We start from the raw sequence: 113,828 nt of genomic DNA on the forward strand, positions 1-113,828 counted from the left end.
GGCCGCTGCCCTGGCCGGACGGGCATTTCCGCGCCTTCTTCTCGACTGGCGTGTTCACCATCGGCCATGCGCCGGCGTCCGGCCTGCACGAGCTTGTCCGCATCACCAGAAAAGGCGGCCACGCCATCTTCACCGTGCGCGACCAGGTGTTTGACAGCGGCGGCTTCCAGGCCGTGTTCGACGGGCTGGAGCGGGCCGGGAAATGGCGGCCGGCCGAGCAAAGCCCATGGTTCCGCTGCTATGCGATCGCCGAGCCGGACGCGCTGGTGAAGACTTTTGTGTTCGAGGTGCTTTGAGCGCCGCCCTCTTCGCCTTCTCTCACAAGGGGAGAAGCGAAAACACGCCGCAATTGCCGAAAAGCCAAAACATTGGTATGAGCCACGCCATGGAAGAGCTTTTTGGCGATCCGGCCTATAAGGGTTTCGTGCTGCAGGACAGAAAACGCCTGCCGTCGCGTTTCTCTTCGCGCATTTCCGGCGCGCTCACCAGCCGACTTAGCTAAGCCGCTTTCGCCGCGCCGAAGGCTTCGCGCGTCTGCCCTTCCCCTTTTTGCAAATCGACGGATTTACGCACATGAGCGCACCGCGCACCCTCTACGACAAGATTTTCGACGACCATGTCGTCGACCGCCAGGATGATGGCACCTGTCTGCTCTACATCGACCGCCATCTCGTCCATGAAGTGACCAGCCCGCAGGCCTTCGAAGGTCTGCGCATGACCGGCAGAAAAGTCCGGCATCCGGAAAAGACGCTGGCCGTGGTCGATCACAATGTCTCGACCTCGCCCGAGCGCAAGTTCGGCATCAAGAACGAGGAAAGCCGCATCCAGGTCGAGGCCTTGGCCAAGAACGCTAGGGATTTCGGCGTCGAATATTACTCCGAAAACGATATCCGCCAGGGCATCGTCCACATCATCGGGCCGGAGCAGGGCTTCACGCTGCCTGGCATGACCATTGTCTGCGGCGACAGCCACACCTCGACGCATGGCGCCTTCGGCGCATTGGCACATGGCATCGGCACCTCCGAGGTCGAGCATGTGCTGGCGACCCAGACGCTGATCCAGCGCAAGGCCAAGAACATGCTGGTGCGTGTCGATGGCCAGTTACCGGAAGGCGTCACCGCCAAGGACATCATCTTGGCCATCATCGGCGAGATCGGCACCGCCGGCGGCACCGGCTATGTCATCGAATATGCCGGCGAGGCGATCCGCGCGCTGTCGATGGAAGGCCGCATGACGATTTGCAACATGTCGATCGAGGGCGGCGCGCGCGCCGGCCTGATCGCGGCCGACGAAACCACCTTCGCCTATGTCAAGGGCAAGCCGCGCGCGCCGAAGGGCGCGTCGTGGGACGCCGCGCTCGAATACTGGAAGACGCTGCAGTCCGACGAGGGCGCGCATTTCGACAAGGTGATCGTGCTCGACGCGGCCAAGCTGCCGCCGATCGTCTCCTGGGGTTCCTCGCCCGAGGACGTCGTTTCGGTGCAGGGCGTCGTTCCCAATCCGGAAGAGATCACGGACGAGAACAAGCGGACGTCAAAGATCCGCGCGCTCGACTATATGGGGCTGACGCCGGGCACGAAGATCACCGACATCACGCTCGACCGCGTCTTCATCGGCTCCTGCACCAATGGCCGCATCGAGGATCTGCGTGCGGTGGCCAAGGTGGTCGAAGGCAAGACGGTGAGTGCGCATGTCGATGCGATGATCGTGCCGGGCTCCGGTCTGGTCAAGGAACAGGCGGAGGCCGAGGGTCTCGACAAGATCTTCATTGCCGCCGGTTTCGACTGGCGCGAGCCGGGCTGCTCGATGTGCCTGGCCATGAACGACGACCGGCTGAAGCCGCATGAGCGCTGCGCCTCGACCTCGAACCGCAATTTCGAAGGCCGGCAGGGCTTCAAGGGCCGCACCCATCTGGTATCGCCGGCAATGGCGGCGGCGGCGGCGATCGCCGGCCATTTCGTCGACATCCGCGACTGGAAATAGCGCAGACTGGTTCAAGCCTGATCTGAGCGTATGCAAAACCCCGAACGGCAAAACCGTTCGGGGTTTTGTTTAAAGCGCGCCGCTCTAAGACCCTTGGGGTATTATGCCCTAGCCGGCACGCCGGATGATTTCATGAAATTCCTCCCGGCTGCCGGGTTCGTCGGTCGCGACCACCAGCGCCAGTTCGCGCTCGTCGAAGATCTTGAACCACTCGTCCCATTCGACCAGCTCGTAGCCGCCTGCGTTGACCGGGCGTTCGGGCTGATCCTGGTCCTGATAGGCGTGCTGGCCGAAGACGAGCCTCAGCAACGGCTGCGTTCCGGTTTCGGGCGATACATCGACGATCGCCGGAAATCCGGCGCGCCCTGCGGCCCATGAGCGAATTGCTTCGTGATCGGTCAGCGTGATCGTGTCGGCCATGAACAACTTCTCCTTGATTGCTGTCAGGAAACGCCGGCCTCAGGTCCCGGTTCCGTGCACCAGCTTCATGAGTGGCGACTTGCATATTCGTCCCGGCTTAACCGCTTGTTGGGGCTTGCGCTCTAAGGTCTTCCCTGACGTCAAGCGGGGAAGTCACCGTCCTTTGGACACCGGCCTGTTCATAGCGCTGCTCAATCCGACGATCGCGCTGGCGCTCGGCGCGGCGTTCCTCGTGCTGTGGTTCTATCAGCGCCACCGGCCCTATCTGGCTGTGCTCGGCACGAGCTATTGCGTGTCCGCGCCCGGCTTCCTGCTGCAGTATTTCACGCTGCCCGGCGGCATGGTGCTGACCAAGCTGGTCTCCAACCTCTGCTTCACGCTCGCCGCCTGTTGCCTCGTCGGTGCGATCATCTCACGCTACGGCAGGCGCGTGCCCTATATCGCGATCGGCATTCTGGCGGGTGGCGGGATGGTGGCATTCTGCTGGTTCCTGTTCGTCCAGCCGGACTTGACTTGGCGCATCCTGTCGATCAATTTCGGCTTTGGCGGCCTCAGCCTGCTGGTCGCTGCCGAGCTGCGCGCCGTGCGCAAGAACGGCCCGACGGAAAAAATCCTGTTCGTGTTGTCGCTGCTGTCCGGGCTGAACTTCATCGGCCGCACGCTGCTCGTCGTCATCTCGCACGGGCCGTTCACCAGCTATGACGGGTTTTATGGCTCGTCCTACTGGACGACGGCGCTTTTGACGCACGCGCTGCTGTCGTTGCTGATCGCGCTCTGCCTGTTCTCGGCAGCTGCGCTCGACGTGATGAAGGCGCTGAAGACCGAGACGCACACCGATCCGCTGTCTGGCCTGCTCAACCGCAGGGGTTTCGAGGAGCGCGCCTTGCTGGTGCTGCAGCATTGCGCTGTTACCAAGGTGCCGGTCGCGCTGGTGCTGGCCGATCTCGATCACTTCAAGGCGCTCAACGACAAATACGGACATGCCGCGGGCGACCAGGTGATCGCCGACTTCGCCGCCAAGCTTCGCGCGGCCGCCGGCACGCGTGCGGTTGCCGGCCGCATCGGCGGCGAGGAGTTCGCTGTGCTTCTGTCGCTGAGCGATCTTGCCACGGCGCGGCTGTTTGCCGAAGCCGTGCGCACGCACTATTCGGCCGGCAGTGTCGACGGGTTGCCGCCGGGCACCAGGGTGACCGCGAGCTTCGGCGTCGCGGCGCGCACCGGCGACGAAGGGCTGGAGCCGCTGATGCGGCGCGCCGACGAAGCGCTCTACAAGGCCAAGAAGAACGGCCGCGACAGCGTGCGATTGTCCTATGAGCGGGCGGAAACGGTGTTCATCCCGGATACAGGCAGCGTCGGTTAGCGTCTCGCTTAAACGGCCTCTCGGCCGTGCCGGATCATCAGCGGCAAGGGCTGAGGTTGGGCATTTCGCCATCGGAGAGGCCGTACATATAGGAGCGGCCCTTCACGAACACCGGCGGCTGGTAGCAGCCACGCCTGGAGATGTGATCCGCCTCGTCTTCATAAAGGACTTCCGGTTCCGCTTCCGGCTGCCCGGCGCTGGTGTAGTCGGACAATTTCTTGGCCAGCCTGCCTTGGCCGGCAATGATGCGCTTGTAGCCGGCGGCGCTGTCGATGACGAGATTGCCTAGGGAATCGGCATAGACGCGGTCATGATGGCGCGACCAGGCCATTGCCGGGGCGGCGAAGCCGAGACTGGCTGTCGCCAGCACAAGCGCCGCAAGGCGCGCTCTTCCTGAATTCGAAAGCATGGTGTCCTCTCTGCTGTGGACCCGATCGAATCGGAAATTAACCTTTTCTTAACCTTTGTTAAGAGGGCAGGCGCATCCGGCGGCGATCTCTCGCCAAACATGGTTAATATCCGACGGGATGGAAACCCGGGCGTCATCATTCGGCCATGCTTGCCCGCACCATCGGCCGCGACGCACACAACTACGCTGACGTCGGGTGAGCTTGATCTTGGTGGAACATCGCGGCTAGTTAGCCGTGCAGGAGGACAGCATATGGCGTTACGCCGGACGTTTCGGGTGACGCTGTTGTCGATCCCCTTGCTGACTGCCGCAGCCTGCGTGCCGCAGAACGGCGCGCCGACGGCGGTGAATACCGTACCACCCACTGTCGCGCCCGTGCCGGCTCAGCAGTCCGCCGCACCTGTGGCGCCCCCGGCTTCCGCAACGGCTCCGACAGCGCCTGCCGCACCTTCAGCCAAGATCGTCACCGACCTTACCGCGCCGCGGTCTGCTGTCGGCACGGCAACTTACAGATGCGGCAATGGCGGCATGATCACCATCCAGAACCTCGGCACGGCGTTGCGCGTTGTCAGGCCCGATGGCACGACCGAGGAGTTTGCCGCATCACCCGCCAACCAGTCCAGCCGCTACCAGGAAGCTGCGTCGCATGACGCAATCGTGATCGACGCGCGCGAGGCGCTGGTGATGAAGAGGGGCTCGACACCACAGACCTGCAAACGATAGCCTGGCGTCGATTGCAAAGGAAATGCCGCACTGCAGCGAACGGTGCGCTGGCTTTCGACGGTGGCCAAATCGATTGAAGCGAAACAGCAGCCTTTTGTCAGACTAAATGACGTTTTCAAAACGATTTTCCGGCTTTGACGCGGTGCAAAAAGAGCATTAGAAACCGGCTGTCTGAAGTCATATATCGAGGCGGTAAGTGCCGCTTTCCACCGCGGCTCCGGACATCGAACTGGGGCAGCCATGAGCAAATCACCAGCCACCCGAACCGCCAGACGTGAACGGCCGCTCTCGCCGCACCTGACGATTTACCGCCCACCGATCACCATGACGATGTCGATCATTCACCGCATCACTGGCGGGGCGCTGTATTTCGGCACGCTGCTGGTCGCCGCGTGGCTGATGGCGGCGGCGAGTTCGCAAGGCGCTTTCGATTGGATCAACTGGGCCTTCGGCACCTGGCTCGGCCGGCTCATCCTGTTCGGCTACACCTGGGCGCTGATGCACCACATGCTGGGCGGCGTGCGCCATCTCGTCTGGGACACCGGCGCCGGGCTGGAGAAACACACGGCATCGAAGATCGCCTGGGCGACGCTCGCCGGTTCCATCCTGCTCACGCTGCTGATCTGGGTCGCCGGCTACATGGCGCGGGGAACCTTGTGATGAGCGGCACGAACAACAACGATATGCGCACGCCGCTGGCCAAGGTCCGCGGTCTGGGCTCGGCCCGCGAAGGCACCGGGCATTTCTGGCGACAGCGGCTGACGGCCATTGCCAACATCCCGCTGATACTGTTCTTCGTCGGGTTCCTGATCGCGCTCAATGGCGCCGGCTTCGCCGAGGTGCGGGCGGCGCTCGCCAGTCCGTTCGTGGCGCTGGTGTTGGCGCTGGTGCTCGTTTCCGGTCTCACCCATATGCGTGTCGGCATGCAGGTCATTATCGAGGATTACGTGCATGCCGAAGGCATGAAGCTGGCGCTGATCGCACTCAGCACGTTTTTCACCATAGCGGTCGGCGTCGCCTCGATCTTCGCCCTGCTCAAACTGGCATTCGGAGGCTGATTTGGCCAAGGACGCGAAATCGGCCACCGGCTATACCTTTGTCGACCACAAGTTCGACGTGGTGGTCGTCGGCGCCGGCGGCGCCGGCCTGCGCGCCACGCTCGGCATGGCCGAGCAGGGCCTGCGCACGGCCTGCATCACCAAAGTGTTCCCGACCCGCTCGCACACGGTGGCGGCACAAGGCGGCATTGCCGCGTCGCTGTCCAACATGGGTCCGGACTCCTGGCAGTGGCACATGTACGACACCGTCAAGGGTTCGGACTGGCTGGGCGACGTCGACGCCATGGAATATCTGGTGCGCGAGGCACCGGCGGCGGTCTACGAGCTCGAGCATTACGGCGTGCCGTTCTCGCGCACCGAAGAGGGCAAGATCTACCAGCGGCCGTTCGGCGGACACATGATGAATTATGGCGACGGCCCGCCGGTGCAGCGCACCTGTGCTGCCGCCGACCGCACCGGTCACGCCATCCTGCACACGCTCTACGGCCAGTCGCTGAAGAACAATGCACAGTTCTTCATCGAGTATTTTGCGCTCGACCTGATCATGGAACCGGACGGCACCTGCACCGGCGTCGTCGCCTGGAACCTCGACGACGGCACCATCCATCGCTTCTCCGCCAAGATGGTGGTGCTGGCGACCGGCGGATATGGCCGCGCCTATTTCTCGGCGACGTCGGCGCACACCTGTACAGGCGACGGCGGCGGCATGGCGGCACGGGCCGGCTTCCCGCTGCAGGATATGGAGTTCGTGCAGTTTCATCCGACCGGCATCTACGGCGCCGGCTGCCTGATCACCGAAGGCGCGCGCGGCGAGGGCGGCTATCTCGTCAATTCCGAGGGCGAGCGCTTCATGGAGCGCTACGCGCCGTCGGCCAAGGACCTGGCGTCGCGCGACGTCGTCTCGCGTTGCATGACGCTGGAGATCCGCGAAGGCCGCGGGGTCGGCAAGAACAAGGACCATATTTTCCTGCATCTCGACCATCTCGATCCGGCCGTGCTGCATGAGCGGCTGCCGGGCATTTCGGAATCGGCCAGGATTTTCGCCGGCGTCGACCTGACCAAGGAGCCGATCCCCGTGCTGCCGACGGTGCACTACAATATGGGCGGCGTGCCGACCAATTACTGGGGCGAGGTGCTGAACCCGACGGTCGAGAATCCTGACCGGGTGTCACCCGGGCTGATGGCGGTCGGCGAGGCCGGCTGTGCCTCCGTGCACGGCGCCAACCGGCTGGGCTCGAACTCGCTGATCGATCTGGTGGTGTTCGGCCGCGCCGCCGCAATCCGCGCCGGCCAGGTCATCGACCGTAATTCGGCGATCCCTTCGCCCAACGAAGCCTCGGTCGAAAAGATCATGGACCGCTTCGACCGGCTGCGCCACGCCAATGGCTCGACGCCAACCGCTGTTCTGCGTGAGAAAATGCAGAAGGCGATGCAGGAAGACGCCGCCGTGTTCCGCACACAGGAGTCGCTCGAAAACGGCTGCAAGCGCATTTCGCAGATATGGACCGAGCTCAAGGACCTGAAAGTCTCCGACCGCTCGATGATCTGGAATTCCGACCTGGTCGAGACGCTGGAGCTGGAAAATCTGATGGCCAACGCCATCACCACGGTCTACGGCGCCGAGGCGCGCAAGGAGAGCCGCGGCGCGCATGCGCGCGAAGATTTTTCGGCCCGAGACGACATTATCTGGCGCAAGCATACGCTGGCTCGGCTAAGCGAGGACGGCCAGGTGAGCCTCAGCTATCGTCCCGTGCACACCGAGCCGCTGGTGGCGGAAAAGGACGGCGGCATCAGCCTTGCCAAGATCGCGCCGAAGGCCAGGGTGTACTGACCATGGTGCCGAAGCCCGTCATCCGAAAGGACCAGAGGTAATGGTCGAACTAACGCTTCCCAAGAACTCCAAGGTGCAGCCGGGCAAGACCTGGCCGAAGCCGGAGGGCGCCACCAACCTGCGGGAATACCGCATCTACCGCTGGTCGCCCGACGATGACGAGAACCCGCGCATCGACACCTATTTCGTCGACATGGACGATTGTGGGCCGATGGTGCTCGATGCGCTGCTCTGGATCAAGAACAAGATCGACCCGACGCTGGCGTTGCGCCGCTCCTGCCGCGAAGGCATTTGCGGCTCCTGCGCCATGAACATCGATGGCTCCAACACGCTGGCCTGCACCAAGGGCTGCGACGACATTTCCGGCGCCGTCAAAGTCTACCCGCTGCCGCATATGCAGGTGGTCAAGGACCTGGTGCCCGACCTCACCAATTTCTACGCCCAGCACGCCTCGATCCAGCCATGGCTGAAGACAGTGTCGCCAGAGCCAGCCAAGGAATGGCTGCAGAGCCATGAGGACCGCGAAAAGCTCGACGGGCTCTACGAGTGCATCCTATGCGCCTGCTGCTCGACCTCGTGCCCGAGCTATTGGTGGAACGGCGACCGCTATCTCGGCCCGGCGACGCTGCTGCAGGCCTATCGCTGGCTGATCGACAGCCGCGACGAAGCCACGGGCGAACGGCTCGACGATCTCGAAGACCCGTTCCGGCTCTACCGCTGCCACACCATCATGAACTGCGCCCAGACCTGCCCGAAGGGGCTCAACCCGGCCAAGGCGATTGCCGAGATCAAGAAGATGATGGTGGAGCGCAGAGTCTGACGCCGTCGCTACCCGCCGACTTTTCGCCGGACGCCGTCGCGGCGCTGCGCGCCCGCCTCGATCTGGTGCGAAGCCAGCCTGTAAAAATCCTGTTTGCCATCGAAAGCGGCAGCCGCGCCTGGGGGTTTCCGTCTCCCGACAGCGATTATGACTGCCGCTTTGTCTATATCAGACCGGTAACCGATCACCTCGTGCTGCAGCAGGCGCGCGATGTGATCGAGTTTCCGATCGAAGGCGAGATCGATGCCGGCGGCTGGGATCTGCGCAAGGCGTTGCTGCTGGCGCTTGGCGGCAATGCCGTCATAGTCGAATGGGCGAAGTCGCCGATCGTCTATGAGGAGGTTTCGGGGTTTCGCCAGCGCCTTCTCGATTTGCTGGCCGAGATCGTCGATCCGGCGAAGGTATCGCACCACTATCTCGGCCTTGCGCGTTCGCATGTCGCCAAGATCGGCAGTTTCTCCGGCGAGGTGAAGCTGAAGAAGCTGTTCTATCTGATCCGCCCGCTCGTGGCGCTCGACTGGATGGAACAGCGCGGCTTTGCCAGCCTGCCGCCGATGAACCTTGGCGAATGCCTCGATCAGACCGAGATACCGGCTCAAGCCAGCGACGAAATCCGCGGCCTGATCGAGCGCAAAAGCCGGACGCGGGAGATGGGTCTCGGGCCTCATCCCGACCGCAATCGCGCGCTATCTCGAAGCCCGCTATGGTCACCACGAAATGAACCTAGTCGGCCCCGTCAGGGACAAAGCCGGCCAAGCGCGCAAACATGCCCTTGCAACCGAATTTTACCGCCGGGAGGCTGAACTTCAATGAGCGATGACCTTCCCATTCTCAATCCCGTCGAAGCCCGTGTGCTCGGCTGCCTGATCGAGAAGAGGGAGCTGACGCCGGATGTCTATCCGCTGACGCTGAATGCAGCACTTGCAGCCGCCAACCAGAAGACGGCGCGCGAGCCTGTCATGGCGCTGGAGCAGACGGAGGTGCATCGGACTCTCAAGCTGCTCGAGCAGAAGGGGCTGGTGCGTCAGATGTTCGGCTCGCGCGTCGAGCGCTATGAGCATCAGATGGCGCAGCGCTTCTCGCTGACCACGCCGCAGACCGCGGTGATCGGCCTGCTTTTGCTGCGCGGGCCGCAGACGGCGCATGAGTTGCTGGCGCGAGCTGAGCGCATGGCGCGGTTTTCGTCCGTCGAGGACCTGCGTGGCGAACTCGACATGCTGATCGGCCGCCGCCCGCCGCTCGTCCAGGAAATACCGCGCGGGCCGGGGCAGCGCGAGGACCGTTTTATGCATCTGCTCGCAGGACCGGTGGACGTCGCGGCGTTATCGGTGCAGCGGAGCGCGCCGGCCTTGCCTGCTTCCGACCTGGAAGCGAGATTGGAGGCTCTGGAGCAGGAAGTCGTAGCCCTTCGCGCCCGGCTTGATGCGCTGGGCGCCCAATAGTATCCGAGACGTCGGCGGGACAGCACCCCCTCTGGCCTGCCGGCCATCTCCCCCTCAAGTGGGGAGATCAGATGTCACGCCGGCCTTCGCCAATTACGAACGTCGAAAGAAGAGTGCCAGCTACCGAGCTTCCAATTTCCCCGGGAGATGCCCGGCAGGGCAGAGGGGGGCGCGAAGAATCGCTACCCCGGGCAAAATCGGCGGATCACCCCAGTTTCGCGTCGAGCGACACTTTGATGGCGCCGAGCGCCTTCGAAACCGGGCATTCGGCCTTGGCCTTCTCGGCCAATTCCTTGAACTTCGCCGCATCGATGCCCGGTACCTTGCCGATCAGGGTGATGGCGCTGCCGGTGATGCCGGTGCCGGGCACCAGCGTCACCACCGCCTTGGCGTCGAGCTCGGTGGCGGGCGTGCCGTTCTCGGCCAGGAAATGCGACAGCTGCATGGCGTAGCAGCCGGCGTGTGCCGCCGCGATCAACTCTTCGGGATTGGTGCCGGATTTGCCGCTCTCGTCCTCGAAGCGAGCCTTGAACGAATAGGGCGTGCCCTTCAAGGTGCCGCTCTGGCTGTCGAGCGTGCCCGTGCCCTCCTTCAGATTGCCTTTCCAGACGGCGTTTGCGGTGCGGTCCATAAGATTCTCCTTGATTACAGCGACAGCGCCGGCCACGCGGCGTTCCCTCCAACTATAGCGCGGCGGCAGGGGAAGACCACCGCGCTGTTTCGGCCGGATGCGACGCCGGCGAGCCCTGCAAATCTTTTCTGAAAAATGTGCGTGCAAAAATGTCGACTTGCATCGGCGCCGGCCGTCCTGCGAGCGTCCACGGATTCTCGTGGCGGATGGAGATCCAAGATGAACAATCTGTTTTCTGCCCATTGGAACGACGCCGACAAAAGCGCGCGTCTACACGAGATCGAGTGCTCGCGACCTTCCGGCTTCGGCCGGCTGCTTGCTGCGGTCGCTGTGATCGGCATTGCGGTCTGCGTGCTCGACCACGCTGCTGCCGGCAAGGATGCCGCCGGCGCCGTGATCGCATATGCTTCGTCACAGCAAGGGAGCTGGAAATGAAATATGTCTGTCTGGTCTACGGCGAGGAAAAGGACCTCCATGCCATGACGCCGGAGCGTTTGGCCAAGCTCGACGCCGATTCGATGGCCTATGACCGGTCATTGGACCAGCAAGGCAAGCTGATCATCGCGCAGGCGCTGCAATCGGTGAAGACGTCGAAGACGGTGCGGCGGCGCCAAGGCAAGCGGCTGATCACTGACGGTCCGTTTGCCGAAACCAAGGAGCAGTTGCTTGGTTTCGTCATGATCGAAGCCGACACTCTCGAACAGGCGCTGGAGATCGCCGGCAAAATTCCGCTGGCCGAAATCGGCACCGTCGAAGTCAGGGCGATCTACGACGTGCCGGGGTCTTAAACTAGCCCCCGCTCCCTCACACATCTATGCAGGCCGGCGGATCATATCCGCCGCCTTCTCGGCGATCATCACCACTGGCGAGGCGGTGTTGCCGGAGACGATGCGCGGCATGATCGAGGCGTCGACGACGCGCAGGCCCTCGACACCGGTCACGCGCAGGTCCGGGCTGACGACGGCGCGGCCGTCGACACCCATCCTACAGGTGCCGACCGGATGAAAGATGGTCGTCGCGATCGAGCCGATCTGGTGCAGCAGGTCCTCGTCCGACTGGTGGGCGAGACCAGGCAGGATTTCTTCCGGATGGAAGCCGGCAAGAGCCTTGGCGGTCATGATGCCGCGCGCCTGGCGCACCGAACGCAGCGCGATCTCGCGGTCGCGCACCGTCGAGAGATAGTTCAGCCGGATTTCCGGCTGCACCGCCAGGTCGCGGGTCGTGGCGTGCACCGAGCCGACGCTCTCGGGCCGCAGATTGCAGACCGACATGGTGATTGCCGGGAACGGGTGCAGCGGGTCGCCCAGCCGGTCGGTAGACAAGGGCTGGACGTGGTACTCCAGGTCCGGCGTCGCCATCGACGGACCGGATTTCGAGAACATGCCGAACTGGCTCGGCGCCATCGACATCGGTCCCGAGCGGCCAAAGGCATATTGCAGCGCGATCTTCGCCTTGCCGCTCAGGCTGTTGGCTAGCGTGTTGAGCGTCAGCGCCGACGACACTTTGTAGACAGTGCGGATCTGCAGATGGTCCTGAAGGTTCTCGCCGACATCGGGGCTGGCGTGAACCACATCGATGCCGAGCGCGGCGAGGCGATCCGGCTCGCCGACCCCGGAAAGCTCCAGCAGTTTCGGCGTGTTAATCGAGCCGGCGGTCAGCAGCACCTCGCTCCTGGCCTTTGCCTCGATGGTTTGGCCGCCGACGCGATAACAAACGCCGATAGCACGCTTGCCCTCGAACAACACCGTCTCGACATGCGCGTTGACGACCAGCCTGAGGTTCGGCCGTCGCAGCGCCGGGCGCAAGAATGCCTTGGCTGTGTTCCAGCGCACGCCCTTGCTCTGGTTGACTTCGAAGAAGCCGGACCCCTCATTGTCGCCGTCGTTAAAATCCTCGCGCGGCATGATGCCGAATTCCTTGGCCGCCTCCTGCACGGTGTTCAGGATCGGCCAGGACAGGCGTTGCCGCGCCACTTTCCATTCGCCGCCGGAACCGTGCAGCTCGGTCTTGCCGCCATGATGGTCCTCGGATTTGAGGAAATAGGGCAGCACATCGTCCCAGCCCCAGCCGACATTGCCCATCTGCCGCCAGCCATCATAGTCCGCCGCCTGTCCCCGCATGTAGATCATGCCGTTGACCGAGGTGCAGCCGCCCAACACCTTGCCCCGGGGATAGACCAGCGAGCGGCCGTTCAGGCCGGCTTCGGGGCAGTCTTCATCATCCAGTCGGTGCGCGGATTGCCGATGCAATAGAGATAGCCGACCGGGATATGCACCCAGTGATAATTGTCGCTGCCGCCGGCCTCGAGCAGCAGCACGCGCGTCGCCGGGTTTTCGCTCAGGCGATTGGCCAGCACGCAGCCGGCGGTGCCTGCGCCGACAATGATGTAGTCGTAGTCGCCATCGAGCCGTTGGGTCATTGCGGTGGTTTACTCGGCGGTGTTCTACTCGGTTCTGCGGCGTGTTCGGCCCAGAACGATCGCAGCGTATCGGCAAGGCCGCAATAGGCGCGATAACGCCTGTTGTAATGGTCCTGCATGGCCGGGTTCGGACGGTAGGCGGCGCTTGACCGGGTCATGGCGTCGACGCCGGCCTCATAGTCGGCGAACAGGCCGGCCGCGACCCCGGCGCCGATCGCCGCACCAAGTGCGCCGGTCTCGCGTGCTTCAGGGACGGTGATCGGCACGCCAAGCCCGTCGGCGAAGATCTGCGGCCAGTGCTCGCTGCGCGAACCGCCGCCGGACAGGACCGCTTTGTCGAAGCTGACACCGGCGTCCTTCAGAACATTGATGTGGCGCCGGTGCTCGAACATCACGCCCTCGAACAGCGCGCGCAGCATATGGCCTTCCCTATGCCAGCCGGCGAGGCCGTAGAAGCCGGCGCGGAACTCCGCCCCTTGTCCCGACCCGTAGAGAAACGGGTGGAACATCGGATCGTCCCAGGTTGGCGTCACCGCGCCGACAGCCGCGTTGCAGTGGCCGAACGGATCGTCATAATGGGCACCGCGCTCGACGAGTTCGCGTACATACCATTCGAGATTGGCGGCCGATGTAGCGCTGGATTCGATGTTGACGAAACGGCCGGGACCGAAGCGCGCCACCATGAAAACATCTGGGTCGACGACCGGCGCGGTGGAGAAGACCTGATTGACCGACCAGGTGCCGGCGATAACAGAGGCTTCGCCGGGACGCACGACGCCGGCTCCCATGGCGCTGGCGACGACGTCGAAATAGCCGGCGATGACCGGCGTGCCTTCCGCCAGTCCGGTCTCTTCAGCCGCTTGTGTGGTGACCGCGCCGGCGATGTCGGCGCTGTCGAGCAATCGAGGCAGTTTGGCTTGCGCATCCTCGATGCCGTAGAGCGCGAGAAGCTCGGAATCATAGACGCCTTCGGGCATGCGGACGAGGCCGCAACCGGACATGTCGGAGACATCGCTGACCCGCTCGCCCGTCAGGCGGTAGGCGATGAAATCCTTGCACAGCATCGCCGTGCCGGTTGCGGCATAAAGGTCGGGCGCATGCTGCTTGACCCAGGCCAGCAAGGTCGGCGTCTGCGCCGGCCACGGCTTTTGCAGGCAGATCGCATGCAGCGCTTCGGCATTGCGCGAGGCCAGCGTCGACGCCAGGCCGGCGGCGCGGGTGTCGAGCGACTGGATGCCGATCAGCGGTTCACCGGCACGGTCGACCAGATAAAGGCCGTTGCCATGGCCGGCGCAACCGATGGCGGCGATTCCGCGGGCATCGATGCCGGCCTGCGCGATGCAGGCGCGGATGGCGTCGCGCGCATCGGCCCACATGCCGCCGAGGTCGCGCTCGACATAGCCGGGTTGCGGCGTCTGCGAACGGCCGGCGACCGCATGCATGGCGAGCTGCCGTCCCGTATGATCGAACAGCACCGCCTTGATGATGGTGTTGCCGGCGTCGAGGCCGAGCAGATAGGCGGCTTGATCAGCCATTGTTGTAGATGTCCCAAGCCTCTTCGCCGCCGGCGTCGTTGTGGATCATCGCCATCAACGCACTCACTACCGCCTTCGGATTGGCATGCTGATAGATGTTGCGGCCATAGACCAGCCCCTTGGCGCCTTGTCTGAGCAGGGCTGACGATTTTGCCAGCACCGTCTTGAGATCGTCCTTGCCGCCGCCACGTACCAGCACCGGCACGCGTGCCGCCTCGACGACGCGGTGGAAATCTTCCGCGTGCTCGGTGGGGTCGGCCTTGATGATGTCGGCGCCCATTTCGGCGGCGAGCCGCACCAGCGTCACGATCTTTTCCGCATCGCCGTCGACCTGGTAGCCGCCTCTGATATCGTTGGGCAGCATGACCAGCGGCTCGATCATCAAGGGCATGCCGTATCGCTGGCAGGCGGCGCGGACCTTGGCGATGTTTTCGACGCATTGGCGAAACAGCTCCGGCTCGTCGGGCAGCATGAACAGATTGACGACGACGCAGGCCGCATCCATTTGCAGCGCGCCGATGATCGGCTCGTCATGGTTCTGCAGCATCGACCACATCACCCGGTGGCGCTGTGCATTGTAAGGGTTGCCCATGTCGATGCGCATGACCAGCGCCGGCTTGTCCTTGTCCGGCCGCGATTGCAGCAGATCGGCCTGGCCATAGGCGAGCTGCAGCGCATCGGGCCCTGCCGCGATCAGCGTGTCGATGACACGTGGCATGTCCTCCAGGCCGATGAGAAACCCCGGTTCATTGCAGACGCCGTGATCGAGCGCCACGTCGAGGCAATTGCCGTTGGTGAACATCCGGTTCATCCGGGCCTTGGCGCTGACTTTCATGTTCTGCTCCTGCGATCGTGCGTTGGTCGAGCATCTCTTGCGAGACGCCGTGATAGGTGTCGAGTTCGGCGATGAGACTTTTTATCTCCTCGTCGCGGTGCGGATCGCTCCAGCCGTGTTCAGCGGCCAGTGCATCGGCGATGCGCTCGATTGATACCGTCGAGATGTCGCCGGCAATGGCAAGCGACGTGCGGCGCAAGACAACATCCGAGAGGCAGGTCACGAACTCATGTCGGGCGAGATAGACGATCTCGGCCGTCGTGGTTTCGGTCCTGTCGTCGAGCCTGATGTCGTCGGAACGACCGAGGCAGAACTGGATGATGTCGCGCGCGCCGCTGCCGTAGCGATCGATGAGATAGGCGGCGCGGTTGGCACTGATCGCGAACTCACCCGCCAGCTCGGTTGCCAGCGATGCCGGATTCTCGGGGAACCCGAGGCCGCCGCCAATCGCCAGGGCCAGCGTACTGCAAACGCGCTCGCGGCCAAGCTCGGCTAGCACGTCATCGCCCGCCTGCTCGGCGAAGGCGCGGAAGGTCGTCCACTTGCCGCCGATCATGCAGAATTGCGGGATGTCGCCGGCAATGCGGTGTACGGAATGGCCGCGCGATATTCGGCCGGTGAAGGCATGATCGCTCTTCGGCAGCGGCCGGATGCCGCTATAGGTGAAGACGACGTCGGCGGCACGGACCGAAATGGACGGGAATACCAACCGCGCCGCCGCCAATATGTAGTCGGTCTCGGCCGGTTCGCAGCGCACGCGCCCGGCTTCGCTGACGCGGATATCCGTCGAGCCGACCAGCACCTTGCCGAGATAGGGAAACATGATGCAGACGCGACCGTCGGCATTCTCGAAGAAAATCATGTGACCGCCGAGCGCACGGTAGAGCGGCTCGTTGTCGAGGATGAGGTGCGAGCCCTTGGTGCCCTCGACCAGGGGCGCCGCGGGCTTTTCGGAGGCGTCGAGCCGGGCGATCGCCGAATCCAGCCATGCGCCGGTCGCATTGACGATCGCCTTGGCGGTCACGGTGAAGCCTTCACCACCCACCGTATCGGTGAGCTCGAAGGAGGAGCCCGCGCGCGCGATCTCGGCGCGATTTAGCGCGAGGCTGTCGGGCGCCAGGCGTGCGGTATCGAGCAGCAATTCGATGCCGAGCCGTTCGGGGTAGCTGATCCAGGCGTCGTAATAGGTAGCGGAAAAGCGCAGTTTGGGATCGAGCGTCGGCCATTGCGCGAAGGTCGCCCTGGCGCCACGGAAACTGTGGCGCGGCAGCACCCGGCGCTTGCGCGTCGTCCAGTCGTAGAGCGCGAGGCCTGCCTTGATCGCCAGCGCGCCGCGGCTGGAAGGCGTTTCCGAAAGCCCGAGAAAGCCTGCCGCGCCGTTCATCAGCCCGGAGAAGACGGAGCGGATCGGAATTGTCGTCGGCAGCGGCCGCACCATATGCGGCGCATTGGCCAGCAGCGCGTCGCGTTCGCGCAGCGATTCCTGCACCAGGCCGAACTCGCCATTCTCGAGATAGCGCAGGCCGCCATGGATCATGCGCGAGGATGCCGCACTGCAGCCCGAACAGAAATCGTTGCGTTCGACCAGCAGAACTCGGAGACCCTGCAGCGCCAGTTCGCGGAAAACGCCGATGCCGTTTATGCCGCCGCCCATGACAACGACATCGAACGCGCCGTTGCGGCGGATCGTGTCGAGGATGACGGTTCTCTGATCAGGCATGGCTTTGCCGGGCAAGGTTGGGCCGTTCTGCCGTCCGGTGGACGGCAGCTCAACTTGGTTCGGGTTACTGGTGGCGGTCAGGCGTCGAGATTGGTCAGATGGCGGCTGGCGGCCTCACTGATCTGGTTGATCTCCTGTCCCGACAATTTGATGCGGCCGGCCTGCGCGTTTTCCCTGGCTTGCTGCGGGCTGCGCGCGCCGCAGAGTGAGAAGGCGATGCCGGGCTGCTGCAGCGTCCAGGCGATGACCACCTGCGCCTCGCTGGCGCCGTGCGCCTCGGCACTCGGCTTGATCGCTTCCATCAGCGCTGCCACCTTGCGGCGGTTGGGCTGCGAGAAGCGCGGATTGTCCTTGCGCTGGTCGTCGCCGGTAAAGAGGCGGTCGGGACCGATCTTGCCCGAGAGCAGACCGAGCGCCAGCGACGAATAGCTGAGCACCGACACGTTGTTCCGGGCGCAGAAGGGCAAGAGATCCTGTTCCATGTCACGCGCAACCATGCTGTATTCCTGCTGGACCGCATCGAGTTGGCCGGCCGCGAGATAGGCCTTCACATCGGCGACGCTGACATTGCTGGCGCCGATGGAGCGGATCTTGCCCTGGGTCTTGAGGCGGTCGAGCGCTTCCATCGTTTCAGTGACCGGCGTGGTCGGATCCTGCCAGTGGGTGATGTAGTGGTCGATATGGTCGGTGCCGAGGCGGCGCAGGCTCTGCTCGACTTCGTAGACGACAGAGTCGGCACCGAGATAGCGATGCACCGGCGCGCCGTCATAGTCGAAGAAGTGGTTGCCCTTCTTGGTATGCCAGACCAGCCCAAGCTTGGTGGCAAGGACGACCTTGTCACGGCGACCCTTTATCGCCTTGCCGACGATTTCCTCCGACAGGCCTTGGCCATAGGCAGGCGCGGTGTCGATCAGCGAAACGCCTTCGTCGATCGAGGCGCGGATGGTGTCGATGGATTGCGCCTCGTCGGTGCCGCCCCACATCCAGCCGCCAATGGCCCAGGTGCCAAGGCCGATTGCGGAGGCGGATATTCCCGACGCGCCAATGGTGCGCGTCAACATTTCAGGCGACATTGCGTATGCTCCCCGCATTGCTCAGGACTGCATTGGCCGTCTCTTCGTCGACGACCAGTGATTTGAGATAGTTGCCGCGAAGCGCGGCACGGATCGGCCAGATCTTTTCGGCGCCGCTGGCCACCCCCATCACCGACCGGCAGCGGCCAAGTTCCGAAGGCGCCAGCGCTACCAGGCGGTCATTGGGCGGGTAGTCGGCCAGCGCGCCGTCGTCGCGGATCAGATGCGCAAGGAACTCGCCGACCGCGCCGCTGGCGGCGAGTTTTTCGCGGTCGGGATCGAGGCCTGGGTGGAGGTCGTAGTAGCTCGATCCCGGCGTCTGAATCGACCCGACGCCGACCAGCGCGATCGCCGCCATGCGCGCCAGGTCGAAGATCTCGCGCACCGAGGCCATGTCCAGCAGGAGATCGCGCTGCTCGCGGCTTTCGGCAAAGAGTGGCGCATGCAAGAGCATGCTGGTGCCGCCGAGGCGTTCGGCCAGCCGCGTCGCCAGATGGTTGACGTCGGTATAGTGCTTGCCCTGGACGCCGCCGGTCAGCGGCACGACGGTGACGTCGAAGGCGCGCTCGGGCTGCAGGTTTTCGACCAGCGCGCTGATCGCCTTGCCGCCGGTAATGGCGATGACGTCGCCGTCGCGCAAGGTCTCGAGCAACTGGTTGGCCGCCGCGCGCCCCACCTGCTGCAGCGTGCTGTCGGGACTGCCGGCCACGGTCGGCGTCACGATCGCGGCTGCCAGTTGCGCGACCTCGATCAGCTGCTTTTCGATGTCGACAAGGCGCTGGAACGGGCTCTCGACCGCGATCCTCAGCATGCCGAGCTTGCGCCCTTGCGCGATCAGCCGATTGACTTTCGACGCCGAAAGGTTGAGCGCCGCCGCAATGTCGTTCTGCTTCATGCCGTCGACGAAGTGCAGCACCAGAACGGTGTGGATCTGCCGGATCGCCTCGAAATCTTCCCTGCCGTCCGCCATCTCAGCCCCGCCGCTTGTTGAAGTAGTAATCGGCGGTGACCGCCGTCAGCAGAATGGACCCGCGGATGATGTCCTGCCAATAGACGGACACGTCGAGCAGAGCGAGCGAGCTTGAAACGACGGAGAGCAGGATGGTGCCAAGGATGGCGCCGAGAATGGTGCCGGAGCCACCAGTGAGGCTGGCGCCGCCGATCACCGCGGCGGCGATGACGTTCAGCTCCATGCCGGCGCCGAAGGTCGGCTGGGCCGAGCCGAAACGGGCCATGTAGATCACGCCGGCAAAGCCGCACAGGGTCGAGCAGAGCGTCGTCGTCAGGAACACGACCTTCTTGGTACGGATGCCGGAATAGGCGGCGGCCTTCTCATTGCTGCCGGTGTAGAAGACTTTGCGAAACATCGTCGTGCGGCGCAGCATGAAGTCGGACACGATGACGAAGACGATGAAGATGATGATGACGACCGGAATGCCGCCAATGGCGCCCTGGCCGATGAATTTGAACTCGGGCGGCAGGGTATAGAGCCCGAGCGGGCGGCCGCCGGTGCCGAGCAGGCAGAGCCCGCGCGCAATCACCATCACGGCCAGAGAGACGATGAAGTGGTGCAATCCCACCCTGGTGACGAAGAAGCCCATAAAGGCGCCGATGCCTGCACAGGCCGCTATTGCAATCAATGATGCCAGCCAGGGGTCGACGCCGCCGAGGAAGAGCAGGCCGGCAATGACCATGGCGAGTGCGGTGACCGAACCGACCGAAAGGTCGATGCCGCCTGAGATCAGAAGGATCGTCATGCCGACGACGACGATGCCTTCGACCGCGAAGGCCATCGCCATCGCCCGCATGTTGTCCCAGGTCAGGAAGTACGGCGATGCGAACGACATAACCGCAAAGAGCACGGCGATGATGAGGATCAGACCGGTCTCGCGCATCCTGATCAGGCCGCCAAGCCTTTCACCGAACCCGATGCGGGCCGGCGGCGTCACGCTGTCCATGCTTTCCCCCACGATGCTCATGCGGCGCTCCGTTGCCGGCCGTCATCGGCAAGCGATGCCAGGACCATGATGTTTTCTTCGGTCATTTCCGCGCCGGTGACCTCGCCGGTGATGCGTCCCTCGCGTACGATCAGCACCCGGTCGCAGACACCGATCAGTTCCGGCAGTTCCGACGAGATGACCACGATGCCGACGCCGTCGCGCGCCAGCTTGCGCAGGATCCGGTGGATTTCGGCCTTGGCGCCGACATCGACGCCGCGCGTCGGCTCGTCGAGGAAGATCACTTTCGGGTCGACCGACAGCATCTTGGCGATCGCCACCTTCTGCTGGTTGCCACCCGAGAGCGTCGAAACCGGCTGGCCGACGTGGCCGCATTTCAGCGACAGCTGCCTGCCGATGGTTTCCGCCCGCTGCTTCTCGTGGCGGTCGTTGATGAGGCCGAAGCGCGTCGAGATCCGATCCACCGCCAGCGCCGAGATGTTGGCGGCGATCGACATGTCGAGGAACAAGCCGTCGCCCTTGCGGTCCTCGGAGAGGTAGACGATGCCGGCGGCGATGCTGTCGCCATAATGGGCCAGCGACAGCGGCTTGCCATGCAGGCTGACATTGCCGGTCACCTGACCCTCCAGCCGGCAGATACCCCGAACGATCTCGCTGCGACCGGCGCCGATCAGGCCGCCAATGCCGAGGATTTCGCCCTTGCGCAACTGGAAGCTGATGTCGCGGAAGGTGGTCGTCTCGCAGAGGTTGCTGACCTCGAGCAGAATTTCCTCGGACTGCTCGTCGCCGCGCAGCTTCTCGGGATAGAGGCTGTCGATGACGCGGCCGACCATGGACGCCACGACCTGTTCTGGCGTCGTCGCCGATATGTCGAGCGTGGTGATGTACTGGCCGTCGCGCAGCACCGTGACGCGGTCGCAGTTTTCGAAGATTTCGGCCATGCGGTGCGAGATGTAGATGATGCCGATGCCTTCGCCGGCAAGCTGGTGGATGATCTCGAACAGCTTCTTGGCCTCGCGCTCGGTCAGCGCGGCGGTCGGCTCGTCGAAGATGAGGATGCGGCAATCGAGCGTCAGCGCCTTGGCGATCTCGACCAGCTGCTGCTGGGAGATCGACAGGCTGCGCACCATCGCGGTCGGATCGATGTTGCCAAGTCGCGCCAGGATGGCTGTCGCACGTTTCTCGAGGTCGCGGTAATTCATCAGCAGCGCCTTGCTGGCGTTGGTGATCGACATGAAGATGTTTTCGGCCACCGAGACATCGGGGCAGAGCGCGATCTCCTGATGAACGAAGCCGATGCCGAGCTTTTGCGCCGCCAGCGGCGAGGGGATCGAAACGGAGCGGCCATCGATCTGGATGTCGCCGCTGTCGGGCGGCAGTATGCCGTCGATCACCTTCATCAACGTCGACTTGCCGGCGCCGTTCTCGCCGGCAATGGCGTGGATTTCGGCGGCGCGCAGCTCGAAACCAACATCGCGCAACGCACGGACAGGGCCGAACGATTTGCGGAGGCCGGATATTTTGAGGAGGGCCGGGATTTCCACTTGTGTGCTCACCTGCTCAGGGAGGGATAAGGCAACCGCGCCGGATGGCGCGATTGCCTGATGGACGCGATTAGCTGGGATCGCGGCCCTGCATGTACTTGTTCAGGTCGAACGAGTCGGCATTCTCCTTGGTGATGACGGCAAAGCCGTTATCGGCGAAGGGGATGCTCATCGGGTTGTGGCCCGACGTCTTGTAGTCGTTGAACGGGTCGATCAGTTCCGGATGCGCCGCCATGAAGGTGGCGACGAAGCCGAGATAACCCTGCATTCCCTGGTTCGGGCTCAGCGCCATGTGGATGTTGCCGGCCTTGATCTGCTCTAGCGTCGCCGGGGTGATGTCGGCGTGCATGATCAGCACCTTGGCCTTGGCTTCGAGAACGGCCGCGACCGCGCCTTCGGCTGAACCGGCTTCCGGAATCCAAAGCGCCTTGAGGTTCGGGTTGGCTTGCAGCATCGAGGCCACCGCCTTGTTGGCGACATTGGCGTCCTGGTTAGAGGCCTGGCGTCCGACCAGCTTCATCTTCGGATAGTTCTTGGCGAGATAGTCGATTAAGGCGGTGACGCGCAGATCGTGGTTGCTCTGGCCGGGGTTCTCAAGCACGCCATATTCGGCGTCGTCGCCGACCTGCTTGACGATCTCCTCGGCGGCAAACTTGGCTTCCGCCAGATTGTCCGAGGTGATGTAGGAGACGCGCTTGGATTTTGGCGAGTCGGCGGCGAAGGTGACGACGGTGGTGCCGTTCTCGATGGCGCGGTTGATCGGCTCGATGAACGGATCGGCCTGCATCGGGTGCAGCAGCACGCCGGCCGGCTTCTTGATCAGATCCTGTTCGAAGGAAGCGATCTGCTTGGCGATGTCATAGTCCGGCGTGCCCGAAAACACTGTCTTGCAGCCCATCGCCGCAGCCGCCTGCTTGAAGCCCTGATAGACCGGCACCCAATAGGGATGCGCGGAGACCATGACGTTCATCACGTAGGTCTCATCCGGCTTGCACTGAAACTTGCTCTCTGCCGACGCTGGCATCGCCAGGGTCAACGTCATCACGGCGGCGCTCAGCGCGCCCACCAGCCCAATCCTGTTCATTCTCTCCTCCGGGTTCCCCGACGATGAAAGCCTCGTCGCATCAGCTTTGCAAGAAATTTCATAAAATGAAATCTCTGGCGGGGTTGAATACGGCGGGATTTGTGCCATGTCAATGATGGCGAACGAAATTTCAGTATGTGAAATATCTTGCAGGTAGAGTGGGGTGGATGCGAAGTCGGCGTTATCGCCAAGCGGTTGCATCATTAGTGCCCGTGACGAGCGACCTGAACACAGGACGTCCGATCTCGGCGTCTGGATGATTAGGGGGCCAGCTCTGTTTTCTCATAAGATACAATTCTTGCGTGTTGAAGCAACGCCGGAGTTCTCCTATCGTCGCCGCAATTTTCGGGGGAATTCGACATGCCTTTCCTGATTGCTATTCTCGGCGTGCTGGGAGCCGGGGCGTTCTGGTGGTATCGCATGAAGGCCATGAACGAAGCCGCGCGCGAGGTCGCCGACGTCGTCGGCCGCGTCCAGGGCAACATAAGGCGCAAGAAGCTGCGCAAGCAGGCGGCGCTGTCGCCGCTGACGGCGATCGACGATCCGGTGGTGGCGGCGGCAACGCTGATCACCGCACTGGCAGCGGAGCACGGCCCGATCCTGCCGAAGCGTGAAACGGTCATCCGCGAGGTGATCTCGCAGATTGCGGACAACCAGAAGAAGACCGATGAAGCCGTCGTCTACGCCAAATGGGCCGCGGCGCAGATCGACGACCCGACGATCGTCATCGACAAACTGGCGCCCTTCCTGCGCGAGCGCCTCGATCCGCATGAGCGCGAAGATCTGCTGCAGATGCTGGATCGTGTTGCCAAGAGCGGCGAGCAGAGTTTCAAGGTCGCCGACCAACGCATGCTGCGACTGCGGCAGAAGCTGGGTTTCGAGGTCAACTGAGAAACAGCCCGGGCGCATGTCATTCTGGATAGCGAGCGTGGTAGGATCGGCTGCCGCTTACCTTATCGGCTCTACGCCTGCCGGCTATCTGGCGGGGAAACTGCTTAAGGGCATCGATATCCGGGAGCACGGCTCCAAGCCCACCGGTGCGACAAATGTATTGCGCACACTCGGGAAATGGCCAGCATTGGTGGTGCTTCTGGTGGACGTGCTGAAAGGGGCGGCAGCGGTCATCTTTGCCCGTTGGTTTTGTTTCTGGTCTTCCGCAACGCCGCCGTCGGCAATATCTGATATGCCCGTTTGGGCTCCTCGGGTTGTATGCCTGGCCGGACTCGCTGTTTTGCTTGGGCATAGCCGTTCGATCTGGCTGAATTTCACCGGCGGCAAATCGGCTGCGACGGGGTTGGGTGTTTTGTTGGCGATGTCCTGGGGTAGTGTGCTGAGAGTTCTGCAAATTCGCTGAGAGAGGGCGGTCATGGCAGGCTGGTGATGTTCAACGTCACCGATTCCTGGAAGGAACGCCACCATGACCAAGACAGAAGGTAAATCGACCAGCGCTGCCGTCAAAGACATTCTGCTTTCGAACCCGGAGGGGCTGCACGAAGTGATCCGTGCGGTAATGCAGGAGGTTCTCGAGGCCGAGATGGAGGAGGCGCTGGGTGCTTCGAAGGGCGAACGCACGCCTGAGCGCCTTGGGTATCGCTCGGGTTACTACGGCCGCACCCTGGTCACCCGGGTGGGCAAGCTTGAGCTGCGGGTTCCACAGGACCGGGCGGGTCACTTCTCCACCGAACTGTTCGAGCGCTACCAGCGTTCGGAGCGGGCCTTGGTGGCGACGCTTGCGGAGATGTATGTGCAGGGCGTGTCGACCCGCAAGGTCAAGGCGATCACGGAAGAGCTGTGCGGTCATGCGTTCTCGGCTTCGTCGATCTCGGCCATCAACAAGCGCTTGGACGAGAGCCTGAAGGCGTTTGCCGAACGACCGCTTCAGGAGCCATTCCCCTACCTCATTCTCGATGCCCGCTACGAGAAAGTGCGCGAAGCCGGCATCGTGATGAGCCAGGCGGTGCTGATCGCGGTCGGCATCGACTGGGACGGAAGGCGCCAGATCCTGGCCGTGGAGATGGCCAATCGCGAGAGCCGCTCGGCCTGGAAGGACTTCCTCGTCGGCTTGAAACGACGCGGTCTCAAGGGCGTCGAACTGGCCGTGTCCGACGACCATGCCGGCCTGGTCGCGGCGATCGGCGAGGTGATCCCGGAAGCAGCATGGCAGCGCTGCTACGTCCACTTCCTCAGGAACGCGCTCGATCACCTGCCCAGGAAGCACGGCGACGATTGTCTGCAGGAACTGCGCTGGCTCTACGACCGGCGCGATCTCGCCGAGGCCAAGGCCGATCTCGCCGCGTGGCTGTCCAAATGGTCCGCCCGCTACCCGCGGCTGACCACCTGGGCGGAAGAAGCCATAGAACAGACGCTGACTTTCTTCCGGCTGCCGCGTCAGCATCACAAGCACCTCAAGTCCACCAACATGCTTGAACGGCTCAACGAGGAAATCCGCCGGCGCACCTATGTCGTGCGCATCTTCCCGAACGCCGAAAGCTGCCTGCGCCTGGTCAGGGCGCTGGCCGTCGAAACCAACGAAAACTGGATGGAGGCCAACCGCTATATCAACATGGATGATCTGCGCGAGCACAAGAAGCTCGCTCTACGCCAAGCCGCATGACCAGTTTCATGATCGCCCATTTTGCAGAACTTGACGCACACAACCTGTCCTGGCCTGTGGGTCTAGGCGCGGCGACGGCATTTGCCGTGGTGTTGGCAGTTTCCCGAATTGTGTCCCTGAGTTCGATGCTGGCGGCGCTCACCGCGATCGCCCTCGTCGGCGGCATGGAACAACCATTGCCCTACCGGTTGCTGGTCATCGCCGGCGGCATCTACGTGATCGTGCGCCACCGCGCCAACATTGCGCGGCTGATGTCAGGAGCCGAGCCGCGTCTATGACAAAGCGGCACTCATTCCCGGTCTAAATCGCCTCACCCTTGAGCAGCCGTGGTGTGCCGTTGGACAACCCCGACGCCTGGCGGATGAAGAACTCCTTCAGCCTGGGCATCCGTTCGACAAGGCCGAGGCCTATGTCGCGGAGCTGGCGCAGCGGGCCGATGTCGTTGGAAAACAGCCGGTTCAGCACATCTGTGGTGACGCCCATCTGCACGGTGTCGAAGCGGCGCCATTGCTGGTAACGCTCGAGCACGTCGAGCGCGCCGATATCCTGTCCCAAGCGATCGGCCTCGACCACCACTTCGGCAAGGGCCGCCACATCCTTGAAGCCGAGATTGAGGCCCTGGCCGGCGATCGGGTGGATGCCGTGCGCGGCGTCGCCGGCAAGTGCTACGCGCGGGGCGACGAAGGCGCGCGCGATGGTCAGGCCGAGCGGCCAGGCGCGCGGCTTGTCGGTGACGCGGATTTCGCCGAGCTTCAGGCCGAAGCGCAATTCAAGCTCCTGCTCGAAGACGAGGTCGTCGCCCGAGACCAGCTTTTCGGCATCCTCGGAACGTTCGACCCAGACCAGCGACGAACGGTTGGTGCCGTCCTCGGTCGGCTTGAGCGGCAGCGTTGCAAACGGGCCGGCCGGCAGAAAATGCTCTTCGGCGCGGCCATTGTGCGGGCGCTCATGCGCCACCGTGCAGACGATGCCGGACTGGCCATATTCCCATTTCACCGTCTTGATGCCGGCCATGTCGCGCAATTTGGAATTGACGCCGTCGGCGGCGACCAGCAGCCGCGCCTCAATCGCCGCGCCGTCGGCCAGATGCACGGTGATGCCGGCGCCATTGCCGTCGAACGATGCGACCGCGACACCTTCGATGATGTCGATGCCGAGCTTTTGCGCGCGGCGGCGCAAGGCGCCGTTCAGGTCCTTGTTGGCGACCATGTGGGCGAACGGTTCGCCCGGCGCGACCTCGCCATCGAAGGTGAGAAACACCGGACGCACCGGATCGGCGGTGCGCGAATCGGTGACGATCATCTCGGTGATCGCCTGCGATTGCCCGACGATTTCCTGCCAGACGCCGAGCTGGTCGAGCATGCGGCAGGCGGCGGCGGCGATCGCCGAGGCGCGGCCATCCTTTTGCCAGACGCCGGGGGGCGCGGCATCGACGACGGCGACAGCCAGGCCCGGCCGCGCCTGTTTCAGCGACACTGCGGCCGCGAGGCCGACATAGCCGGCGCCAGCGACCAGCACGTCGAGCGGGGTTTTTGCGTCCGTGTTGCGGTTCGCCATGTCAATTCCTTTCGAAGTCTCGACCATCCCCGCCCACTGGGGCATTCCGGCCTTGACTGCCCGCCATTCCTGTCGGAAACCGCCATAGCATCTTACGGCGAGGTCACGAAGCATGACGGCGGCCATGGACGAGCTTCTCAGCATTCTCGACCTCGAGCAGCTGGAACACAATCTGTACCGTGGTCGCAGTCCCAAGCTCGACTGGCAGCGCGTTTTCGGCGGCCAGACCATCGCCCAGGCGCTGGTCGCCGCGCAGCGCACCGTCGAGCCCGAGCGCCACGTGCATTCGCTGCACGGCTATTTCATGCGGCCCGGCGACACCAAGGTGCCGATCGTCTACGAGGTCGACCGCATCCGCGATGGCGGCTCCTTCACCACGCGGCGCGTGGTGGCGATCCAGCACGGCCAGGCGATCTTTTCGCTGGAAGCCTCGTTCCAGCAGGATGAGGTTGGCCTTGAGCATCAGCTGCCGATGCCGCGCGACGTGCCGCCGCCCGACAGCCTGTTGTCGCAGCGCGAATTGCTGGGCAAGTTCGGCGAGGCGGTGCCGGACGGCATCAAGCGCTATTGGGAGCGTGACCGGCCGATTGAGATGAAGCCGGTGATGCTGGAGCATTACACCAGCCGCGAAAAGCTGGAGCCGCAGCAGAACATCTGGATCCGCACCACCGGCCCGGTGCCGGCCGACCGCGGCATCCAGGCGGCGGTGCTTGCCTACCTCTCCGACATGACGCTGCTCGACACCTCGACCTTGCGCACGGCCGCGCCATTTTCGACCGCGACATCCAGGCGGCGAGCCTCGACCATGCGATGTGGTTCCATCGCAGCCATCCGCTCGATGACTGGATCCTATACACGCAGGACAGCCCCTCGACGCAGGGGTCGCGCGGCTTCACCCGCGGCTCGCTGTTTGCCCGCGACGGCACGCTGATCGCCTCGGTTGCCCAGGAAGGCCTGATCCGGCTGAAACGGCCGCCTGCCGAATAGGCATTTTCGAAAAATTGCCTACTTTTTAATCAGTGACTGTCCGTTGACAGTGCGCACCGTGCCGCCGGGACTCGAGCAATCCGTTTATTTACAATGAGTTAACACCCTGCTTCGGCAACTGGCACGGAGCTTGAATCCTGTTGGGCACTCTCCGGGCTTTTTGGGATCGGTGAAGGTGTGCAAACGCGGGGGACCGCAACAGCAAAGGGTGAAACCTTATGAAAATCGTGATGGCAATCATCAAGCCGTTCAAGCTCGACGAGGTGCGCGAAGCGCTCACCGCCGTCGGCATCCAGGGCCTGACCGTCACCGAAGTCAAAGGCTACGGGCGTCAGAAGGGACACACGGAAATCTATCGCGGGGCGGAATACGCGGTCAGTTTCCTGCCGAAAATCAAGATCGAAGTCGCGGTCAGCACAGACCTGGTCGACAAGGCCGTCGAAGCCATCACGGCGGCGGCCAAGACCGGCCAGATCGGCGACGGCAAGATCTTCGTCTTCGGCATCGATCAGGCGGTGCGCATCCGTACCGGCGAAACAGACACCGACGCACTTTGAGCGGCGAACACGTATTCCAATGGAGAGTTCAATGAATATACCTTCCACCTTGAAGTCAGTGGCGCGCTCCGCGCTGCTGGGCTCCTTAGCGCTCGGAGCATTGGGCACGGTTGCTGCCTTCGCGCAGGAGGCGGCTCCCGCCGTCGCGGCGGCAGCGCCAGCAGCGCCGGCTTTTACCGTCGACAAGGGCGACACCACGTGGATGATGATTTCCACCGTGCTGGTGCTGTTGATGACCATTCCCGGCCTTGCGCTTTTCTACGGCGGCCTGGTTCGTACCAAGAACATGCTGTCGGTGCTGATGCAGGTCTTCACCATCACCAGCGTGGTCATGATCATCTGGGTCTTCTACGGCTACAGCCTCGCCTTCACCCCGGGCAACGCCTTCGTCGGCGGCCTTTCGAAGATGTTTCTCTCCGGCGTCAACGTATCAACGCTTTCGGAAACCTTCAGCAAGGGCGTCGCCATTCCTGAACTGGTGTTCGTCGTCTTCCAGATGACCTTCGCCTGCATCACGCCCGCCCTGATCGTCGGCGCATTCGCCGAACGCGTCAAATTCTCCGCCTTGATCCTTTTCGTTATCCTATGGGTGACGTTAATCTACTTCCCGATCGCGCACATGGTCTGGTTCTGGGGCGGCCCGAGCGCCTATGCCGACCCGTCCGGCCTGATCTTCAGCTTCGGCGCCATCGACTTCGCCGGCGGCACGGTCGTTCACATCAATGCGGGCATTGCCGGTCTCGTCGGCGCGCTGATGATCGGCAAGCGCATCGGCTACAAGAAGGACATCATGGCGCCGCACTCGATGACGCTGACCATGGTCGGCGCTTCATTGCTGTGGGTCGGCTGGTTCGGCTTCAACGCCGGTTCGAACCTCGAAGCGAACGCCTATGCGGTGCTGGCGATGATCAACACCTTCGTCGCCACGGCGGCGGCGGCAGTGGCCTGGATCGTGCTTGAATCGCTGCTGCGCGGCAAAGCCTCCATGCTCGGCGCTGTTTCGGGCGCGGTCACCGGCCTCGTCGCGATTACGCCGGCTGCAGGTTTTGCCGGCCCGATGGGCGCTATCGTGCTTGGCATCGTTGCCACCTTCGTCTGCTACTTCTTCGTCTCGGTGGTGAAGAACACGTTCGACTATGATGACAGCCTCGATGTCTTCGGCGTCCACTGCGTCGGTGGCATCATCGGTGCGCTAGGCACTGGCATTCTGGTCAATCCCGCCCTCGGCGGCGCCGGCATCGTCGACTATTCGACGGCCGACTTCGCCGCCGGCTATGCCGGCACGGCCACGCAGCTCCTGGCGCAGGGCAAAGGCGTCCTGGTAACCCTGCTGTGGTCGGGCATCGGCAGCGCAATCCTCTACAAGGTCGTCGACTTGATCATCGGTCTGCGTCCGACAGCCGACGCCGAGCGCGAAGGCCTCGACCTGACTTCGCATGGCGAAGCGGCCTACCACTCGTAAGCCTTGCGGGGCGGCTCGGCCGCCCCGCATTCTCCCATCCCGTCGTGACGCTCCCGAAAGGAGTTCACGCTTTGAGGCCCGGGTCATTCCGGGCCTCTCTTTTTGGCAACCGTGCTGGCAGGCCTCGGTCCCTGCGCAATCACGTTCTAGTGATGGCCGCCGGCGGGGAGACGTCGACCGGATTGGTTCTGAACTGTTGAGACTGCCTACAGTGGAGTGAGCAAGATCCGTGGCTCTGGGTGCGTATAGTTAATGCGGCCTTAACCTTCCCCCCGATAGTCTGACATCCGAATCTGCCGGAGTGCGTCATGCGCCCGGCCAGTCCATGACAGACGGGGAACGAAGCATGCGTTCAGGGGCTTCAGCACCGCTCGCGCTGACCGATACGGGGCACGGCATCCAGGCATTCGCGCGGCGCCAGGTCGGGCGGCTGGTCGGCGCCGGCCTGTTTGCGCTGGTCGCCTTTGGCGTCGCGGCGCTGGCGACCTGGAACGTCGCCGATCCCAGCTTCTCGCACGCCACCGCCAACATCGTCACCAACGCCATGGGTTATGCGGGCGCGGTATTCTCCGACCTCGCCATGCAGTTCTTCGGCCTTGCCGCGGTCGCCGCCCTGGTGCCGGCGGTGATCTGGGGCTTTCTCCTGTTTTCGGCGCGCGGCGTCGACAGGCTGCCGAAGCGCGGCCTTGCGTGGTTCGGCTTCGCGCTGCTCGCGGCGGCGATGGCCGGCTGCGTGGTGCCGCCCAAGACGTGGCCGTTGCCGACCGGCCTCGGCGGTGTGTTCGGCGACATGGTGCTCAATATTCCGGGCGTGGTCATTGGCGGCTACCCGACCGGCATCGTTGCCAGCATCATTGCCATGGTGCTCATTGCGCCGGCGCTGTGGCTGTTTGCCTATGGCTCGGCGCTGATTGCGCGCAAGAACGGCTTTGCCGTCTTGGAGCGCACCGCGGAGCCCGATCCCCGAGAGGACGATCTGCTCTTCGACGAAGACGAGGACGAGGGCGACGAGGGGATACTGGCGCTCGGCGCCGTTACCCACTGGTGGCTGTCTTTCCGCGCCTGGATGCATCGCCGGGCTGTGCGCCGCCAGCAGGAGCGCGACGAGTTCGAGCCGGAGATGGAGCAGCGCTCCACCGCATGGCGCCGCGCCGCCGAACGGGTCGAATCGGCGGAATTCGCCGAAGCGCGGATGAGCCCGGATGGCCGCGCCCGCGTCGAGCCGGAATTCTTCGCCGCCATGGTCAATGACCGCAGCGTTTCCGTCGATCCGGACGATGACGACGTCCTCGATGCCGGTTTCGACAATGGCGACGAGGAGGTCGAACTCGACGACGAGCCGGTCCAGCGCCGTGCCGCGCCGAACGCCAAGGTGCAAAACTTCCGGTCAGATGCGGCGACCCGCGTCGCCGCACCTGCGCCGCGTCCCGCTCCCGGCGCGCGCGTCCAGCGCGAGGCGCAGACCTCGCTGATCGGCTCGGAAACATTCGAAATGCCGTCGCTGCATTTCCTGTCGGAGCCGAAGAACGTGGTGCGCGACGCCAGCCTGTCCAAGGACGCGCTGGAGCAGAATGCGCGCCTGCTCGAAGGCGTTCTGGAGGATTTCGGCGTCAAGGGCGAGATTATCGCGGTACGGCCCGGCCCCGTCGTCACGCTCTATGAACTGGAACCGGCGCCCGGCATCAAATCGTCGCGCGTCATCGGCCTGTCCGACGACATCGCCCGCTCGATGAGCGCGATTGCCTGCCGCGTCGCCGTGGTGCCCGGCCGCAACGCCATCGGCATCGAATTGCCGAATGCCAAGCGCGAGACCGTCTATCTCCGGGAGATCCTGGCCAGCCGCGATTTCGAGACGACCAAGTCCAAGCTGGCGCTGGCGCTGGGCAAGACCATCAATGGCGAGGCGGTGATCGTCGACATCGCCAAGATGCCGCATGTGCTGGTCGCAGGCACCACCGGCTCCGGCAAGTCCGTCGCCATCAACACCATGATCCTGTCGCTGCTCTACAAGCTGACGCCGCAGGACTGCCGGCTGATCATGATCGACCCGAAGATGCTCGAACTTTCCGTCTATGACGGCATCCCGCACCTTCTGACGCCGGTGGTCACCGACCCGAAGAAGGCCGTGGTGGCGTTGAAATGGACGGTGCGCGAGATGGAGGACCGCTACCGCAAGATGTCCAAGGTCGGCGTGCGCAACATCGACGGCTTCAACGCGCGCGTGCAGTTGGCTGAAAAGAAGGGCGAAAAAATCTCGCGCACCGTGCAGACCGGCTTCGACCGCCAGACCGGCGAGGCGATCTACGAGACCGAGAACCTCGATCTCGAGCCAATGCCCTACATCGTCGTCATCATCGACGAGATGGCCGATTTGATGATGGTCGCCGGCAAGGACATCGAAGGCGCGGTGCAGCGCCTGGCACAAATGGCGCGCGCGGCCGGCATCCATGTCATCATGGCGACGCAGCGTCCGTCGGTCGACGTCATCACCGGCACCATCAAGGCCAATTTCCCGACCCGTATCTCCTTCCAGGTGACGTCGAAGATCGACAGCCGCACCATTCTGGGCGAGCAGGGCGCCGAGCAGCTGCTCGGCATGGGCGACATGCTGTACATGGCCGGCGGCGGCCGCATCCAGCGCGTGCACGGCCCGTTCGTCGCCGACGACGAGGTCGAGAAGATCGTCGCCCATCTGAAGCTGCAGGGCGTGCCCGAATATCTCGACGCCATCACCGAGGATGACGGCGAGGACGATGACGAGCCGTCGGGCAAGGGCGGCGCTGGCGGTGGCGGCAACAGCAATTTCGAGGATTCCGACGATCCCTACGACCAGGCGGTCTCGGTCGTGCTGCGCGACGGCAAGGCGTCGACCAGCTATATCCAGCGCCGGCTCGGCATCGGCTACAACCGCGCCGCCTCGATCATCGAGAAGATGGAGAAGGAAGGCATTGTCGGCCCGGCCAACCATGCCGGCAAACGCGAAATCCTGGTGCCGACCGAGGACGACAAGTTCTGATCAGCCGATACGGCCCGGCGGCAACCTTGAACCTTTTGGCGCGTTACAGCGACTGAGCGCTGTCCGGCCCGCCAAACTTAAGTCTAACTGGGGGTCCACGGACTGCAACGAGACACACACCACACGAGAGTGACCGGCATGAAAAACGATCTTTCCGCGATCAGCGATTTCGCTCCAAACCGTCGCCAGTTGCTCGGCCTTGGCCTGATGCTTGCCGGCGCCGCGGCCATCAACGTCGTGCCGGGGTTCCAGCTCTTGGCCTCGGCGCAGGCGGCAGTGCCGCCGACGGCGCAAAAGATCGCCGACCATTTCTCCTCGGTCAAATCGATGAGCGGCGAGTTCGTCCAGTTCGGCCCCAACAACCAGCAGACCGGCGGCAAGTTCTTCCTTGAGCGGCCAGGCAAGATTCGCTTCAACTATGACGGCAAGTCGAATTTCCGGGTGATTTCCGACGGCAAGTCGGTGGTCATCCTCAATAAGCGGCTGAAAACGTCCGATCTCTATCCGTTGTCGAAGACGCCGCTGAAGCTGTTGCTCGACACCAAGATCGACCTCTCGGGGGCCGCGTGAAATCGATCAAGGAAGAGAGCGACCTCACCACCATCCAGCTTGCCGACAAGTCGGTGTTCGGCAATTCGAAGATCACTATGATGTTCGATCCGAAATCCTATGATCTGCGCCAGTGGACCATCACCGACGCGCAGGGCAAGGACACCACGGTGATGATCTACAACACCAAGGAAGGCGTCAGCTTCCCTGCGGACACCTTTGCCATCGACTATGCGGCGAACCGCGAGCTGAACACCAACCACCGCTAGATGCGGTGAGGCCGGCCTGCCAATGGCGATCTCCTGCGCTTCCGGTGCTCACGTGGTTTAAGTACGCTCCGCTCCGGTTCTCGGAGACCGCCATTCGACTCGGCCTGACCTGAATCAGAGCCGCCGCCCGCAAAGGCTGGCTTGTGTTTGTGGCGCTAGGCTGGCAGTAGATCGGCGACCTTGTTCGGACCGCCGCATGCCCTTCTCCATCGCCACCTGGAACATCAACTCCGTGCGCCTGCGCATGCCGATCGTCGAGCGGCTGCTGACGGAGCAGGCGCCCGATGTGCTTTGCCTGCAGGAGACGAAGGTTCCCGACGAGCTGTTTCCGGAAAAGGCGTTCCGCAAGGCCGGCTACGAGCACATCGCATTCCATGGCCAGAAGGGCTATCACGGCGTTGCGACGGTGGCGCGGCGGCCGATCGAGATTGTCGAGAAACGGCGCTTCTGCGAGATCGATGACAGCCGGCATCTGTCGGTCAAGGTGCAGGCCGGCGGCAAGGCAATCCTGGTCCACAATTTCTACGTGCCGGCCGGCGGCGACGAGCCCGATCCGGAGATCAACCGCAAGTTCCGCCACAAGCTCGATTTCGTTGCCGAGATGAACGCCATCCGCGCCGCGCATGACCAGGTGTCGGCCTCGATCCTGGTCGGCGACCTCAACATCGCGCCGCAGGAGCACGATGTCTGGTCGCACAAGCAATTGCTCAACGTCGTCAGCCACACGCCGGTCGAGACGCAAAATTTCGACGCGATGCGGATCGCCGGCGACTGGGTCGACCTGATGCGGCTCGACGTGCCCCCAGAGCAGAAGCTCTACACCTGGTGGAGCTATCGCGCGCGGGACTGGGAAGCCTCGAACCGCGGCCGCCGGCTCGACCATGTCTGGTCGTCACCGAACCTGGTGCCGAGCTTTGCCGGCTATGAGATCCTGCGAGAGGCGCGTGGCTGGGAGCGGCCCTCGGACCATGTGCCGGTGATTGCGCGGTTCGACCTGGATTAGGCGTGCCGATATTCAGGTGAGGCCGGCCTGCAATGGCCGATACCTGCGCTTCCGGTGCGTACTTTGAGTACGCTCCGCTCCGGTTCTCGGTATCAGCCATTTTCGACTCGGCCTGACCTGAATCTCGACACACCCAAGCGTGAGCGCGGTCGCGGGGACCTACCCGCCAAACCTTGGGGCCAACTTCTCGATGCGGGCGATCATGGCCTGAAAATCATCGAGGATTCGCTGGTGCAGTTTCACCGCCACTTCGGGATATTCCTCCAGGATGCGGCGAAACATCTTGCGGCTCAACCTTATCACTTCCGAATCGGTCTCGGCCGAGGCGCTGGTCAGCCGTCTTGAGTCGGCGATCAGCGCCAGTTCGCTGAGGATCGTGCCGGGGCCGGCGGTGCCGATCGGGATGCGGTCGCCGTCATGCTCGCGGTAGAGCACGATGCGGCCACTGACCACGATATAGGCTGAGTCGGCTTCGTCATCCTCGCGGTACAGCTTGCGGTCGGCCTGCAGATGGGTGGCTTCGGCGCCGAAGGCGAGCAGGCGCAGCTGTTCCTGCGTGAAACCCTCAAAGAGCTTCACGGCGGACAGGATGCGGATGTCGTCATCCAGCGCCATCTCTAGCTGCGTCCCCGAACGGTCAGTCCAATCCCTCCCTTAGAGCGCCGCGTATCCAATTGAACGCGCAAAGGACGCTCTAACACTTCAATCTGCGCAGCGGGCCGATCCAGGCTCCCCCAAGCCGGATCCTCCCCGAAACAGTCCCGCCCCGACCGCCTATTGAACAATGAAAAGTTTAAGGAACCAGCTTGTAGCCGCCGCTTTCTGTCACAAGAATTTCAGCATTGGAAGGATCGCGCTCGATCTTCTGGCGCAGCCGGTAGACGTGCGTTTCCAGCGTGTGCGTGGTGACACCGGAATTGTAGCCCCACACTTCCTCAAGCAGGACGTCGCGCGTCACCACCTTCTGGTCGGCTCGATAGAGATATTTGATGATCGAGGCTTCCTTCTCGGTCAGCCGCACCTTGCCGCCGCGCTGGTCGATCAGAAGCTTCTGGCTGGGCTTGAACGTGTAGGGGCCGACCGAAAAGGTGGCGTCCTCGCTCTGCTCGTGCTGGCGCAGTTGTGCGCGTATGCGGGCGAGCAGCACGGCGAAGCGGAACGGCTTGGTGACATAGTCGTTGGCGCCGGCCTCGAGGCCCAGAATTGTGTCGGAATCGGTATCGTGGCCGGTCAGCATGATGATCGGCGCCTTGTAGCCGCCCTTGCGCAGGATCTTCACCGCCTCGCGGCCATCCATGTCGGGCAGCCCGACATCCATGATGAGCAGGTCGATGAGCCCGCCGCGCGCCGCGGCGACGCCTTTGGCGGCGGTCGCTTCCTGCAAGACGTCGAATTCTTCGTAAAGGGCCAGTTGCTCGACGAGGGTTCCGCGCAGGTCGTCATCGTCGTCAACGATCAGAATGGTACGTGATGTCATGGATCAATCCATTGTTTTGAAAAGAATTTTCAGTTGACCGCCCCCCATTTATGCGGAAGCTGACCGGCGCAACAGTCCGATCACAGTGATTTGTTCCGTGACACGATCATACAAGAAAAAACGCGATCGCAATGCAGCCGGCGCAATTTTGCCGAAAAGGCTGCGTGTGCTGGTGGTTCGGGCGAGGCCGGGCAACCCCAGCCAGGGGATATTGCAGGCCGGCAGGAAGGTGTTTGCCTGTGCGCTCGGACGCGGCGGCATCTCGGCCAATAAGCGCGAAGGCGACGGTGCGACGCCGCTTGGCGAGATGCGGATTTTGTCAGGATATTTTCGGGGCGATCATTTCGCGGCCGGCCGCAAAACCCGGCTGGCGATGGCGCCGATCGGCGCCGATCTCGGCTGGTGCGAGGTGCCGGACGACCGCAACTACAACCGGCCGGTGAAAATCCCCTATGGCGCCAGCCATGAGCGAATGCGGCGCGACGACCGCCTCTATGACGCCTGCCTTGTGCTGGACTGGAACATGGCGCCGCGCCGGCGCGGCCGCGGCAGCGCCATCTTCTTCCATCTGGCGCGCCCAGGCTTCACACCGACGCAAGGCTGCGTGGCGGTGACGGCGCGGACAATGGCGCGGCTGTTGCCGCTGGTGTCGGACCGGACGGTGGTGAGGGTGGTGAGGTAGGGAGTAGGGAGTAGGGAGTAGGGAGTAGGGAGTAGGGAGTAGGGAGTAGGGAGTAGGGAGTAGGGAGTAGGGAGTAGGGAGTAGGGAGTAGGGAGTAGGGAGTAGGGAGTAGGGAGTAGGCTGGTGTCGGCGCCGTTTCCTTCACTACTCACTACTCACCATTGCCTAACGCCTTCTCGGCTTCTGCCACCCAGTGTCCAGCAATCCAAGCCGGCCGAGTTCCCGGTCCACGGCCCGCGTCACGTCCTTGCGCTGCGCGCCGACGTCGCGCAACTGGCGATCCGACAGATCCTCCACGTCCTGGCGCGGCAGGTTGATGGCGACTTTCGCTTGGCGAAGCCAGTCCGTTACGGCATGCAACCAGTTCGAGCGAGCTGCTGGCGAGTTCAAAACGAAGATGGACATGATGCGCTCCGTGTTCCGCCGGATATCAAATCCGGCTTGATGGTGTTTCGATGGATGCATCATGCCGCATTGAAATCCATGCGAGAAACGAGTAGTTCTTTCCGGATCGTCAAGTTTTATTTGAGGATACGGTGATGTCCCGTCTGTTGCCCGGAACGCGCGCGCTGAGGACTCTGGAAGCCGCCGCCCGCCACCTCAATTTCACCCGCGCTGCCGACGAGCTCGGGCTGACGCCGGCGGCGGTCAGCCACCAGATCAAGGAAATCGAGGATCAGCTCGGGCTGGTGCTGTTCACGCGAACCAGTCGTACCATCCGGTTGACCGAGGCCGGTACGGTGCTGTTCGAGGCCTCGATCGATGCGCTCGACATGCTCAACCGGGCGGTCTCGCGGGCGCGCAAGCTGACGCGCGGCACGGCATTGCTGAAGGTAACGCTCGACGCGCAGTTCGCGTCAAAATGGCTGATGCGGCGTGTCGACGATTTTCGCAAACTTCAGCCCAGTATCGAGCTGAGATTCGACATCGGCTACGAAGTGCGCGATTTCGAACTCGACGACGTCGATGTCGGCATCCGGTTCGGGGTCGGCAAGTATCCGGGGCTTCGCGCCCATCGCCTGTTCGACAACATCCTCATTCCGGTGTGCAGCCCGAGCCTGCTGACCTCCGGCCCGCCGCTGCGCGAACCGCGCGACCTCTTCAACCACACGCTTGCCCATATCGAATGGTCGCGCCAAGGCGTGACATGGCCGAACTGGCGCATGTGGATGGCGGCGGCCGGCATCAACGATTTCGACGACAGTCGGACTATCGTGTTTGGAACCTCTACCGATGCCGTGCAGGCGGCGCTCGACGGCAATGCCGTGGCGCTCGCCGAGTTCGCCATGGTGGCAAACGACCTTTCCCAGGGAAGGCTGGTGCAGCCCTTTGAACTCGGTCTGCGCGTGGGGCCGGAGTTCGGCTACTTCCTGGTCTATCCCGAGAGCACTGCCAACGATCCGCGCATCATCGCTTTCCGTGAATGGATCCTCGACGAAGTCGCCAGGACGCAGACCTGACGACTTCAGCAGGCCTCAGCCGGCGACCGGCGCCCCGAACCAGCCGATCACCGCGCCGATGAGCAACAGCACGCCGAGCCAGTGGCCGCCGTCGATCAGGGTCAGGTCCCAGCCGAAATTCTCATAGCGATGGTTGGCCGTCAGCGTCGTGGCGACGAAACCCAGCCAGAGGACGAAGCCGAAGACCAGCCCTGCGACAAGGACCGGCTCGCCGCCGGTCATCGCGCCGACGACCAAGGCTAAGACCAGCGCCATGATCAGCTCGGCGATGAAGGAGATGATGAAGGGCAATATCGATTTCTTTGACGTTGACGGATCGATCCTGGCCGCCCTCATCCAAGGCTTGCTGAGGGCCGTGTACCAGACGGCGCCAAACAGCCACGCCGCGACGGCCGCGACAACCACCGCCAGCCAGTTCACCACTGAAAAATCCATAAAGTCCTCCCCTCAAGCATGCAGCCCAAAGCCTGACGGTTCTGGGATAACGACATGCGTATTCTTCAAATCAATGCGCGATGGAACGCCTGTTCGGCAATGCCGTCAAGCGAAGCGCCACACCGTGGTGCGCTTGACCAGGGCGTCCTCCAGCGCCCGCGTCACCGCCACTTCGTAGACTGCGAGCGGCTCCAGTCCCGCCTTCGGCATGTAGGAGCGGCCCGGATCGCCGACGAGGATGTCAGCGCCGCGCGCCTTCAGTGTCGAAAACCACGGCATCAGCGTGTCGGCGAAGGATTTGTCGTAGAAGACGTCGCCGGCCAGCACCACGTCCCAGCCGGCGTCGGTGCCGATGCAGTCCGTGCCGCAAAAGTCGATGGCAACGCCATTGGCCTCTGCGTTGAGGCGGATCGCCGTTTCGCAGAACGGGTCGATGTCGGCGGCGATCACGTGCGCCGCACCCGCCTTGGCGGCGGCGATGGCGACAAGGCCGGAGCCGGAGGCGAAGTCGAGCACGCGTTTGCCCCGCACATCCGACGGATTGTCCAGCACGTAACGGGCAAGGCCCTGACCGCCGGCCCAGGCAAAGGCCCAGAACGGCGGCGGCAGGCCGATTTCAATCAGCTCGTTCTCCGTGCGCTGCCAGAGGTCATGCGCTTCGTCGGCAAGATTGAGGACAATCTCCGGCACATGCGGCGGCGACATAAGCGCCGTGTTGTCGAGAATGAACTTTTTCGCGCTGTTCGGCGTGAGGACCGTCACGGAGCCGGCGTCAGGCCGCCCATGCGGCAGACTTCCTTCCATTCGGCCGGCGTCACCGGCTGTACGGAAAGCCGTCCAAGCCGCACCAGCGCCATCTCGGCAAGCTTCGGATTGGCCTTGACCTGCTCCAGCGTCGGCGGGTTCGGCACGTCCTTGAAGGCGCGGATGTCGACGCATTCCCAGCGCGGATCGTCGGTGGTGGTATCCTGATGGGCAAGCGCGCAGACCTCGGCAATGCCGACGACGTTCAGCCCCTCATTGGAGTGATAGAAGAAGCCGAGATCGCCGATCTGCATCGCCTTCATGTTGTTGCGCGCTGCATAGTTGCGCACGCCGTCCCACTGCGTGCCGGCCTTGCCCTTGGCCTTCAGCGCCTCGAAGGAGAAGACCGAAGGTTCGGATTTGAACAGCCAGTAGTTCATGTCTTTGCTCCAACTACTATTTTTTGCGCAATTCCGGACGGAAAACCGTTACACACTTTTCCTGGGATCGCTCTAGGCGCCGCCGGAACTAACTAGCCGCCGGCTTGTTGAAGGTCCAGTTCCACTGGCGGATTTCGACACTTTCGAACAGCCCGGCCTTGGCATAGGGGTCGGCAGCCGACAGCGCCTGCGCACCGGCGAGATCCGGCGCCTCGACCACGGCGAGGGTGCCGTTCGGCTTGCCGTCGGCATCGAGGAACGGACCGGCAAAGGCCAGTGTCCTGTCGGCGTTCAGGCCCTCGAGAAAGGCGACGTGGGCGGGTCGCGTGTCGACGCGCACCTGCAGGCTGCCGGGCTTGTCCTTGCAAATCAACGCAAACAGCATGCTTTCGAAACTCCGGGTTGGGATTGCGACTAAAGTTCGCCTTGAACTGCCGAAACCGCGTTTTTGCTTTTATGGTGCCTTCGGGTCAATGCCAAATGATCTGTCGCGATGGATCTCCGCCCCGCTCAAGGCCAAGGCATTGAAATGATGGAACCACATGAGTTTGATGAAAGTCACAGACGATATCGCTTCGCCCGAAAGAGCAGACACAGGCAACAGCGCTGCATTGCGAAAAAAGAGCGCCTGGCCTTTGCGATTGCTGCTTATAAAGACGCCACTGGATATTTCGTAAGTCAAAGATAATCAATTTTCGATATGATACGCTCCCAGCGGGTCAGTTGTGGGGATGGGCTGGTTCTTCCAGAACGCCTGAATAGAGGACGCAATGGAGAGCATCGCGGGGGACACGACAGTCAGGATCGACGACGCCACGCCTGCTTTCACGGTCAGCATGGAGACCGAGCGCGTTCTCGTCTCTGCAATTATTCCTTGCCTGAACGAAGAATTGACGATTGGCATTTGCATTCGCAAAGCCTTCGATGCCTTCTTGAGGCGCGGCGTCAAGGGGGAAGTCGTCGTCGGCGATAATGGCTCCACGGACAGGTCGGTGGAGATTGCGCAACAGTTGGGAGCGCGGGTCGTCCATCAGCCGGTAAAGGGCTATGGCGCGGCAATCAGCGCTGCAGTTGAAGCGGCCGAGGGCAAATATCTCATCATGGCCGATGCCGATGATTCCTACGACTGGAGCCAATTGGGCGATTTCATCGATGCGTTGGAATTGGGTGCGGACTTTGTCATGGGCAATCGGTTCGCCGGCGGTATCGAGCCGGGCGCCATGCCGCTACTGCATCGCTACCTGGGCAATCCCGTCCTGTCCACCATCGCTCGCTGGCTGCACAAATCTCCGATCCGCGACTTCCATTGCGGCATGCGCGGCTTCACTCGAGAGGCATTTCAGAAAATCGGCGCACGCTCGCCGGGAATGGAATTCGCCTCGGAAATGATCATCAATGCGCATCGCGCTGGGCTCACCATTCGTGAAGTGCCGATCAAGCTCTACCCCGACAAGCGAAACCGCGCCCCGCATCTGCGTTCCTTCCGCGACGGTTGGCGCCATTTGCGGCTCATTATTGCTCACGCGCCGGACACCATGTATCTCGTGCCTGGGCTGACCTTGCTGATCACTGGCATTGCCGGCCTTGCAGTTCTCGCTGCCGGACCTGTTCGCATCGGTGGATGGTACTTCGGAATTCACTTCGTCGCGCTCTCGGCTATGGCGACGTTGATTGGCCTTTCAGCGATCCTGTTCGGTATGCTGGCAAAGGTGGCAATCGCCATCTACCATCCGGTCTACAGCGGTCGAATTGTGTCATGGCTGACGCGCGGTCGCCCTTTGGAATGGCTGGTTTTTTCCGGTGGCGTACTCGCGGCAGCTGGCTTCGCGGCGGACGTGGCACTGGCGCTACATTGGATTTTTGTCGGTGGCCCCATGGAGCAATCAGTGCATCTGACCTTTGTGGTCACCACTATCTGCGTGGCCGGCATGTCCATGGTGCTATCTGGCTTCGTGCTCAAGTTGCTGCTTGATACATTGAGCGCCAGACATGAGTTCTAACCCTTCAGCAGCCTCGCGAGCGGAAATTCAAGCCGTAAGCCGCGCAGCCGAAAAGCCTTTTCTGTCGGTCGTCATGCCTGTCCATGACGGGGCGGCATGGATTGGAGCGACACTTGATTCACTTGCTGCGGAGCTGACTGGCGACCTGCAGATAATCATTATCGACAGCAGCCCGACGAACGCCACAGCTGCCATTGTCGAGCGATTCCTCTACCGGCCGGCGTTCCGGCTGCTTCGGCGAAAAGATCTCGGGCCTTGGCAGTCGAAGACCAACCTGGGCGTTGAGCTAGCCGCCGCCGATTATGTCTGCATACTCCACCAAGACGACCTGTGGTTGCCCGGGCGCATTGAGGCCGCTCGACGCTGGCTCGCGGACGCACCCGAAGCAGCGCTTCATTTAGCCCCGACTGCGATCGTTGACCGCCACGGCCGGCGAATGGGATGCTGGAACTGTCCCTTGCCAACCGAAAAGGTGCTCGAATCTGAATTCTTGCTGGAACGGCTTCTCGTACAGAATTTCGTGTCTGTGCCTGCTCCGATTTTTCGTCGGAGTGCTTGGCTGGCATGCGGGGGCATGGATGAGATGCTTTGGTATACGGCGGATTGGGATATGTGGGCGAAGCTCGCTGTTGCCGGATCTGTCGTTTATCACAAAGAGATAACCACAGCCTTCCGGGTTCATGGCGATTCGCTGACCGTAACCGGATCGCGCGATGCGAACGAATTCCGTTCGCAAATGCAGACTGTCCTAGAGCGCCATCTGTACCGGCTTTCGGCGCGCAGCCGACGCCAGATTGAATCTGCTGCTCGGGCATCGATCAGCGTCAATGTGTCGCTGGCGGCTGCGTCGGGCGGCGACTTGAAGGCCTTGGTTCGAGCGGCTCGCACCATGCTGTCGCTCGGGCCGACGGGATTAAGGCGCTACTTGCGCGATTCGCGATTGCTGGAGCGCGTCATGTGCCGGCTTCGCGCGAAACTGACAGGAGCGTTCTGAGGCAATGTTCAGCTCTGCCAGGATCGCCGACGACCAAGTGGACAAGAGCAACCATGCCGGAGCTCACGAAAGACCGCTTTTGGAACGTGGATGGCGGTACACTGTGGTGGGAGCGATATGCGCAATTGCGCACAATGCCATCATGATTGCGGTTGATCAGCTGAGTGGGCATTACCTGCTGGGCATCATGATTTCATTCCTGGCTGTGATGCCTACGGGATACGCTCTGCACAGCTGGTTCACCTTCGGCAAGCCACTTCGCTTGAAAGCGTTTGCGCGTTTTGCGGCAGGTGTGGCTGCGGCCTATCCGATCTCGGTAGCCATGATGGTGCTTCTCTGTTCATGCCTCGGCCTTGGCGTTGCGATTGCGTCTCCGATCGCCACAGTTGCGTTGCTCATCTGGAACGTTGTCGTTGCGCATTTTGCTATCTTGTCACGGTTCAATCTAAAGCCCATCACCTTGCCGGCGACATCCTCTCGCTCAACCACGGGAAACGAGGAATGAGAATGTTGCCGCCAGGACAGATCATGCGCAGGGCTCTTGGCCGTCATTTCAAGCCGGTCGGAGACATCTACCGGCGTGTTTTCGTCAATCTCAATGTAATTGCGGATTTTCTCGATCGCGAATTGCCGAACGGCGCGAGGGTTTTGGATATCGGCGGCGGGGATGGAGCGCTCGTCGACCGGTTGCTTGATCGGCGCCCCGACCTAACGGTTACGATGTGCGATCTCGCACCTTCAATCGGTGCCTTTCTAAGCAACGCAAATCGGGCGAAGGTCGAACTTCTGCCCGCCACGGACCTTTCCAGCGTGCAGGGATCTTTTGATGTTGTGACGATTTCCGACGTCATTCATCATGTGCCGGTCGATGGGCGCGACGCATTCTTCAAATCGCTGGCCGACAGTTGCGAACGCTGGGCCTGCCGGAAGATCATCTTGAAGGACATCGAGCCTGGTGGAATACGCGCCACCTTGTCGCTTCTTGCGGACCGGCACATTACCGGAGACAAGCATGTCGTGCTATTTTCACGCTCGGACTTCACGGCCATGGCAAGACGGCATTTCCCCACAGCAAAAAGAGCATCGGCGTTACCGGACCGGCCGAATTATTGTGAACTGCTCAGCTGGTAGCAGATGGGTAGATCCTGGCGGGTCGCTAGAACGTTTCACCGTTTCACGGAAACGGCGAACCGCTCTATCTCTTTGTTTTTGCGCAATTCCCAAGGGAAAGCGCTACGCGCTTTTCCTGGGAAAACCGATCACACTTTCCTGGAATTGCTCTTGGCAATAAGCGCTGGTCAGCGACACGCTATTTGGTCGCGATGGTGCCGAGCATGCTGGCGATCCGGTGACTCTCCGGGCGATCGACCAGAAATTTGTCGATAAACTTCAACGGGAATGTCAGCGTCAGGATCGCGGCTTTCGCTACCATGTAGCGGGTTCGGTTCTCTCGACCGACAACGACGCCGATGTATTCGGACAGGATGTTGACGATCGCGCTTGTCGGCCCTTGATGCGTCTGGACCTCTACCCTTGCGAACCGCTGGAGAAGCTGCTCGATCCCGTCCTTTGTGAAGTTGCAGTAGTGGGCGGGATAGCCGTGATAGGGGAACAGGAAAGGGTTGATGCAGAGCAGCTTCCCACCCGGCTTCAGGACACGGAACACTTCATCGACGACCGCTACCGGATTGGGAACATGCTCGATCACGCTGTCCAGAATGACGACGTCGACGGAATCGCTCGCAAGCGGCGTGTGCTCGATATTCGCGACCAGATCGACGTTCGGGGTGGGGAACAGGTCAATGTTGAGAACATCGGGGCGGACGCGCCGTGCGCCGGAGCCGAACTCAACGATCATTGAGTCCTGAGGTATCGAGGCAAGAAACGAATTCAGCGTGTCGTGCGGCGAATATTCGCTGGTGATGACCTGCTTGAGCGAATTGTAGAGACGGGCGCGCGTACTGGTACCGGCATACGCCTCTTCATGGAAGCTCGCGTCGAAGCCCTCCCTCACCGGCGACTCGACAAAGAACGGAATGCCTTTGTGCACGGGATAGGGGGCAGGGCAAGATTCGCAGGTCAGGGCAACCGGGCTTGTGCCAAGCCTGGAATAGCAGACTGGGCAGACGAGGCCCGATGCCATCTTGGGTTGTAGCACGCGATGTCCTTTCAAGCCTCCGCATTGTCGCAGAAGGCTGGCTGCCGTGTTTGAACATAACCCTTCTTAACAAGCAAAAGGCTAACAGCGGCTAAAGTCCGCTGCGTATAGACAGGCTGGAGCGGAGCGCTGCAAGAATCCGAAGCGCGACGGCTTCAGTTCCGCACAGTCTCGGAAAATTAACCGCGGTGGAACCATGCTTCGCCAAGCGGAGCTGCCGGCCTCGAAGTTGTTGTCTGAGGATGAAGGGCGTTGCGCCCAGCGAGGCAGCACGCCTGGCGTTGGTCTGCCTGGGCACGATCGAGGGGGTTGTCTTGAATACGCAGGAGCCGGGACCAAACAAGCTGTTCGCTCTCGGGCAGCGCCCAACAACAACTTTTCTGCATATCCTGATCGCACTCAAGATCATCTTGCTGTTCGTTCTGGCTTGGAACATCCGCTTCGTCATGGATGAATTCGTCCAACTCGGATGGGCGAAATATTTCTCCAACGGCCTGTTCGATACGATCTGGCATCCCAAGGCGGTCGGCTATGCGGCTTTTTATGAGATTGCTCATCTGATCGGCTGGAATGCCACGTCGATTCTGCTTGCTGGCCGCATGCAGACTGCGTTGCTGGCCTGCGGGACGATCTCTTTGATCTACCCATGCGCTCGCGCTCTGGGCGAGGATCGCGTGCGCGCTTTGACGATCGTCCTCGTTCTCCTGTGCTTTTCGAATTTCATGGAGCGCATCTTTCGTACCATCGCCGAACCGCCGGCAGTGTTCTTCGCCGTGGCGGCGTTGCTGGTTGTCCTGCGCGCACCTGGGTTGAGGGCAAGGCAGCTTGTTGCCGCCGGCATGCTAAGTGGCCTTGCCTTCGTCATCACTCAGAAATCGGTCTACTTCAACGTTGCGCTCGGCATCGGCCTTGTTGCTGACGCAGCCTTGATGAGACGCTACGCAACAGGGGCGGTTCGCGGAGGGTGGCTCGTGCTTGGATGGGCCGTTCCGATAATGGTCTATTGCTTGATCTTCGGTGGAGGCGCCCCTGTTCTCGCGGCCAAAAACCTTTTACTTGGCCCGGTCGAGATTGCGACGCGTGGAGGCGGTGACTACGGGGGACTGAGGCAGTTCGTGTTACAGACACTGGCGCGGAACGCCCTTCTTTACGGGATCTGTTTCTCCGGTATGGCCCTGTCACTGATGCGGATCATGAAACTCGATGGTCGAAGGCGAATTGCGCTGATCTTTTCACTCGTCATCACGGTGCTGGTATTCACGCACGACCAGCCCTGGCCTTATGTCTTCATCATGGCGTTGCCGTTCGTTGCGCTCTGGTCGTTGGAGCTTCTCGACAGCACCGCAACCCACGCGCGCTACCGGGTTCCTGTCCTCGCGGTGCTGATCACAGCCATCGCAATGAGCTACGCGAGCAATGTCGTTTACCTACGCCTCAACAATCAGGCCCAGCTTGAACTGGTCTCGCGCGCGGAATCTTTGCTCGCACCGGATGAGAAGTATTTCGACGGCATCGCCATGCTGCCCAATCGACAGGAGCCCTCCACACTCTGGCTCGACCAGCATTATGTCTTGAAAACATTGCAGGAAGGCAGGCAATCGGAAGCCTACAAAGTTCTCTCGGATTCCCCGCCCAAGATGGTCCTCTGGTCATATCGCATGGATTTGATCGATACCGTGATCGCGCCTCTCATCCGCGACAGCTACGTCCAGATCGCTCCCAACATCAGAATGGCTGGTCGTCGCCTCTATTCCGGTCGTCCGGTCGTTTTCAAGGTGCCTGTCGCCGGACGATACAGCCTGTACACGACCAGCGGGGAGCTTGCAGACGGCGAGGTCGAGATAAACGGCACCTCGCATTCTTCGCCCCTATCCTTGGAGGCAGGTACCAGCGACGTTGTCCTGCGCAACGGTCCAGCCGAGGCACTGCTGCTGCCGGAAGGTCACTATGAAAACCGCATCGTGCCTGGCGGGGACAATACCGAGCTGTTCACGGGAGTTTACAATTAAATACCGGTTTCGGTCTTCAGCGGCCGGGTCATCAATGCCGTGACAGCCTGCCGAATGGTGATCGTGCCGTCCAGTATCGCCGACACCGCAGCGATGATCGGCGCGTCGATGTGGCGCTCGGTGGCGATGCGGGCGGCGATCGCCGCCGTCGGCACGCCTTCGGCGAGCGGCAGTCCGGACAAGGGCTTACCTTGCCCCAGCGCCAGCCCATAGGCGAAATTGCGCGACTGGGCCGAAGAGCAGGTGAGCAAAAGGTCGCCGAGGCCGGAAAGCCCCATCAGCGTCTCCGGCTTGGCGCCGAAGGACGCGCCGATGCGGCGCAGTTCGACGAAGCCGCGTGTCACCATGGCGGCCTGCGCGCTGGCGCCGAGCCCAGCGCCGGTGACGGCGCCAGCGGCAATGGCGAACACATTCTTCAAAGCACCGCCGATCTCGACGCCGATCAAATCGTCGCTGGAATAGCAGCGCAGATTCTGCGCCGAAAAGCGCGCGGCAAGCTCGGCCGCCAAGGCGTCGTCGCGTGCAGCAACCACGACAGCGGTCGGCAGACCCCTGGCGACGTCGGCGGCAAAGCTGGGACCGGACAGGGCCGAAACCGGAGTTTCGGGCAGAATCTCATCAACGATCGCCGACAGCAGCGCGCCGGTGTCGCGCTCAATGCCTTTGGCGCAGAGAACCAGCGGGATGCCTTTCGGCATATGGGGCTTTGCCGTCGTCAGCATGGCGCGCAGCGCCTGTGCCGGTGCCACGGCCAGCGCGCAATCGGCATCGGTCAGGGCAGTGCCGATATCGCTGGTCGCCGCAATGCCTGTTTCAATGGCGATGCCGGGGAGATAACGCGGGTTCTCGCCGCGGCGGATCGCGGAAACCGTCTCTTCGTCGCGGGCGTAGAGCCGCACATCGTGACCGGAGCGCAGCATCGCCAGCGCCAGCGCCGTGCCCCAGGCGCCGCCGCCAAGCACGGCGACGCGCCAGCCGGTTCTGTCCCTGCCGCTTGTCTTGCTGGCGCTCATGCTTTCGCTCCGCGCCGGCCGGAGCCGACCATCGGCGCCGAAATGCTGTCCAGCGGCCAGCGCGAACGCGGCACGAAATCGAAGCCGTTCTCTTGCGACAGGCCTGCCCGCAACCGCTCGATCCCGGCCCAGGCGATCATCGCCGCATTGTCGGTGCACAGTTTGAGCGGCGGCGCGACAAAGGCGAAGCCGGCCTCGGCGCACTGCTTCTGCAGCGTCGCCTTGATCGCTCTGTTGGCGGCGACGCCACCGGCAACGACCAGCGCCGGCTTGGCCTTGTCCGGAAATTCGTCGCGGAAGCGGGCAAGCGCGCGGGCCACGCGGTCGCCCAGCGCATCGGCTACTGCCGCCTGGAACGAGGCGCAGATGTCGGCGACATCCTGCTCAGTCAGCGGCTGGATGGCGGTCGCCGCCTGGCGCACCGCAGTCTTGAGGCCGGAGAAGGAGAAATCGGGCTGCGCCGAGCCCTTCATCGGCCGCGGAAGGGCAAAGCGCGCCGCATCGCCCGACATTGCCGCCTTTTCGACGTTCGGGCCGCCGGGATAGAGCAGGCCGAGCATTTTGGCCGTCTTGTCGAAAGCTTCGCCGAGCGCGTCGTCGATGGTCGTCGCCCAGCGCTGGTAGTCGCCGACGCCGCGCACGGCGACGATCTGGGTGTGGCCGCCGGAAACCAGCAGCAGCAAATAGGGAAAGTCGAGCCCGTCGGTCAGCCTTGCGGTCAGTGCGTGGCCTTCGAGATGGTTGATGGCGATCAGCGGCTTGCCGGCGGCCGCTGCAATCGCCTTGGCCGTCATCAGGCCGACGATCAGCCCGCCGACCAGGCCGGGGCCCGCAGTGGCGGCAATGGCGTCGATGTCGGCCAGGGCTACGCCCGAATCCGCAAGAGCGGCCTCGACAATGCCGTCCAGCGCCTCGACATGGGCACGCGCGGCGATCTCCGGCACGACGCCGCCGAAGGCGGCGTGCTCCTCGATCTGGCTGAGCACGATGTTGGACGCAATCACCGGCACGGAATCGCCGTCCAGCGTCACCACGCTGGCGGCGGTCTCGTCGCAACTCGTCTCAATGCCCAGAACGCGGATCAATTCGTCGCTGTCTCCAGAGATTGTGTCGCCGGACTTTCCTAGTTAGTAGAGGCGGGCCTCGTTAGGGAGAGCGCCGGAAACGCAAAGCCAGCCGGGGGTTATCACGGACCGCGCGCCATGCAAACTTTGAAAATCGGAACACGCGGCAGCCCGCTGGCGCTCGCCCAGGCGCATGAGACGCAGGCGCGGCTGATGGAAGCGCATGGCATGCCGGCGGAAGCCTTCGAGGTCGTCGTCATTTCGACCAGCGGCGACCGCATCCAGGACCGGCCGCTGTCGGAAGCCGGCGGCAAGGGGCTGTTCACCAAGGAAATCGAAGAGGCGCTGCTGGCCGGCACGATCGATATCGCCGTGCATTCCTCCAAGGACATGCCGACAGTGCTGCCGGTCGGGCTGGAGCTGTCCGCCTTCCTGCCGCGCGAGGATGCGCGGGACGCCTTCATCGGCAAGGCGGTGGAGCGCATTGTTGATTTGCCGCAAGGCGCCAAGGTCGGGTCGTCTTCGCTCAGGCGTCAGGCGCTGATCCGGCGCATGCGGCCGGACCTAGACGTGGTCATGTTCCGCGGCAATGTGCAGACCAGGCTGCGCAAGCTGGAGGAAGGCGTCGCCGAAGGCACGATCCTCGCTTATGCCGGGCTGAAGCGGCTCGGGCTCGGCCATGTCGTCACCGATCTGATGCCGCTCGATGCTTTTCCGCCGGCGCCGGGACAAGGCGCAATCGGCATCGAAACCCGCATCGGCGACAGCGAGGTCGAAAAGATGCTGGTGGCCATCCATGATGTGTCGACAGGCCAGGCGCTGGCCTGTGAGCGCGCCTTCCTGGCGGCGCTCGATGGCTCCTGCCGCACGCCGATCGCCGGCTATGCGACGATATCGGGCGGCAGGCTGGTTTTCGCCGGGCTGATCATTTCGCCCGATGGCACGCAATCGCATGAGGTCAAGGCCGAAGGCTTGGCGCTGGATGCCGCTGACATCGGCACGGACGCGGCCAGGATGGTGCGGGTCAAAGCGGGCGAAACCTTCTTCGACGGCTGGGTCTGATATGCGTGTCCTGGTGACGCGGCCGCAACCTGGGGCGTCGCGAACCATGCGGCGGCTGCAGGAATTGGGATTTGAGCCGCTCCTTCTGCCGCTGACCGAAACGGTGACACTGCGGGTTGGCGCCGATGCTGCGAGCGACAATGCCGTGGCCGTCGCTGTGACCAGCGCAAATGCGGTGCGGCATGCGCCGAAAGAACTCATTCGTGCGCTCGCCGCCTTGCCTTGCCATGCCGTCGGACGCAGGACGGCTGAAGCGGCACGTTCGACAGGGTTCTTGTCGGTCAGCGAAGGGGCGGGCGACGCCGAGCGGCTGGCCGAGGCGATTGCTGCCGGCCTTTCCGGCAAGGCGGTCGTCTATCTCACAGGGCGCGTGCGGTTTCCGGCATTCGAGGCGCGGCTGCGAAAGGCCGGCGTCGAGGTCCGCACCGTCGAAACCTACGACACGATTTCGCTCGATTATTCCGATGCTGAAATCCGTACACGCCTGTCCGATCAGGCGGTCGACGCGGTGCTGCTCTATTCAGCCAAGGCGGCGGCAGCGTTGCAGGCCTTGGCCAGCCGGGCGGAACTGCGCGATCTCCTTGAAAACATGCAGGCTTTTGCGCTCTCCGAGCGCGTGGCAGCGGCGTTTGACAATGCCGCCGGCAAAAAATACGCATTGCGCGGGAAACGCAGGAGGAGGCGCTGCTTGAGCTGTTGCACCGCGGCGACTGAGCCCCGTGTCATCACGCCGCCCCTTTTCACCTGATGATGATGTGCTAGACCATTTTTCAAACCATCACGCGCCGTCGGGCGCCCAGACGAAGCAGGATTGCGGAGCCCAGGCATGGTCAAGACGCCGAAGATGCGACATTCGAAAAGCCGCCGCGAGCCGGTGACCATCGAACTCGAACCCGGCGCTGTCTCGCGCATTGCCGATGCGGATGCCGCCAAGACGGATGTCGCCAACTCGGACGACGTCGAGGCCCCGGCAGGGTCGGTTGCGGCTGAGGATGCGGCTGCCATGGCCAATGCGCAGCCGGAGACGCCTGACGAGCCCGTTCATGCCGATCAAGCCGATCTCGAGCCGTGGGAGCACTCCGACGCCGCGGCGCAGGCCGCTCCCGAAAGCGCCGATGCCAAGGCGTCCACCCAGGCGGAGCAGCCTTACCCCACCGCTTCGGATGCGCCACCGCGCGCCAGAACCTCCGACTTCAGTTTCGAGGATGCCTCGCCCAAGCCGGGTGCACCCAAGGAAACCCCAAGGACAGCCGGGAACCAGCCCATGGCCGCGCAACCGAAGCGCACGAACGGCATTGCCGCCGGCATCATCGGCGGTGTCATCGCGCTGGCAGCCGCCGGGGGCTGCAGTTTGCCGGCGTGCTTGGCGCTCCGGGCTCAGGGGCGGGCACGGTCTCGCTCGACGGCGTCAATGGCGAGATCGCTTCGCTGAAGCGCGAAATCGCCGACCTCAGGGAAGCCAGCGGCAATGGCGCCGCAACGGCCAAGGTCGACGGGCTGTCTTCGGCGCTGGATCAGGTCAAGGCCGATGTCGCATCGCTGAAATCGGCGGTCGAAAAGGACGGCGCCGGCGACAATGCCGGGCTTGCCGCGCTTGGCGACAAGGTCAAGCAGATCGAGACGGCGGTTGCCGCCCTTGGCCAGGCCGGTGGTGCAGCGCCCGTCGATCTCGCGCCGCTCAATGAAAGACTGGCGGGCCTCGACGCACTGGTGAAATCGGCCGGTGAGGCAGCCAAGACGCAGGAAGGCAAGATCGCCGCGCTGGAGCAGTCGGTGACGCAGCTCGCCGGCAAGGTCGATGCGCAGGCCTCGCAGCCAAAGATCGCGATGGCCATCGCCGCTTCGGCCTTGAAGGCGGCGCTTGACCGCGGCGCGCCGTTCGCCGCCGAGTTGGAGACCTTTGCGGCGATCTCGCCCGATGCACCGCAGATTGCAGCGCTGCGCCCCTACGCTGAAAAGGGCGTCCCGACCCGCACCGAGATCGCCGGCGAGGCCGACGCCGCGGCCAATGCGATGGTCGCGGCGGCGACGCCGGTCGATGAAAATGCCGGCTTCTTCCAGAACCTTTTGTCGAGCGCCGAATCGCTGGTCAAGGTCCGGCCGATCGGCGCCGTCGAAGGCGCCGGCGCGCCGGAAACCGTGGCGCGCATCGAAGTGGCGGTCAATCAGGGCGACTACGCCAAGGCGCTCAGCGAATACGCAACGCTGCCGGATGCGGTCAAGGCTGCTGGCGCCGACTTTGCCGGCAAACTGAAGGCGCGCATCGACGTCGAGACGCAGGTCGACGCGCTGATTGCAGGAGCGATGAAGGCATGAGGACGACACGATGATCCGCATTCTCATCTTTCTCGCCGCCGTCTTCGCCCTCGGTCTGGGCTTTGCCTGGCTGGCCGATCGTCCCGGCGAGATGGTCGTTACCTTCAACGGTTACCAATACCAGGTCAGCCTGATGGTGGCGGCGGTGGCGATCGTTGCCGTCGTCGCAGCGGTGATGATCGTCTGGTGGCTGATCAAGTCGCTGTGGAACAGCCCATACACGATCTCGCGCTATTTCCGCGTCCGCCGCCGCGACCGCGGCTACCAGGCGCTGTCGACCGGCATGATCGCAGCCGGCGCCGGCGACGGCGCGCTGGCCCGCAAGAAGTCCAAGGAAGCCGCCAAACTGATCCGCTCCGACCAGGAGCCGCTGATCCAGCTGCTCGAAGCGCAAGCCTCGCTGCTCGAAGGCGACCATGAGGGCGCGCGCGAAAAATTCGAGGCCATGCTCGACGACCCCGAAATGCGGCTGCTTGGCCTGCGCGGGCTCTATCTCGAAGCCGAACGGCTCGGCGACCGCAACGCGGCGCGTCACTATGCCGGCCGCGCCGCTTCCGTCGCGCCGCAACTGGCTTGGGCCGCCGAATCGACGCTGGAAGATCTGACCGGGCGCGGCGACTGGGACGGCGCGCTGAAGCTGGTGGAGGCGCAGAAGTCGACCAGGCAGATCGAACGCGACGCCGCCAATCGCCGCCGCGCCGTGCTGTTGACCGCCAAGGCGCAGGCGCTGACCGACAGCGACCCCAATGCAGCCAAGGCAGCGGCACTCGAGGCAAACAAGCTCGCGCCCGATTTCGCGCCGGCCGCGGTTGCAGCCGCCAATCTTCTGTTCAAACAGAACGATGTGCGCAAAGGCTCGAAGATCCTTGAGGCAGCCTGGAAGGCGGAGCCGCATCCCGAGATCGCCGAGCTCTACACCCACGCAAGGCCGGGAGATGCCGTGGTCGATCGTCTCAACCGGGCGAAGAAGCTGCAGGAGCTGAAGCGCAACAATGCCGAATCGTCGATGACGGTGGCGCGCGCCGCGCTCGATGCGCAGGATTTTTCCACCGCCCGCCGCGAGGCGGAAGCGGCGATCCGCATGGATCGCCGGGAAGGCGCTTACCTGCTGCTGGCCGATATCGAGGAGGCAGAGACCGGCGACCAGGGCAAGATCAGGCAATTGCTGTCCAAGGCGGTCCGCGCGCCGCGCGATCCGGCCTGGGTCGCCGACGGCGTCGTCTCCGAACGCTGGGCGCCGGTATCGCCGGTCAGCGGCAAGCTCGACGCTTTCGCCTGGCGCGCGCCGATGGAGCGGCTGGGCCAGCTCATCGACAGCCATGAAGACGAAGCCGATGTGCCGGTGCTTGCGGCACCCGCCAAGCCGGCAAAGGAAGCCGAAGTGATCGATCATCCGGCCATCGCCAGGACGAGCAGCGAGGCGCCGATCGAGCCGAAGCCTGCTGTGGGCGACGACCAGGTCACGCCGGTCACTTCCGCCGCTTTCGCCGCAATACCACCCGACGCCGAACCCGTCGAACCTGCCGAGGAACTGGCGCGGCTGCCCGACGACCCCGGCGTCGACCCCGATGACGAAGCGGAGAAGTCACCGCGCCGCTTCCGCCTGTTTTGATCCCTGAAGCATGATCCCAAAAAGTGGATACCGGTTTTTGGAAAAGATCATGCTCCAATAAAGTGAAGTGAGCACCATGTTCGAACGCGTCCTGGCCTTTCTGAAAGACCTGCCCTCCGGGGCTGGGGCTCGCGCGAATGCGGACGATCCGCGCGTTGCGGCGTCGGCTTTGCTCTATCATGTGATGAATGCCGACGGCGTACGCCAGGATGTCGAGTGGGAGCGGTTCAAGCAGGTGCTGGCGCAGAGCTATTCGATCAGCGGCGACGAGCTCGATGCACTGGCTGCCGCCGGCGAGCGCGCCGACAATGAGGCGATCGACCTCTATGCCTTCACCAGCGTCTTGAAGCGCCATCTCGACGCCGAGGCGCGCAAGGCTTTCATCGGCCTGATGTGGGAAATCGTCTATGCCGACGGCGAACTGCATGAACTGGAGGACAACACCGTCTGGCGCGTTGCCGAACTGATCGGCGTCGAGCGCCAGGATCGCGTCGAGGCGCGCCGCAAGGCGGCGGCCGCCGCGCCCGGCGCCAGCGGAACGTCGAGCGACGAATAGGATTCCGCCTTTCCATGCCGCCCAGACCGAGCTCGAAACCAAAAATCCTGATCGTGCTGCATCAGGAGACTTCGAGCCCCGGCCGGGTTGGCCACATGCTGCTCGAGGAAGGTTTCGACCTCGACATCCGCCGGCCGCCTCTTGGCGACAGCCTGCCGGAGACGCTGGAGGGACACGCCGGCGCCGTGGTGTTCGGCGGGCCGATGAGCGCCAATGACGAAGATGAGTTCGTCCGCCGCGAGACCAACTGGCTCAATGTTCCGCTAAAGGAGAACCGGCCCTTCCTCGGCATCTGCCTTGGCGCGCAGATGCTGGCCAATCATCTCGGCGGCAAGGTCGAGGGGCATGGCGAGGGGCTGGTCGAGATCGGCTGGTATCCGCTGAAGCCGACCGAAGCCGGCAAGAAGCTGCTGCCCTGGCCCGACATGGTCTACCAGTTTCACCGCGAAGGCTTTTCGCTGCCCAGGGATGCGACGCTGCTGGCGACGGCGGAAACCTACCCCAACCAGGCTTTTCGCTATGGCGACAATGCCTGGGGCATCCAGTTCCATGGCGAACTGACCCGGTTGATGATGCAGCGCTGGGTGGTGCGCGGCGCGCACCGTTTCGAATTGCCCGGCGCGCAGCCCGGCCGCGACCATCTCGGCGGCCGGCTGATCTGGGATATGCACCTCAAGCGCTGGCTGAGCGAATTTTTGAGCCTGATCTTCGGCAAGCCTACTGAGGGATAGAGCAAATCCAACTACTCTGAACGGCCGAGCTTGCCCAAAGACGACTTACCTATGGGAGGCGTGTACGATGGATCCGTGACCTTAGCCCGTTCCCGCAGATTTGGATTGCGCCCCAAACACTCCGATGGATCGAAAAACTCCGTGGCGCATTTGAGCTTCGGCTAATAACGGCCCCAGGAGAGAACCAATGAAGAAGACGCTGCTCATTTTAAGCCTACTCATTCCGCTCGCGGCATGCTCCCGCACCGAACAAGGCGCTGCCGTCGGTGGTTTGGGTGGCGCAGCTGTAGGCGCAGCAGTGGCCGGCGACCCGGTAAAAGGGGCGGTTGTTGGCGGTGCGGTCGGAGCGCTGGCCGGGGCGGTCATCGGGCACGCCAGCGAAGCCGGCCAGTGCAGATATCGCGGTCGGAACGGTCGAGTTTACGTTGCTCAGTGCCCGGACGGCTACTGATCTCAAAGGCGCGTGATCTCTTTCGATCACGCGCCTGCTCGGGGTAGGATAACTTGAATGGCATATGACAGCAAAAGACTGCTGGCTTTCTGGTTAGCCGTTGTCAGCGCTGTCGCGATAAACGCCGAACTTTCGACTGCGGCCTTGGCCGCACCTGTAGAAGCGAAGACGATTGCCGATCACTTCTCATCGGTAAAGTCCATGTCCGGGGACTTTGTCCAGTCGGGCCCAAGAGCGGAAAGGACCAAAGGGAAATTTTTCCTCCAGCGGCCGGGCAAGATCCGGTTCAACTATGCAGGCCAATCAGGGGTCAGCGTAATTGCAGATGGAAAATCCTTGGTGGTCTATAACAAGAAGCTCAAGACATCGCGGCTTTATGCTCTCTCGAAGACGCCGCTCAAGCTGCTCCTCGACAATCAGGTCAACTTTTCCGGCAATCGCCTCAAAAGTATCAGGGACGATGGCGCCCAGGTGATCATCAGGCTGGCCGACAAGTCGGCCTTCGGCAATTCGAATATCACTATGGTGTTTGACAGGGAATCGCTCGATCTACGCAGATGGACCCTGACTGACGAGAGGGGCCTTACCTCGACAGTCACCATATCCAACGTGAAGCAGGGCGTTCGCGCTCCTGCGGGCACCTTCACTATCGACTATGCTGCAAACCGTGAATTCAACACCAAAACGAAATAGTCGGCAGCGCCACGAACTGCCCGTGTAACACTACTCGGCGGCCGTCTCGGACGGCACCTCTGCCGGTGCCGAAGACTCGGCCTCGGCATGCGGCTTGCGCCGTGAGAACAGTGACCTGAGCGTGACGTAGAACACCGGCGTCAGGAACAGGCCGACGAAAGTGACGCCCAGCATGCCGGAGAACACCGCGGTGCCAAGCGACTGGCGCATTTCCGCGCCCGGGCCCGTCGCGATCATCAGCGGCACGACGCCGAGGATGAACGAGAAGGCGGTCATCAGGATCGGCCGCAGCCTGAGCCGGCAGGCTTCGACGGCAGCCTCGGCCGCCGACAGGCCGCGTTCCTGGGCCTGCCGCGCGAACTCGACGATGAGGATCGCGTTCTTGGCGGCAAGTCCGATCAGCACGATGAGGCCGATCTGCACGAGGATGTTGTTGTCCAGCCCTCGGAACGACACGCCGAGCAACGCCGCGAGCACGCCGAGCGGCACCACCAGCACGATGGCGAACGGCAGCACCCAGCTTTCATATTGCGCCGCCAGCGCCAGGAACACGAACAGCACCGAAAGTCCGAAGATATAGACAGCGGCATTGCCGGTGTTACGCTCCTGATAGGCGAGCTCGGTCCATTCGTAGGAGGTACCGGCCGGCAACGTCTGTGCCGTGATCGCTTCCATCTCGGCAAGCGCATCGCCGGTGGAAACGCCGGGCGCGGCGTTGCCCTGCAGCGGCACCGAGACGTACATGTTGTATCGCTGGACCAGCGCCGGGCCGGTGACGTCGCGGATCTCGATCAACGTGCCCAGCGGAACCAGCGCGCCGGTCGCCGAGCGCACCTTCAGCTTCAAGATGTCGGCGCGATCGAGGCGGAACGCCTGGTCGGCCTGCGCGCGCACCTGGTAGACGCGCCCGAAAGCGTTGAAGTCGTTGACGTAGGCGGTACCCAGATTGATAGACAGCGTCTCGAAGATGTTGGGGATCGGCACGTTCAGGATGCGCGCCTTGTCGCGATCGATCGCCAGGAAGAATTGCGGACTGGACGCGGAGAAGGTGGTGAACACGCCGGTCAGCCCCGCCGTCTTGTTGGCCTTGCCGGCAATTTCATAGGCAAGCGCCAGGATCTGCCGCATGTCGGCGCTGTTGCGCTCCTGGATCTGCAGCTTGAAGCCGCCGGCATTGCCGACGCCGCGGATCGGCGGCGGCGGCAGTGCGATAATGAAGGCTTCCTTGATGCTTTGCAGGCTGCCGAACAAATTGCCGATGACCTGGGTCGCGGACTGGCCGGCTTCCAGTCGCTCGTCAAACGGCTTGAACCTGGCGAAGATCACGCCCGCGTTGCTGGCATTGGTAAAGGTGGCACCGGAGAAGCCGGCGAAGGCGACCGCGTAGTCGACGCCCGGCGTTTTCTGGATGATCTGCGACGCCTGCTGGATGACGGCATCGGTCCGCGATAGCGAGGCGCCGTCCGGCAACTGGACGACGACGATCGCATAGCCCTGGTCGAGCGACGGAATGAAACCGCGCGGCACCGTCTGAACCATATAGACAGTGGCGTAGATGAGGGCCGCGAAAACGGCCAGCGTGGCGGCGATCGCTATTCGCGAGCCGACCAGCACGCGCACGATGCTCGAATACCAATGGGCGACCTTGTCGAAGCCGCGATTGAAGCCGTCGGCGAGCGCCCGTCCGAACCGCGCCAGGAAAAAGCGCGGCGGCGCCGCAGCAGTGTGGTGCGGCTTGAACAGCAGCGCGGCCAAGGCCGGCGAGAGCGTCAGCGAATTGAATGCCGAGATCGCCGTCGACACCGCGATGGTGATCGCAAACTGCAGGTAGAACTGCCCGGAAATGCCGGGAATGAAGGCTGTCGGCACGAACACCGCTATCAGCACCAGCGAGATCGCGATGACCGCCGTTCCGACTTCGTCCATGGTCAGGTGCGACGCCGGATTGGGCGCCAGCCCGCTGGCGATATTGCGCTCGACGTTCTCGACCACGACGATCGCATCGTCGACGACGATGCCGATGGCCAGCACGAGGCCGAACAGCGTCAGCATGTTGAGGGAGAAGCCGGCGGCGTAAAGCACCGCCAGCGTGCCGATCAGCGACACCGGGATCGCCACGATCGGCACGATCGCCATGCGCCACGATTGCAGGAAGACGATGATGACGATGATGACCAGCACCATCGCCTCGAGGATCGTCTTGTAGACCTCCTGGATCGACTCGGCGACGAACTCGGTCGGATTGTAGACGATGTCGTAGCTCAACCCCTTCGGGAAGTCCTGGGAAAGCTCCTTCATCTTGTCCTGGATCTCCGCGGCTGCGGCGAGCGCATTGGTGCCTGGCCGCTGGAAGATGGCGAGCGCCACCGCCGGTTTGCCGTTGAGATAAGAGTTGGTGACGTAATCCTTGGCGCCGAGCTCGATGCGCGCCACGTCCTGCAGCTGGATCAGGCGGCCGTCTTCGGCCGATTTGACGATCACGTATCGGAAGTCGCGTGCGTCGTTGAAGCGGCCTTGCGTGGTGACCGTGTACTGGAACGCCGTGCCGGTATTGGTCGGCGGCGCGCCGATGGAGCCGCCCGACACCTGGACGTTCTGGTCGCGCAGCGCCTGCACCACATCGCCCGAGGTCATCCCCAGGGCGGACAGTTTTTCCGGATCGAGCCAGATGCGCAGCGAATATTCGCGTTCGCCAAAGATGATGAGGTCGCCAACGCCGTCCAACCTGAGCAATATGTCGCGCACCCGCGAGCGGGCGTAGTTCGAGACGTAGAGCTGGTCGTAGGTATTGTCGGGCGACAGCATGTGCACGACCATCATCAGGTCGGGCGAGCTCTTGATGGTGGTGATGCCGAGGCGGCGGACTTCTTCGGGCAGGCGCGGCTCGGCGACCGAGACGCGGTTCTGTACCAGCACCTGCGCCTGGTCGAGATCGGTGCCCAGCTTGAAGGTGATGGTCAGCGCCATCGCTCCGTCGCCGGACGAATAGGACGACATGTAAAGCATGCCCTCGACGCCGTTGATCTCCTGCTCGATCGGCGTTGCCACCGTCGCTGCGACCGTCTCGGCGTCGGCGCCCGGGTACTGGGCGCGAACGACGATGGTCGGCGGCGCGATCTCGGGATATTGCGCGATCGGCAGCTGGGTATAAGCAATCCCGCCGAGGATCAGGAGGACGATCGAAACCACCGATGCGAAGATCGGACGGTCGACGAAGAAATGGGCGAACCTCATTGCTGCAACCCGGCGGTCTCGACCTTGGGCGGCAACGTCACCATCTCGACTTTCACCTTGGTGCCGGGCCTGGCGTGCATCAGCCCGTTGACGATGATCGTCTCGTCGCCGGTCAGGCCCGCGCGGATCACCCGGTAGCCGTCGAGAAGCGGGCCGGTGCGCACGGGCTTCGCCGACACCATCCCGGCCTCATCCACCAGGTACACGATGCGGCGATCCTGATCGGCGCCGACCGCCTCGTCGGGCACCAGGACGCCGCTATGCGGCAGCGACCCCGGCACGTTGATGCGCCCGAACATGCCTGGCTGGAGAACGCCGTCGGCGTTGGCAAACCTTGCACGCACCCGCATGGTGCCGGTCGCGTTGTCGATCCGGTTCTCGGCAAAATCGAGCTTGCCCTTGAATACCGCCTCCGCGCGGTCGGCGACGCGAACCACCACCTCGAGCCCGCCGGCGCCTTCCTGCATGCTGCCGCCGCGCTCCTTCGCGTCGCGTGCGTAGCTGAAATACAGGCGCTCATCGACGTCGAAATAGAAGTCGATCGGATCGCGCGTGACGATAGTCGTCAGCAAGGTGGAATCCGGCTGCACGAGGTTGCCGACCGACACCAGCCGGCGGTCGATGCGGCCGGACAAGGGCGCCTTGATCTCGGTGAACTCCAGGTTCAGGTTGGCCGTCGTCAGCGCAGCCGTCGCGCCTTGCATCTGCGCCTGCGCCGAAAGGTATTCCCGCCGACGGTCGTCGACCGTCGCGGCCGAGATATTGCCGGTCTTGGCGAGTTCATCGGCGCGATCCAGCTGCATCTTGGAGAATTCGAGCAGGGACTTGGCGACGTCTACTTGCGACTTGGCGGCATCGTAGGCCGCCTGGTACGGACGCTGGTCGATGGTGAAGAGCAGGTCGCCCTTGTTGACCAGTGCGCCGTCCTGGAAGCTGATCTTGTCCAGATAGCCGCTGACGCGCGAACGGATGGCGACCTCGTCGACGGCTTCGAAGCGCCCGACGAACTCGTCGTCTTCGACGATTTCACGCACCACCGGCTTGGCCGCCGTCACCACCGGCAGTTGCTGGTCCTGCGCAAACGCGTTGCTGCTGAAAGCCATGCCGAGCAGGAATGCCACTGGGACGGCGGAGCGGGCCAGCCAGCCGACCGATCGGCTGGGTCGCCCGCTTGCGTCGCGATGCGATTGCCGATTCCCTGAAGTGTCCATTTGCGTCCCCGCTAGCTGGACCCGGAGGTCGGGTGGTTCTCTTCTATATTTAAGGTTTCTCGTCGAGACCAGAGCACTGCAGTATTGTGCATGGCAACATAATCATTTTCCATATGGACTGAAATGTCCACCCTGTGGCTGCCCCGCCATCTGGCTAGTTCGCCCAGAACCGGCCCATCCGCTTCCGGCCCATCTCAGCCGTCATCGGCGCAAGCTGATTTGGACCGAGCGCCGGATCCTGCGGCTTACTCGATCAGTTGCGGCTGTTGAGATGCCGCACCCTTCGCAGTTGCGGAAACAGCACCGCCCACAGTCCGGCGACGGCAATCGCACCGACGCCGCCGATCACCACCGCCGGCACGGTGCCGATCAGCGCCGCCATGGTGCCGGCGCGGAACTCGCCGACTTCGTTGGAGGCGCCGACGAAGACCTGGTTGACGGCGTTGACGCGGCCGCGCACCTCGTCGGGTGTCCACAGCTGGATCAGCGTCTCCCTGATATAGACGCTGAACATGTCGGTGGCGCCGAGGCCGGCAAGGGCCAGGATCGACATCCAGGTGATGGTCGAGACGCCGAACAGCACGGTGAAGGCGCCGAACCCGGCGACGAAGCCGAGCATGATCTTGCCGGCACTGTCGCGCAGCGGATGCCCGGCAAGCCAGACCGCGACACAGATGGCGCCGATGCCGGGCGCCGAGCGCAGCAGGCCGAGGCCCCACGGGCCGAGTTCCAGAATATCGCGGGCATAGACCGGCAGCAGCGCCGAGGCACCGGACAGAAGCACGGCGAAGAGGTCGAGCGAGATGGCGCCCAGGACGATCTTCTCGCTCCAGATGTATCGGAAGCCGGCAAACAGCGTCTCCATCGTCGGCTTGTCGGTGGCGCTCTGCTGGGCCGGTTTCGGAATGGTGAAGATCAGCAGACCGGCCACCAGCATCAGCACGGAGGCAACGGCGTAAGCGGCTTCGGCCGAGACGCCATAGAGCAGGCCGCCGGCGACCGGGCCGACAATGGTCGCCGTTTGCCAGGCGGACGAGTTCCAGGCGATCGCATTGCCGAAATCTTCCGGCGGAACAAGGTTGGCGAACAGCGACGACGAGGCCGGCCCATAAAAAGCGCGCGCCAGGCCGAACATAGCCAGCACGATGAAGATCGGCAGCGGGCTGACGAGACCGCGCAGCGTGAAGTACAACAGGACAAGCGCACAACCTGCCTCGACTACCGTCGCCAGCGCCATGATCAGGCGGCGGCCGAAACGGTCGGCGACAACGCCGGTGACCAGCACCAGCAGCAGCGACGGCAGGAACTGGACGATGCCGACAATGCCGAGATCGAAGGGATCGCGCGTCAGATCATAGATCTGCCAGCCGACGGCGACGGACACGATCATGGTGGCGAAGGTGGTCAGGAAACGCGCCGCCCAATAGCTCAGGAAGGAGCGATGGCGGAAGGCGGCGTAACGCCGGTCAGGCGGTGTATGGGAATGGGATGTCATTGATACAGGCCCCGTTGCTTGCATTGGCCGGCGGGGCACTTCCCGGAAATGGGCGCTGTTCCGGCCAATGAAACTTATCAAAGTTCGGGGCGCGTATGCGTGAAAATCGGGCCTGGATCAAGTGGTTTTCCAGCCGCTCGCCCGATTGCACGCGGACGTTACTGCCTCAGCGCGGCGGTGATGGCGTCGAGGCCGCCCTGTAATTCCGCCTCTTTCGGCCAGCCGAAACCGACGCGGAAGAAGCGCTTGGGCATATCGAACCAGTGGCCGGGACCGACATAGGTGCCGTGGTTTTCCAAGAGATTGACGTAGAAACGGTCGAGGTCGAAGTCTGGACTGACATTGAGCCTTGGAAATCCGACGACGCCGCCTTGTGGCCGCACCCAGTCGACCAGCGGCTCGCGGTCGATCCAGTCTTGCACGATGTCGCGGCGTTTCGCCATCTCGGGCAGCAGCGCGCCCAAGAAAGCGTCGCGGCGCCCCAGCATGCCGCGCGCAATGCCTTCGTCGATGACGCTGCCGCAAATGCCGATCTGCTCCTTGGCGGCGAGGAAGCGCTCCTGCAGTTCGGCATCGCTGGTGATCAGCCAGCCAATGCGGATGCCGGGAATGCCGAAGGCTTTCGACAGCGACGAGACGCTGATCGCTTTGGGGCTGAGAGAAGCCGCCGCCGGCAGGCGCTGTCCATAGGAGAGGTCGCGATAGGTCTCGTCGACCAGCAGATGGCAGCCGCTCGCTTCGGCCAGCGCAATCAGCGCGTCGAGATCGGCCCGGCCCATCATCGTGCCGGTCGGGTTGTGCGGGCAGGTGACGCTGATCAGCTTGGTGTTCGGTTGCATGCTGGCGGCGACGCGGCCGAAATCGATGGCAAAGCCTGCGTCGAAATCGAGATCGACATAGGAGATGGCGCAGCCGATCGCCTTGGGGGTCTCGATGTTGGTGGCGTAGTTCGGCCGGACGACGACAAGGTGGTCGCGCTCCGACAGAAGCGAGGTCGAAATGATGAAGAGCGCGCCCGCCGCACCGGCGGTCACAAGAACATCGTCAGGCGAAATGCCGGAATCCTGCGCCGCGATCAGCGCCCGCAACTCCTTGTCGCCGCGATGCTCGCCGTAGAACAGCGTGAGATCCGGCAGCGACAGGCCGACGTCGGAGAGTTTCTGATCGGCGATCGAGCTTTCGGAGAGATTGAACCGAATGCGATCGTAGCCGTATTCCTCCGGCGCCTCTTTCTCGATCACCATTCTGGCGTAGTTCATGGCTGCTCCCCCGAAGTCCTGACACTCAGAGGTACAAGCCATAAAAGCACGAAGCCTGCCAAGGCTCATTCGCCGGCAGGCTTCTGTTCCAGTCGTCCAAACGATTGGCTCAGGGCCGAGGCGCTGATCCCACTCAGGCCGGAACTTTGGCCTTCCGACCCTTGGCTTTCGCCGGCGCGGCCACTGCAGCCTTGCGGCCGAGGCCGATCGACTTGGCCAGCTCGGAGCGCGACGCCGCGTAGTTGGGGGCAACCATCGGATAGTCGGCCGGCAGGCCCCATTTGGTACGATAGGCTTCCGGCGTCAGGTTGAAATGGACGCCGAGATGGCGCTTCAGCGATTTGAATTTTTTGCCGTCCTCGAGGCAGATGATGTAATCCGGCGTCACCGACCGCTTGGGATTGACGGCCGGGATCTGCGGCGCCGCCACTGGGGCCGGCGGCTGGCTGAGCCCTCCGATCGACGCCGCAACGCTGGCGATGAGATCGCTCAGGCCGGCAACGGGCAAGCGGTTCTTCTCGACGTAAGCGGACACGATATGGGCGGTAAGCTCGAGCAGGTCGATGTCCTTGTCAGAGTCGTTGCTGTCGTCGGCCAATTTATCTCTCCGTCGCTAGGGGGGTGGCGGAAACTCCCAGAGTGGTCCCAGCGGAGCCGGAAATCCGCTCTAGTCATTTGTCTTGCCGCATATGTGCGGTTGCGCCAGATGATTCCATCCGGTGCCACCGATCTAATCGCCAAATCTGCGTAACGCAATGACTTCGTATCGCGCCACACGTCATTTTGAACAACTATACTGAATTTTAATACTATCAGACGATCAGCGCCTTGTCGCGCCATAGTCGAAAACCGCCCTCGAAAGCGCGCGTATTGTCGCCGCGCCTGGATGTGGCGGGCAATTCATCCAGTCTGTCGACATTGCCGCCGCCGATGACGACATAATCCGGCTGCAGCGCCGCACGCAGCCGCTCGACGACGTCGAAAACGTATTTGCGCCATTTTTTCTTGCCGTATTTCTCCAGGCCGCGCTCGCCGACATAATCTTCGAAACTGCCGCCCTTGCGGTACGGCAGATGCGCCAGTTCCATTGGCTGGCCGACATTGTTGAGGATCATCGCCGCGCCCAGGCCGGTGCCGAGGCCGAGGAACAGCATGCGCCCGCCATCGTAGCTGCCGATCGCCTGCAGCAGCGCGTCGTTGACGACCTTGACCGGCTTGCCGAAGGCGGCAGCAAAATCGTAGCCGTCCCAGCCCTTGCCGAGATTGGCGGGATCGAGCGAAGGCCTGTTGTGCCTGACCGGGCCGGGATAGCCCATCGAGATCAGGTCATAGGCCAGCCCTTCGGCCAGCGTCTTCACCGTGGCGACCATCTGCTGCGGCGTCAGGTCCGGTCCGGAATCGGCGCGGCGCATCTCGCCGCCTGCGCTGGTGAGGATTTTCACATGCGAGCCGCCGACATCGATCGTCAGCACGATCGGTTCGGCCTTGGCCTTCGCGGGCCTGGCTGCCTTGGCCATGTCGTTTCCTCCGCTCACTTGGCGCATTCCCGCGTTTCAGGGAAACGGGGGAATGCTCCAACTCTTTGTTTTTACCCAATTTCGGACGGAAAGACCGCTCGCACTTTTCCTGGAATTGCTCAACTCGGATTGATCCAGCCGTTGGGCGGCCCGAAGCTGGCCATGGCGTCGGCAGGCCCCCAGGTCTTCGGCTCATACATATGCGGCGGCGTGGTGTCGCCCAGCACCGGGCCGACGATGCGCCAGGCAAGCTCGCTGGCATCCTGGCGGGTGAACAATTGGCCATTGCCGTTCATGGCATCGCCGATCAGCCGCTCATAGGGCGGCATGTCGCCCTTCGAATCGTCCAGCGCGGTGAGCTCGACCTGCTCGCCGACCATGTCGTCGCCGGGCGCCTTGCGCTGCGCGCCGATCGAGATCGCCACCTGCGGGTCGATGCGGAAGCGCACGTAATTGGCGTCGCTGGGCTTGATCGGATCGAAGACGTCCAGCGGCGGCCGCTTCAGCCGCACGATCACTTCGGTCACATGCACCGGCATGTTCTTGCCGGTGCGGATGAAGAAGGGCACGTCCTGCCAGCGCCAGGTGTCGACCATGAAGCGCACCGCGGCAAAGGTTTCGACCGGCGAGTTCGGCTTCACGCCGGGTTCAGCGAGATAGCCTGTGAACTGGCCGCGCACGACGTCGTCCTTGGTCAGCGTGCGGATGGCGCGCAGCACCTGCACCTTCTCGTCGATCAGATCGTCGGCCGAGCGGCCGACCGGCGGTTCCATGGCGAGCAGCAAAAGGATGTTGAGCAGATGGTTCTCGATCACATCGCGGATAGCGCCGACATCGTCATAGAATTTGCCACGGCCTTCGACGCCGAAGTCCTCGGCCATGGTGATCTGTACGCTTTCGACGAAGTTGCGGTTCCAGATCGGCTCGAGAAAGGAATTGGCAAAGCGGAAATAGAGCAGGTTCTGGATCGCCTCCTTGCCGAGATAGTGGTCGATGCGGAAGATCGACTGCTCTTCGAACACCAGATGCAGCACGCGGTTCAGCCAGCGCGCCGATTGGAGATCGTGGCCGAACGGCTTTTCCACCATCAGCCGCGCGCCATGCGCGGTACCGGATTGCTCCAGCCCCTGGACGACGGTCTCGAACATGGTCGGCGGCACCGCCATATAGTGCAGAGGCCGCTGCGCCGAGCCGAGCGCCGTCTTCAGCTTCTCGAAGGTCGCGCCGTCGCGGTAGTCGCCGCTGACATAGCGCAGCAGACTGGCGAATTTGGCGAAGATCTTTTCGTCGATCTTGCCGAGAGCGTTGACGATGCCGTCGCGTGCCCTCGCCTGCAATTGGTTGATGTCCCAGGCATCGAAGGCGACGCCGATCACCGGCTCGGTCAGCGTCCCCTTGGCTACCATCTGGTAGAGGGCCGGAAATATCTTCTTGTGGGCAAGGTCGCCGGTTGCTCCGAAGAGCACCAGCGTGTCGGACCGTTCCGGGCTCATCTTGCGCGTCTCCCCTGCGGCCTTCACTTGCCGGCCTTCGGCTTTTCGACATGGCCGCCAAAGGCATAGCGCATGGCCGACAGCAGCTTGTCGGCGAATTCGGATTCGCCCTGCGAGGAGAAGCGGTCGAACAAAGCCGAGGACAGAACCGGCGCCGGCACGCCGGTGTCGATCGCCGCCTTCAGCGTCCAGCGGCCTTCACCGGAATCGGAGACGCGGCCGCCGAACTGGGCCAATGCCGGGTCGCTCTTCAGAGCGCCGGCGGTGAGGTCGAGCAGCCAGGAGCCGATCACACTGCCATGGCGCCAGACCTCGGCCACTTGCGGCAGGTCGATGTCGAACTGATAGTATTGCGGGTTTTCCAAAGGGCTGGTCTCGGCGTCCGCCGTGCGCTGTCTTTTGCCGGCATTGGCCGATTTCAGGATGTTCATGCCTTCGGCGTAGGCGGCCATGACGCCATATTCGATGCCGTTGTGGATCATCTTGACGAAATGGCCGGCGCCGCTCGGTCCGCAATGCAGGTAGCCAAAGGGTGCGGTCCCGCCCGCCTTGTCGGGCGTGGCGCCGGCATCGGCGCCGGGCGCCAGCGTGGCGAAGATCGGATCGAGGTGTTTGACCGCCGTATCGGGGCCGCCGATCATCAGGCAATAGCCGCGCTCCAAGCCCCAGACGCCCCCGCTGGTGCCGACATCGACATAGTGCAGGCCCTTGGCCGCAAGCTCGGCCGCCTGGTCGACAGCGTCGTGATAATAGGAATTGCCGCCGTCGATAATGATGTCGCCGGGCTCCATCAATGCTGCCACCTGGTCGGCGATCTTGCCGGTGATCGCCGCCGGCAGCATCAGCCAGGCGCTGCGCGGCTTGGAAAGCTTGCCGACGAACGCCTCCATGGAGGCGGCGCCGATGGCGCCATCGGCAACCAGGGCGGCAACGCTTGCCGGGTTGATGTCGTAGACGACGCATTCATGGCCGTCGCGCATCAGGCGGCGCACCATGTTGGCGCCCATCCTGCCCAGTCCCATCATTCCGATCTGCATGGTCTTGTCCTAGTCGCTTGAGGAAAGAAATTGCTGGCGAGTTAGTTCTCAATGCCGACGGTGAAGTCGACATTCTCCCAACGGTCGCCGTCGGGCCAGAAAAAAGTGAAGACGATCGTATTACCTCGCGGAATATCGGTCACCGGCAGATCCGCCATATGGACGCCAAAGACATTCACGGACGTGTTGATTTCATGGCTGGTCTGCCACTGGTCGCCGCTCCAGTGGATCAGCGCCGGCTGCAGCAGTTCAACCCGCAGCGTCTTGCCGGCTTCCAGGGTGCGCAGCCTGTTGTTGAAGCGCCATATCCTCAGCGGCGAGCCGGTCTTGTCCCTGACATAGCGCTTGACGCCTTGCGGCGGCATGTCGAAGACGGCGCCGTCGCGGAGCGAGCGCAACAGCTTGATGTGTTCCGAATGCGCCCAGACCAGCGGCATGGCGCTGCCCGACGGCCTGCCCAGCCACAATTCGCGCTCCGGTATGTCGGCGCCGTCCCAGACCTGTTCCGGCAGCAGACCGCCCACACCAGCCGAAGCCTCGAATGTCCTGAGCAGGCTTGCCGCCTTGTCCTTGTTACCGGCGGCCAGCTCGTAGTGGGCGCGTTCGCCGGCCAGCAACGGCCAGGGCCGGCCCTGGCCGTTGCCGTCGAAGGGGGCGCCGTCGGCGTGTTCGCCATAACCGTCGCTGGTGTAGCGGTACCATAGAGGCCCTTGCGGCAGGTCGCAGCGCAGTTGCGCGTCGATGATCTTGACCGTGCCGACGATGCGCGGATCGTCCGCGGCCCTGAGGCCGAAGCGGACCAGCGCCAGCGCGTCCGGGCTGACAATCGCTTCGGCCGGCTTGTCGGTATCGCCCGGCGGACGGTTCTTGATCGGTACGAAGCCGTCCTTCGGCGATGCGGCGCCTGAACCGTCGGCCGGCGCGATGCGGATGTAGTAGCCGTCGACGCCAGCCTCGTGGCACTCCGGTGTGCCGCTGACATAGGTCCAGCGCTCGATCTGGTCGTTCCAGCAATCCGCGACCTCGCGCAAATAGTTAGCCGGCTCCGGTTTGCCGTCAACGTCGAACAGATCGGCGGCGCCAAGCAGTGCCGATATTTCGACGGCGAGCGTGAATGGGCTGTAGCCGGCATCCTCTTCCCAGCGGTCCTGCCCGGTGACGGGACCATTGCGCACGACATAGGACACGGCCTTCTCGATCATCGGCATGAAGGCGGCGAGCTTGGCGCGCGGCAGGTGGCCGGCGCGGCGCAGCCCATCGGCAAGCAGCAGCGGGAAGGCGCATTCGTCCATCTGGATGCCCGGCCAATAGAGCGAGCCGTCGAGCCACACATTTTGTGGCCAGTGGCCGTCCGACTGCTGGATGGAACGGAGATAGGCGAGGATCTCAAGCGCCTGCGCCGGATCGCCGGCGGCGAGGAAGCCGCCCGCGGTTTCGACGAGGTCGCGCGGCCAGACCAGATGATAGCCGCCGAGGTCGTCGTCGCCCTTGCTCGCTCCCCAGGGGATCGACAGGCTGGCAACGGCCGCACCGGGCCTCGCCAGCGACAGGTGCGTCGCCAGCACCGCTGTGCTGACGCGGTAGGTGTTGAGCCCGGATGCATCATGGTGGTCGAGCTGCGTCAGGCCTGCCTGCCATTTCCGCCATTTCGCGACATAGGCCTTTGCCGCCGGCTCAAAACCGCGTTTCAGGCTGGCGGCGGCGTTTTCGGCCGCTTCATCCGGCGTTGCCCCAAACCCAAGCGCAAGCAAGGCTTTGCTGTTGCGTAAGGAAAAGCCGATCTCGCCGGTGAGCGCGACATTGCCGTCCTCCGCCCTTTGGCAGGTCGGATCGAGCCGGCCGGCGCGGCTGAGTTGCTGCCAGCCGTCGGAAAAGCCTGCATAGCCGGCCGAGCAGTCGCCCCAGGGCAGCGAGGAGGCAAGCGCCAAGCAGGCGCCGTGCCCGGACGCAAACAGCATCGGCTTGCCCTTGTGCACGCCGATCCAGGCGGTGTTGCCCATGCCGGCATTGACCAGATGCGGCGCCAGCAGGGCGTAGACGCGGTAGTCCGTGGCCACGCCCTCGAGTGCCGTGAAGCTGATTTCCTGCAGCAGGGCCGGGCGCGCCGGATCCGCCAGGATGCGCTTTTCGATCCGGTAACGCGCCGTCGCGTTGACCAGCCGGTAGGCGGGCACGCCGTCCTCGAACGGCTCGATGGCATGCGTGGCGTCACGCTTCTCCTCGGAGAACCAGCCGCCGGGACCGGTGACCAGCAGTCCCATGTCGCGCGTGCAGGCGCTGTCGAGGCCGGGATAATAGACCTCGTTGACGATGCCATGGCTGAGCGTGAACCAGACGCGGCTCGCCGGCGAAAGCGCGGCACCTACGCCGCTCTTGGCGCTTGACGTCCAGCGCGCCGGAATTCCGGGGGCGCCCATTCTTTTGGGTGCACTGGGGGGAAGGGTCGGCGGCATCGCTGCCATGCATGGTCTCCTGGACCCTTCCCTAGACCAGCACGCGAAGGCTTTTCAACCGCCGCACCTGAAGTTGATCGTCCAAGCGTGATCGATCGCAGTTGACAAGCGGGCGTATCTGAATTTGTCTGACAATAGATAAAAAACAGGCAGACAACGCCAAAACCATCTGCAACAGTCGGCGGGGCCGACAATCCATGGGAGGATTATGACATGAAGACACTGCTCGTCCTGAGCGCTCTGGCGGCGATGCTCGCCTCGGGCACGGCGCTTGCCGACACCAGCGGCAAGAAGATCGCCTTCTCCAACAATTACGCCGGCAATTCGTGGCGCCAGGCGATGCTCGACAGCTACGGCATCGTCACCAAGAAGGCGGTGGAGGATAAGATCGTCGGCGCCGCCGACATCTTCACCACCGCCGACAAGGAAGTGCCGACCCAGGCTGCCCAGGTGCAGAACCTGATCCTGCAGGGTTATGACGCCATCGTCATCAATGCCGCATCGCCGGATGCGCTGAACGGCGCCATCAAGCAGGCCTGCGATGCCGGCATCGTCGTCGTCTCCTTCGACGGGACGGTCACCGAACCTTGCGCCTACCGCGTCGTCGTCGACTTCAAGGACATGGGCAAGCAGGAAGTCGAGCAGATGGCCAAGTTCCAGCCCAAGGGCGGCAATTTGCTGGAAATCCGCGGCCTTGCCGGCACCTCGATCGACGATGCCATCCATGCCGGCATCCTCGAAGGCGTCGCCGCCCATCCCGAGTTCAAGATCGTCGGTTCGGTGACCGGCGACTGGGACCAGACGACGGCGCAGAAGGCGGTCGCGACGATCCTGCCGTCGTTGCCCGACATCGTCGGTATCGTCGACCAGGGCGGTGACGGTTATGGCGCGGCACAAGCCTTTGCCGCCGCAGGCAAGCCGCGTCCGACCATCATCATGGGCAACCGCCAGGACGAGCTGAAATGGTGGAAGGAGCAGAAGGACAAGGATGGCTACCAGACCTGGTCGGCCTCGATCGCGCCCGGCGTGTCGTCGCTGGCCTTCTGGGTGGCGCAGCAGGTGCTCGACGGCCGCACGGACATTCCGCATGACCTTTTGGTGCCGTATCTCGCCTTTACCCAAGACAATTTCGAGACCGAGCTGCCGAAAATCAAGGAGGGCGGCGTCGCCACCCACGAATACAGCCAGGAAGACGCAATCGCGGCGATCAAAGCCAATATCAAGTGATGCATTGCATTCATTGCCAGCGGCATGACCGACCGGATATCGTTGAGCATGCCTGAGGCCAATACGGACATCATCAGACTGGGCGGCGCCGAAAAACAAATCGGCGCCGCCCATTTGGACATCATCAGGCTGAACGGCGCCGAAAAACATTTCGGCGCCGTTCGGGCGCTTAACGGCGTCGACTTCCATGTTGTATCAGGCGAATGCGTCGGGCTGGTCGGCCACAACGGCGCCGGCAAGTCGACGCTGATGCATATGGTGGCCGGTACGCTGCAGCCCGATGGCGGTGAGATCGCGGTGCGTGGCAATGCCGAAACCGACTACTCGGTGGCGCGCGCGCTGAAACTCGGCATACGCTGCGTGTTCCAGGAACTGTCGCTCTGCCCTAACCTCAGTATCGCGGAGAATACGCGCATCAACCATCCGGCGCTCACCGGCTTCGGCTGGCGACGCAAGGCGGCTGCTCTCATTGCCGCCAAGCTGGACGAAATCTTTCCGGATCACGGCATCTCGGCGGACGACATTGCCGGCGATCTCTCCATCGGCCGGCGGCAGATGGTCGAGGTGGCGCGCGCCTTCACGGTGACGCGCGATCCGCTCGACCTGGTCATCCTCGACGAGCCGACCTCTTCGCTGGACGCGCATACTGCGGGCCAGCTGCTTGCCTTCGTGCGCCGTTTCGTCGCCACCGGGGGCAGCTGCATCCTGATCTCGCATGTGCTGGGCGAGGTGCTGCAGAATGCTGACCGCATCGTGGTGATGCGCGACGGCAAGGTGGTCGCCACGGACGTGGCAAAAGCGTTCGACCGCGACCGGCTGGTGACGACGATGGGCGGCGCGGAAGCGTGCGAGAAGATCGCGGCGGAGATCGCCGCCAGGCCGGCGGCGGGCCCGCTCAGGGTGCGGGCGCGGCCCGAGCGGCAGCAGGACGGCAAGGAGCTTGTCGCCCGCGCCGGCGAGATCATCGGGCTTGCCGGGCTTGCCGGCCATGGCCAGACCGACCTGTTGCTGGCGATCTTTGCCGCCGCGACGCGTAGAAGGCTTGATATCGAGGTGACCGCCCCGGTGGCGCTGGTGGCCGGAGACCGCCAATCGGACGGCATTTTCCCGCAATGGTCTATTGCCGAAAACATCGGCATCCGCTCGCTGGCGCAGCTGCGCAAAGGGCTGCTGATCTCGCCGCAGCGCGAGGCCGAGCTTGCCGAGTTCTGGAAGCAGAAGATTGGCATCCGCACGCCTGATATGACCAACAACATCTTCTCGCTGTCCGGCGGCAACCAGCAGAAGGCGCTGTTTGCCCGCGCACTGGGTTCCGATGCGCAGATCGTGCTGATGGACGATCCGATGCGCGGCGTGGACATCGGCACCAAGCTCGAGGTCTACGATCTCGTGCGCGAGGAGGCGGCCAAGGGCCGGACCTTCCTCTGGTACACCACCGAGACCGAAGAGCTCGACAATTGCGACCACATCCATGTCTTCAAGAACGGCCGCATCGTCGCCAATCTCACGCGCGACGAGCTGACCGAGGAAAAGATCATCCAGTCCTCATTCGGCGACGCGGCCTGAGATGACGGCAATCGCTCCCGGCCCGACGACCTCGCCGCGCAGCAATGCCGCCCGCGCGCGCCTGTTGCGCAGCCTGTTGCCGGCGCTGTCGCTGGCGCTGGTGGTTATCGCCATCGCCTGGCTCAACCCACGCGCCATCAGCTATTTCGGCTTCAGCCTGATGTTGAACCTGGCTATCCCGATCGCGCTGGCGACGATCGCCCAGATGTTCGTCATCGCCGGCAATGAGCTCGATCTGTCGATCGGCACTTTTGTCGGCTTTGTCGGCTGCGTCACCGCGACCTGGCTGAAGGACGCGCCGCTGCTCGGCGTGGTCATCCTGCTCGGCGCCATCGGGGTCTATGCACTGCTGGGCGCATTGATCCATCTGCGCAATCTGCCGTCGATCGTGGTAACGCTAGGCATGAGCTTCGTCTGGCAGGGGCTTGCCATTCTGGTGCTGCCCAAGCCCGGTGGCAAGGCGCCGGACTGGCTCTTGTCGCTGATGGCCTTCAAGCCGCCCTTCATTCCGTTCCCTATCATCGCCGCGCTGGCGATCGCAGCGGTGGTGCATTTTGGGCTGATGCGCACCTCTTATGGCGTCATCCTGCGGGGATCCGGCGGCAATCCGGCGGCGCTCAGGCGCGCTGGCTGGTCGCTGCTTCGAACCAAGATCGTGCTGTTTGCGCTGACCGGCCTATTCGGCGTTCTGTCCGGCATGGCGCTGATCGGTATCACCACCTCGGCCGACGCTAATATCGGCAATGGCTACACGCTGCTGGCGATCGCCGGCGTCATCCTCGGCGGTGGCGAGTTCGTCGGCGGCCGGGTATCGCCGATTGGCGCCGTGCTCGGCGCGCTGACACTGGCGCTGGCGGCATCGCCTCTGCTCACCTTCATGCACATTCCGCCGGACTGGCAGGTCGCGGCCAACGGCGCCATCCTGATCATCGTGCTGGCAGCCCGCGTCCTGATCAGCCGCAGGGAGAGGTAGCGATGACGCTGGTTAAATCGCTTGTCGCCAAACCCTGGATCTGGTCGTTCATCGGCGCGATGTTCGTCTGGCTGGCGACCATCGCTTTCACCGGCGGCTATGGCGGCGGCGGCATGATCACGGCGGCACTTTCGCTTGCCGTGTTCACCGTGATCGTCGGCGTCGGCCAAATGTTCGTCATCACGCTCGGGCCAGGCAATGTCGACCTGTCGCTGCCGGCCAATATCGGGCTCGCCAGTGCCGTCGCCATGAAGGTCATGGGCGGCAGCGATTCCATGATCGTGGTCGGGCTGCTCGCCGCGCTCGCCTGCGGCGCCGCCATCGGTGCCGTCAACTATCTCCTGATCTGGGCGCTGAGGATCCCGCCGATCATCGCCACTCTGTCGGCCAGCTTCATCATCCAGTCGATCGACATCAGCTATGGGCGTGGCCTGCAGATCAAGCCGCCGCCCGGCTTTGCCGATTTTGCGAACTGGCAAATCCTGGGCATTCCAGTGCTGGCGATCCTTACCGTGTTGTTCAGCATCGGTGCGGCCATCGCCTTGCAGCGCATGATCTATGGCCGCTCGGTGCTGGCGATCGGCCAGAACATCCGCGCCGCGTGGCTTGCCGGCGTCAATGTCGGCCGCACCCGCTTCCTGACTTACACGCTGTCGGGCGCGCTCGGCGGCATGGATGGGGCGCTGCTCGCCGGCTATTTCCGCGGCGCCAATGTCGATATCGGCAACGAGTACCTGCTGGCCTCGATCGCCGTCGTCGTCATCGGCGGCACCTCGGTCGCCGGTGGCAAGGCCAATGTTCCCGGTGTCTGGGGCGCGGCGCTGTTCCTGGTACTGCTTCTGACCATGCTCAACACGTTCGGCGTCAGCGCCGGCGTTCGGCTGTTGCTGACCGGGCTGATCATCGTCGGCGTCATCACCGTAGCCGGCGGCGAGAAGGCGCTGCGCTAAAAGGCGTGAGCCCGGCAGCAGTCCCGCTAAATTTGACCATGTGGACAAAAGTCCGCACCCGTTCCATAGTTCCGCGTCTGATTTCGGAACAGCCGGCTCGACACGGCTGTCAAACAGAGGGGCACTAGATGGAAAACCGGAAAAACAAATCGCAATCGACCGGCCTGTCGCGGCGCGACGTGCTGGAACTCGGCGCACTTGGCCTGGCCGCAGCCATGCTGCCGGGTGCAGCCTTCGCCAAGGACAAGAAGCTGAAGGTGGCGGCGATCTTCGCCACGCCGATCGAGGAGCCGTGGGACAACCAGATCCACGTCGCCCTGCAGAAGGCCGAGAAGGAACTCGGCATCGAATACAAATGGTCGGAAAAGGTGCAGACCGCCGATTTCAGCCGCGTCATGCGCGAATATGCGCAAGGCGGGTACCAGCTGGTGCTGGGCGACGCCTTCGCCGCCGAGCGTGAATCGCGCCGCACGGCAAAGCAGTTCCCGAAGACGGCATGGCTGTTCGGCTCGGGCGCCGGCCCGGCCGAGCCCAATTTCGGCGTCTTCGACAACTGGATCCACGAGCCGGCCTATCTGTCCGGCATGATCGCCGGCAAGATGTCGAAGTCGGGCACGATCGGCGCGGTGGCGGCCATGGGCATTCCGGAAGTGAACCGGCTGGTCAACGCCTTCTTTGCCGGCGCCAAGGAGGTCAATCCCAACATCAAGAAGAAGGTCGCCTTCATTGGCTCGTTCTTCGATCCGCCCAAGGCCAAGGAAGCGGCGGTCGCCCAGATCGATGCCGGCGTCGATGTCATCTATGCCGAGCGCTTCGGCGTCATCGAGGCGGCGGTGGACAAGAAGATCCTCGCCATCTCCAACATGTCCGACCAGTCGAGCCTCGGCCCCGACACGGTCATAACCGGGCCGGTCTGGGACATGTATCCGACGGTCGAGCAGGCGATCAAGCTGGTCAAGGCCGGTGTCTTCACCGCGCAGGATTATGGCGATTTCTCGCGCATGGCCAAGGGCGGGTCGTTCCTGGCGCCCTACCATAAATTCGACAAGACGCTGCCGGCGGATGTGAAGGATCTGGTCGAGAAGAAGAAGGTCGAGATCCTGGAAGGCAATTTCCGGGTGGATGTGGATGAGAACACGCCGGTTTCGGATTAGCTCGGCGCACCCCCTCCCCTTGAGGGGAGGGTGGCCCGCAGGGCCGGGTGGGGTCCTCCGCGAAGTGCTCCATCCTGCTAAGTCATGGGTTGAGGCAGTTGAGGTGACCCCACCCGCCTCGCTTCGCTCGGCACCCTCCCCTCGAGGGGGAGGGGTATCTCCGCAGGAGCATCCTTGTCCGCCCCTCTCATCGAAATGCGCGGCATCACCAAGAGCTTCGGCGCCGTCAAGGCGAATGAGGCTGTCGATCTAAGCGTCGCCCCAGGTGAGATCCTCGGCCTGCTGGGCGAAAACGGCGCCGGCAAGACGACGCTGATGAATGTGCTGTTCGGCGCCTATGCGCCGGATGCCGGCGAAATTCTTATCCAGGGCAAGACCGTGCGGATCACCAGTTCGGCCGATGCGCTGGCCGCCGGCATCGGCATGGTGCACCAGCATTTTCATTTGGCGCCAAGGCTGACGGTCCTGGAAAACCTTCTGATTGGCTTTCCCGCCAAATCCGGCCGCATCGACCGCGCCGGCGGACTTGCCCGGTTGTCCGACATCAGCCGTCGGCATGGGCTGACGCTGGACCCCAACCTGCCTGTCTCCGCGCTGTCGGTCGGCGAGCAGCAGCGGCTCGAAATCGTCAAGGCGCTGTTTCGCGGCGCCAGCCTGTTAATCCTCGACGAGCCGACGGCGGTGTTGGCGCCGGGCGAGGTCGACGGGCTGTTTTCGGCGCTGCGCTCGATGGCGGCGCAGGGGCTCGGAATCATCTTCATCTCGCATAAATTGAACGAGGTGCGGGCGCTCACCCATCGCTGCACCGTATTGCGGCACGGCCGCGTCGCCGGCCGTGTCGACGATCCGGCGAACACGACATCGGCAGAAATGGCGCAGCTGATGTGCGGCCATGAGATCGTGCCGCCGGCAAGAGGACCTTCGACCCCAGGCGCGGCGGTGCTGACGCTCGACGGTATTTCCACCTCACGGCATTCGGGGACGCCGCTGCGCGATGTATCGCTTGCCGTTCGCGCGGGCGAAATCCTCGGCATTGCCGGGGTCTCCGGCAATGGCCAGCGGGCGCTGGCCGAGGTGATTTCCGGCACGCGCGCGCCCGACGCCGGCGCGATGACGATAGCCGGCAAACCTGTTACGCGGTTCTCGCCGCGCGAGGTGCAGGCGCTCGGCCTTGGCCGCATCCCGGAAGACCGTATGACGACCGGGCTGGTCACCAATCTGCCGCTCGCCGATTCCATGGTGTTGCCGCGCATTGGTACTGCGGCTTTCAGCAGCCGGGGCCTGCTCAAGCCAGATGCGATCCGCGCCTTCGCCGAAGAACAGATCAAGGCCTATGACATCAGGTGCCCCGGGCCGATGACCCGCGCCGGCGCGCTGTCGGGCGGCAATCTGCAGAAGGCGCTGCTGGCGCGCGAACTGGCTTTCGACCCGAAGGTGCTGATCGTCTCGCAGCCGACGCGCGGCCTCGACATCGGTGCCGCCCGCTTCATCCACGAAAAATTCCTCGACATGCGTGCCAAGGGCTGCGGGATCATCGTCATCGGCGAGGATCTCGAAGAGCTGCTGGTGCTCTGCGACCGCATCGCGGTGATGTATGAGGGCCGCATCGCCGGCACGCTGGACAGCGCCGATGCGACCATCGCGCGGCTTGGGCTGCTGATGACCGGGGCGGAGGGCAGAGCCTAGATGGACTTTCTCACTCGGTTCCTCGCAGAAACCTCAAATAATACTGCCCGCTTTTGGCTGACTTTAAGCGTCAGCGCTGCCCCTCACCTGCCTGCCGGCATCCTCTCCCCGTATAGAGACGGGGAGAGGGGCTCTCACCCATGGTTTCGCCAATCACCACAGCTGCAAGAGGGGAGTTGCATAGGGCCCGGATCCCTTCTCCCCGTGTCTATACGGGGAGAAGGTGCCGGCAGGCGGATGAAGGGCGGCGCGACCGTCTGGGCGGCGGAGGGGCATAGCTGATGTTCCGCCTCGAAGCCCGCAGTTCCACCCCCGCCTGGTTCAATCTCGCTTTGCCGCTGCTGGCCATCGGCGCAGCGCTGGTCCTGTGCAGCGGCCTCATCGCGCTGGCCGGCGCCGGCGTGCTTGAGGCCTATGGCGTGATGCTGTCGGCCTCGTTCGGCGACAGCTATGCCATCACCGAAACGCTGGTGCGCGCCGCCCCGATGATCTTCACCGGGCTGGCTGTGGCCGTCGCCTTCCGGGCCAAATTCTGGAACATCGGCGCCGAGGGCCAATTGCTGGCCGGCGCCGTGGCCAGCTGCTTCGTCGGCGCCATCCCAATGCCGGGCGCGCTGGCGATCCTGTCGATGGCGCTGGCCGGCGCTGCTGCCGGTGCCGCTGTCGCGCTTGTGCCGGCGACCCTGCGAGTGAAATTCAAAGTCGATGACGTCGTCAGTTCGCTGCTGCTCAATTCGGTCATCTACTATGCGCTAATGGCGCTGATCGAGGGGCCGTGGAAGGACTCGTTCAGCGGCTATCCGATCTCGCCGCCGATCGAGGATTCGGCGAATTTCCCGGTGCTGCTCGAAGGCACAAGGCTGCATCTGGGTGTCATCGCCGCGTTGATCGCGGCACCGTTGATCTGGTTCCTGATCGTGCGCACCACGCTCGGCTTCCGGATCAGGGTCACCGGCGAAAGCCCGGAAGCCGCCCGCTATGGCGGCATCCACGTCGAGCGGGTGCTGATTTCGACGGCGCTGCTGTCGGGCGCGCTGGCCGGGCTTGCCGGCGTAGGCGAGGTCGGCGGCGTGCATTTCCAGGTGATGAGCGACATTTCGCCGGGCTATGGCTATTCCGGCATCGTCGTTGCCATGCTGGCCAGGCTCAATCCGCTCGGCGTCGTACCGGCGGCGATCTTCCTGGCCGCCGTGATGACCGGCGCCGAAGCGATGTCGCGCGCCACCGGCGTGCCGGCGTTCCTCAGCGATGTCATCCAGGGCACGGCGCTGCTCGCCATGCTGGTGGCGCTGCTGTTCACGGCCTATCGCATCCGCCGCGTCGGTGCCGCCTTATGAGCGCGGTGTTCGAACAGATCTTTCAGGTCGGCTTCCTCGCCGCCATTATCCGCATCGCCACGCCGCTGGCATTTGCCACGCTGGGCGAGATGTTCTCCGAGCGGGCCGGCGTGCTCAATCTCGGTATCGAAGGCATCATGCTGCTCTGCGCGATGACCGGCTTCACCGCCGCCAGCCTCAGCGGCAGCCTGTGGCTCGGCGTGCTGGCCGCGGTGTTGACCGGCATGGCGATGAGCGCGCTGCATGCGCTGTTCACCGTGGCGCTCGGCCTCAGCCAGCATGTCTGCGGCATCGGCGTTACTTTGTTCTCGTCCGGCCTTGCCTATTTCCTCTACCGTCTGACCTTCGGCCAGCAATCGGTGCCGCCCAGCATCAAGGGTTTTCAGACGGTGCCGATCCCGCTGCTGTCGGATATTCCGGTTCTGGGGTCAGCGGTTTTCAACCAGTTTGCGCTGGTCTACTTGGCAATCATTGCCATCCCGCTCGCTGCTTTCGTGCTCTACCGCACGCCTTGGGGGCTGTCGGTGCGGATGGTCGGCGAGAACCCGCGCGCCGCTGATTCCGCTGGGGTCAGCGTCATCGCCACGCGCTTCCAGGCGGTCATCCTCGGCGGTGCGCTGATGGGGCTTGCGGGCGCCTTCCTCACCATGGCACAGTTCAACGCCTTCACCTTTGGTGTCGTGTCGGGCCGTGGCTGGGTGGCGATCGCGCTGGTCGTGTTCGGCCGCTGGGACCCGTGGCGCTCTGCGGGCGCGGCGCTGCTGTTCGCCTTCGTCGATGCGCTACAATTGCGCATGCAGGCGAGCGGCCTCGGGCATATTCCCTATGAGACGTTCTTGATGCTGCCGTTCATTTTCACCATCGTCGCGATGGCCGTGATGTCACGCAACGCGGTTGCGCCGTCGGCGCTGCTGAAGCCGTTTCGACGAGAAGAGCGGTAAGCGAGTAGGACTTGGCGCCCTTCCTCTCCCCCGATCGACGGGGGAGAGGAAGGGCGCCAAGCCTGGGATACTCACATCGCCGTAAAACCATTATCGACAAACAGATGCGTGCCATTGACGAAGCTGGACTCATCGCTGGCGAGGTACAGCGCTGCCTTGGCCACTTCCTCCGGCTCACCGATGCGGCCCTGCTGTGCGGCCAATGCGGCGTCCGACACGTCGACGCCGAGCTTGCCGAGATCGGCGACCTCGCGCAGGCCGTGCGGCGTGCGGATGAAGCCGGGACAGACGGCGTTGCAGCGTATGTTGCGGTCGCGGAATTCGACTGCGATGGCGCGCGCGAACATGTGGCAGGCGCCCTTGGTGGTGTCGTAGAGCACCTCCATGGGTGTGGCCGCCACAGCCGAGATCGACGAGGTGCAGACGATCGAACCGCCACCGGCAGCGATCATGCCCGGCAACACGGCGCGCGTCATCAGGAACATCGAGCGGACATTGACCGCATGCAGCCAGTCCCATTCCTGCACTGTCGTCTCCAGGAACGGCTTTATCACGATGGTGCCGGCATGGTTGAACAACACCGTGGCCGGGCCGAGCCTGGCAGTCGCCGCCTTCACTGCGGCCTCGACCTGCGCCTCGTCCGAGACGTCGGCCACCCAGTGTTCGGCGATATGTCCCCGCGCGCGTATCGCCGCCGCAGTGGCTGCCGCCGCCTCGCCATTGCGGTCAATAATCGCCACCTTGGCGCCTTCGGCGGCGAACAATTCCGAGGCCGCTCCGCCCATTCCGGTCGCGCCGCCCGAGATGATTGCAATCTTGCCGGCTAGTCTTGTACCCATGTTCTGTTCCCCGTTCCCGATCGAAATGATCCGCATTTACGCCGGAATGGCGATGCTATCGCCTATGCAGACGTCGGCCAAGCTTGTCGCTCGCTTGTCTCCAACAGGGGTCTCCCAGCAATGCCAAACCAAATAACAAGGAATACTGAGAAAATCATTCTACATACCCTCAAAAAATAGCACTCGACAAAGTCTACTGATTTTATAGATTAATCCGCAAGACGGAGGTCGATATGTCCTATATCCAGAACGCCGAGACGGACCGCACCAGCCAGAGGCTGGCCAATAGCCAGGCTTTCCGCCCGGCCTATGCCGGCGCTTTCGCCTATCTCGTTTTTGCCCTTGCGTTCGTGTTCACCGGGGCAGTCGTGCTCGGCTTGATTCCCTGACCGATCAGGCCGAAAGGGTGGCGACCTAGCGCTTTCAGTGAGTGACCGGAGTTGATGACCCGAACGCGGACGCGCTTTGGCGCTGATGCTTGTTTTTACGCATGTCGTCGTCTCAAAAACCGGGGCCACTTTTGGGCGACATACATCCAACGTGATGGAGGAGATGGCAATGCCGATCGAGTTCACGCATGTTCCCGGTAAAACGCATGCCGCCGACGCCGGTTCGGCCGTTCCGTTCTTCTATGATTTCGTCGAGACGGCGACAAAGCTGTCGCTGATCGAGGATTCCGGCTTCCAGAACATCGTCGTCGACGACCCGGCCGGGCTGTTGACCAATATGGACATCGCCGCCCAGGCGCTGGACCGCACCTCGTCGCTGGAAGTGGTGCTGACGCACTGGGCCGGCGTGATCGCGCCTGCGGTTGCGGCGCGGCAACTGGCGGCGCTCGACGCCAGGAGCGGCGGCCGGCTGGCGCTGAGGATCCTGAGCGAGCCGCTGGATGACGACGATGCCGAGACGCGTCCGGTCGGCCACACCGTGGTCTGGCAGCGCATCGACGAATATCTGGTGCTGCTGAAGCGGCTGTGGTCGAACGACCGGCCGTTCGACCATGAAGGTGCGTTCTACAGCATCAAGGGCGGCTACGTACCGCGTAAAGGACCGCACGGTGCCGATATCACCATCCGCATGGGTGGCCAGTCCGGCACGGCGCTGAAGGTCGCCGGCCGCCATGCCGACGTCTTCGAGCTGGCGCCTGGTTCGCCCGACGAGATCCGCCAGCTGATGGAACGGGCGCGCAGCGCCGCCGCCGAGCATGGCCGCGCCGGCAAGCTGCGTTTTGCGCTTCCGGTCCGGGTCCGCTCGGAGGGTGGCGCCTCTACCGTCGGACACAAGGCGGTCGAACTTTCCGGACCACCGGCGCAGATCGCCCTGTCGCTGCTGTCCTATGCGGTGCTGGGCATCAGTGAGTTCATGATCGTTGGCGTCGACAGGCCGCGCGAGATCGCCGGCGTCGGCCGCGAGACGATCGCGCTCTTGCGTAATTCGCTGGCACGCCGTGAGGCGGAGGTGCCGCAGCCCGGCGCGTTTGCCTCGCGGGGCGGGTCGGATATTCACGCAGCTGGGTAGCGAGATCGCGATCGGGAACGCCGGCGGGACAGCACCCCCCTCTGTCCTGCCGGACATCTCCCCCTCAAAGGGGGAGATTGGCAGCTTGAGCGCCGGCTCTCAACGTTGGTAATTGGCGAAAGCCGACGTGATGTCTGATCGCCCTCCTTGCGGGGGATGCCCGGCAGGGCAGAGGGGTGCTGTCCCGCCAGCGTCTAATCACCACTCAGCACTGCCAGCGCCTCCAACACCGCGTCAGATTCCGTCAGCGTACCAAATACCCCGTCCTCCACCGTCACCATATGCAGCGCCGCGTCATGCGCGTATTGGTCGCCGCTGGCGCAGGCATCGGCGATGGTCAGGCACTGGAAATTGCGGTCGCAGGCCTCGCGCAGCGTCGTGTGCACGCAGACATCGGTCGTGCAGCCGGAAAAGATCAGATGGCTGATGCCGCGTGCGCGAAGCACAAGTTCCAGGTCGGTGTAGGTGAAGGCGCTGTTGCAGGTCTTGTTGACGATGATGTCGTGCGGCGCGACGTCGATGTCGGCGACGATCTGAAAGCCGGGGCCGGAGCGCAGCAGCACGTCGGTGCCTTCGAGACCCGCCCGCTTGCGGCGCCATCTCTCGTACGGCGTCATGTCGGCCATGTCGCCGCGATATCCCTGCCTGGTGTGAATGATGGTGAGGCCGGCCGCGCGTGCCGCTGATATCAGTCGGTTGACTGTCGGCAGGATGGCGCGCAGCGGCGCGGGGTCATAACCCTTCCTGGCGAAATAGCCGGTCGGCGAGAGGAAATCCTCCTGCAGGTCGATGACCAGCAGCGCGGTGTTTGCCGGCACCAGCCGGCCGTCATAGGGGAAATCGAACGGTATCGCCTTGATCATCGCAGCCTGCCTCAATTGCTGCCCGGTATCGTGGCCCAGCAACCCTGCGGCCGTCCATCCCTCAGTGCGACGACACCAGGTAGACCGACGCCAGGACGATGTGCCGCTGAGACATCGCGCCGATAATCGTTGGCCAAAAAAGCCATCTTGTTTGTTGACTAGTAAACTCATGTTTTATAGTCAAGCAGGGCACTCGGCCGCCTGAATTGTTTCCAGCGGCTGTGCCGCGTTTGAGAGAAGCCAGAACCAGTGGCTGGATTTTCGGGGTCGACATTCCGTCACCGACCAGCCGATCGGTACGTGCAATGACGAAGCGAGGAAGAAGCGTGTCCAGAAATGGTTTGTTGGCGGCGCTGGCCGCGGTCATGCTGTCGGCCGGCAGCGCTGCTGCGCAAGAGCAGCCAAACACGCAGCCCAGGGTGACGACGGAACCCGCTGCAGCTGCCCGGTCGGCGGCCCAGCCTTCCCCGGTCGCAGTCGAACGGCCCGCACCGGCTGCGCCTGTCGCGCCGGCTTCGCCAACTGCCGGGCAGGCGGCGCCGACCGCGCCACAGCCGGCAACCCAGCCCGGTGCATCCGCGCAGGCCGAGCCTTCGGCAATATCGCTGACGCTGCCGCACGATCTGTCGCCCTGGGGCATGTTCATGGCCGCCGACATCATCGTCAAGGCGGTGATGATCGGGTTGGCCTTCGCCTCGCTGGTCACCTGGACGGTGTGGCTGGCCAAATCGCTGGAGATTCTCTTCGGCAAGCTCGGCGCCCGTCGCGCTGCGCGCGCCATCGGCAATGCCGCCACGCTGCGCCAGGCCGGGCGCGCGCTTGGCAACAGTGGCGGCCCCGGTGCGCTTTTGGTGCGGGCGGCCGAGGAAGAGACTGCCCTTTCGGCCGGTGCGCTCGGCCATGTCACCGGCGACGGGCTGAAGGAACGCGTGACGTCGCGCCTGTCGCGCATCGAAGCGGCGGCGGCGCGGCGCATGTCGCGCGGCACCGGCGTGCTGGCGACGATCGGCTCGACGGCGCCCTTCGTGGGCTTGTTCGGCACCGTCTGGGGCATCATGAACGCCTTCATCGGCATCTCGCAGGCGCAGACCACCAACCTCGCGGTCGTCGCGCCCGGCATCGCCGAAGCGCTGCTCGCCACGGCGATGGGCCTGGTCGCGGCCATTCCCGCGGTGGTCATCTACAACGTCTTTGCGCGGTCGATAGCCGGCTACCGGCAGCTCCTTGCCGATGCCTCGGCCGGGGTCGAACGGCTGGTCAGCCGCGATCTCGATTTCCGCACGGTGCCGCAGGCGCCCGCGCTGGCGGCGGAGTGATGGGCCATGGCGGCTAGAATTCGCGAGGCTATCGATGGCGATCTCGAGGAAAGCCACGAGATCAACGTGACGCCGTTCATCGACGTCATCCTGGTGCTGCTGATCATCTTCATGGTCGCTGCCCCGTTGGCGACAGTCGACGTCAATGTCGATCTGCCGGGTTCGACCGCGACACCGGCGCCGCGGCCGGAAACGCCGCTGTTCCTGACGCTGAAGGACGATCTGACGCTCGCGATCGGCAATGACAGCGTGCCGCGCCAGGCTTTTGCCTCCGTGCTCGACGGCAGAACCAAGGGCGATAAGCAGACCCGCATCTTCCTGCGTGCCGACAAGGCGGTCGGCTATGGCGAGTTGATGGAGGTGATGAACCTGCTGCGCGGCGCCGGTTATCTGAAGATCGCGCTGGTGGGGCTGGAGACGGTGCCGGCGGACGCATCCGCGGCGCACCCGGGCGCCGCCCCGTGACGCAACTGGCCGCCGCCGCCCCCGCGGCCGACCCGCCGCGCGCCGGCGTGCGCGAAATTGGCTTGTGGGCGGCTGCGGCCATTGTCATTGTCGGCGCGCATGTCGCGATCGTCTATGCCGTCCAGAGCTTCAGCCTGGCCAACATGGCCGATGGCGGCCCGCCGCCGGCTGTGGCTATCGAGCTGTCGCCGATGATGGTGGCGCCGGCGGTGCGGGTGGACTCAGCGGCCGACGTGGTGACGCCCGAGCCGCCGAACCAGATCGAGGAGGCGGTTGCCGAACTGAAGCCCGTCGTGGAGCCCGAGCCCGGTAAGCCGGAGCTGGTCACCGAGAAGAGGGAAGCGGCTCAACTCGATAAGACCGCTCCGATCGAGACGGCAGCGGCCGAGCAGCCCGATCAATCGCCGCCGCTGGATGAGGTGGTGCCCGACATCGTCCCGACCATAGCGCCGGATGTGGTCATTCCGCTGCCCCAGACCAAGCCGGCGGAGACCAAGCCGGTGGAGGCCAAGCCGATCGAGAAGGCGAAGAAGGCTGCCGAAAAACCCAAGCCGAAACCGAAAGAGAAGAAGGAAAAGGCCGCGCCGGCGAAAGCGGTCGTGACCGCCAGTGTCGATCAAAAGGCAGCGGCGAAGGCGTCGGCGCCGAAGGCTTCGCAATCGAGAGGATCATCAGTCAGTGCAAGCAAATGGAACTCCCAGCTGATCGGATGGATCAATCGGCACAAGCGCTACCCGAGCGCGGCAAGGTCGCGGCGCGCCGTGGGTACCGCAAATGTGACCTTCGTCGTCAGCGCTTCGGGCAAGGTGACCTCCGTCCGGCTGACACGATCTTCGGGGGACGCCGATCTCGATCGCGCCGCGCTCGGCATTCTGCAGGGTGCGACGGTGCCCGCGCCACCGCCTGAGAAGGCCGGTACGGCTGTCGTGGCGCCTTTGATGTTCACGCTGCGGAACTAGAAGCAGCCGGACAAGGCCGATCCCATGACCACGTACTTTCCCGCTTGACTGACCCGCCGGACCGAATACGCTAGCGCAAAATACCGGCCTTGGTCGCCGGGCGGCAAACATGCCTCGTATGCCTCGCCCTCCGGCGCTGGCTGCGGGGCATTGTCATTTCTGAGGATCGGTTTGAAACGGCGTATCGAGATCGGCATCCTGTATTCCCGCTCGGGCAGCTACCAGCTGGTCTCCGATGCGTGCCGGATGGGCGCCATGCGCGCCATCGCCGACATCAATGCCGATCGGAGCTATGGCATCGAACTGGTTCCGGTAGAGCGCGATCCGCAAAGTAATGCCGATCGCTACGCGACTTTGTGCGAGGACATTTTCAGGACCAGCAGCGCGCGCCATGTCGTCGGTTGCGTCACCTCGTGGAGCCGCAAGGAAACCATCCCGGTGCTGGAGAAGGCCGCCGGCATGCTCTGGTATGCCTGCCCCTATGAAGGGTTCGAGGCCAACGAGCATGTCGTCTACATGCACGCCTGCCCCAACCAGCATCTGGTTCCGCTGATGGCGCATGTCGTGCCGCGTTTCGGCGCCAACGGCTTCCTGCTCGGCTCGAACTACATTTGGGGCTGGGAGATGAACCGCGTGGCGCGCGACCTGATCGCGGATGCCGGCGGCAAAGTGCTGGGCGAGCGCTATCTGCGCATCGGCGAGACCGACGTGTCGCGGCTGATCGCGGAAATCCGGGCGACGAGGCCGAGCTTCATCCTCAACAATCTGATCGGCACCTCATCCTACGCCTTCCTGGCGGCTTACCGCGAGCTGGGCGATGAGGATGCGGCATTCAGGCCGGAAAACTGCCCCGTCATCTCCTGCAACCTCACCGAAGGCGAGTTGCCGGCGATCGGCGATACAGGGAAAGGGCATCTGTCGGTCGGGCCCTATTTCGCGCCCCGGCCGGCTGCCTTCGCTTCGTCCTTCGAGGCCTCCGCCTATGCCTCGGTGCAGGTGATGGCCGACGTGCTGTCGCGCGACACTGATGCCGGCCCGGCGGAATTTTCCAAAGCCTTCGCCGAGCGGCGCTTCTCCACCCGGCTCGGGCCGATCGCCATCGACGCCCACTCCCAGCACGCGACGCTGCCGGTGATCATCGGCCGGATCGCCGATGGCTTCTTCGAGGTCGTCAGCCAGGAGGATGAGGTCGCGCCGGATCCATATCTGTCGCGCTACGACCCCGCCAAGACGTTCGGCCGTCCGCGTCTGAGAGTGGTGTCATGACCCGGACGCGCATCCCCAATCTCGGCGGCGCGCGGGCTTTCATCCTGCATCGCCCGCATCCGACGGTGCAGGCCATCACCAGGCAATTGTCGGCCATCGGCCTGGCTACGATCGACTGCTGGCCGGAATTGCCGCCGGAAGCTCTCGCCGCCGATTTCGTCTTCTTCGATGCCGATCTCGGTTTCGACGAGCAATTCCCGTGGAAGCCGGGCGAGGCGCCGATGCCGCTGGTGGCGCTGATCGGTTCCGAGGCGCCGGGGCGTATCGAATGGGCGCTGTCGCACAAGGCCGATGCGCAGCTGCTGAAGCCGGTCGGCAATGCCGGCGTCTACAGCGCTCTGTTGATCGCGAGACAGAGTTTCGAGGCCCGAAAACATTTAGCCGGCGAGATAGCGTCGCTGCGCCAGCGCGTCGCCGAGCGCCAGACCATCGTGCGCGCGGTGACGGCCTTGTCGAAAGGCAGCGACGACGAGCGCGCCTATGCGCAGCTGCGTTCGCTGGCGATGAGCTGGCAGATCAGCGTCGAGGATGCCGCGCGTCGGATCGTGGCAATGACAAGCGAGGAAGCGACGGGGGAAGAAGGCGGCGATGACCAGTCCCATCGCGCCTGATCTACCGGTGCGCATGCCGGCAAAACCGCGCGCCGGTGTCTGGCGCCGGCTGGTGAAACGCCGCCTCGCGCTGCTCGGCCTGGTCATCGTCGCCATTGTCCTTGCCGGCGCTGTGCTGGCGCCCCGGCTGACCGGCTATGACCCCAACGAGCAGATGTTCGACGGCCTGACCATCGAGGGCTCGCCGCTGCCGCCCAGCGCCCAGTACTGGCTCGGCACCGACCTGCTCGGACGTGACCTCTTGACCCGCATCCTCTACGGCGCCCGCACCTCGCTCATCATCGGCATCGTCGCCAATGGCGTGGCGCTTTTGATCGGCACTTTGGTGGGCGTCACCGCAGGCTATTTCCGCGGCTGGATCGGCAGTGCGCTGATGCGCTTCACCGATCTGATGATGGCGTTCCCGGCGCTGCTGCTCGCCATCTGCCTGGCGGCAGTGTTTCAGCCGAGTCTGTGGATCGTCGCCATGGTCATCGCGCTGGTCAACTGGGTGCAGACGGCGCGTGTCATCTACACCGAGACCTCATCGCTGGCCGAGCGCGAGTTCATCGATGCCGAGCGCAGCATCGGGGCGAGTGCGCCGCGCATCCTATTTCGCCACATCCTGCCGCATCTGCTGCCGACCATCATCGTCTGGGGCACGCTCGGCATCTCGACCACGGTTCTGCTCGAGGCGACGCTTTCCTTCCTCGGCATCGGTGTGCAGCCGCCGACCGCGTCGTGGGGCAACATCATTTTCGAGAACCAGACCTATTTCCAGGCCGCGCCCTGGCTGGTGTTCTTCCCCGGCGCCGCAATCCTCGCGTTGGCGCTGGCCTTCAATCTGATCGGCGACGCGTTGCGCGACATCCTCGATCCGACGCAAAGGGGCCGGGAATAATGGGGGGCCGGTCATGATCGCCTATCTCGGCCGCCGGCTGATCCAGTCGCTGCTCATCCTGCTTGGCGTCTCGCTGATCACTTTTGCGCTGCTCTACCTCTTGCCGGCCGACCCGGTGCGGCAGATCGCCGGCCGCAGTGCCACGCCGCAGACGGTGGAAAACATCCGCCAGCAACTCGGCCTCGACCAGCCTTTCGTGGTCCAGTACTGGCACTATCTGACGAAGCTACTCAGCGGCGATCTCGGCCGCTCCTACATCCAGCGCTCGGAGGTCACCGAACTCATCGTCTCGCGGCTGCCGGCCAGCCTGCTTTTGATGGTCGGCGCCATCCTTTGCGAATTGCTGATCGGGCTCTCGATGGGCCTGATCGCGGCCGTCAAGCGCGGCACCGCCACCGACCAGACGCTGATGGTCGCCTCCTTCGTCGGCGTCTCGGCGCCGCAATTCGTGGTTGGCCTGTTGCTGCTCTACGTCTTTGCCGTGCGGCTAAGCTGGTTTCCGATCGGCGGCTACGGCACATGGCGCCATCTGGTGCTGCCGTCGTTGACCATGGGCGTACTCGGCGCCGGCTGGTATGCGCGCATGATGCGCTCGTCGATGATAGACGTCCTGCGCCAGGATTATGTCCGCACGGCGCGGGCCAAGGGCCTGGCGCGCAGCGCCATCATATTCCGCCACGCACTGCCGAATGCCATCCTGCCGGTCATCGCCATGATCGGCATCGACATCGGCATCTTCATGGGCGGCATCGTCGTCGTCGAAAGCGTGTTCGGCTGGCCCGGCATCGGTCAGCTGGCGTGGCAGGCGATCCAGCGCGTCGACATTCCGATCATCATGGGCGTCACGCTGGTGTCGGCCTTCGCCATCGTGCTCGGCAATCTGCTCGCCGACATCATCGCGCCGTTCATCGATCCCCGCATCAAGCTCAGATGAAAATGAAACAGAGAAAGGGAACACAACAATGAAAAAGTTTCTCGCATCCACAGTCGCGGCATCCGCCTTGGCCCTCATGCTCGGCATGACAAGCGTCCGCGCCGAAGACACGGTCGATCCCAACGCCAAGGAAGGCGGCGCCATCACCATCACCTACAAGGACGATGTTGCGACCCTCGATCCGGCGATCGGCTATGACTGGCAGAACTGGTCGATGATCAAGAGCCTGTTCGATGGGCTGATGGATTACGAGCCGGGCACCACCAATTTGAAGCCCGACCTCGCCGAAAGCTACGAGATTTCGCCCGACGGCCAGACCTTCACCTTCAAGCTGCGCCATGGCGTGAAATTCCACAATGGCCGCGAGATGACGGCCGACGACGTGAAATATTCGCTTGACCGCGTCACCAATCCGAAGACGCAGAGCCCCGGCGCTGGCTTCTTCGGCTCGATCAAGGGCTATGACGATGTCGCCGCCGGCAAGGCCGAAGGCCTTTCCGGCGTCACCGTCGTCGATCCCTACACGGTGAAGTTCGAGCTGACCCGGCCCGACGCCACCTTCCTGCATGTCATGGCCATCAATTTCGCCCATGTCGTGCCGAAGGAAGAGGTCGAGAAATATGGCGCCGATTTCGGCAAGCATCCGGTGGGCACCGGCGCCTTCAAGCTCGCCGAGTGGACACTCGGCCAACGCATCGTCTTCGAGCGCAATGCGGATTACTGGCACAAGGGCCTGCCGCATCTCGACAAGATCACCTTCGAGATCGGCCAGGAACCGATCGTGGCGCTGCTGCGCTTGCAGAAGGGCGAGATCGATGTGCCCGGCGACGGCATTCCGCCGGCAAAATTCCAGGAGGTGATGGCCGATCCCGAGCAGAAGGCGCGCGTCGTCGAAGGCGGTCAGCTGCACACCGGCTACGTCACCATGAACACTACCATGGCGCCGTTCGACAATGTGAAGGTGCGTCAGGCCGTCAACATGGCGCTCAACAAGGCGCGCATCATCCAGATCATCAACGGCCGCGCCGTGCCGGCCAACCAGCCGCTGCCGCCGTCGATGCCGGGCTACGACAAGGAATACAAAGGTTATCCCTATGACGTAGCCAAGGCCAAGGCGCTGCTGGCCGAGGCCGGTCATCCCGATGGTTTCGACACGCAGCTGTTCGCCATGAACACCGATCCCAACCCGCGCATTGCCCAGGCGATCCAGCAGGACCTGGCGGCCATCGGCATCAAGGCCAGCATCCAGTCGCTGGCGCAGGCCAATGTCATCGCCGCCGGCGGTGACAAGGCCGGCGCGCCGATGATCTGGTCGGGCGGCATGGCCTGGATCGCCGACTTCCCCGATCCGTCGAATTTCTACGGCCCGATCCTCGGCTGCGCCGGCGCGGTGCCGGGCGGCTGGAACTGGTCGTGGTACTGCAATAAGGACCTCGACGCCAAGGCGGCCGAGGCGGATTCTGTGGTCGACCCGGCAAAGGCCGGCGAACGCGACAAGATGTGGAGCGCCATCTACGACAAGGTGATGGAAGACGCGCCCTGGGCGCCGGTCTTCAACGAACAGCGCTTCACCATGAAATCCGCCCGAATGGGCGGCGCCGACAACCTCTATGTCGACCCGGTCCATATCCCGATCAACTATGACAATGTGTACGTAAAAGATGTGCAATAGCTGCGACTACACCATCCATGGGCGCCATCACCATTTCGGCTGGGACAATTCCTTTATCCCGGCCGAGCGGGTGGCGCCCGGCGCGACCATCGAGTTCCAGTGCCTCGATGCCGCCGGCGGCCAGCTGAACGCCGACAGCACGGTCGCCGAAATCGTCAAGCTCGACTTCGCCGGGGTCAACCCGGTGACCGGGCCGATCTTCGTCGAGGGCGCCGAGCCGGGTGACGCGCTCAAGGTGACGATCGAGATGTTCAAACCGTCCGGCTTCGGTTGGACGGCGAACATTCCCGGTTTCGGCCTGCTCGCCGACGACTTCACGGAACCGGCGCTGAACATCTGGAAATACGATGCAGCCGCGCTCGAACCGGCGCTGTTCGGGAAAAACGCGCGCGTGCCACTGAAGCCGTTCGCCGGCACCATCGGCAATGCGCCGGCTGAGATGGGGCTTCACTCGGTGGTGCCGCCACGGCGGGTCGGCGGCAATCTCGACATCCGCGATCTCGCTGCCGGCACGACGCTCTATCTGCCGGTTGAGGTGGCCGGCGCGCTGTTCTCGGTCGGCGATACGCACGCCGCACAAGGCGATGGCGAGGTCTGCGGCACGGCGATCGAGAGCCCGATGGACGTCGTGCTCAAGCTCGACCTTGTCAAGGACGCCAGGCTGAAGACGCCGCGCTTCACCACGCCGGGCCCGGTGACGCGCCATCTCGACGCCAAGGGTTACGAGGTGACGACGGGGATTGGGCCGGATCTGATGGCGGGCGCGAAGGAGGCGGTGGCGCAGATGGTCGATCTGCTCGCTGGGCGTTACCAGATCGATCCGGTCGAGGCCTATTTGCTGGCCTCGGTGTGCGGGGACCTGCGCATCAGCGAGATCGTCGACATGCCGAACTGGGTGGTGTCGTTCTATTTTCCGCGTTGCGTGTTTGAATGACGGTACGTCGGCGCCGCACCCCCACCCCGCTGCTTCGCAGCGACCCTCCCCACAAGGGGGAGGGTAAAGCGCTGCCACCCTACCTCCCCCTTGTGGGGAGGTCGGACCGGAGGTCCGGGTGGGGGTCAGCGCCAAGGTTTGTGCGAATGGTGCGACGGAACCAATCCGTCGCAGGGCTCCACCCACAATGACCCTCGCCGACAACCCCATCCTCTCCATCGCCAACCTCTCCGTCAGCGTGCGCGGCGAGGACGGCGAGCGCGATGTCGTCTCCAACCTGTCGCTGACGCTGGCGCGCGGCGAGACGCTCTGCATTGCCGGCGAATCCGGCTCCGGCAAGTCGATGACCGCGCTGGCGATCATGCAGCTTTTGCCGCAGCCGGCGGCGCGCATATCGTCAGGCATGATCCGTCTTCGGGATGGGAATCGGGGCGACACCGACCTAGCAACCCTCGACGAACGCCAGATGCGGCGCATTCGCGGCGACCGCATCGCCATGATCTTCCAGGAGCCGATGACCTCGCTCAACCCGGTTCTGTCGATCGGCCGGCAACTCACCGAATCAATCGAGGCGCATACCAGCCTGTCGTCGGCGCAAGCCCGCCGGCGCGCCATCGAGGCGTTGAAGGCGGTGCGCATTTCGGAGGCGGAAAGCCGGTTAAAGCAGTTTCCGCACGAACTCTCCGGCGGCATGCGCCAGCGGGTGATGATCGCCATGGCGCTGGCGCTCGAGCCCGACGTGCTGATCGCCGACGAACCGACGACGGCGCTCGACGTCACCGTGCAAGGCGAAGTGCTGGAACTGTTGCGCGACCTGCAGCGCCAGCATGGCACCAGCGTCATCCTGATCACCCACGATATGGGCGTGGTTGCCGAAATGGCCGACCGGGTCATCGTCATGCGCGACGGCCGCATGGTCGAAGAAGGCACGACATCGGATATTTTTGTCCAGCCGCAGGCCGACTATACGCGCGAACTGCTGGCTGCCGTGCCGCGCATCGGCAGTGGCGTCGGTCGACAGAAATCCAGGGATGCGATTGACGTCTTGAAACCGGCCAATGTCGCCGAGATCAACGACCTGCATGTCCGCTTCGATCTGCGTGGCGGCATCTTTGGCCAGGTCACCCGCCGCGTCCACGCCGTCGAGGGCGTCAGCTTCTCGATCGCGCCCAACGAAACGCTTGCTCTGGTCGGCGAATCCGGCTGCGGCAAGTCGACGACCGCCAAGGCGCTGGCCGGACTGGCGCCGTATAGCGGCGACATCGTCATTGGCGGGCGCAATCTCTCCGGTCTTGGCCGCGACGAGCGCAAGGCGGTGTGCCGTGACGTCCAGATGATTTTCCAGGATCCCTTCGCTTCGCTCGATCCGCGCATGCGCGTCGGCGAGCTCGTCGCCGAGCCGCTGGTGATTCATGGCATCGCCTCCAAGGACGAGCGCCGCGAACGAGTGGGGGCGCTGTTCGAGCGTGTCGGCCTGTCGGCCGACCAGATGGAGCTTTACCCGCACGAATTCTCCGGTGGCCAGCGCCAGCGCGTCTGCATCGCCCGAGCGCTGGCGCTACGACCAAAACTGATCATCGCTGACGAAAGCGTCTCCGCGCTCGACGTCTCGGTGCAGGCGCGTGTGCTCGATTTGCTGAAGGAATTGCAGCGCGAATTCGGCGTCGCCTATCTCTTCATCTCGCACGACATGGCGGTGGTCGAGAACATTTCCGACCGCGTTGCCGTCATGTATCTCGGCCAGATCGTCGAGATGGGCACGCGCGACCAGGTGTTTTCCAACCCGCGCCATCCCTACACCAGGCGGCTGATCGACGCCGTGCCGGTGCCCGATCCGGCGCAGCGCAGAACGCGCTTCGCGCGCCTCGACCAGGAAATCCCGAGCGCCACCCGCAGGATCGGGGAGGCGCCGCTGAAGCTGGCGCTGAACGATGTCGGCGGCGGCCATCTGGTTGCTGCGGAAAGCTGAGCCCGCACTGGCTGGCAGCTGTTCTTTTACTTTGTTGAGTACAACCAAGAACTGCCGTCTCGGGTTTACCGCGTCTTAGGTGGACGGCGGCCACTATACGGTCGGAGTTCTTGCCACGGGGAAAAATAGTGCTCAAGGCGGTTCTGCAGCTGCTGCCGGGTCGGTTCATGGATGTGCGCATGCGCGTATCCGCCGACTACGAGACGCGTGTCGTGGAGCGGCCCGGGCGCTGGATGAAGGCGGCCGAGCTGGAGCAGTTGAGCAGCGATCTGCGGCTGGTGGCGTCGAAGACGCTGAAAGTCGGCAGCCTGACCTACGGTGTGTTTTCCGGTGACCGCAGCCGGCTGGAACATTCCATCATCACCATCGTCTATCGCCGCAGCGACGGGCGGCCGATCGCCTTCAACGCGCTGGCGCTGATGGAGATTTCGCTGGCCGGCAAGCCCTATGAAGTCTTGCACCTCGGTCTGGTCATGATCGATCCGGACGAGCGCAGCCGCGGTCTCAGCTGGATCCTCTACGGCCTGACCTGCTTCCTGATGTTTTTGCGCAACCAGTTCAGGCCGATCTGGATCTCCAACGTCAGCCAGGTGCCGGCCGTCGTCGGCATGGTCGCGGAGGCGTTCAGCAATGTGTTTCCCGGACCGCATGCCGGCGCGCGGCGCTCGCTGACCCATGTGCTTCTGGCGCGGCAGATCATGGCGCGGCACCGCCATGTCTTCGGCGTCGGCCCCGAAGCGGGTTTCGACGAAGAGCGTTTCGTCATCACCAATGCCTATACGGGCGGCTCGGACGATCTGAAGAAAACCTTCGACGAGACGGCCAAGCACCGCGAGGAGACCTTTAACGAGTTCTGCCGCAAGGAACTCGACTACGGGCGCGGCGACGATGTGCTGCAGATCGGCCAGATGAGCTTCCAGTCGGCGCGCACCTTTCTCGCCGACACGGTTCCGCGCCGCTCGCTTGCAGCACTTGCCGTGGCCGGCGCGGCCGCCACGCTGCAGCGGCTGGTGCTGCCGGTGGTTCACTGGGCCGATAGCACCCGCCAATGGAATGTGCTGAGACCATGGACACGCTGATGGCTTCATTCGTGGCGTCTCGGTTTATCCGCAAGCTGATGGCAGCCGGCCGATGATGAACCTCGACGGCACGCTCGTCGCCGACACCATCACCTCGCTAGCGGCGCTGGTTGGCCTGCTTGTCGTGATATCGATCATAGGCGGGCGCGACACGGGCGATCCGCTGTCGCGGCGTTTTCTGTTCGGTTTGCGGGTGCTGACGGTTCTGCTCGCCTGCCGCATCCTCGACTGGACTACCGGCCTCGCACTCTTCCGCTTCGTCACCATCGCGGCGGCGGGTCTGCTGCCGCTGGCCGCACTGCTGCTGACCGAGGGGCTGTTGCGCCGGCATGCGCCGTTTGCGCTAAAGTTCTTTGCCGCCGGCGGCGCCCTGCTGTTTCTACTGCTGGCGCCGATCCCGGAACGCTTTGCCGAGCCATGGCGGATGGCGGTACTACTTGCCTTCCAGTTCGGAGGTTTTCTCGCCATCGGCTGGCTGGTGATGACGCGCGATCGCGACAGCCTGTCGGCGGCCGAAAACCGCACGGTCGAGCGCATGGCGCTGTCGCTGCTGTTGATCATTCCGTTCATGGTCACCGACTACCGGCCCGGCCTGTTCGAAGTGCCGGTTCGGCTTGGCGGCATCGCCATCCTGTTCCTGTGTTGGCTGACGATCGGCCTTGGACGCGCGAGCCTCGGCCATCGCGACACGATCGGCGCCTTTACCGTGATTACGCTGAGCTCGGTTTTCGCCGGGCTGGCGCTGGGCGGCATCGACGATCTCGGCTGGCGCGGCAGTGTGCAGGGCGTGGTGATCGTGCTGTCGGCGACGCTGCTGGCAGTCATCTACAATGACAGCGTCAGCCTCACCGCGGAGAAGCGCCGCGACTCGTTGCTGAAGCATATGGCCGAGGGTGATCTCACCGATTCGGCGCGCTTCCTGCGCGGCCTGCAGAGCCATATCCTTGTCGACGGCGCGCTGATCCTGCCGGCAGCCGACCTCGGTGATTTCGACCTCAAGGTGCTGGCCCGGGCACTGGAGCAGGAGCCCGTGCGCTCGCTCGCCGATGTCCAGCCGGATTCACCCGTGGACGAGAACATACGCGAGCAGTTGGCATGGCTGTTCGAGAAATATGAGGCGACCCATGTGCTGCTGGCGACGCTCGATCCGCTGACCGTGGTGGCGCTCAACATGCCGGCGCTGGCATCGTCGCCGGGCGTGGAAATGGAGCTGCGGGCAGTGCAGCGCATGGCGATGCTGATCTCGCAGCGGCATGCGAAGGGTTGATCATACTGAACGGGCCGGCTCTTGCGTCGGCCCGTTGCCGTAGCCGGGTCAGGCGGCCTTGGTCTTCAAGGCCTCTTCGTCGCGCACCATTTTTGTCACGGCCGCGAAGTCGAGCTTGCCGGAGCCAAGGACCGGTACCTTTGAGACCACCCGCACTTCGGCCGGGACCATCAGGTCCATGGCGCCGTTGGCCTTGGCGTAGGCGAGGAATTCCGCTCGTGTGGCGCCGGATGCCTCAGTGATGAGGATCAGCTTTTCGCCCTTGCGCGCGTCGGGCACCGTGGCGACCGCCGACAGCGAGCCCTTCCACAATTCGCCGGCCAGCGCTTCGACAGCGGCGAGCGAGATCATCTCGCCGCCGATCTTGGCGAAGCGCTTGGCGCGGCCGCGAATGGTGATGAAGCCGCCTTCGTCGATAGCGACGACGTCGCCCGTATCATGCCAGCCGTCCTCCAGCGGTTCGAGCACGCCGGGCTTCTCGGCCCGGAGATAACCGGCCATGACATTGGGGCCGCGCACGAACAGCCGGCCGCCTTCGTCGACGCCGGGGACCGGATCGAGGCGGTATTCCATGCCGGGCATGATCTTGCCGACGGTTCCAGAGCGATTGTACATCGGCGTGTTGATGGAGATCACCGGCGCCGTCTCGGTGACGCCGTAGCCCTCGAGGATGCGTAGGCCGAACTTCTCCATATAGGTCATGCGCGTCGCTGTCTTGACCGGTTCCGCGCCGGCAAAACAATAGCGTATCGAGCGGAAGTCGTAGGGGTGCGCGGTGCGGGCATAGCCGGAGAGGAAGGTGTCGGTGCCGAAGATGATCGTCGCGTTCGAGCCGTAGATCAGTTCCGGCACGAGGCGGTAGTGCAGCGGCGAGGGGTAGAAATAGACCGGCACGCCGGAGATCAACGGCAGCACCGTGCCCGCGGTCATGCCGAAGGAGTGGAAGATCGGCAGCACGTTGAACACCTTGTCGCCCGAATGGAAGTCGATACGCGACGCCGCCTGGGCGGCGTTGGCCAGGATGTTGCGGTGGGTCAGAACGACGCCCTTCGGCGTGCCTTCCGAACCCGAGGTGAACAGGATCACCGCCGCATCGCCGGGCTTGCGTTTCGCGCGCGGCGTCGACTTGCGCAGCAAGCCGAGCAGCTTATCCTTGAGACTGATGGTCTTTCTGAGATCGTCGAGCCACACGATGTCGACCGAGCGACCGAGTTCCTCGACTACAGCGCCGAGCTTTGCCTGTTCGACGAACGCGCGGGACGTCAGCACGGTGCGGACTTCGGCGGCCTTGCAGGCGGACAGAATATTGGCGGCACCTGCGGTGAAGTTCATCATCGCCGGAACCTTGCCGGCGGACATGACGCCGAGCAGCGTCGCGCAAGAGCCGTTGGCGTTGGGCAGCATGATGCCCAGCGTCTGCTGGTCGGCATAAAGGTTCTGGAACTTCTCACCAAGCACGGCGGCAGCCGTGAGCAGCTTGCTGTAGCTGAGAGAACCGGTGACCGGATCCTGAACTGCGAGCTGTTTCATGCCGCGTTCGTTCGCCGTCTCCATGATCTTTTCCAGTACGGTCTTGTCGATGTCCTGGGTGCGGAAAACGAGATCCGACATCACCTGGTAGAGCGCGGAACCCGCCGCGGCGCGGCGCTTGCGGCCCTTCAGCTCTTGCGGCACCTCGAGCTTGACCGGTTCCAGAATGGTCACCTTGACCTTCGGGAACAGGCGGCGGCGCACATGCTGCGAGCTCAGCCGCGAGAAGTAGGTCTTCTCCAGCCCGTCGATGCGCACCGGCACAACCATCGAGCCGGTCTTGTCGGCAACCATGGCGGCGCCGTCATAGACCTTCATCAGGCCGCCGGTCACCGTGATGCGTCCCTCCGGGAAGATCACCAGCGGATCGCCGCCCTGCACGATCTTGATCAGCGTGCGGGTCGACATCGGCTTGGCCGGGTTGAGCGGCAAAGCGCGGGCAAGTTTCATGAACGGCTTCATCCACCAGGCCTGGGCAATGGTGTAGTCGATGGCGAAGACCGGCTCCTCATCGGTCAGCGTCAAGGCGAGCGGACCGTCGAGGAAGCTGACATGGTTGAGCGCCAGGATCGGCGCCTTGCCGGCCGCCTTGAGGTTTTCCATGCCCTCGACTTCGAGGCGCAGGAAAGCGCGGAACAGGATGGAGACGAAGTCACGGAAGGGGTTCGTCGGCAAATATTTCAGCATCAGCCAGGCGGCAATCGCATTGGCCGCGGCGAGGCCGAACAGGATGCCGCCGGTCGAGACCTTCGTCTGGATCAGGGCCATGATGATGCCGCCGCCAGTCATGAAGCCGGCATTGACGATACTGACGGCGGCGACGACCCGGGCGCGCCGCGCTTCGGGCGACCAGGCCTGCACGGCGGCGAAGGTCGGCACCACCAGGAAAGCGGCTGCAATGGCCATGCCGGCGAGGTCGATGGCGACGCGGATCGTGTTTGGGCCGGCGAAGAATGCGCCAAGGGTTTCCGCCTGGGGCGACGGCGTCATGCCGGAGATGGTCCAGGCGAGATGCAGGCCGAACAGGGCGAGCAGCGCCGTGCCGACCGGTGCCGGCAACAGCACGATGCGGCCCTGCGACATCCAGGCGGCGATGGCCGAACCGATGGCGATCGAGACGGCGAACACGGCGAGGTAGACGGTGACGGCCATTTCGTTGCCGCCGAGCGAATCCTTGATCAGCACCGGCAGGAGCGAGAGCACGATGGCGCCGATCAGCCAGAACCAAGACGTCATCAGGCCGGCGCGCCAGATGCGCGTGTCGGTGCGCAATTCGGTGACCTGGCGCCAGGTCGAGCGGAAGATGTTCTTGTCGATGACAAGGTCGGGCGCCGCCGAACCGGTGGACGGGATATAGCGGCTGACGAGCCAGCAACCGACGGCGAGCGCCATCATGATCGGTCCGAACACCGCGACGCCGATACCATCGGCGGAAACGACGCCGCCGGCTATGGTGCCGCCGAGAATCGCGGCAAACGTGGCTGACTCGATCCAGGCGTTGGCCTTGGGCAGTTCCTTGCGTTCGAGGTGATCGGGCAGGATTCCGTATTTGATCGGTCCGAACAGCGCCGAGATGATGCCGAACATCAACAGCGCCGTCATCAGCACGGGAATGGACGACAGGGCGATGCCGACGACGGAGACACCCGCCGCGGCGATCTCGGCGAATTTCAGACGCTTGGCTATGAGAGCCTTGTCGAAGCGGTCGGCGAGCTCGCCGCCGAGCGCCGACAGGAGCAGGAAGGGGGCCATGAAGACGGCGCCCGCCAAGGTGACCAGTGATGCCGCCTGGTCCGCCGCCAGCGTGAACAGAATAAGGAACACCAGCGTGTTCTTGAGGAAATTGTCGTTGAAGGCGGACAGGAACTGCGTCCAGAACAAGGGCGCAAAGCGCCTGGACGTCATCAGATGAGCTGTCGGTCGGTTGATCGGGGCGATTTCCATAGCGGCGACTTCCATTGGGCAAGACCGATTAAAATCCTGGCTGGATTGATCAGCGGTCTTGCGCGTTGAGCCTTGTTTAGCGGGAACCCGGTTACACTTCGTTACTGCGGCTGACTTCCATCAGCAACTTCTCGGTCTTGGCGTCTTCCAGCCGGTTGATGAAGCGGCTTGCCTCTTCCGAGTCGCGCAGTGTCTTGGTGATGGTGATCGAGGTGTGCACGAGCATGATGGCGGCCATGGCATAAAACCCCTTGGCGGCGAAGCTCGCCTCCATGAAGTAGATGCCGCCGGCCATCATTGTGGCGGCAACGGCGAAACTGGCCATGGTGAAGGTCTTCCAGGCGCTTGAGTCCTTGGGGGAATAGGTGTTCGGGGTCATCGATATGGTCCTTTCGTTTCAAGGTTAGGTTGGTTGGGCGTGGGTCTGTTTCAGGCTGGATACAATCAGGCTGGATACCATCAGGCCGGATACAATCAGACTGGATAACAATCAGGCCGGCTTGGTCATGGTCTTCGTGAGCCGTTCGAGCACGGCGTCGGCGCTGCTTCTCAGCGGCGCGCCGCAGCCGGCGGCCGCAAGCTTCTCTGAGACCGCGGCAGGATCGCCCGACTGTTCCATCTCGGCCATGGCGGCCGCGGTGGCGTCGATCTGCTTTTGCCTGGTGCGCAGGCGCAGCAGCGTCTCCTCGGCGTCCCTGAGCGCCGACAGGCTGGAGCCGGGCGCGCTTTCTCGCAGGCGCTGGGTCGAGTCGACCGCGGCAACGATGCGCTGGCCGCGCTGCAATTCGCGCAGGCGCATTTCGGAGACGCGGATAATCCGCTTGAGACGCTCGATCTCGGTGCCGAAGCTTTTCTGCGCCTCGGCGGAGGCGTCGCGTTCGGCTTCCAGCATGGCGATGGTTTCGGCGGCTTCGCGGGCCAGTTCATTCTGTCCCTGCTCGATCGCGGCGATCGTGCGCTTCTCCAAATCGTCGATGCGGAGGACAAGCTTCTTGAACTGCGCGACTTCCTGTTCGTTCTGGGCGATGGCAATTGCAACCGCCCGGCGGGCGGCCGCGATAGCGTCGGCGCAATCGCGGATCTGCTGGCGCAGGATTATCAGCGCGTTGCGGTCGACGACCGCCTCGGCGGCTTCGTAGCTTCGGCCGCGAACGAGAGCAAAAAACTGTTTCAACATTTCCGTTTCTCCTCTATGAACGTTGTTCATGAGGCAAAGTAGCACATTGTGAACGGCGTTCAAGGAGAAAATGAACGGTGTTCATAATTGCGCATAAGAGAAGGTTAATGACCGCAAAACGGGACGCCAAACGCGAGGACCTCAAAGGCAGGCTGATCGAGGCCGCGCAAGCGCGCATCCAGTCCTCGGGGCTCGCCGGTCTGCGTGCGCGCGACATCACGGCCGATGCCGGCTGCGCGCTGGGCGCGCTCTACACCGCCTTCGCAGACCTCGACGAGCTCATCCTGCACGTCAATTCGATCACACTGGCCAGGCTGGGGGCGGCCCTGCAGCAAGAGGCGACCGGCGTCGCCGAGCCTAGGGCAAGGCTGAAGGCGCTGGCCGAGGCCTATCTCGGCTTCGCCCGCGACAATCGCATGGCGTGGAAGGCGCTGTTCGAGCACCGTATGGCGCCAGGCGTGGCGGTGCCCGAATGGCATCTGGCCGAACATGCGGTGCTGATCCAGCATCTGGTCGAGCCGCTGGCGGCGCTGCTCCCGGCGGCGGCAACGCCGGAGCTTTTGGCCCGCGCGCGCACGCTGTTCTCCGCCGTGCATGGGATCGTCGCCATCTCGCTCGAAGACCGTTTCATTGGCCTGGCGTCCACCGACCTCGAAAGTGAGCTGCTGGGTTTCGTCGACACGCTGGTGAGCGGGCTGGAGACGGAAAGGGAATGAACTGCTGCGATCGGCTCTTGCCTCACGGCACTCTGCCCTTATGAAGATCGTGGCGGGGACTGGCCGGTTGATCCAGGCCGGCTGAGACTGTTGGGGGATACCCGGTGACAATCGATCAGGACCGCCGGTTTCGGCCCGAAATACAGGGGTTGCGCGGACTGGCCGTCGCTCTTGTCGTGGTCTATCACATATGGCCGGCTGTGCTGCCTGGCGGATATGTCGGCGTCGACGTCTTTTTCGTCATCTCTGGCTATCTGATCACCGGCCTGCTGGCACAGATGGCGCTGCGCGACGGTCGCGTCTCACTGATCGAATTCTACTCGCGACGGGTGCGACGGTTGTTGCCGGCAGCAACCCTGGTGCTGCTGGTCGCATTGCTGGGCACGCTGCTTTTCATCTCAAAGGCGCGCTGGGAGGAAATAGGCAACCAGATCGTGGCGAGCGCTCTTTATGTCGAGAACTGGCGGCTGGCCTCGATTGCGGTCAGCTATCTCGAGGCCGACACCTTGCCGAGCCCGGTGCAACATTACTGGTCGCTTTCCATCGAAGAGCAGTTCTACATCGTCTGGCCGGTGCTCATGATCGGCGTGATCTGGCTGGCGCGCCGCCGTGACCTTCCGCTGCGAGCCTGCCTGATCGGGGCGATGTCGCTCATTTTCGCGGCATCGCTTGTCGCCTCTGTCGTTTTGACGGCAACGGATCCGGCCCAGGCCTATTTCGTCAGCCATACCCGCCTGTGGGAATTGGCGTTGGGTGGTCTGCTGGTGCTGACCGAACACCGGTTTCGACTGGCGGCACTCACTAGACAGTGGCTGGCGATTGCCGGCATCCTGGGCATCGTTTCGTCCGCCTTGCTGTTTTCCGCTGCAACTCCATTTCCCGGTGTCAGTGCGTTGTTGCCGACCTTGGCCACCGTGCTTGTCATCCTGGCTGGCGAGGTTGAAGTCGGCCGGTTTCGTGGGCTCGATTCCTTGCTACTTCGTTTCATCGGCGATCGCTCCTACTCGGTCTATCTATGGCATTGGCCGCTGATCACCATCTTCCAGGCGCAGGGTCATTCGCTGACCCTTGCCGGCGGTTTCGGCCTGATTGCGGCGACCCTGCTTCTATCGGATCTGTCCTATCGATATGTTGAGCAGCGCTACCGGCAAGCTCGGGGCGGCGCCTGGTGGAAGCCGCTGGGATACGGCACCGCGGCGGTTCTCACATGCGTGGCCGCATCCGGCAGCCTGCTGCTCTTTCTGAAGACCGAACGCATCGACACCGCGCTGATCGGCACGCCTTCCTACCCTGGGCCCGCCGCTCTCGTCTCCGGCGCCGTGGTCCCGGACGGTGTGAACCTTCTGCCGCCGCTGGCCCGGCTGAGGCGGGACGTGCCGGTCGTGTATGCAAGGAAGTGCCACCAGGAGGAAAGCTCGGAGCCCAAACGATGCTCTCTAGGCGATCCCACGGGTGCGAAAACAATGGTTCTGGTGGGAGATTCTCATGCAGCCCAGTGGGTGCCGGCACTGGACAAGATCTCAAAGGACCGCAACTTCAAACTGGTTACCTTTACAAAATCCGCCTGCCCATTCACCCGCGTGGCCATCACGGCGGATGGCAAACCCAACGTCTTATGCGCGCAGTGGCACGAAAAGGTGCTGGCCGAGATCCTAAAGCTGAAACCGGATCTGATCTTCACCAGCCAGTCCAATTACGGAGCGGTTCAGCAAGACGTGATGATCGAGGGGCTGCGAAGTCTCTGGGGCGGGCTGACGGACGCCGGCTCGCAAATCGTTGCCATCCGCAACACGCCCTATATGAAATTCGACCCGGGCGAATGCCTGAGTTCGACGCCAACGAAATGCGTCACCAAACTGAGCGATATTGAGCGGAGCAACGTGTTGGCGCTGGCCGCGGAGGGACAGAAAAATGTGCGCGCTATCGATATGGTCGATGCGATTTGCGGGCCGCAACTATGCCCGGCAGTTGTCGGCAACATCATCGTCTGGCGGGACAGTCATCATCTGACCGCCAGCTACTCGCTTGCCCTGGCGCCCTATCTCGCAGCGAAGACGGGGCTTTGACGAGACGTCTCGGAAGTCAGATGTGTCGACAGGCAGGAAAAATCCGCTGGTGGAGCTGAGGAGGATCGAACTCCTGACCTCGTCATTGCGAACGACGCGCTCTCCCAGCTGAGCTACAGCCCCGTCCAGCGGATGGCGCATTTATCGAAGGCTGCGGTTTCCTGTCAAGACGAAACGGCTCACCAAGATAGCGGCATGGCGCACTTGGGAAAGCGGGTCTTGCCGGTTCCGGATGCAGTGGCTACATGTCGTGCGTTCGCAAGGAGCTACTGATGGTCGCCGTCTTTTACACGCTGCATGCCGCACTAAGTATCTATTGGTGGATCATAATCGGCGCGGCCATCTTCTCGTGGCTTTACGCCTTCAACGTCGTCAATTCACGCAATCAGCTCGTCAACTCCATCGGTACCACGCTCTATCGACTGACCGAGCCGGCTTTGCGACCGATTCGCCGCCTTCTGCCCGACCTCGGCGGTGTAGACATTTCACCAATCATTCTGCTTTTGGCGCTGACATTTATCAGCATGTTCTTGAACTACACCGTTCAGCCGATGTTCGGCATCGGGCCGATGTGACCTCTGCCACCAGCTTGCCGTACCGTCTGCGCGAGGACGGCATCGACCTGTTCGTGCGGCTGACGCCCAAGGCAGCGGTGGACAGGCTCGAAGGCGCGGAGACGGCGGCCGACGGGCGCTGCCACCTAAAAGCCCGCGTGCGCGCCGTGCCGGAGAATGGCGCCGCCAATCAAGCATTGCAAAGACTTGTCGCCAAGGCGCTGGGAGTTCCCGCATCGGCGGTGTCGGTCGTTGCTGGCGCTACCGCTCGCTTGAAGACGCTACGCGTGAATGGCGATCCGGCGGCGCTGGTGACGAGCATCAAAGCGCTCGGCCGTTAGTCCTCAATCCCCCAGCGGCAACTTTGGATCGTCGACCTTCAGCGTGTTCACGCTCTGCTTGATGCGGCGCAGGTTTTCGAGAACCCTGGGTCCGCGCGTCTCGGCCACGGAGGTGACGATCATGTCGATGATCGACAGCAGAGCATAGCGCGACGAGGTCGGCTTGTAGATGTTGCCGTCCTCCAGCGACTGGAACTGGATGACGGTATCGGCGGCCTTGGCGAGCGCTGATTCCGGCGGGGTTACGGCGATGGTGGTGGCGCCATATTGCTGGGCCACCTGAACGGCGTCGATCACCGAGCGCGCATAGCCGGACACCGAGAACGCGATCAGCGTCGTCTCCGATGTGGCGACCGCGGCATACATGCGCTGCAATTGCCCGTCGATCTGCGCCAGCACCGGCACGCCGAGCCGAAACAGCCGGTTCTGCATCTCGGTCGCCATCATCGAGGAAATGCCGCCGGAGCCGATGCACAGCACATTGCCCGAACTGACGATGCGCGCGGCCACGCCCACCAGCGTCTTCATGTCGAGGTTTTCGCTGGCGCGCTGGATGGCGGCGATTGCCGCTTCGGTGATGGCCGACGCAATGCGCTGCTCGCGCGCGTCGCGGTTCAGCGGTTCGGGCGACAGATACTGGCCGCCAATGGCAATCGCCTGCGCCAGGTAGAATTTGAAATCGCGCAGACCCTCGCAGCCGAGATTGCGGCAGAAACGGGTGACCGTCGGCTCGCTGACGCCGACGCGCGCGGCAATTTCCGAGATTGCCGCCTTGGAGGCGAAGTCGAGATCGGTCAGCACGAGGCCGGCCAGGCGGCGGTCCGATTTGGTGCCGTCCTGCGACATCAGCTGCAGGCGCGTGATGATGTCGGCCGGCGTTTTCATTTCTGGGTTGTCGTCTTCATCGTGGTGTTTTCGTTTTCATGCCGGAGCTCTCATAGCGGCAGGCCTGTCGCCGTGTCGAACAGATGGATGTTTGCAGGCGCGACCGAGACCGGCAGCATTTCACCCGGCTTGACCTGTATCCGATCGCGGAACACGGCGCGCACCGTGTCAGCGCCGATGGCGCCATAGACATGGGTTTCCGAGCCGGTCGGCTCGACGACATCGACCTTGATCGCCATCGCGTCGACAGCCTCGCCGATGACGAAGTGTTCGGGCCGTATGCCGGCCTCGACCGTGCTGCCAGCCGGCACCGTCTTGCTGCCGAGCGCCAGTCGCCCTCCGCCGGCCGATTGGAACCAGCTTTTCTCGGGCGTTGTCTTAAGCGCCCCCGACACAAAGCTCATCGACGGCGAGCCGATGAAGGAGGCGACGAATTTGTTGGCGGGACGGTCGTAGAGCTCCAGCGGGGCGCCGACCTGCTGGATCTTGCCGCGATCCATCACCACGATGCGGTCGGCCATGGTCATGGCTTCGATCTGGTCGTGGGTGACATAGACGATGGTCGATTTCAGCCGCTGGTGCAGCGCCTTGATCTCGGTGCGCATCTGCACGCGCAACTGCGCGTCGAGATTGCTGAGCGGTTCGTCGAACAGGAACACCGAGGGCTCGCGCACGATGGCGCGGCCCATGGCGACGCGCTGGCGCTGGCCGCCCGACAGTTCCCGGGGATAGCGGTCGAGATAGGCGAACAGGTTGAGGACGCCAGAGGCCTTTTTCACCTTGGCGCCGATTGCCGTGCGGCTTTCGCCGCGGATCTTTGGGCCAAAGCCGATATTGTCGGCCGCTTTCAGGTGCGGAAACAGCGCATAGGACTGGAAGACCATCGCGATGTTACGCCGCTGTGGCGGCAAATCGTTGGCGCGCATGCCGCCGATCAAGAGGTCGCCTGCGGTGATCGGCTCCAGCCCGGCCAGCATGCGCAGCAAGGTCGACTTGCCGCAGCCGGAAGGGCCGACCAGCACGACGAACTCGCCGCTCTTGATGTCGAGGCTGATGTTTTCGAGGATCTTGTGGCGTCCGAAGGATTTCGACAGGTCGCGGAACTCGACATCGGTCATGGTCAGGCTCCCAATATGTCGTCGATGAAGGGCAGGAAGCCGGCGGTCAGTCCGGCGTCGACCGGCACCACCGCGCCGGTTATCCCCGATGCGCGATCCGAAACAAGGAAGGCCACCGCTTCGGCCACTTCCGTGGCGTCGACGATGCGGCCGAGCGGATAGAGCCGCTTGAGCTTGCCGAGAACATCCGGGTTCTTGGCCAGGCGATGGTCCCAGGCGGCAGTGCGGATCGAGCCGGGGCAGACGACATTGGCGCGCAGCCCGTTGCGGCCGAGTTCCACAGCGATCGCTTTGGCATAGGCATTGATGCCGGCCTTGGCTGCGGCATAGGCCGGGTTGCCGAAGTGGGCGATGGCGTTGACGGAAGAGATGAAGACGACGCTGCCCGAACCGCGCGCGGCCATCGCCTTGATCAGTGGATCGGCGAACAGCATCACCCCGGTCAGATTGAGATCGAGCTCGTGCTCAATCTTATCGGGTGTCAATGCGGCAAGCGTCTCTGCGCGCGTCCAGCCGGCATTGTTGATCAGCATGTCGGGAACGCCATCTTTCTCAAGGATCGCTGGTATCGCCGCCTCGATGGAAGCCCGGTCGAGGAGGTCGAAGGCGTGACGCGACGCCAGGTGTGGGCTGCGCAACGCATCTTGCGACTGGTCGCAGCCGACGACCCGCGCGCCTCGTTCGGCCAGCAGCGCCACAATAGCCGAGCCGAGCCCGCCGCCGGCGCCGGTCACCAGCACGGTCTTGCCCGCGAATTCGGCCGTTGAAACCACCCTGCGCGCCTCCCTGGGATCTACGATAGTCGGAAAACGCTATTTTAAGAAATGTAATTAAGCAACAGGATAATCCGCTTGCACAGCGTGAAATGATGGATAATGTAGGAAAGTCACATAAAGCCTTGGTCGCCTGGAAGCCGCAAGAGCGCAGGCGCAATCAAATGGGAGAGATCGAATGAAGCTTGCAAAATGGACTGTCGGCCTGATGGCCGGAATGAGCCTGCTCGCCCTGGCCGCGCAGGCAGATGCCGGCGAGGTGCGCGTAACCGTCGCCGAATACAGCGCCAAGACCGGCCCGTATTTCGAAGCCGTGAAAAAGGAATTCGAGGCAGCCAACCCGGGTATCACCGTCAAGTTCGAAGTTGTGCCGTGGGACGTGCTGCTGCAGAAGCTGACCACCGACATCACCGCCGGCACCAATGCCGACCTGTCGATCATCGGCACCCGCTGGCTGATCGATTTCGTCCAGCAGGATGTCGCCGAGCCGCTCGACGGCTACATCAAGCCAGACTTCAAGGACCGCTTCATCGACACCTTCCTGTCGCCGTCGATCATGGAGGGCAAGACCTACGGCCTGCCGATCGCGGCCTCGGCGCGCGCCATGTACTACAACAAGGAATTGTTCGAGAAGGCCGGAATCGCCAACCCGCCGGCAACCTGGACCGAGTTGCAGGAGGATGCGCGCAAGATCAAGGCGCTGGGTACCGGCACGTTCGGCTTCGGCCTGCAGGGCAAGGAGATCGAGACCGACGTCTATTACTACTATGCGATGTGGTCGCAAGGCACCGAGATCCTCAACAAGGATGGCACGTCGGGCCTCGGCACGCCCGGCGCGCTCGAAGCCGCCAAGCTCTACAAGTCGATGATCGACGAAGGCCTGACGGAACCCGGCGTCACCTCCAACAACCGCGAGGACGTCCAGAACCTGTTCAAGCAGGGCAAGGTCGGCATGATGATCACCGCGCCCTTCCTGTCCAACCAGATCAAGGACGAGGCGCCGAACCTGAAATATGGCGTGGCCGCTATCCCCGCCGGACCGACCGGCGCGCGCGGCACGTACGGCGTCACCGATTCCATCATCATGTTCAAGAATTCCAAGAACAAGGATGAGGCCTGGAAGCTGCTCGACTTCCTGTTCACCACCGAACAGCGCGCCAAGTTCACGCAAGGGGAAGGCTTCCTGCCGGTGAACAAGGAAGAGGCCAAGATGGACTATTACGTCAACAATGCCGATCTGGCAGCGTTCACCGCGCTGCTGCCCGACGCCCGCTTTGCGCCGGTCATCCCCGGCTGGGAAGAAGTCGCCCAGATCACCTCGGATGCCATGCAGAAGATCTATCTCGGCGGCGACCCCGAGGCAGGCTTGAAGGAAGCGGCTGCCAAGGCCAACGCCGTGATCAAGAAATAGGGCGTATCTCCCTGCGCCCGGCGCGCCCCTGAGATCGGGGCGCGCCACACTTTCCTCTCCCTCCGGAGGGGGAGAGGTGGCTCGGCGAAGCCGAGACGGAGTGGGGGAACCACCTGGCAACCGCCGCGAACGGACATAGGAAGGGCAATAGGGGCAAACATCACCTCGCCTTGCGCCCCAAGGGTCGACCCCCCGAGCTTCGCTCGACACCTCTCCCCCGATCGACGGGGGAGAGGAAAGGCATTCTTCTGAAGCGCTGCTAAAGACCGATATGCAAGATTGATCCGAGCTGGCGTGCCAGCGCCACAGAACCACGGTACAAAACCGGCCGATGCAAAATCGCTTCTTGCCCTATCTGCTGACCTTGCCCAGCCTGTTGCTGGCGGCGGTCGTCATCTTCTGGCCGGTCTGGGACCTGATCCAGATCTCGACGCATGACGTCAGCCGCTTCGGCCAGCTACGCGACTTCAACGATTTCGCCAATTATTCAGCCTTCCTCGCCGATCCCGATTTCCTGGCGGCACTCTGGCGCACCGGCCTGTGGACGTTGCTGGTGGTCGGCGGCGCGCTGCTGTTGTCGGTGCCGGTGGCGATGATCCTCAACACCGATTTCTACGGCCGCGGCATTGCCCGCGTCATCATCATGCTGCCCTGGGCGGTGTCGCTGACGATGACGGCGGTGGTCTGGCGCTGGGCGCTCAACGGTGAAAGCGGCATGCTGAACTCGGCGCTGATCGGGCTCGGCCTGATCCATGAAAACATCCAGTGGCTGGCGCGCGCCGAGACGGCATTCCCGATGCAGGTGCTGATCGGCATATTGGTGACGGTACCGTTCACCACGACCATCTTCCTCGGCGGCCTGTCGTCGATCCCCGACGACCTCTACGAGGCGGCGGCCCTGGAGGGGGCGACGCCGCTGCAGCAGTTCCGCGAGATCACCTTTCCGCTGCTGAAGCCGTTCATCAACATCGCCATCGTGCTCAACACCATCTACGTCTTCAATTCCTTCCCGATCATCTGGGTGATGACGCAGGGCGGGCCGGCCAACTCGACCGACATATTGGTCACCCATCTCTACAAGCTGGCCTTCCGCATCGGCAAACTGGGTGAAGCATCGGCGGTGTCGCTGCTGATGTTCGCCATCCTTTTGATCTTCACCATGATCTATGTGCGGCTTGCCATGCGGGAGCAGCGCACATGACGCCCAAGCTGAAGCGTACGATCATCGCCTGGCTGCTGCTTTCGCCGCTGCTCGTGGTGACGATCTTCCCCTTCGCGGTAATGTTTTTGACCGCGGTCAAGCCGCGGCAGGAGGTGCTGTCGCCGACCTGGTGGCCAAGCGAATTCCACTGGTCGAATTTTGCCGACATGTGGGTGGCGACCGGCTTTGGCCAGGCGCTGGCCAATTCGCTCTATGTCTCTGTTATCGCCACCGTCGGCGCCATCCTGATCTCGGTGCCGGCCGCCTATGCCATGTCGCGGTTTCGCTTTGCCGGCTATGGCGCCTTCCGCCAGTTCCTGCTGATCTCGCAGATGATCTCGCCGATCGTGCTGGTGCTCGGCCTGTTCCGGCTGATGGCGGCCTGGGGTCTGATCGAATCCACGACCGCGCTCGGCGTCATCTACATGGCTTTCAACGTCGCCTTCACCGTGTGGATGCTGCAAAGCTATTTCGACACCATCCCGCGCGATCTCGAGGAAGCAGCGTGGATGGAAGGCGCCGGCCGATGGCTGACCTTGCGAAAAGTGTTTCTGCCGCTTTGCCTGCCGGCAATAGCGGTGACCGCCATCTTCACCTTCATCAACGCATGGAATGAGTTCGTCGTTGCGCTCACAATGCTGCGCAGCCAGGAAAGTTACACGCTGCCTATCCAGGTGTTCTCGCTGGTCGCCGGCCGCTACACGATCGAATGGCACCATGTAATGGCGGCGACGCTGCTGGCGACGCTGCCGGTGGCAATCCTGTTCATCTGGCTGCAGCGCTATCTCGTCCGCGGGCTGGCGCTCGGGGCGGTCAAATAACGGCGCCATTCACAACGGAGCTTTCATGCGCATCTTCACCGCCTCGCTGGCGACCGAAACCAACACCTTCTCGCCGGTGCCGACCGACCGGGCGTCGTTCGAGATGGCGTTCTATGCCGGGCCGGGCAAGCATCCGGACACGCCGACCTTGTGCTCCTCGCCGATGGTCGCGCTGCGCCGGCGTGCGGCTGCCGAAGGGCTGACCGTCGTCGAAGGCACCGCCACCTGGGCGGAGCCGGGCGGGCTGGTGCAGCGGCAGACCTATGAGTCGTTGCGCGACGAGATTCTCGGCCAGTTGAAGGCAGCCTTGCCGGTCGACGCCGTCATCCTCGGCCTGCACGGCGCCATGGTGGCGCAAGGCTATGACGATTGCGAAGGCGATCTGCTGGAACGGGTTCGCGCAATCGTCGGGCCCGACGTGGTGATCGCGGTCGAGCTCGACCCGCACAGTCATCTGACCCCAAAGCGCGTCGCGGCATGCAATGTCATGGCCTATTTCCTCGAATTCCCGCACACCGACTTCTATGAGCGCGGCGAACATGTCGTCGAGCTTGGATTGGCGGCGGCGCGCGACGAGATCAAGCCGGTGATCTCGACGTTCGACTGCCGCATGATCCAGGTGCTGCCGACCAGCCGCGAGCCGATGCGCTCCTTCGTCGACCGCATCAAGGCGCTGCACGGCAAGGACGGCGTGCTGTCGGTCTCGGTCATCCATGGCTTCATGGCCGCGGACGTGCCGGAAATGGGCACGCGCATCCTGGTCGTCACTGACAATGACAAGGCCAAGGGCGATGCGCTGGCGGAGAGGCTAGGGCACGAGCTTTACGCCATGCGCGAAAGGACGGCGATGACGATGCTGAACACCGAGGACGGCATCGCGCGGGCACTGGCCGTGCGCAAGGAAAATCCCGGCAAGCCGGTTGTGATTGCCGACATCTGGGACAATCCCGGCGGTGGCGTCGCCGGCGACGGTACGGTCGTGCTGCGCGCCATGCTGGAACGGGGCGTGGACAATTTTGGCGTGGCGACGATCTGGGACCCGATCGCTGTCACCTTTTGCCAGGCGGCAGGCGAAGGCGCCGTCATCGACCTGCGCTTCGGCGGCAAGGCCGGGCCGCTGGCCGGCGAACCGATCGATGCGCGCGTCAAGGTGTTGAAAGCCGTCCCCGAGGGCTGGCAGAGCTTCGGGCCGAGCCGGGTGACGCTCGGACCGACGGCGCTGGTGCGGCTCGAAGGCACCGAAATCGACATCATCCTCAACACCAACCGCACGCAGACCTTCGAGCCGGATGTCTTCTCCAACATCGGTGTCGATCCGTTGTCGAAGGACATATTGCTGATCAAGTCAACCAACCATTTCTACGCCGGCTTTGAACCGATCGCGGCGGAGATCATCTATGTCTCGGCGCCGAGCTCGTATCCGAGCAATCCGGCGGTGACGGATTACAGGAAGCTGACGCGGCCGGTGTGGCCACGGGTGGCGGATCCTTGGCGCTGGTGATCTCCCCCTCGAGGGGGGAGATAAGGCGGCGCTATAGCAATCCCCGCTTCACCATCATCGCTTCCGGCGAAGGCATCTTGCCGCGGAACGCCGTGTACAGCTCCTCCGGATCCTTCGACCCGCCAGCGGCATAGATATTCTTCCGAAGCCGTTCCGCCAGCGCCGGGTTGAAGGGATCGCCGGTCTCCTCGAAGGCGGCGAAGGCGTCGGCGTCGAGCACTTCCGACCACATGTAGGAATAGTAGCCGGCTGAATAACCGTCGCCGGAGAAGATATGGCCGAAATGCGGGGTGCGATGACGCATGGCGATGGTGTCGGGCATATCAAGCTTTTCCAGCGTTTCGGCTTCGAAACGCAGCGGTTCCGCCGGCGCATCCGGCCGCGCGTGATACGCCATGTCGATCAGCGCCGACGCTGTGAACTCGACCGTGGCGAAACCGGCGCCGAACGTGCGGGCGGCCAGCATCTTGTCGAGCAGCGACTTCGGCATCGGCTTGCCGGTCTTAACATGCAGCGCATGCTTTTCCAGCACTGCGGGCACCGTCAGCCAGTGCTCGTAGAGCTGCGAAGGCAGTTCGACGAAATCGCGGGAAACCGAGGTGCCCGCCACCGACGGCCAGGTGACGTCGGTCAGCATGCCGTGCAAAGCATGGCCGAACTCGTGGAACAGGGTCTTGGCCTCATCGACCGACAACAGCGCTGCTTCCCCGGCCGGCGGCTTGGCGAAGTTCATGATATTGTAGATCACCGGCTTGGAGCCATCGCCAAGCTTGTAGCCCGACTTCAGCGCGCTCATCCACGCGCCGGAGCGCTTCGAGGACCGGGCGAAATAGTCGGCGAGGAACAGGCCGCGCTCGCTGCCATCGGCGTTCTTCACCACGAAGACGCGCGCGTCGGGATGCCAGGCGGCGATGCCCTTCTTCTCCTCG

General features: G+C 63.5%; 104 protein-coding genes, 1 tRNA gene and 5 pseudogenes (2 of these 110 only partly in view). 68 read left to right on the plus strand and 42 right to left on the minus strand.

Going from position 1 to position 113,828, the window contains the following annotated elements; translation table 11 throughout:
- The 3 genes from NLY33_RS06520 to leuC all read left to right on the plus strand — a co-directional run.
- On the plus strand, nt 1–296 hold the final stretch of the coding sequence (locus NLY33_RS06520) for a class I SAM-dependent DNA methyltransferase (protein ID WP_023706725.1). The gene continues 340 nt to the left of window position 1, outside the view; only the last 296 of its 636 coding nucleotides appear in the window; its start codon lies off the left edge, out of view; the stop codon is at nt 294–296.
- A complete protein-coding gene (locus tag NLY33_RS06525; RefSeq protein WP_196813720.1) occupies nt 293–502 on the plus strand; it encodes a hypothetical protein in 210 nt (69 codons plus the stop codon). Before NLY33_RS06520 ends, NLY33_RS06525 begins: the two co-directional genes overlap by 4 nt.
- A gap of 71 nt (nt 503–573) precedes the next feature.
- Nucleotides 574–1,983 carry a 3-isopropylmalate dehydratase large subunit gene (gene leuC, locus NLY33_RS06530; protein ID WP_023670518.1) on the plus strand — a complete coding sequence of 470 codons (1,410 nt, stop codon included), beginning with the start codon at nt 574–576 and terminating at the stop codon, nt 1,981–1,983.
- Between the two features lie 108 nt (nt 1,984–2,091).
- On the opposite strand, the gene NLY33_RS06535 is transcribed toward leuC, so the two are convergent.
- Nucleotides 2,092–2,403 carry a hypothetical protein gene (locus NLY33_RS06535; protein WP_023706723.1) on the minus strand — a complete coding sequence of 104 codons (312 nt, stop codon included), beginning with the start codon at nt 2,401–2,403 and terminating at the stop codon, nt 2,092–2,094.
- A gap of 163 nt (nt 2,404–2,566) precedes the next feature.
- Here NLY33_RS06535 and NLY33_RS06540 point away from each other — a divergent pair, with 163 nt between their 5' ends.
- Complete coding sequence (locus NLY33_RS06540) at nt 2,567–3,763, plus strand: GGDEF domain-containing protein (RefSeq protein ID WP_023698369.1); 1,197 nt, start codon at nt 2,567–2,569, stop codon at nt 3,761–3,763.
- Nucleotides 3,764–3,800: 37 nt separating this feature from the next.
- Here NLY33_RS06540 and NLY33_RS06545 read toward each other — a convergent pair whose 3' ends face one another.
- A complete protein-coding gene (locus tag NLY33_RS06545; RefSeq protein WP_023708760.1) occupies nt 3,801–4,172 on the minus strand; it encodes a hypothetical protein in 372 nt (123 codons plus the stop codon).
- A gap of 252 nt (nt 4,173–4,424) precedes the next feature.
- Between NLY33_RS06545 and NLY33_RS06550 the strand changes: the two genes are divergently transcribed.
- From NLY33_RS06550 to NLY33_RS06580, 7 genes are all read left to right on the plus strand, one after another.
- Nucleotides 4,425–4,895 (plus strand): hypothetical protein, encoded by a 471-nt coding sequence (locus tag NLY33_RS06550; protein WP_023709350.1) that lies wholly within the window; start codon nt 4,425–4,427, stop codon nt 4,893–4,895.
- Nucleotides 4,896–5,135: 240 nt separating this feature from the next.
- Nucleotides 5,136–5,555 carry a succinate dehydrogenase, cytochrome b556 subunit gene (gene sdhC / locus NLY33_RS06555; RefSeq protein WP_023683884.1) on the plus strand — a complete coding sequence of 140 codons (420 nt, stop codon included), beginning with the start codon at nt 5,136–5,138 and terminating at the stop codon, nt 5,553–5,555.
- On the plus strand, nt 5,555–5,953 hold the full coding sequence (sdhD, locus tag NLY33_RS06560) for a succinate dehydrogenase, hydrophobic membrane anchor protein (RefSeq protein ID WP_023683885.1): 399 nt from the start codon (nt 5,555–5,557) through the stop codon (nt 5,951–5,953). Before sdhC ends, sdhD begins: the two co-directional genes overlap by 1 nt.
- Before the next feature lies 1 nt (nt 5,954).
- Nucleotides 5,955–7,784, plus strand: a complete 1,830-nt coding sequence (gene sdhA / locus NLY33_RS06565; protein ID WP_023706721.1) for a succinate dehydrogenase flavoprotein subunit — start codon at nt 5,955–5,957, stop codon at nt 7,782–7,784.
- Nucleotides 7,785–7,824: 40 nt separating this feature from the next.
- Nucleotides 7,825–8,604 (plus strand): succinate dehydrogenase iron-sulfur subunit, encoded by a 780-nt coding sequence (locus tag NLY33_RS06570; protein ID WP_023670510.1) that lies wholly within the window; start codon nt 7,825–7,827, stop codon nt 8,602–8,604.
- Between the two features lie 65 nt (nt 8,605–8,669).
- Nucleotides 8,670–9,407, plus strand: a complete 738-nt coding sequence (locus tag NLY33_RS06575; RefSeq protein WP_023706720.1) for a nucleotidyltransferase domain-containing protein — start codon at nt 8,670–8,672, stop codon at nt 9,405–9,407.
- Nucleotides 9,408–9,413: 6 nt separating this feature from the next.
- Nucleotides 9,414–10,046, plus strand: coding sequence for a YceH family protein (locus tag NLY33_RS06580; RefSeq protein WP_023708761.1), 633 nt, complete (start codon nt 9,414–9,416; stop codon nt 10,044–10,046).
- 205 nt (nt 10,047–10,251) lie between these two features.
- Here the strand turns inward: NLY33_RS06580 and NLY33_RS06585 are convergent, their stop codons facing one another.
- The gene (locus NLY33_RS06585) at nt 10,252–10,677 is read right to left on the minus strand and encodes an OsmC family protein (RefSeq protein ID WP_023670508.1); all 426 of its coding nucleotides are present in this window, start codon (nt 10,675–10,677) and stop codon (nt 10,252–10,254) included.
- Nucleotides 10,678–10,896: 219 nt separating this feature from the next.
- Between NLY33_RS06585 and NLY33_RS06590 the strand changes: the two genes are divergently transcribed.
- Together NLY33_RS06590 and NLY33_RS06595 are read left to right on the plus strand one after the other, a co-directional pair.
- On the plus strand, nt 10,897–11,112 hold the full coding sequence (locus NLY33_RS06590; RefSeq protein ID WP_023683889.1) for a hypothetical protein: 216 nt from the start codon (nt 10,897–10,899) through the stop codon (nt 11,110–11,112).
- Nucleotides 11,109–11,465 (plus strand): YciI family protein, encoded by a 357-nt coding sequence (locus tag NLY33_RS06595; RefSeq protein WP_023670506.1) that lies wholly within the window; start codon nt 11,109–11,111, stop codon nt 11,463–11,465. Before NLY33_RS06590 ends, NLY33_RS06595 begins: the two co-directional genes overlap by 4 nt.
- Nucleotides 11,466–11,489: 24 nt before the next feature.
- Here the strand turns inward: NLY33_RS06595 and NLY33_RS06600 are convergent.
- From NLY33_RS06600 to NLY33_RS06640, 9 genes and pseudogenes are all read right to left on the minus strand, one after another.
- Nucleotides 11,490–13,096 (minus strand): annotated as a pseudogene (locus tag NLY33_RS06600) (GMC family oxidoreductase).
- Complete coding sequence (locus NLY33_RS06605) at nt 13,093–14,631, minus strand: FGGY-family carbohydrate kinase (protein WP_023706717.1); 1,539 nt, start codon at nt 14,629–14,631, stop codon at nt 13,093–13,095. Before NLY33_RS06605 ends, NLY33_RS06600 begins: the two are co-directional and overlap by 4 nt.
- Nucleotides 14,624–15,466: a class I fructose-bisphosphate aldolase gene (locus NLY33_RS06610; RefSeq protein WP_023709349.1), complete on the minus strand. Its 843-nt coding sequence runs from the start codon at nt 15,464–15,466 to the stop codon at nt 14,624–14,626. Before NLY33_RS06610 ends, NLY33_RS06605 begins: the two co-directional genes overlap by 8 nt.
- A complete protein-coding gene (locus NLY33_RS06615) occupies nt 15,378–17,186 on the minus strand; it encodes a glycerol-3-phosphate dehydrogenase/oxidase (RefSeq protein ID WP_023708764.1) in 1,809 nt (602 codons plus the stop codon). The genes NLY33_RS06610 and NLY33_RS06615 overlap by 89 nt, the downstream gene beginning before the upstream one ends.
- Before the next feature lie 77 nt (nt 17,187–17,263).
- On the minus strand, nt 17,264–18,259 hold the full coding sequence (locus NLY33_RS06620; RefSeq protein ID WP_023706714.1) for an aldo/keto reductase: 996 nt from the start codon (nt 18,257–18,259) through the stop codon (nt 17,264–17,266).
- On the minus strand, nt 18,249–19,229 hold the full coding sequence (locus NLY33_RS06625) for a sugar-binding transcriptional regulator (protein ID WP_023706713.1): 981 nt from the start codon (nt 19,227–19,229) through the stop codon (nt 18,249–18,251). The genes NLY33_RS06620 and NLY33_RS06625 overlap by 11 nt, the downstream gene beginning before the upstream one ends.
- A 1-nt stretch (nt 19,230) precedes the next feature.
- Nucleotides 19,231–20,217: an ABC transporter permease gene (locus tag NLY33_RS06630; protein ID WP_031196674.1), complete on the minus strand. Its 987-nt coding sequence runs from the start codon at nt 20,215–20,217 to the stop codon at nt 19,231–19,233.
- 17 nt (nt 20,218–20,234) lie between these two features.
- Complete coding sequence (locus NLY33_RS06635; RefSeq protein WP_023706711.1) at nt 20,235–21,761, minus strand: sugar ABC transporter ATP-binding protein; 1,527 nt, start codon at nt 21,759–21,761, stop codon at nt 20,235–20,237.
- A gap of 70 nt (nt 21,762–21,831) precedes the next feature.
- Nucleotides 21,832–22,803, minus strand: a complete 972-nt coding sequence (locus tag NLY33_RS06640; RefSeq protein WP_050587743.1) for a substrate-binding domain-containing protein — start codon at nt 22,801–22,803, stop codon at nt 21,832–21,834.
- 402 nt (nt 22,804–23,205) lie between these two features.
- On the opposite strand from NLY33_RS06640, the gene NLY33_RS06645 reads away from it, so the two are divergent.
- The 4 genes and pseudogenes from NLY33_RS06645 to NLY33_RS06660 form a co-directional block, all read left to right on the plus strand.
- A complete protein-coding gene (locus NLY33_RS06645) occupies nt 23,206–23,736 on the plus strand; it encodes a hypothetical protein (protein ID WP_023706709.1) in 531 nt (176 codons plus the stop codon).
- A gap of 16 nt (nt 23,737–23,752) precedes the next feature.
- Complete coding sequence (locus tag NLY33_RS06650; RefSeq protein ID WP_023706708.1) at nt 23,753–24,199, plus strand: glycerol-3-phosphate acyltransferase; 447 nt, start codon at nt 23,753–23,755, stop codon at nt 24,197–24,199.
- Between the two features lie 63 nt (nt 24,200–24,262).
- The gene (locus tag NLY33_RS06655) at nt 24,263–25,459 is read left to right on the plus strand and encodes an IS256 family transposase (protein ID WP_023700062.1); all 1,197 of its coding nucleotides are present in this window, start codon (nt 24,263–24,265) and stop codon (nt 25,457–25,459) included.
- A 44-nt stretch (nt 25,460–25,503) separates the two neighbouring features.
- Nucleotides 25,504–25,737 (plus strand): annotated as a pseudogene (locus NLY33_RS06660) (glycerol-3-phosphate acyltransferase); the annotation flags it as partial.
- Between the two features lie 22 nt (nt 25,738–25,759).
- Here the strand turns inward: NLY33_RS06660 and NLY33_RS06665 are convergent.
- On the minus strand, nt 25,760–27,016 hold the full coding sequence (locus NLY33_RS06665) for a ubiquinone biosynthesis hydroxylase (RefSeq protein ID WP_023705021.1): 1,257 nt from the start codon (nt 27,014–27,016) through the stop codon (nt 25,760–25,762).
- Nucleotides 27,017–27,128: 112 nt separating this feature from the next.
- Between NLY33_RS06665 and tesB the strand changes: the two are divergent.
- The 6 genes and pseudogenes from tesB to xth all read left to right on the plus strand — a co-directional run bounded on the left by tesB (nt 27,129) and on the right by xth (nt 34,859).
- Nucleotides 27,129–28,003: pseudogene (gene tesB / locus NLY33_RS06670) on the plus strand (acyl-CoA thioesterase II).
- 218 nt (nt 28,004–28,221) lie between these two features.
- The gene (locus NLY33_RS06675) at nt 28,222–28,560 is read left to right on the plus strand and encodes a P-II family nitrogen regulator (RefSeq protein WP_023670499.1); all 339 of its coding nucleotides are present in this window, start codon (nt 28,222–28,224) and stop codon (nt 28,558–28,560) included.
- A gap of 13 nt (nt 28,561–28,573) precedes the next feature.
- Complete coding sequence (locus NLY33_RS06680) at nt 28,574–30,022, plus strand: ammonium transporter (protein ID WP_373420142.1); 1,449 nt, start codon at nt 28,574–28,576, stop codon at nt 30,020–30,022.
- 346 nt (nt 30,023–30,368) lie between these two features.
- Nucleotides 30,369–33,038 (plus strand): DNA translocase FtsK, encoded by a 2,670-nt coding sequence (locus NLY33_RS06685; RefSeq protein ID WP_023708891.1) that lies wholly within the window; start codon nt 30,369–30,371, stop codon nt 33,036–33,038.
- A 138-nt stretch (nt 33,039–33,176) separates the two neighbouring features.
- Nucleotides 33,177–33,856 (plus strand): annotated as a pseudogene (locus NLY33_RS06690) (outer-membrane lipoprotein carrier protein LolA).
- A 196-nt stretch (nt 33,857–34,052) separates the two neighbouring features.
- A complete protein-coding gene (gene xth / locus NLY33_RS06695; protein WP_023705018.1) occupies nt 34,053–34,859 on the plus strand; it encodes an exodeoxyribonuclease III in 807 nt (268 codons plus the stop codon).
- Nucleotides 34,860–35,018: 159 nt separating this feature from the next.
- Here xth and NLY33_RS06700 read toward each other — a convergent pair whose 3' ends face one another.
- Nucleotides 35,019–35,474: a cyclic nucleotide-binding domain-containing protein gene (locus NLY33_RS06700; protein ID WP_023670494.1), complete on the minus strand. Its 456-nt coding sequence runs from the start codon at nt 35,472–35,474 to the stop codon at nt 35,019–35,021.
- A 178-nt stretch (nt 35,475–35,652) separates the two neighbouring features.
- Nucleotides 35,653–36,336, minus strand: a complete 684-nt coding sequence (locus tag NLY33_RS06705) for a response regulator transcription factor (RefSeq protein ID WP_023670493.1) — start codon at nt 36,334–36,336, stop codon at nt 35,653–35,655.
- Nucleotides 36,337–36,481: 145 nt separating this feature from the next.
- On the opposite strand from NLY33_RS06705, the gene NLY33_RS06710 reads away from it, so the two are divergent.
- Entirely contained in the window at nt 36,482–37,018 is a 537-nt protein-coding gene (locus NLY33_RS06710) for a L,D-transpeptidase family protein (protein ID WP_198020356.1), read from the plus strand.
- Between the two features lie 165 nt (nt 37,019–37,183).
- Here the strand turns inward: NLY33_RS06710 and NLY33_RS06715 are convergent, their stop codons facing one another.
- Nucleotides 37,184–37,423, minus strand: a complete 240-nt coding sequence (locus NLY33_RS06715; RefSeq protein ID WP_023670491.1) for a hypothetical protein — start codon at nt 37,421–37,423, stop codon at nt 37,184–37,186.
- 134 nt (nt 37,424–37,557) lie between these two features.
- Here NLY33_RS06715 and gcvA point away from each other — a divergent pair, with 134 nt between their 5' ends.
- Complete coding sequence (gene gcvA, locus NLY33_RS06720; RefSeq protein ID WP_023698383.1) at nt 37,558–38,478, plus strand: transcriptional regulator GcvA; 921 nt, start codon at nt 37,558–37,560, stop codon at nt 38,476–38,478.
- Nucleotides 38,479–38,493: 15 nt separating this feature from the next.
- Here gcvA and NLY33_RS06725 read toward each other — a convergent pair whose 3' ends face one another.
- From NLY33_RS06725 to NLY33_RS06740, 4 genes are all read right to left on the minus strand, one after another.
- The gene (locus NLY33_RS06725; protein ID WP_023705016.1) at nt 38,494–38,913 is read right to left on the minus strand and encodes a DUF1761 domain-containing protein; all 420 of its coding nucleotides are present in this window, start codon (nt 38,911–38,913) and stop codon (nt 38,494–38,496) included.
- A 105-nt stretch (nt 38,914–39,018) separates the two neighbouring features.
- Complete coding sequence (locus tag NLY33_RS06730; RefSeq protein WP_023702382.1) at nt 39,019–39,717, minus strand: class I SAM-dependent methyltransferase; 699 nt, start codon at nt 39,715–39,717, stop codon at nt 39,019–39,021.
- Nucleotides 39,672–40,097 (minus strand): EVE domain-containing protein, encoded by a 426-nt coding sequence (locus NLY33_RS06735; protein WP_023670487.1) that lies wholly within the window; start codon nt 40,095–40,097, stop codon nt 39,672–39,674. The genes NLY33_RS06730 and NLY33_RS06735 overlap by 46 nt, the downstream gene beginning before the upstream one ends.
- A gap of 88 nt (nt 40,098–40,185) precedes the next feature.
- The gene (locus NLY33_RS06740; protein WP_023705014.1) at nt 40,186–40,482 is read right to left on the minus strand and encodes a YciI-like protein; all 297 of its coding nucleotides are present in this window, start codon (nt 40,480–40,482) and stop codon (nt 40,186–40,188) included.
- 385 nt (nt 40,483–40,867) lie between these two features.
- Between NLY33_RS06740 and NLY33_RS06745 the strand changes: the two genes are divergently transcribed.
- Genes NLY33_RS06745 through NLY33_RS06760 form a run of 4 tightly spaced genes read left to right on the plus strand, consistent with a single transcriptional unit; the run spans nt 40,868 to nt 44,222 of the window.
- Nucleotides 40,868–42,097, plus strand: a complete 1,230-nt coding sequence (locus NLY33_RS06745) for a glycosyltransferase family 2 protein (RefSeq protein ID WP_023709450.1) — start codon at nt 40,868–40,870, stop codon at nt 42,095–42,097.
- Nucleotides 42,087–43,091 (plus strand): glycosyltransferase, encoded by a 1,005-nt coding sequence (locus NLY33_RS06750; protein WP_245260377.1) that lies wholly within the window; start codon nt 42,087–42,089, stop codon nt 43,089–43,091. The genes NLY33_RS06745 and NLY33_RS06750 overlap by 11 nt, the downstream gene beginning before the upstream one ends.
- A 4-nt stretch (nt 43,092–43,095) precedes the next feature.
- Nucleotides 43,096–43,596, plus strand: coding sequence for a GtrA family protein (locus tag NLY33_RS06755; protein ID WP_023705010.1), 501 nt, complete (start codon nt 43,096–43,098; stop codon nt 43,594–43,596).
- Nucleotides 43,593–44,222, plus strand: coding sequence for a class I SAM-dependent methyltransferase (locus NLY33_RS06760; protein ID WP_023705009.1), 630 nt, complete (start codon nt 43,593–43,595; stop codon nt 44,220–44,222). The genes NLY33_RS06755 and NLY33_RS06760 overlap by 4 nt, the downstream gene beginning before the upstream one ends.
- A 178-nt stretch (nt 44,223–44,400) precedes the next feature.
- On the opposite strand, the gene NLY33_RS06765 is transcribed toward NLY33_RS06760, so the two are convergent.
- Nucleotides 44,401–45,234, minus strand: a complete 834-nt coding sequence (locus NLY33_RS06765) for a class I SAM-dependent methyltransferase (RefSeq protein ID WP_084013598.1) — start codon at nt 45,232–45,234, stop codon at nt 44,401–44,403.
- A 257-nt stretch (nt 45,235–45,491) separates the two neighbouring features.
- Between NLY33_RS06765 and NLY33_RS06770 the strand changes: the two genes are divergently transcribed.
- Nucleotides 45,492–47,258: a DUF7056 domain-containing protein gene (locus NLY33_RS06770; RefSeq protein WP_023705008.1), complete on the plus strand. Its 1,767-nt coding sequence runs from the start codon at nt 45,492–45,494 to the stop codon at nt 47,256–47,258.
- Here the strand turns inward: NLY33_RS06770 and NLY33_RS06775 are convergent.
- Together NLY33_RS06775 and tsaD are read right to left on the minus strand one after the other, a co-directional pair.
- Entirely contained in the window at nt 47,255–48,271 is a 1,017-nt protein-coding gene (locus NLY33_RS06775; RefSeq protein ID WP_023705007.1) for an NAD(P)H-dependent glycerol-3-phosphate dehydrogenase, read from the minus strand. The genes NLY33_RS06770 and NLY33_RS06775 overlap by 4 nt on opposite strands.
- On the minus strand, nt 48,268–49,353 hold the full coding sequence (tsaD, locus tag NLY33_RS06780) for a tRNA (adenosine(37)-N6)-threonylcarbamoyltransferase complex transferase subunit TsaD (RefSeq protein WP_198020357.1): 1,086 nt from the start codon (nt 49,351–49,353) through the stop codon (nt 48,268–48,270). Before tsaD ends, NLY33_RS06775 begins: the two co-directional genes overlap by 4 nt.
- 120 nt (nt 49,354–49,473) lie before the next feature.
- Between tsaD and hemC the strand changes: the two genes are divergently transcribed.
- The 8 genes and pseudogenes from hemC to NLY33_RS06820 all read left to right on the plus strand — a co-directional run bounded on the left by hemC (nt 49,474) and on the right by NLY33_RS06820 (nt 56,756).
- Complete coding sequence (hemC, locus tag NLY33_RS06785) at nt 49,474–50,397, plus strand: hydroxymethylbilane synthase (protein WP_023705005.1); 924 nt, start codon at nt 49,474–49,476, stop codon at nt 50,395–50,397.
- 46 nt (nt 50,398–50,443) lie between these two features.
- On the plus strand, nt 50,444–51,145 hold the full coding sequence (locus NLY33_RS06790; protein ID WP_353620305.1) for a uroporphyrinogen-III synthase: 702 nt from the start codon (nt 50,444–50,446) through the stop codon (nt 51,143–51,145).
- A gap of 78 nt (nt 51,146–51,223) precedes the next feature.
- Nucleotides 51,224–52,713 (plus strand): annotated as a pseudogene (locus NLY33_RS06795) (COG4223 family protein).
- Nucleotides 52,714–52,723: 10 nt separating this feature from the next.
- Nucleotides 52,724–54,325, plus strand: coding sequence for a heme biosynthesis protein HemY (locus NLY33_RS06800; protein ID WP_023705002.1), 1,602 nt, complete (start codon nt 52,724–52,726; stop codon nt 54,323–54,325).
- A gap of 76 nt (nt 54,326–54,401) precedes the next feature.
- Nucleotides 54,402–54,881 (plus strand): tellurite resistance TerB family protein, encoded by a 480-nt coding sequence (locus tag NLY33_RS06805; RefSeq protein ID WP_023702389.1) that lies wholly within the window; start codon nt 54,402–54,404, stop codon nt 54,879–54,881.
- A gap of 14 nt (nt 54,882–54,895) precedes the next feature.
- A complete protein-coding gene (locus NLY33_RS06810) occupies nt 54,896–55,612 on the plus strand; it encodes a glutamine amidotransferase (protein ID WP_023834670.1) in 717 nt (238 codons plus the stop codon).
- 187 nt (nt 55,613–55,799) lie between these two features.
- A complete protein-coding gene (locus tag NLY33_RS06815) occupies nt 55,800–56,063 on the plus strand; it encodes a YMGG-like glycine zipper-containing protein (RefSeq protein ID WP_023670477.1) in 264 nt (87 codons plus the stop codon).
- 57 nt (nt 56,064–56,120) lie between these two features.
- Nucleotides 56,121–56,756 (plus strand): LolA family protein, encoded by a 636-nt coding sequence (locus NLY33_RS06820; RefSeq protein WP_023705001.1) that lies wholly within the window; start codon nt 56,121–56,123, stop codon nt 56,754–56,756.
- Between the two features lie 30 nt (nt 56,757–56,786).
- Here NLY33_RS06820 and NLY33_RS06825 read toward each other — a convergent pair whose 3' ends face one another.
- The 9 genes from NLY33_RS06825 to NLY33_RS06865 all read right to left on the minus strand — a co-directional run bounded on the left by NLY33_RS06825 (nt 56,787) and on the right by NLY33_RS06865 (nt 70,464).
- Nucleotides 56,787–59,990 (minus strand): efflux RND transporter permease subunit, encoded by a 3,204-nt coding sequence (locus NLY33_RS06825; RefSeq protein ID WP_023705000.1) that lies wholly within the window; start codon nt 59,988–59,990, stop codon nt 56,787–56,789.
- Nucleotides 59,987–61,093, minus strand: a complete 1,107-nt coding sequence (locus NLY33_RS06830; protein WP_023687741.1) for an efflux RND transporter periplasmic adaptor subunit — start codon at nt 61,091–61,093, stop codon at nt 59,987–59,989. Before NLY33_RS06830 ends, NLY33_RS06825 begins: the two co-directional genes overlap by 4 nt.
- A gap of 361 nt (nt 61,094–61,454) precedes the next feature.
- The gene (locus tag NLY33_RS06835; RefSeq protein WP_023704999.1) at nt 61,455–62,696 is read right to left on the minus strand and encodes an MFS transporter; all 1,242 of its coding nucleotides are present in this window, start codon (nt 62,694–62,696) and stop codon (nt 61,455–61,457) included.
- Nucleotides 62,697–62,854: 158 nt separating this feature from the next.
- On the minus strand, nt 62,855–63,955 hold the full coding sequence (locus NLY33_RS06840; protein WP_023687742.1) for a pyridoxal phosphate-dependent aminotransferase: 1,101 nt from the start codon (nt 63,953–63,955) through the stop codon (nt 62,855–62,857).
- A 133-nt stretch (nt 63,956–64,088) separates the two neighbouring features.
- Nucleotides 64,089–64,553, minus strand: coding sequence for a Ros/MucR family transcriptional regulator (locus NLY33_RS06845; protein WP_023687743.1), 465 nt, complete (start codon nt 64,551–64,553; stop codon nt 64,089–64,091).
- Nucleotides 64,554–64,767: 214 nt separating this feature from the next.
- On the minus strand, nt 64,768–65,472 hold the full coding sequence (locus tag NLY33_RS06850) for an ROK family protein (RefSeq protein ID WP_023704998.1): 705 nt from the start codon (nt 65,470–65,472) through the stop codon (nt 64,768–64,770).
- 119 nt (nt 65,473–65,591) lie between these two features.
- Nucleotides 65,592–66,965 carry a glucose-6-phosphate dehydrogenase gene (zwf, locus tag NLY33_RS06855; protein WP_023687745.1) on the minus strand — a complete coding sequence of 458 codons (1,374 nt, stop codon included), beginning with the start codon at nt 66,963–66,965 and terminating at the stop codon, nt 65,592–65,594.
- A 23-nt stretch (nt 66,966–66,988) separates the two neighbouring features.
- Entirely contained in the window at nt 66,989–68,002 is a 1,014-nt protein-coding gene (gene gnd, locus NLY33_RS06860; RefSeq protein WP_023704997.1) for a phosphogluconate dehydrogenase (NAD(+)-dependent, decarboxylating), read from the minus strand.
- A 41-nt stretch (nt 68,003–68,043) separates the two neighbouring features.
- Entirely contained in the window at nt 68,044–70,464 is a 2,421-nt protein-coding gene (locus NLY33_RS06865; protein WP_031196884.1) for a glucan 1,4-alpha-glucosidase, read from the minus strand.
- A gap of 204 nt (nt 70,465–70,668) precedes the next feature.
- Between NLY33_RS06865 and NLY33_RS06870 the strand changes: the two genes are divergently transcribed.
- From NLY33_RS06870 to NLY33_RS06905, 8 genes are all read left to right on the plus strand, one after another.
- On the plus strand, nt 70,669–71,682 hold the full coding sequence (locus tag NLY33_RS06870; RefSeq protein ID WP_023670464.1) for an ABC transporter substrate-binding protein: 1,014 nt from the start codon (nt 70,669–70,671) through the stop codon (nt 71,680–71,682).
- A 48-nt stretch (nt 71,683–71,730) separates the two neighbouring features.
- The gene (locus NLY33_RS06875; RefSeq protein WP_023709692.1) at nt 71,731–73,248 is read left to right on the plus strand and encodes a sugar ABC transporter ATP-binding protein; all 1,518 of its coding nucleotides are present in this window, start codon (nt 71,731–71,733) and stop codon (nt 73,246–73,248) included.
- 1 nt (nt 73,249) lies between these two features.
- Complete coding sequence (locus NLY33_RS06880) at nt 73,250–74,221, plus strand: ABC transporter permease (protein ID WP_023687749.1); 972 nt, start codon at nt 73,250–73,252, stop codon at nt 74,219–74,221.
- 2 nt (nt 74,222–74,223) lie between these two features.
- Entirely contained in the window at nt 74,224–75,171 is a 948-nt protein-coding gene (locus NLY33_RS06885) for an ABC transporter permease (protein ID WP_023704993.1), read from the plus strand.
- A 128-nt stretch (nt 75,172–75,299) separates the two neighbouring features.
- Nucleotides 75,300–76,325 carry a BMP family protein gene (locus tag NLY33_RS06890; protein WP_023687751.1) on the plus strand — a complete coding sequence of 342 codons (1,026 nt, stop codon included), beginning with the start codon at nt 75,300–75,302 and terminating at the stop codon, nt 76,323–76,325.
- A gap of 174 nt (nt 76,326–76,499) precedes the next feature.
- Complete coding sequence (locus NLY33_RS06895; RefSeq protein WP_023687752.1) at nt 76,500–78,011, plus strand: ABC transporter ATP-binding protein; 1,512 nt, start codon at nt 76,500–76,502, stop codon at nt 78,009–78,011.
- 281 nt (nt 78,012–78,292) lie between these two features.
- Nucleotides 78,293–79,348 carry an ABC transporter permease gene (locus NLY33_RS06900; RefSeq protein WP_023683937.1) on the plus strand — a complete coding sequence of 352 codons (1,056 nt, stop codon included), beginning with the start codon at nt 78,293–78,295 and terminating at the stop codon, nt 79,346–79,348.
- On the plus strand, nt 79,345–80,289 hold the full coding sequence (locus tag NLY33_RS06905; protein WP_023694455.1) for an ABC transporter permease: 945 nt from the start codon (nt 79,345–79,347) through the stop codon (nt 80,287–80,289). Before NLY33_RS06900 ends, NLY33_RS06905 begins: the two co-directional genes overlap by 4 nt.
- Before the next feature lie 71 nt (nt 80,290–80,360).
- Here the strand turns inward: NLY33_RS06905 and NLY33_RS06910 are convergent, their stop codons facing one another.
- Entirely contained in the window at nt 80,361–81,128 is a 768-nt protein-coding gene (locus NLY33_RS06910) for an SDR family NAD(P)-dependent oxidoreductase (protein WP_023686096.1), read from the minus strand.
- Nucleotides 81,129–81,361: 233 nt separating this feature from the next.
- On the opposite strand from NLY33_RS06910, the gene NLY33_RS06915 reads away from it, so the two are divergent.
- On the plus strand, nt 81,362–81,517 hold the full coding sequence (locus tag NLY33_RS06915; RefSeq protein ID WP_023670454.1) for a hypothetical protein: 156 nt from the start codon (nt 81,362–81,364) through the stop codon (nt 81,515–81,517).
- A gap of 169 nt (nt 81,518–81,686) precedes the next feature.
- Nucleotides 81,687–82,646 (plus strand): LLM class flavin-dependent oxidoreductase, encoded by a 960-nt coding sequence (locus tag NLY33_RS06920; RefSeq protein WP_023704992.1) that lies wholly within the window; start codon nt 81,687–81,689, stop codon nt 82,644–82,646.
- 194 nt (nt 82,647–82,840) lie between these two features.
- Here the strand turns inward: NLY33_RS06920 and NLY33_RS06925 are convergent, their stop codons facing one another.
- Nucleotides 82,841–83,509, minus strand: coding sequence for a cysteine hydrolase family protein (locus NLY33_RS06925; RefSeq protein ID WP_023704991.1), 669 nt, complete (start codon nt 83,507–83,509; stop codon nt 82,841–82,843).
- 326 nt (nt 83,510–83,835) lie between these two features.
- Between NLY33_RS06925 and exbB the strand changes: the two genes are divergently transcribed.
- From exbB to NLY33_RS06985, 12 genes are all read left to right on the plus strand, one after another.
- Complete coding sequence (gene exbB, locus NLY33_RS06930; protein ID WP_023687757.1) at nt 83,836–84,825, plus strand: tonB-system energizer ExbB; 990 nt, start codon at nt 83,836–83,838, stop codon at nt 84,823–84,825.
- Between the two features lie 6 nt (nt 84,826–84,831).
- Nucleotides 84,832–85,290: a TonB system transport protein ExbD gene (gene exbD, locus NLY33_RS06935; RefSeq protein ID WP_023704990.1), complete on the plus strand. Its 459-nt coding sequence runs from the start codon at nt 84,832–84,834 to the stop codon at nt 85,288–85,290.
- Nucleotides 85,287–86,249 (plus strand): energy transducer TonB, encoded by a 963-nt coding sequence (locus NLY33_RS06940; protein WP_023709694.1) that lies wholly within the window; start codon nt 85,287–85,289, stop codon nt 86,247–86,249. Before exbD ends, NLY33_RS06940 begins: the two co-directional genes overlap by 4 nt.
- A gap of 171 nt (nt 86,250–86,420) precedes the next feature.
- Complete coding sequence (locus NLY33_RS06945) at nt 86,421–87,515, plus strand: transporter substrate-binding protein (RefSeq protein WP_023704989.1); 1,095 nt, start codon at nt 86,421–86,423, stop codon at nt 87,513–87,515.
- Nucleotides 87,512–88,126 carry an ANTAR domain-containing response regulator gene (locus NLY33_RS06950; RefSeq protein WP_023668589.1) on the plus strand — a complete coding sequence of 205 codons (615 nt, stop codon included), beginning with the start codon at nt 87,512–87,514 and terminating at the stop codon, nt 88,124–88,126. The genes NLY33_RS06945 and NLY33_RS06950 overlap by 4 nt, the downstream gene beginning before the upstream one ends.
- Entirely contained in the window at nt 88,104–89,006 is a 903-nt protein-coding gene (locus NLY33_RS06955; protein ID WP_023668590.1) for an ABC transporter permease, read from the plus strand. Before NLY33_RS06950 ends, NLY33_RS06955 begins: the two co-directional genes overlap by 23 nt.
- 13 nt (nt 89,007–89,019) lie before the next feature.
- Nucleotides 89,020–89,940: an ABC transporter permease gene (locus NLY33_RS06960; protein ID WP_023698726.1), complete on the plus strand. Its 921-nt coding sequence runs from the start codon at nt 89,020–89,022 to the stop codon at nt 89,938–89,940.
- Between the two features lie 76 nt (nt 89,941–90,016).
- The gene (locus NLY33_RS06965) at nt 90,017–91,612 is read left to right on the plus strand and encodes an ABC transporter substrate-binding protein (protein ID WP_488473745.1); all 1,596 of its coding nucleotides are present in this window, start codon (nt 90,017–90,019) and stop codon (nt 91,610–91,612) included.
- Nucleotides 91,602–92,546: an acetamidase/formamidase family protein gene (locus NLY33_RS06970; protein WP_023704987.1), complete on the plus strand. Its 945-nt coding sequence runs from the start codon at nt 91,602–91,604 to the stop codon at nt 92,544–92,546. The genes NLY33_RS06965 and NLY33_RS06970 overlap by 11 nt, the downstream gene beginning before the upstream one ends.
- A 187-nt stretch (nt 92,547–92,733) precedes the next feature.
- Nucleotides 92,734–94,515, plus strand: a complete 1,782-nt coding sequence (locus NLY33_RS06975; protein ID WP_023704986.1) for an ABC transporter ATP-binding protein — start codon at nt 92,734–92,736, stop codon at nt 94,513–94,515.
- A 128-nt stretch (nt 94,516–94,643) separates the two neighbouring features.
- The gene (locus NLY33_RS06980; protein ID WP_031196424.1) at nt 94,644–95,594 is read left to right on the plus strand and encodes a hypothetical protein; all 951 of its coding nucleotides are present in this window, start codon (nt 94,644–94,646) and stop codon (nt 95,592–95,594) included.
- 52 nt (nt 95,595–95,646) lie between these two features.
- Nucleotides 95,647–96,861, plus strand: coding sequence for a hypothetical protein (locus NLY33_RS06985; RefSeq protein ID WP_023704985.1), 1,215 nt, complete (start codon nt 95,647–95,649; stop codon nt 96,859–96,861).
- Between the two features lie 48 nt (nt 96,862–96,909).
- Here the strand turns inward: NLY33_RS06985 and NLY33_RS06990 are convergent, their stop codons facing one another.
- From NLY33_RS06990 to NLY33_RS07000, 3 genes are all read right to left on the minus strand, one after another.
- Nucleotides 96,910–100,335, minus strand: a complete 3,426-nt coding sequence (locus tag NLY33_RS06990) for an acyl-[ACP]--phospholipid O-acyltransferase (protein ID WP_023704984.1) — start codon at nt 100,333–100,335, stop codon at nt 96,910–96,912.
- A 91-nt stretch (nt 100,336–100,426) separates the two neighbouring features.
- Nucleotides 100,427–100,714 carry a YiaA/YiaB family inner membrane protein gene (locus NLY33_RS06995; protein ID WP_023668598.1) on the minus strand — a complete coding sequence of 96 codons (288 nt, stop codon included), beginning with the start codon at nt 100,712–100,714 and terminating at the stop codon, nt 100,427–100,429.
- Nucleotides 100,715–100,825: 111 nt separating this feature from the next.
- Entirely contained in the window at nt 100,826–101,512 is a 687-nt protein-coding gene (locus NLY33_RS07000) for a PspA/IM30 family protein (RefSeq protein WP_023681449.1), read from the minus strand.
- A 107-nt stretch (nt 101,513–101,619) separates the two neighbouring features.
- On the opposite strand from NLY33_RS07000, the gene NLY33_RS07005 reads away from it, so the two are divergent.
- Both NLY33_RS07005 and NLY33_RS07010 read left to right on the plus strand, forming a co-directional pair.
- Nucleotides 101,620–102,228, plus strand: a complete 609-nt coding sequence (locus tag NLY33_RS07005) for a TetR/AcrR family transcriptional regulator (RefSeq protein ID WP_023704983.1) — start codon at nt 101,620–101,622, stop codon at nt 102,226–102,228.
- A gap of 104 nt (nt 102,229–102,332) precedes the next feature.
- On the plus strand, nt 102,333–104,294 hold the full coding sequence (locus NLY33_RS07010) for an acyltransferase family protein (protein WP_084013599.1): 1,962 nt from the start codon (nt 102,333–102,335) through the stop codon (nt 104,292–104,294).
- Between the two features lie 47 nt (nt 104,295–104,341).
- Here NLY33_RS07010 and NLY33_RS07015 read toward each other — a convergent pair.
- Nucleotides 104,342–104,417 (minus strand) — tRNA-Ala (locus NLY33_RS07015).
- Nucleotides 104,418–104,566: 149 nt separating this feature from the next.
- On the opposite strand from NLY33_RS07015, the gene NLY33_RS07020 reads away from it, so the two are divergent.
- Both NLY33_RS07020 and NLY33_RS07025 read left to right on the plus strand, forming a co-directional pair.
- The gene (locus NLY33_RS07020) at nt 104,567–104,869 is read left to right on the plus strand and encodes a YggT family protein (protein WP_023704981.1); all 303 of its coding nucleotides are present in this window, start codon (nt 104,567–104,569) and stop codon (nt 104,867–104,869) included.
- A complete protein-coding gene (locus tag NLY33_RS07025; RefSeq protein WP_023704980.1) occupies nt 104,866–105,189 on the plus strand; it encodes a DUF167 family protein in 324 nt (107 codons plus the stop codon). Before NLY33_RS07020 ends, NLY33_RS07025 begins: the two co-directional genes overlap by 4 nt.
- A 3-nt stretch (nt 105,190–105,192) precedes the next feature.
- Here the strand turns inward: NLY33_RS07025 and NLY33_RS07030 are convergent, their stop codons facing one another.
- Genes NLY33_RS07030 through NLY33_RS07040 form a run of 3 tightly spaced genes read right to left on the minus strand, consistent with a single transcriptional unit; the run spans nt 105,193 to nt 107,965 of the window.
- Nucleotides 105,193–106,074, minus strand: a complete 882-nt coding sequence (locus NLY33_RS07030; RefSeq protein ID WP_023704979.1) for a MurR/RpiR family transcriptional regulator — start codon at nt 106,072–106,074, stop codon at nt 105,193–105,195.
- Nucleotides 106,075–106,124: 50 nt separating this feature from the next.
- The gene (locus NLY33_RS07035; protein ID WP_023704978.1) at nt 106,125–107,192 is read right to left on the minus strand and encodes an ABC transporter ATP-binding protein; all 1,068 of its coding nucleotides are present in this window, start codon (nt 107,190–107,192) and stop codon (nt 106,125–106,127) included.
- Between the two features lie 2 nt (nt 107,193–107,194).
- A complete protein-coding gene (locus tag NLY33_RS07040; protein WP_023704977.1) occupies nt 107,195–107,965 on the minus strand; it encodes an SDR family NAD(P)-dependent oxidoreductase in 771 nt (256 codons plus the stop codon).
- A 178-nt stretch (nt 107,966–108,143) separates the two neighbouring features.
- On the opposite strand from NLY33_RS07040, the gene NLY33_RS07045 reads away from it, so the two are divergent.
- The 4 genes from NLY33_RS07045 to NLY33_RS07060 all read left to right on the plus strand — a co-directional run bounded on the left by NLY33_RS07045 (nt 108,144) and on the right by NLY33_RS07060 (nt 112,899).
- A complete protein-coding gene (locus NLY33_RS07045) occupies nt 108,144–109,376 on the plus strand; it encodes an ABC transporter substrate-binding protein (RefSeq protein ID WP_023681442.1) in 1,233 nt (410 codons plus the stop codon).
- Nucleotides 109,377–109,707: 331 nt separating this feature from the next.
- Nucleotides 109,708–110,577 (plus strand): carbohydrate ABC transporter permease, encoded by an 870-nt coding sequence (locus NLY33_RS07050; RefSeq protein WP_023681441.1) that lies wholly within the window; start codon nt 109,708–109,710, stop codon nt 110,575–110,577.
- Nucleotides 110,574–111,398: a carbohydrate ABC transporter permease gene (locus tag NLY33_RS07055; RefSeq protein WP_023668609.1), complete on the plus strand. Its 825-nt coding sequence runs from the start codon at nt 110,574–110,576 to the stop codon at nt 111,396–111,398. The genes NLY33_RS07050 and NLY33_RS07055 overlap by 4 nt, the downstream gene beginning before the upstream one ends.
- A 25-nt stretch (nt 111,399–111,423) precedes the next feature.
- A complete protein-coding gene (locus NLY33_RS07060) occupies nt 111,424–112,899 on the plus strand; it encodes a M81 family metallopeptidase (protein ID WP_023704976.1) in 1,476 nt (491 codons plus the stop codon).
- Between the two features lie 31 nt (nt 112,900–112,930).
- Here the strand turns inward: NLY33_RS07060 and NLY33_RS07065 are convergent, their stop codons facing one another.
- A protein-coding gene (locus tag NLY33_RS07065; RefSeq protein WP_023688838.1) for a M3 family metallopeptidase crosses the window boundary here: on the minus strand, nt 112,931–113,828 show its final stretch. It continues 1,157 nt past the right edge of the window; 898 of the gene's 2,055 nt are visible here — the last part of the coding sequence; its start codon lies off the right edge, out of view; its stop codon occupies nt 112,931–112,933.

Origin of the sequence: Mesorhizobium sp. C432A, assembly GCF_030323145.1 — a bacterium.
GTDB lineage: Bacteria > Pseudomonadota > Alphaproteobacteria > Rhizobiales > Rhizobiaceae > Mesorhizobium.

What these genes read in the sequence shown, in the direction of transcription:
- NLY33_RS06990 (WP_023704984.1), bottom strand. Translation starts at nt 100,335, where the DNA reads ATGGAAATCGCCCCGATCAACCGACCGACAGCTCATCTGATGACGTCC.
- NLY33_RS06920 (WP_023704992.1), top strand. Translation starts at nt 81,687, where the DNA reads ATGCCGATCGAGTTCACGCATGTTCCCGGTAAAACGCATGCCGCCGAC.
- NLY33_RS06885 (WP_023704993.1), top strand. Translation starts at nt 74,224, where the DNA reads ATGACGCTGGTTAAATCGCTTGTCGCCAAACCCTGGATCTGGTCGTTC.
- NLY33_RS06975 (WP_023704986.1), top strand. Translation starts at nt 92,734, where the DNA reads ATGACCCTCGCCGACAACCCCATCCTCTCCATCGCCAACCTCTCCGTC.
- NLY33_RS06595 (WP_023670506.1), top strand. Translation starts at nt 11,109, where the DNA reads ATGAAATATGTCTGTCTGGTCTACGGCGAGGAAAAGGACCTCCATGCC.
- NLY33_RS06620 (WP_023706714.1), bottom strand. Translation starts at nt 18,259, where the DNA reads ATGTCGCCTGAAATGTTGACGCGCACCATTGGCGCGTCGGGAATATCC.
- NLY33_RS06805 (WP_023702389.1), top strand. Translation starts at nt 54,402, where the DNA reads ATGTTCGAACGCGTCCTGGCCTTTCTGAAAGACCTGCCCTCCGGGGCT.
- NLY33_RS06705 (WP_023670493.1), bottom strand. Translation starts at nt 36,336, where the DNA reads ATGACATCACGTACCATTCTGATCGTTGACGACGATGACGACCTGCGC.
- NLY33_RS06775 (WP_023705007.1), bottom strand. Translation starts at nt 48,271, where the DNA reads ATGAGCGCCAGCAAGACAAGCGGCAGGGACAGAACCGGCTGGCGCGTC.
- gnd (WP_023704997.1), bottom strand. Translation starts at nt 68,002, where the DNA reads ATGCAGATCGGAATGATGGGACTGGGCAGGATGGGCGCCAACATGGTG.
- NLY33_RS06815 (WP_023670477.1), top strand. Translation starts at nt 55,800, where the DNA reads ATGAAGAAGACGCTGCTCATTTTAAGCCTACTCATTCCGCTCGCGGCA.
- NLY33_RS06870 (WP_023670464.1), top strand. Translation starts at nt 70,669, where the DNA reads ATGAAGACACTGCTCGTCCTGAGCGCTCTGGCGGCGATGCTCGCCTCG.
- NLY33_RS06585 (WP_023670508.1), bottom strand. Translation starts at nt 10,677, where the DNA reads ATGGACCGCACCGCAAACGCCGTCTGGAAAGGCAATCTGAAGGAGGGC.
- NLY33_RS06985 (WP_023704985.1), top strand. Translation starts at nt 95,647, where the DNA reads ATGATGAACCTCGACGGCACGCTCGTCGCCGACACCATCACCTCGCTA.
- NLY33_RS07055 (WP_023668609.1), top strand. Translation starts at nt 110,574, where the DNA reads ATGACGCCCAAGCTGAAGCGTACGATCATCGCCTGGCTGCTGCTTTCG.
- NLY33_RS06570 (WP_023670510.1), top strand. Translation starts at nt 7,825, where the DNA reads ATGGTCGAACTAACGCTTCCCAAGAACTCCAAGGTGCAGCCGGGCAAG.
- NLY33_RS06685 (WP_023708891.1), top strand. Translation starts at nt 30,369, where the DNA reads ATGCGTTCAGGGGCTTCAGCACCGCTCGCGCTGACCGATACGGGGCAC.
- NLY33_RS06755 (WP_023705010.1), top strand. Translation starts at nt 43,096, where the DNA reads ATGTTCAGCTCTGCCAGGATCGCCGACGACCAAGTGGACAAGAGCAAC.
- NLY33_RS06790 (WP_353620305.1), top strand. Translation starts at nt 50,444, where the DNA reads ATGCGGCGGCTGCAGGAATTGGGATTTGAGCCGCTCCTTCTGCCGCTG.
- NLY33_RS06865 (WP_031196884.1), bottom strand. Translation starts at nt 70,464, where the DNA reads ATGGCAGCGATGCCGCCGACCCTTCCCCCCAGTGCACCCAAAAGAATG.
- NLY33_RS06770 (WP_023705008.1), top strand. Translation starts at nt 45,492, where the DNA reads ATGAAGGGCGTTGCGCCCAGCGAGGCAGCACGCCTGGCGTTGGTCTGC.
- NLY33_RS06605 (WP_023706717.1), bottom strand. Translation starts at nt 14,631, where the DNA reads ATGGCTGATCAAGCCGCCTATCTGCTCGGCCTCGACGCCGGCAACACC.
- NLY33_RS06650 (WP_023706708.1), top strand. Translation starts at nt 23,753, where the DNA reads ATGTCATTCTGGATAGCGAGCGTGGTAGGATCGGCTGCCGCTTACCTT.
- sdhC (WP_023683884.1), top strand. Translation starts at nt 5,136, where the DNA reads ATGAGCAAATCACCAGCCACCCGAACCGCCAGACGTGAACGGCCGCTC.
- gcvA (WP_023698383.1), top strand. Translation starts at nt 37,558, where the DNA reads ATGTCCCGTCTGTTGCCCGGAACGCGCGCGCTGAGGACTCTGGAAGCC.
- NLY33_RS07035 (WP_023704978.1), bottom strand. Translation starts at nt 107,192, where the DNA reads ATGACCGATGTCGAGTTCCGCGACCTGTCGAAATCCTTCGGACGCCAC.
- NLY33_RS06750 (WP_245260377.1), top strand. Translation starts at nt 42,087, where the DNA reads ATGAGTTCTAACCCTTCAGCAGCCTCGCGAGCGGAAATTCAAGCCGTA.
- NLY33_RS07045 (WP_023681442.1), top strand. Translation starts at nt 108,144, where the DNA reads ATGAAGCTTGCAAAATGGACTGTCGGCCTGATGGCCGGAATGAGCCTG.
- NLY33_RS07000 (WP_023681449.1), bottom strand. Translation starts at nt 101,512, where the DNA reads ATGTTGAAACAGTTTTTTGCTCTCGTTCGCGGCCGAAGCTACGAAGCC.
- NLY33_RS06640 (WP_050587743.1), bottom strand. Translation starts at nt 22,803, where the DNA reads ATGACGTTGACCCTGGCGATGCCAGCGTCGGCAGAGAGCAAGTTTCAG.
- NLY33_RS06800 (WP_023705002.1), top strand. Translation starts at nt 52,724, where the DNA reads ATGATCCGCATTCTCATCTTTCTCGCCGCCGTCTTCGCCCTCGGTCTG.
- NLY33_RS07020 (WP_023704981.1), top strand. Translation starts at nt 104,567, where the DNA reads ATGGTCGCCGTCTTTTACACGCTGCATGCCGCACTAAGTATCTATTGG.
- NLY33_RS06955 (WP_023668590.1), top strand. Translation starts at nt 88,104, where the DNA reads ATGACCAGTCCCATCGCGCCTGATCTACCGGTGCGCATGCCGGCAAAA.
- NLY33_RS06925 (WP_023704991.1), bottom strand. Translation starts at nt 83,509, where the DNA reads ATGATCAAGGCGATACCGTTCGATTTCCCCTATGACGGCCGGCTGGTG.
- NLY33_RS06760 (WP_023705009.1), top strand. Translation starts at nt 43,593, where the DNA reads ATGAGAATGTTGCCGCCAGGACAGATCATGCGCAGGGCTCTTGGCCGT.
- leuC (WP_023670518.1), top strand. Translation starts at nt 574, where the DNA reads ATGAGCGCACCGCGCACCCTCTACGACAAGATTTTCGACGACCATGTC.
- NLY33_RS06580 (WP_023708761.1), top strand. Translation starts at nt 9,414, where the DNA reads ATGAGCGATGACCTTCCCATTCTCAATCCCGTCGAAGCCCGTGTGCTC.
- NLY33_RS06960 (WP_023698726.1), top strand. Translation starts at nt 89,020, where the DNA reads ATGATCGCCTATCTCGGCCGCCGGCTGATCCAGTCGCTGCTCATCCTG.
- NLY33_RS06615 (WP_023708764.1), bottom strand. Translation starts at nt 17,186, where the DNA reads ATGCCTGATCAGAGAACCGTCATCCTCGACACGATCCGCCGCAACGGC.
- NLY33_RS06900 (WP_023683937.1), top strand. Translation starts at nt 78,293, where the DNA reads ATGTTCCGCCTCGAAGCCCGCAGTTCCACCCCCGCCTGGTTCAATCTC.
- NLY33_RS06810 (WP_023834670.1), top strand. Translation starts at nt 54,896, where the DNA reads ATGCCGCCCAGACCGAGCTCGAAACCAAAAATCCTGATCGTGCTGCAT.
- NLY33_RS06890 (WP_023687751.1), top strand. Translation starts at nt 75,300, where the DNA reads ATGGAAAACCGGAAAAACAAATCGCAATCGACCGGCCTGTCGCGGCGC.
- NLY33_RS06535 (WP_023706723.1), bottom strand. Translation starts at nt 2,403, where the DNA reads ATGGCCGACACGATCACGCTGACCGATCACGAAGCAATTCGCTCATGG.
- NLY33_RS07060 (WP_023704976.1), top strand. Translation starts at nt 111,424, where the DNA reads ATGCGCATCTTCACCGCCTCGCTGGCGACCGAAACCAACACCTTCTCG.
- NLY33_RS06840 (WP_023687742.1), bottom strand. Translation starts at nt 63,955, where the DNA reads ATGAACTACGCCAGAATGGTGATCGAGAAAGAGGCGCCGGAGGAATAC.
- NLY33_RS06740 (WP_023705014.1), bottom strand. Translation starts at nt 40,482, where the DNA reads ATGCTGTTTGCGTTGATTTGCAAGGACAAGCCCGGCAGCCTGCAGGTG.
- NLY33_RS06610 (WP_023709349.1), bottom strand. Translation starts at nt 15,466, where the DNA reads ATGAAAGTCAGCGCCAAGGCCCGGATGAACCGGATGTTCACCAACGGC.
- NLY33_RS06835 (WP_023704999.1), bottom strand. Translation starts at nt 62,696, where the DNA reads ATGACATCCCATTCCCATACACCGCCTGACCGGCGTTACGCCGCCTTC.
- NLY33_RS06715 (WP_023670491.1), bottom strand. Translation starts at nt 37,423, where the DNA reads ATGTCCATCTTCGTTTTGAACTCGCCAGCAGCTCGCTCGAACTGGTTG.
- NLY33_RS06765 (WP_084013598.1), bottom strand. Translation starts at nt 45,234, where the DNA reads ATGGCATCGGGCCTCGTCTGCCCAGTCTGCTATTCCAGGCTTGGCACA.
- NLY33_RS06545 (WP_023708760.1), bottom strand. Translation starts at nt 4,172, where the DNA reads ATGCTTTCGAATTCAGGAAGAGCGCGCCTTGCGGCGCTTGTGCTGGCG.
- NLY33_RS06725 (WP_023705016.1), bottom strand. Translation starts at nt 38,913, where the DNA reads ATGGATTTTTCAGTGGTGAACTGGCTGGCGGTGGTTGTCGCGGCCGTC.
- NLY33_RS07005 (WP_023704983.1), top strand. Translation starts at nt 101,620, where the DNA reads ATGACCGCAAAACGGGACGCCAAACGCGAGGACCTCAAAGGCAGGCTG.
- NLY33_RS06625 (WP_023706713.1), bottom strand. Translation starts at nt 19,229, where the DNA reads ATGGCGGACGGCAGGGAAGATTTCGAGGCGATCCGGCAGATCCACACC.
- NLY33_RS06735 (WP_023670487.1), bottom strand. Translation starts at nt 40,097, where the DNA reads ATGAACTACTGGCTGTTCAAATCCGAACCTTCGGTCTTCTCCTTCGAG.
- hemC (WP_023705005.1), top strand. Translation starts at nt 49,474, where the DNA reads ATGCAAACTTTGAAAATCGGAACACGCGGCAGCCCGCTGGCGCTCGCC.
- NLY33_RS06970 (WP_023704987.1), top strand. Translation starts at nt 91,602, where the DNA reads ATGTGCAATAGCTGCGACTACACCATCCATGGGCGCCATCACCATTTC.
- NLY33_RS06730 (WP_023702382.1), bottom strand. Translation starts at nt 39,717, where the DNA reads ATGGAAGGAAGTCTGCCGCATGGGCGGCCTGACGCCGGCTCCGTGACG.
- NLY33_RS06820 (WP_023705001.1), top strand. Translation starts at nt 56,121, where the DNA reads ATGGCATATGACAGCAAAAGACTGCTGGCTTTCTGGTTAGCCGTTGTC.
- NLY33_RS06655 (WP_023700062.1), top strand. Translation starts at nt 24,263, where the DNA reads ATGACCAAGACAGAAGGTAAATCGACCAGCGCTGCCGTCAAAGACATT.
- NLY33_RS06825 (WP_023705000.1), bottom strand. Translation starts at nt 59,990, where the DNA reads ATGAGGTTCGCCCATTTCTTCGTCGACCGTCCGATCTTCGCATCGGTG.
- NLY33_RS06950 (WP_023668589.1), top strand. Translation starts at nt 87,512, where the DNA reads ATGACCCGGACGCGCATCCCCAATCTCGGCGGCGCGCGGGCTTTCATC.
- NLY33_RS06880 (WP_023687749.1), top strand. Translation starts at nt 73,250, where the DNA reads ATGACGGCAATCGCTCCCGGCCCGACGACCTCGCCGCGCAGCAATGCC.
- NLY33_RS06745 (WP_023709450.1), top strand. Translation starts at nt 40,868, where the DNA reads ATGGAGAGCATCGCGGGGGACACGACAGTCAGGATCGACGACGCCACG.
- NLY33_RS07030 (WP_023704979.1), bottom strand. Translation starts at nt 106,074, where the DNA reads ATGAAAACGCCGGCCGACATCATCACGCGCCTGCAGCTGATGTCGCAG.
- NLY33_RS06915 (WP_023670454.1), top strand. Translation starts at nt 81,362, where the DNA reads ATGTCCTATATCCAGAACGCCGAGACGGACCGCACCAGCCAGAGGCTG.
- NLY33_RS06965 (WP_488473745.1), top strand. Translation starts at nt 90,017, where the DNA reads ATGCTCGGCATGACAAGCGTCCGCGCCGAAGACACGGTCGATCCCAAC.
- NLY33_RS06830 (WP_023687741.1), bottom strand. Translation starts at nt 61,093, where the DNA reads ATGGCTTTCAGCAGCAACGCGTTTGCGCAGGACCAGCAACTGCCGGTG.
- sdhD (WP_023683885.1), top strand. Translation starts at nt 5,555, where the DNA reads ATGAGCGGCACGAACAACAACGATATGCGCACGCCGCTGGCCAAGGTC.
- NLY33_RS06910 (WP_023686096.1), bottom strand. Translation starts at nt 81,128, where the DNA reads ATGGGTACAAGACTAGCCGGCAAGATTGCAATCATCTCGGGCGGCGCG.
- NLY33_RS06590 (WP_023683889.1), top strand. Translation starts at nt 10,897, where the DNA reads ATGAACAATCTGTTTTCTGCCCATTGGAACGACGCCGACAAAAGCGCG.
- NLY33_RS06550 (WP_023709350.1), top strand. Translation starts at nt 4,425, where the DNA reads ATGGCGTTACGCCGGACGTTTCGGGTGACGCTGTTGTCGATCCCCTTG.
- NLY33_RS06675 (WP_023670499.1), top strand. Translation starts at nt 28,222, where the DNA reads ATGAAAATCGTGATGGCAATCATCAAGCCGTTCAAGCTCGACGAGGTG.
- NLY33_RS06700 (WP_023670494.1), bottom strand. Translation starts at nt 35,474, where the DNA reads ATGGCGCTGGATGACGACATCCGCATCCTGTCCGCCGTGAAGCTCTTT.
- NLY33_RS06665 (WP_023705021.1), bottom strand. Translation starts at nt 27,016, where the DNA reads ATGGCGAACCGCAACACGGACGCAAAAACCCCGCTCGACGTGCTGGTC.
- NLY33_RS06875 (WP_023709692.1), top strand. Translation starts at nt 71,731, where the DNA reads ATGCCTGAGGCCAATACGGACATCATCAGACTGGGCGGCGCCGAAAAA.
- NLY33_RS06850 (WP_023704998.1), bottom strand. Translation starts at nt 65,472, where the DNA reads ATGGCCAAGGCAGCCAGGCCCGCGAAGGCCAAGGCCGAACCGATCGTG.
- NLY33_RS06995 (WP_023668598.1), bottom strand. Translation starts at nt 100,714, where the DNA reads ATGACCCCGAACACCTATTCCCCCAAGGACTCAAGCGCCTGGAAGACC.
- NLY33_RS06905 (WP_023694455.1), top strand. Translation starts at nt 79,345, where the DNA reads ATGAGCGCGGTGTTCGAACAGATCTTTCAGGTCGGCTTCCTCGCCGCC.
- exbD (WP_023704990.1), top strand. Translation starts at nt 84,832, where the DNA reads ATGGCGGCTAGAATTCGCGAGGCTATCGATGGCGATCTCGAGGAAAGC.
- NLY33_RS06645 (WP_023706709.1), top strand. Translation starts at nt 23,206, where the DNA reads ATGCCTTTCCTGATTGCTATTCTCGGCGTGCTGGGAGCCGGGGCGTTC.
- xth (WP_023705018.1), top strand. Translation starts at nt 34,053, where the DNA reads ATGCCCTTCTCCATCGCCACCTGGAACATCAACTCCGTGCGCCTGCGC.
- NLY33_RS06630 (WP_031196674.1), bottom strand. Translation starts at nt 20,217, where the DNA reads ATGGACAGCGTGACGCCGCCGGCCCGCATCGGGTTCGGTGAAAGGCTT.
- zwf (WP_023687745.1), bottom strand. Translation starts at nt 66,965, where the DNA reads ATGAGCCCGGAACGGTCCGACACGCTGGTGCTCTTCGGAGCAACCGGC.
- NLY33_RS07050 (WP_023681441.1), top strand. Translation starts at nt 109,708, where the DNA reads ATGCAAAATCGCTTCTTGCCCTATCTGCTGACCTTGCCCAGCCTGTTG.